Origin of the sequence: Rahnella ecdela (assembly GCF_019049625.1) — a bacterium.
Classification (GTDB): domain Bacteria; phylum Pseudomonadota; class Gammaproteobacteria; order Enterobacterales; family Enterobacteriaceae; genus Rahnella; species Rahnella ecdela.
Map to the genome: position 1 here is coordinate 115,343 of NZ_JAFMOY010000129.1, position 115,343 is coordinate 230,685.

The following is a 115,343-nucleotide window of genomic DNA, read 5'->3' on the forward strand; positions in this document are numbered from 1 at the left end:
AAAACAACCTGCGCAGATATTGTTCACTGCATTGCATCCATTGCGCCATTTCTGCCACCGTCCAGCGCTTGCGGATATCGGTATGGATGAGCGACAGCAGTTTTTCCATCTGCCGCAACTGAGTGCCTTTCACACCGGTCTGCACAATCCGGCAAACCCACTGATAAATTAATTTGGTAATAAAGGCCACGGCGAGGGTTTTATTTAACTCAATGCCACTGGTAATTAACGCTGTCACTTCACTCAGCTCCTGATTAAATAACTCGCCGTTATAAATTATAGCCTGTTGCGATAAAGGAATATCCATAGCACCGGTAGGAATGAATTCCATCCAGTATTGTTCCCACAACAATCCGGCACAGTGATAGGATTTTATTTCTGTCGGTTTTAAAAAAATGACGCAATTGCCGTTGAGGGTGATGCAGGTATTATCCTGAAGAATAATCTTACCGCATCCCTGTAGGGTATAGACGACAACCCAGGAATTTTCAATCAGCGGTTTCCTTTTGTCCTGTGGCCAGTTTACCTTATAACTTTCATCGGCCAGCGTGTGCCAAAGAGATATAAGCGATATACCGCTGGAGATCACATTTTCGCTCAGAACCAGCGGGATATTGTAGGTTGTTTCGTTTTTTACATGCCAGCCGTCATTTTTTCCATTCATTTAATTTCGCCGCCAGAGAATGATGTGGTTACCTTACGGTCAATATTTACCACAGTTTTATCGCGAGCCGTGAGCAATGCCTGTTGATTAAAAAATATCTCATAATAAAACCTGCCGTGATCTGAACAACGCGTAATAACTTTTTTGCCCTACTGCGTATCAGGTCATCCGTATAAATAAGGGCAATTAAATGAATCTTTCGCAAATTTTAAGCTTCGTCGCGTTCACCCTGCTGGTGGCATTAATGACCTGGTGGAAATTACGAAAAGCTGACACCCGATCCCAGCAGGGCTATTTTCTGGCAGGCCGTTCACTGAAAGCACCGGTGATCGCTGCCTCGCTGATGCTGACCAATCTGTCGACCGAACAACTGGTGGGACTTGGCGGTCAGGCGTGGCGCAGCGGGATGTCGGTGATGGCCTGGGAAGTAATTTCGGCCATCCCCCTGATTTTCCTCGCGCTGATTTTTTTACCGAAATACCTGCAGCGCGGCATCGCCACCATCCCTGATTTCATTGAAGAACGTTACGATAAATCCACCCGTATTTTCGTCGATTGCTGCTTTCTGATTGCCACCGGGGTTTGTTTTCTACCGATAGTGCTCTATTCAGGCGCGCTGGCGCTAAACAGTTTGTTTCACGTCAGCGAGGCTTTTGGTGTTTCTGCAGGAGCAGGCATCTGGTTTATGGTCACGCTGCTCGGGTTAGCCGGGATTTGCTACGCCGTGATTGGCGGCCTGCGGGCGATTGCGATTGCGGATGTGATTTACGGCATCGGACTGGTAATTGGCGGCCTGATGATCCCGGTACTCGGGCTGATCATGATGGGAGACGGTAATTTCCTGCACGGCGTTCAGCAACTGACAAGCGTGCACAGCGAACGCCTGAACTCCATTGGCGGCAGTCATGATCCGGTGCCGATTGGCGCGGCGCTGACAGGGCTGATTCTGGTGAATACGTTTTACTGGTGTACCAATCAGGGCATTGTGCAGCGCACGCTGGCCTCGAAAAGTCTGGCCGAAGGACAAAAAGGCGCACTGCTGACCGCCGTGCTGAAAATGCTTGATCCGCTGATTCTGGTGCTGCCGGGGGTGATTGCCTATCACCTTTTTCCACAACTGCCAAAAGCCGATATGGCGTACCCGGCACTCGTCAATAAAGTGCTGCCGCTGCCATTGGTTGGCTTTTTTGGGGCGGTGGTTTTCGGCGCGATCATGAGTGCTTTCAATGGGTTCCTCAACAGCGCCTGTACCTTATTCAGCTACGGCATTTATCACCGCGTGATCAACCAGAATGCCGGACCGCAAAAGCTGGTTTCCGTAGGGCGTCGCTTCGGACTGATTCTGGCAGTGATTTCCGTGCTGGTGGCTCCGTGGATTGCCAACGCGCCGGAGGGTTTATACAGCTGGATGAAACAGCTTAACGGCATTTATAACGTGCCGCTGGTGACCATCGTGATCATGGGGTTTTTCTTCCCGCGCATTCCCCCGGTTGCCGCCAAAGCCGCGCTGCTGTTCGGGATTTGCAGTTATATCGTGATCCATTATCTGGTGTCTTTCGATATGCATTTCCTCTACGTCCTGTTTTTCACCTTCTGCATTAATGTGCTGCTGATGCTGGGTATTGGCTGGGTCAAACCACGTGCCACACCCTTCAGCTTCCGCGATGCTTTTGCAGTCGATATGCAGCCGTGGGAGCCCGCGAAGATTGCCTCTGTCGGCGTACTGGCCGCCATGATTGGCGTGTATTCCGGTCTGGCACAGTTTGGCGGGTATCCGACGCGCTGGCTGGCTGTCGTGAGCTATCTGATTGCTGCCGCTGTAGTGATTTATCTGTTCATTTACAGCCGCCGTCAGCGCCAGTCCGGCCGTATTCTCACCACTTTTGAATCAGGGGATAAATAGTGGAACGCCCTAACTTCTTGTTTATTATGACCGATACTCAGGCCACCAATATGGTGGGCTGTTACAGCGGTAAACCGCTTAATACACAGAATATCGATGCGCTGGCGCAAGCAGGCATCCGATTTAATTCCGCCTACACCTGCGCGCCGGTATGCACACCCGCCCGCGCCGGGCTGTTCACCGGCATCTATTCTAATCAGTCAGGCCCCTGGACTAACAACGTCGCGCCAGGGAAAAACATCTCCACCATGGGACGTTATTTTAAGGATGCCGGATATAAGACCTGTTTTATCGGTAAGTGGCATCTCGACGGACATGACTATTTCGGCACCGGTGTTTGTCCGCCGGAATGGGACGAAGAATACTGGTTCGATGGCGCCAACTATCTTTCTGAACTGACCGAAAAAGAGATTGGCCTGTGGCGCAACGGGCTGAACAGTGTCGAGGATTTACGGGATAATGGCATCGACAAGTCATTCACCTGGGCGCACCGCATCAGTCACCGGGCGATTGATTTTCTGGCACAACCGCAGCGTGAGGACGAACCGTTCCTGATGGTGATTTCTTATGATGAGCCACACCACCCCTTTACCTGTCCGATTGAATATCTTGAAAAATATGAAGATTTTCATTACGACTTAGGTGAAAGAGCGCACGATACCCTTGAAGATAAACCGCTGCATCACCGTTTGTGGTCTGAGGCAATGCCTTCCCCGGTGGGTGCTGACGGGCAATATCATCACCCGCTCTATTTCGCCTGCAACGATTTTGTCGATGACGAGATTGGTCGCGTCGTTTCAGCTCTGACACCTGCGCAGCGTGAAAATACCTGGGTGATTTATACCTCTGATCACGGCGAAATGATGGGGGCGCATAAGCTCATCAGCAAGGGCGCAGCGATGTATGACGATATTACCCGCATTCCCTTGATTTTCGTGCCTCCTGCGGGACAACAGTCGCCACGTCAGGTTGATACGCCGGTCAGCCACAGCGATGTATTGCCCACACTGATGGCGCTGGCTGGCATTGAGAAACCGGCTATTTTGCCCGGCGAATCATTATTCGACGTGCAGGCTGATCGCGGCGTGATGGTCGAATTCAACCGCTATGAGATTGAGCATGACAGTTTCGGCGGCTTTATCCCGGTACGAGGCTGGGTCACCGACCGTTATAAATTTGTGCTCAATCTGTTTACCACTGACGAACTGTATGACCGCCATAACGACATCAATGAGATGCATAACTTGATCGACCATCCTGATTTTACGGGCATCCGCGACGGGCTGCATGATCAGCTGATGGATTATATGGACAAGATCCGTGACCCGTTCCGTAGCTATCAGTGGTCTTGCCGCCCGTGGCGCAAGGACGCGAAACCTCGCTGGATGGGGGCATTCAGACCGCGACCGGAAGACGGTTATTCACCCATTGTGCGTGATTACGACACCGGTATGCCGACGCAGGGTGTCAAAGTGGAAGAGAAGAAACAGAAGTTTTAACGCTTCAGGAAAAAGCGCTTACTGATGTCCAGAAGACAGGCGAGGTGCTCCCCGCCTGAGCTTACCGAAAATCAAAAACGATTAAATGCCGACGGGAAAACGACCTCTCCGCTGGCATCGTTTAGTGCTTCATCGGATAAGGTGAAAAGCTGGAATGCGGCCTCACAGTTCGGCCAGCGGCAATGCAAGTCATGAGCGGCTGCGGGTTTGAAGCCAAAACGACTGTAGTAGGCCGGGTCGCCTAATACCACAACAGCGGCATAGCTGAATTCATTCAGGGAATCTAACCCTTCATAAACCAGTTTTTGACCTATTCCCTGACAGCGCAGCGATTCTTCCACTGCCAGCGGTGCCAGCCCGACCCAGTTGCGGTCTTCGCCCTGAATGTCCACAGGGCAGAACGCGACGTAACCCACCACACCACCTTCATCGTCGGTCGCCACAACGCCCAGCGTCAGCAGGCCGTCTTCGCGCAGTTCCTGCACCAGATCGGCTTCTGCACCTGTCGGGAATGAGGCGCGTAACAAACGGTCAATGCCCGCGGCATCTACCGGAATTTCAGTACGAATTAACATGGTTCAGCTACCGGAGCTTGTGGCTCACGGTCCTCTTGCAGACCCGCTTCGACAAAATCGGCCAGGCGCAGCAGGCCATTTTTCAGCAGCAGCGGCATAGTATCGAGATCGATAGAATCCATCAGATTCTTCACATACAAGCCCAGTTCGGTATCACCTTCAATGCGCAGACGGCGCTGGAAGAATAACGTGTCGGGATCTTCTTTGCGGGCTGCGATCAGGATCAGATCATTCGCATTACCGCTGAAGCTGACATCAGCTTCGCCGCCCCCGGCGATCACCAGTTTGCCCTCTTCCACCGACATCAGCCAGGTCAGGTTAAGATCGCTGACGTCAATTTTCAACCAGCGGCCTTCGAGGAAATCAAGCTCTCCGTCGGCCAGCGCCTGACGAAACTGCCAGCTCAGTACCTGTTGCAAAATCTGCCGTTGCAACGCAAAAGGCGTGAATTTCAAAGGCACACTTAACAGGGATGGTCCCTGACGGACCATACGTGCACGTAGTTTTTGCAACACTGGCACTACTCCTTTCGGTAACTTTTCGGCAAGTTTTAAGGCAGTTATAACGCCTATTTTGACACATTGCCGGGAACGTTCAGCGGTCTACATCAATAAATACTGCAACAGAAAAACATCCCATACAACCTCCCCGAGGGTTGTATGGCTTCCAACGCCTAAGAAACTGCCTCAAATCAAAATATTGCATCCATAGCTTCTCTAAAATAGTTCGCCAATCAAAGCCCTGACTGATGAATGAATGACGTCGGCAACTGGCTTTTCATCACCCACCAACCTCAGCTCTGGCTGGCCGGTTGTAGTAAGGAACGAGAATGGAGCTACTTTGCCCGGCAGGGAATTTACCTGCGTTGAAAGCGGCGATCGATAATGGCGCAGACGCGGTGTATATCGGCCTGAAAGATGACACCAATGCGCGCCATTTCGCCGGTCTGAATTTCACGGATAAAAAATTGCAGGAGGCGGCGGATTACGTTCACCGTCACCGCCGTAAACTGCATATCGCCATCAATACGTTTGCGCATCCTGACGGCTATCAGCGCTGGGAACGCGCGGTAGATATGGCCGCACAGCTCGGCGCGGATGCGCTGATCCTGGCCGATATCGCCATGCTCGATTACGCTGCGAATAAATATCCTCACGTAGAGCGCCATGTGTCGGTGCAGGCGTCGGCCACCAACGACGAAGCGATTCGTTTCTATAAACGTAACTTTGATGTTGCCCGGGTTGTTTTGCCGCGTGTGCTTTCGATGCATCAGGTGCGCCAGCTTTCCCGCACGACGGTCGTCCCGCTGGAAGTGTTTGCTTTCGGCAGTCTGTGCATCATGGCCGAAGGTCGCTGTTATCTTTCTTCCTATCTGACCGGCGAATCGCCAAATACCGTCGGTGCCTGTTCACCGGCACGGTTCGTGCGCTGGCAGCAGACTGCTCAGGGCATGGAATCGCGCCTGAATGATGTGCTTATTGACCGTTATGATGAAGGTGAAAACGCCGGTTATCCGACGCTGTGCAAAGGTCGTTATCTGGTGGATGGCGCGAAATATCATGCGCTTGAAGAACCGACCAGTCTGAATACGCTGGAGTTATTGCCGGAATTATTCGCTGCCAATATTGCCTCGGTAAAAATCGAAGGACGTCAGCGCAGCCCGGCATATGTCAGCCAGGTGGCTCGCGTATGGCGTGCGGCAATCGACCGCTGCATGGCGGATCCGCAAAACTTCAAAACCGACGACGCCTGGATGAAAACGCTGGGCTCTATGTCTGAAGGTACACAAACCACGCTCGGTGCCTATCACCGCAAGTGGCAGTAATCGAAGAGATGATGATGAAATATTCTTTAGGGGCCATTCTTTATTACTGGCCGAAAGCGCAGGTAGAAGATTTTTATCAGGCCGCTGCGTCCGGCAGTGCGGATATCATTTATCTCGGTGAAAACGTCTGTACCAAACGCCGTGAGATGAAAGTGAATGACTGGATGGAGGTCGCGCGCCAGCTGGCCGCATCCGGCAAGCAGGTGGTGATTTCCACTCTGGCATTGTTGCAGGCGCCGTCTGAACTCAATGAACTCAAACGTTATGTCGAGAACGGCGAGTTTCTGCTGGAAGCCAACGATTTTGGCGCGGTGAACATGGCGGCTGAACGTAATCTGCCTTTTGTCGTCGGTCACGCGCTGAACTGCTATAACGCCGTCACGCTGAAACTACTGCAAAAACAAGGCATGGTGCGCTGGTGTATGCCGGTTGAGCTTTCCCGCGACTGGCTGGTGAATCTGCTGAACCAGTGTCAGGATCTGGGTATCCGCGATAAATTCGAAGTGGAAGTACTGTCTTACGGACACTTACCGCTGGCCTATTCGGCGCGCTGTTTTACGGCACGTTCTGAAAACCGCGCGAAAGACGAATGTGAAACCTGCTGCATCAGTTATCCGCAGGGGCGCAAAATGTTGTCGCAGGAAAATCAGCAGGTGTTCGTGCTCAACGGCATTCAGACACAGAGCGGCTACTGCTATAACCTCGGCAATGAGCTGGTGTCGATGCAGGGACTCGTCGATATCGTGCGTCTTTCGCCGGAAACGAAAGATACTCTCGCCACGCTGGAAGCGTTTCGCAACAATGAACGCGGTTTGCAGCCACTGACGCTTACCGATAAAGCCGACTGTAACGGCTACTGGCAGCGCGTCGCCGGGCTGGAACTGCGAACCTGACTGAGCGTGTCGCAGTAAAAAGGGAGAGGACTTTGCGGTCATCTCCCTTTTTTAATCACGAATTTCGCGGCTTCGGCCTGAACATCGCTCTGAGCCTGACGCCATCACGTAGCATCCCCACTGCAATGCCGATAAAGGTGTAAAACATGCACAAAATCAGCAGCATCAGAATATCGCCACCCACGTCTTTGAAAGGCAATCCCATCTGATTAACGCCGGCAATGGCTTTAGTCGCCCAGGTGGAAGGCAGCATAGATGAAACGCCCCTGACCCAGGCGGGCATCGCCTGTAACGGCCAGATGGTGCCGGAAATATAAAAAACCGGCGTGGTGATAAAGGCCAGCGTCAGGTAAATCAGCTCGACGCTGCGCAGGCATTCCGTCACCAGTTTTCCGAGCCCCAGTACCGCCAGCAGAAACGGGAAGGTCAGTAACAGGATTTCAGGAATGCTGGCCGTTTGCCGGTAACCCAGTATCCACGGCCACAGCACAAACAGGACGATAGACAGAAACAGCCAGACCGGGATCAGCGCCGAAATGCCGCCCAGAAACGCCGGGATCGCCGGTTTACCAGAAGGCCCGCTGTTGAGCACGATGCTGACGCGCACACTGGCAATAAGTAATGAATGCTGCAATAACATCACCAGCAGGCCGGGGAAAATTATCGCCGCAAAGCTGATGCCAGGGTTAAAGACATCGAGCGACTGACCGGTGATTGGCGTGAGCACCACACTGGCCTGTCGCTCACTGAATCCGCTGCTCAGCAGCAAATCCGTATTGTATTGCGTGAGGATCGCCTGATAGGCCGAGAGCACATCCTGCTGGATCTGCCCGTTCGCCAGCCGGTTGGTCGCATCGCCGTACACCGGGATCACGATGTTTTGCCCGGCGAGGATCTTCTTCTCAAGATCCACCGGCATGATGATCACCGCGAATAACTTACGCAGCGCCAGATCGTGTTCCGCCTGCGCAAGACTGTCGTAAGCCACCGTCGCAACTTTGGAGGTAGCGTCCAGCTGGCGGGTCAGCATCCGGCTGGCAGAGCTGTGATCCTGATCGACCACCGCCACCGGCAAATCCCAAACCGTGCGGTTCGCATAGACCATGCTCATCACGCACAGCGAAAGCAGCAACATCATCCACATCGGCTTGTCGAGCAAACCGGTCAGCACTTTGCGGAATGTCCCCCACCAGGTTTTAAACCATTCACGACCTGTCATTGGCCTGACTCCTGTCGTTTCATCCGCATATACAGGCGTTTGCGCACCAGCAAACCGGTCAGCAGCGGATAAATAAGCAGGATGCAGCACACCATCAGAATGCCGCGCACTGAGACTTCACGCAGGAAGACGTCAAACATCGCGGCCAGCGCGTAACTGAGCGGTTCAATACCGGAAATAATGCGCGCAGGCAGTGGCATCGACAGCACCGGTACCGCCATTCCGGAGAAAGTCAGCGCGATACTGACGAAAATCCCCATCATGGTGTAAGCGGTAATGGTGGTTTTGGTGAAGGTGAAAAGTAGCAGCCCGAGGCTTTGCGCGGCGATCACATAGAAGAAACCAATCACCATCATATACAAAGGATTACCGCTGACGCGGGCGTCGAAGAACCCGACCAGCATCGCGATTTCCACCATCAGCAATGTGGTGAAATACAACGTGTACGGGGCGAGTTTGCCGAGCAGCGCCAGGGTAAATGACGGCGCACTGAGCAACGCCTGACTGCGCGCCATTACGTAGATCATGCAGGTCACGGTGAACAGTTGCAGCAGATGAATGGTTGCCGCAAATTGCTGGTAATAAATGTAACTGCCACTGGCGTTAAACAGGCTGCCATAGGACAGATCGACGCTGGCCAGTGAAGGCAGCGTTTTGCCAATTTCGGTAGCAATTATCGAGCGATAGCTGGTATTGAGTTCGGTGATAAGCCCGCTGAAATCCTGCGTCGAATACAGACCGGCACCGTAGAATAACGCGTTGTAATACAGCACGACACTGGGCTGCTTTCCGGCGAGAACATCGGCTTCAAAATCATTGGGGATATATAACAGCGCATAATCCTGCGCGGTGCGCAGGCGATATTCCGCTTCGGGTAAACCGCCATCGAATGCCTGAACATGCGCGTGCGAACCGGCATCCAGTTTACGGGTCAACGTTTTGGATAATGAGCTGTGATCGTTATCGACCACTGAAACCGGTAAATCCAGCAGAGTGCCTTCCGAAAAATTGCTGCTGATCAGACCAAATAACAGCAAAGGGAAAATCCAGCACAGCCAGTGGATCACTGGTTTGCGAAAGGCGTGATTTACTTCGCGGGTGAAAGCACGACTGAAACAGCGCCATGCGGCTTTTGCCCTTTCACTGTGTGGCGCTTTGACCGGCTTCACTTCGCTTTCCATTGCCACAATGCGCTCATGCCCTGACGCAGGCCGGGCACCGGTTTCGCAGGGTAAAGACGCACTTCAAACGTTTTTAAATCGAAATCACCGGTCGCTCGCGTGGCGCGTTTGGTCGCATAGTCGCCAAGTGGTGCGATATAGCGAACTTCGGCTTCGATCATTTGGTTATTCAACGCCGGAACGCGCATCTGCACTTTGTCGCCTTTGCGCACGCCCGCCAGAATATCTTCACGCAGATTAAAAACGAAATAGGCATCGGGCAGGCGCACGAGCGTCAGCAACGGACTGTTCGCACTTTCCAGCTCGCCGACTTCCACCGGTATCGGCCCCACTTCGCCATCGACCGGCGCTTTGACCTGCAAGTCATCGGTTTGCGCTTTGATTTCCAGTAAGTCTTCTTCCGCCTGGCGCAGCTGCGCGGCATAGCTTTCGCGCTGTTCCACGCGGTCGCCATTTACCCCTTCATCCAGATTGGCTTTGGCGACGAGAACTTGTGCATATGCGCTGTCGCGTGCACGGCGGGAATCTTCTAAATCAGACGCTGAAATAAACCCTTTCGCCGCCACTTTGGCGTTGCGGTTGTAGAGGTCGCGGGCGTTGACATATTCCGCCTGAGACTGCGCCAGAGTGGCTTTCAGGTTGCGGATACTTTCTTCGCGGGTTCCGTTAACGGAGAGATCAAGCTGAGCTTTTGCCTGATCGCGGGCAGCTTCAGCGGCACGCAACTGCGCCATCATTTCGGGGCTGTCGAGGGTTATCAGCAATTGCCCGGCTTTCACATCGTCACCGCGTTCAACATGACGTTCAATCACGCGGCCTTTGGATTTCGAGGCCACAATCACTTCCGGCGCATCGACTTCGCCCTGTAACAGCAAATCCTGATTGTGCGCACGAAACAGCACCGCCAGAGAAACCGCCGCCGCAACCAGCAGCAAGGTCAATAAAATTCGTTTACTCATCGGTGCTTCATCCTTTTTGTTTGCCTGTGTTTATCATCGGCTTTGGTTCTCCTTTCCATGACTGTCCCTTCCCGCCAGCGCCCGTTCTTAACGGCGCAGAGCTTCACTGAAATCATAGCGGGATGAACAAAGACTGTTTAACACAAAACAACATATTCATTGAAACTATAATTTAAGTTATTCGAATCGATTTTAAGAATGTTTTAACGGCAATTAAGGGCACAAATGCCGTATTCAATCGGTAGTTATTGGGTAATACTCGTTCTAATTATGAGCGGAGTGAATGCATTCTCCCCTCTTTCCTTTGATGAGTGAGCCGTGATTATGTCTGAGAAAAACACCGTTCCCCTTTCCGTGCTCGATCTGGCACCAGTGCCGCAGGGTGCCGATCCGGCCCGGGCATTCCAGTGCTCCCTTGAACTGGCACAGCACGCCGAGAAATGGGGTTATCAGCGTTACTGGATGGCAGAGCATCACAACATGACCGGTATCGCCAGTGCGGCGACGTCTGTGTTGCTGGGTTATATTGCGGGCGGAACGAAAACGATCCGCGTGGGCTCCGGCGGTGTAATGCTGCCAAACCACTCGCCGCTGGTGATTGCTGAACAGTTCGGCACGCTGGCTACGCTGTACCCAAACCGCGTCGATCTGGGGCTGGGCCGCGCGCCGGGTACGGATCAGCGCACCATGATCGCGCTGCGCCGTCATCTTTCCGGTGAAATCGATAATTTCCCGCAGGATGTGCAGGAATTACAGATGTATTTCAGCGACGTTCAGCCGCAGCAGGCCGTTCAGGCCGTACCGGGGCAAGGTTTGCATGTGCCGATCTGGTTACTGGGATCGAGCCTTTACAGCGCTCAGCTGGCGGCGGCGCTCGGTCTGCCCTTTGCCTTTGCCTCACATTTCGCGCCGGACATGTTGTATCAGGCACTGGCGATTTATCGCAGCAAATTCCAGCCTTCTGCACAGCTCGAAAAGCCACACGCAATGGTGTGCATTAACGCAATTGCTGCTGATACCAATGAAGAAGCACGCCGGATGTTTACCTCCAACCAGCAGCAGTTTATTAATCTGCGCCGCGGAATGCCGGGTAAACTCCCTTCGCCGGTCGATAACATCGAAAGCCTGTGGTCAGCTCAGGAACGCTTTGGCGTCGATAACGCGCTGCGCATGTCGGTAGTCGGTAATAAAGAAACTGTGCGTCAGGGTTTGCAGAATATTCTGCGTGAAACCGAAGCCGATGAACTGATGATCAACGGCCAGATTTTTGATCACCAGGCTCGTTTGCATTCGTTCGAAATTGTCTCTCAGCTTCATGGCGATCTGATTAAAGAACAGCGCATCAGCTGACCGGCGACCTGAATCGCAGGCATAAAAAAACCAGCCCGGAGGCTGGTTTTTTATTATCTGGTGTTCAGTAAACTGAATTCAGATTATGCGTCAGTAGTACGACGTGGTGCGCGGCTTGGCGGACGACGGTCGCCAGCTGCTGAAGAACCTTCACGACGATCACCGCTGAAAGAACGTGGAGCACCGTTACCACGACGTTCGCCACCTGCACCAGCTGGACGATCACCGTTGAATGGACGCGGAGCACCGTTACCACGACGCTCACCGCCAGCACCTGCCGGACGATCACGACGCGGAGCCTGTGGCACTGCATCACCAATCAGCTGCATGTTCATCGGTTTGTTCAGGATACGCGTACGGGTGAAGTGAGACAGGATCTCGCCCGGCATACCTTTTGGCAGTTCGATAGTAGAGTGCGTACCGAACAGCTTGATGTTACCGATGTAACGGCTGCTGATGTCGCCTTCGTTAGCGATAGCACCAACGATGTGACGAACTTCAACACCATCATCACGACCCACTTCGATGCGATACAGTTCCATTTCGCCAGCGTCACGACGCTCACGACGTGGGCTGTCGCCATCACGTGCAGGACGGTCATTGCTGCGAGCCGGACGGTCACGACGATCGCCACGATCACCGCGGTCGCCACGGTCTTCGAATTCACGACGTGGTGGACGGCTTTTGAAGACCGGATCCGCTGCAACGATCAGAGGACGTTCGCCCTGTGCCATTTTCAGCAGTGCCGCAGCCAGTGTTTCGATGTCCAGCTCTTCTGCAGGTTGCAGTTTTGCCAGCAGGCCACGGTATTGATCCAGATCGCTGCTTTCCAGTTGCTGTTGAACTTTCGCTGCGAATTTAGCCAGACGACGTTCGCCCAGAACTTCTGCAGTTGGGATTTCAACTTCTGGAATGGTCAGCTTCATGGTGCGTTCAATGTTGCGCAGCAGACGACGCTCACGGTTCTCAACGAACAGTAATGCGCGACCCGCACGGCCAGCACGACCGGTACGACCGATACGGTGAACGTAAGATTCTGAGTCCATCGGAATGTCGTAGTTAACAACCAGGCTGATACGTTCTACATCGAGACCACGTGCTGCCACGTCGGTTGCGATCAGAATGTCCAGACGACCATCTTTCAGACGTTCCAGAGTCTGCTCACGCAGCGCCTGGTTCATGTCACCATTCAGTGCAGCGCTGCTGTAGCCGCTACGCTCAAGAGCTTCAGCCACTTCCAGCGTCGCGTTTTTGGTACGAACGAAGATGATCGCCGCATCAAAATCTTCTGCTTCCAGGAAACGTACCAGCGCTTCGTTTTTACGCAGACCGTACACAGACCAGTAGCTCTGGCTGATGTCAGGACGTGTAGTCACGCTTGACTGGATACGTACTTCCTGTGGGTCTTTCATGAAGCGACGGGTAATACGACGGATTGCTTCTGGCATGGTTGCAGAGAACAGCGCGGTCTGATGCTCAGCCGGGATCTGCGCCATGATAGTTTCGACGTCTTCGATGAAGCCCATACGCAGCATTTCATCAGCTTCGTCCAGCACCAGGCCACTCAGGTTAGAGAGGTTCAGGGTGCCGCGTTTCAGGTGGTCCAGCAGACGACCCGGGGTACCTACAACAACTTGTGGTCCCTGACGCAGTGCGCGCAGCTGAACGTCATAGCGCTGGCCGCCGTAAAGGGCAACCACATTCACGCCATGCATATGTTTAGAGAAATCAGTCATTGCTTCAGCAACCTGAACCGCCAGTTCGCGGGTAGGTGCCAGAACAAGAATTTGTGGTGCTTTCAGTGAAGCATCAATGTTATGCAGCAGCGGTAAAGAGAACGCAGCTGTTTTACCGGAACCCGTCTGAGCCATACCCAGAACGTCGCGGCCATTTAACAGGTGAGGAATACACTCAGCCTGAATTGGTGAAGGTTTTTCATAGCCCAAATCAGTCAGGGCAGAAATGATCGGAGCAGACAGCCCCAGGTCAGCAAAAGAGGTTTCAAGCTCAGTAGTCATGTACACGTGCCTCATTAATAATGGCAGCCAGTCTACATAACTCGTCGAGAAAATTTTCAGTCATTTTCATTGAAAAGTGTGAACCGGCTCAAATTAGATTATAAAACGAACAAAACAACCCTCGCCCGTTAAGGCGCTTAAAAATGGCAAATACCATGATTAAAAAGGCTGATTGGTGTCGTCAGCTATTGCTGGTCCGATTCTGATAGGTCGTCTTGCTCATGGCCCAAAAGCGCCAATTCCAACAATGCATAGCGGTGCTCAACAAAGTTATGAACGTTGTTAGCTACCGTCAGTTTGAACAGTGCCGCGGCGCTGTTCTTGTCCCCCAGACTTAGGTAATGCTTACCTAAATAGAAGTCAGTTTCACTGAGATGCTCAGCGAGCGAAGTGTTATCCGTTGCTTCTGCCTTGAGGCGTTCCATCAGCGTAGATTCGCTGATTTTGCCCAGGTAGAATTCGACGATATTCCATCCCCATTGCCCTCTGTCCGCTTTGTCATAACGCTCCTGGAGCGCTACCTCGGCATTCTTCGGATTGATTTCTCGCTCCGCAAGATAAAGCCATAACGAACGGAAGGGATCATTTGGATCGTCTCGATAAAACGCCTGCAGATCATCCTGCGCTAACGAGAATCGGCCACCGTAATACAGTGCGATACCTCGGTTCAAACGCGCGTAGTTGTAAGTTGGATCAAGCTCTAGTACAGAATCAAACGCTTCATAGGCAGCATCGAAATTGCCTGCCTGCGTTAGGTAAATCCCCAGGTAGTTAAAAACTTCTGGCATATCAGGACGAATAGACAGCGCTTGTGAAAAATCATTTCGCGCCAGTGCTCTTAGCCCGAGACTATCATACAGCACACCGCGCTCATATAATAGCTGTGCTCTCTCATCATCGCTTAATGACCGACTGGCAAGTATTTGTTCCATGCGTGCCAGGATGACTTCCTGCTGCAACGTCGGCTGCAACGGAATCGCCAGAACTTCATTTTTACGCCAATCATGGTTGCTGCATCCTGCCAACATAAGTGCTGTCGCAACATAACACCAGCGCAAGAAAGGCTTCATTTCTACTCCCGGAGACAAACATTGGATGAACATCCTGTCATCCGCTTGCTTAACACGAACGCATCCTGTGTTCATGAGACGAACAGCTCCTTTCCTGCTGGAAAGGAGCTGTAAAACTTCTGTTACAGATTATTCAGCTGCAGGTTGCTCAGATGTTTCGTCCTGAGTAGGTGCGGTAGCTTCTTTGATGCTCAGACGCACACGACCCTGACGGTCAACTTCGAGAACCTTAACCGGTACTTCCTGACCCATCTGCAGGTAATCAGTCACTTTCTCTACACGCTTGTCAGCGATTTGAGAAATGTGAACCAGACCTTCTTTACCGCCGCCGATGGCAACAAACGCACCAAAGTCTACGATACGGGTCACTTTACCCTGATAGATACGGCCAACTTCGATTTCAGCAGTGATCTCTTCGATACGACGGATAGCGTATTTCGCTTTCTCGCCGTCGGTAGCTGCGATTTTCACAGTACCGTCATCTTCGATTTCGATAGTGGTGCCGGTTTCTTCAGTCAGCGCACGGATTACAGAACCACCTTTACCGATCACGTCCTTGATTTTGTCCGGGCTGATCTTGATGGTGTGAATACGTGGAGCAAACTGAGAGATATCGCCACGTGGTGTGCTGATAGCCTGTTCCATCACGCCCAGAATGTGCAGACGCGCACCCTTAGCCTGATTCAGAGCCACCTGCATGATTTCGCGGGTGATACCTTCGATTTTAATGTCCATCTGCAGCGCGGTGATACCGTCGCGGCTACCGGCCACTTTAAAGTCCATGTCGCCCAGGTGATCTTCGTCACCCAGAATGTCGGACAGAACGATAAAGCTTTCGCCTTCTTTAACCAGGCCCATTGCGATACCCGCAACAGCGGCTTTAATTGGCACGCCTGCATCCATCAGGGCCAGAGATGCGCCACAAACAGAAGCCATTGAAGATGAACCGTTAGATTCAGTGATTTCAGAAACCACACGTACGGTGTACGGGAAGTCTTCTGGTTTTGGCATCATCGCCAGCACGCCACGTTTAGCAAGACGGCCATGGCCAATCTCACGACGTTTTGGCGAACCTACCATACCGGTTTCACCAACAGAGTACGGAGGGAAATTGTAGTGGAACAGGAAGCTGTCAGTCTTCTCGCCCATCAGCTCATCCAGGTTCTGTGCATCACGGGCAGTACCCAGAGTGGCAGTAACCAGTGCCTGAGTTTCACCACGGGTGAACAGCGCTGAACCGTGAGTACGTGGCAGAACACCAGTACGCACATCCAGACCACGGATCATGTCTTTTTCACGGCCATCGATACGTGGCTCGCCACGCAGAACACGGCTACGAACCACGTTCTTCTCGATGCTGCCCAGAATGTCCGAGATTTCGCCAGCGTCCAGAGTTTCGTCTTCAGCTTGCAGAGCCTGAACAACGTCAGACTTGATAACGTTAATCTGGTTGTAACGCTCTTGTTTCTCGGTAATCAGGTACGCATCACCCAGACGGGATTCAGACAGGGCAGCCACGCGAGCGTGCAGCTCAGCGTTAACCACTTCTGGCTGCCAGTCCCATTTTGGTTTGCCAGCTTCAGCAACCAATGAGTTGATGTTGTCGATAACGATTTGTTGTTGTTCGTGGCCGAATACGACCGCGCCCAGCATCTGATCTTCGCTCAACACTTCAGCTTCAGATTCAACCATCAGAACAGCGCCCTGAGTACCCGCAACTACCAGGTCCAGACGGCTTGTTTTCAGCTCATCTGCGGTTGGGTTCAGAACGTACTGGTCGTTGATGTAACCAACGCGTGCAGCACCGATAGGGCCGTTGAATGGAATACCAGACAGGCTCAGGGCAGCAGACGCACCGATCATCGCAACGATGTCAGGGTTAACTTGTGGGTTCAGGGAAACCACAGTCGCGATAACCTGAACTTCGTTCAGGAAGGAGTCCGGGAACAGAGGACGGATCGGACGGTCAATCAGACGTGAAGTCAGCGTTTCGCCTTCACTTGGACGGCCTTCGCGACGGAAGAAGCTACCCGGGATACGACCAGCAGCGTAAGTACGCTCCTGATAGTTAACAGTCAGCGGGAAGAAGCTCTGACCTGGTTTAGCTTTTTTCTGACCAACAACGGTAACGAATACCGCGGTGTCGTCCATGCTAACCATAACAGCTGCAGTTGCCTGACGAGCCATCATGCCGGTTTCCAGCGTAACGGTGTGCTGGCCGTATTGGAATTTACGAATAGTCGGATTAAGCAATGTAATGTCCTTTTGTATGACGCGCAGCTGTTATGACAGCAGTTCACGCCGATCAATATCCGAGCTTCTCACTACATTCTCGCGACTAATGACAATCCTTATATACCTGGCAATGTGGTAATAAAGTCTCTCATTAGCCGCGCGAAAACATCTGTAACGGAAGTTCATGTACTTAGAATAACAATAGAAACAGCAGCCATACAGTACCCTGATTTGGCGTTGCTTCCTAGAATAAAGGGGCCTATTGGCCCCTTTACACTGAAACTCGCTTGATTAGCGACGCAGACCCAGACGTTCGATCAGGCTGGTGTAACGTGCTACATCTTTACGTTTCAGGTAGTCCAGCAGTTTACGACGCTGAGAAACCATACGCAGCAGACCACGACGGCTGTGGTGATCTTTTTTGTGCTCTGCAAAGTGACCTTGCAGATGGTTAATTTGAGCAGTCAGCAGAGCAACCTGAACTTCGGTAGAACCACTGTCGTTAGTGCCACGACCGAAGTCGGAAACGATTTGAGCTTTAGCTTCAACGCTTAGAGACATAATCTTACTCCAAAATATTATAGATAATTAAACGGGTGCCGATCTCTAATTCAGCAACCCAATGCATAAGCTGCGCTATTCTACCCTTTGCTATATATGATCGCAAGGTGAGCAGAAAGCGCTTAATCCGTGTATTCAACGACCAGACGACGCGGCGCAATGCGGCCATCATCATCAATTTCGCCCACACCGATAAACTTACGTTCTTCGCCTTCAGTGATGCGAACCATGCCACTGGCCGGTGCACCAGATGCCTGAACAGGTTGGCCCTGTTTAACATATCCGGCGACGACAGGCAGCAGGTTCACTTCCGGGAAGTCTTCACACGCGCTGTCCATAGGCAGCAACAAAGGATCCAGCAGTAAGCGTGGCTCGATGCCCTGCTCTTCTGCCTGAGCGATCAATTCATGAAGTTTTTCCATGGTAACCATGCGCTCAGAAGGATAAGTTGCGACCTGCAAACGGCGCAAATACGTGACGTGTGCACCACAGCCCAATTTTTCGCCCAGATCATCCACAATCGTGCGGATATAAGTGCCTTTTGAACAGTGGATTTCTAATTCAACCTCGAAGCCTTCCCAGCGAATGAACCGGAGTTCATACACAGTAATGCTGCGGGATTCTCGCGGAACTTCGATGCCCTGACGTGCATATTCGTACAGTTTTTTCCCTTCATATTTCAGCGCGGAATACATGGAAGGAATTTGTTGGGTTTCCCCACGAAAACTGTCGAGAGCATCGTCAAGTTGCTGCTGAGTGAAGGTCATTTCACGTTCGGAAATGATGGCACCTTCAGCATCTGACGTATCAGTGCGCTGTCCCATACGGGCAATCACGCGATAACGCTTATCAGAATCAAGCAGGAACCGGGAAAACTTGGTCGCTTCGCCTAAACAAAGCGGCAACATGCCCGTAGCTAAAGGATCGAGAGCGCCGGTATGTCCCGCCCGGTTAGCGTTGTAAAGGCGCTTAACCTTTTGCAGGGCATCGTTAGAAGACAAGCCTAAAGATTTGTCCAGTAGCAGAACGCCGTGTATATCACGGCCGCGGCGACGTGGGCGACTCATTATGCTTCCTCGTCATCGCCTGCAGCTGAACGACGTTCAGCATCGTTTTTCACGACGTTGGTCACCAGATTGGACATACGCATACCTTCAACCAAAGAGTTGTCGTAAGCGAAAGTCAGTTCTGGTACTACACGCAAACGCATCGCTTTACCGATCAGCGTACGGATGAAACCTGACGCGTCCTGCAAAGCTTTGATGCCATTCTTAACACGATCGGGATCGTGATTTTCAGTGGTCAGCACGTCCAGGAAGGTCACGAACACTTTGGCATAAGCCAGGTCACGTGAAACTTCAACGCCTGAAACTGTCGCCATGCCTACGCGTGGGTCTTTGACTTCACGCTGTAAGATGATGGCGATTTCTTTTTGCATCTCCTGAGAGACGCGCTGAGTACGGCTAAATTCTTTTGCCATGATGCTTTACTCCTCACTTGCTCCAGACAAATAAGGGGGCGCAAGGCCCCCATCTGGATATCAGCTACTTCGCAAACGTTAAGCGATAGTACGTTTGATTTCGATGATTTCGAAGACTTCGATCACATCACCAGTACGCACATCGTTGTAGTTCTTAACGCCGATACCACATTCCATGCCGTTACGAACTTCAGCAACGTCATCTTTGAAGCGACGCAGGGATTCCAGTTCGCCTTCGTAGATCACCACGTTTTCACGCAGTACACGGATTGGGTTGTTACGCTTGATCATACCCTCAGTCACCATACAACCTGCAATAGCGCCGAATTTCGGTGACTTGAACACGTCACGAACTTCAGCCAGGCCAATGATTTGCTGTTTGTATTCTGGCGCCAACATACCGCTCATCGCCTGTTTGACTTCATCAATCAGGTTATAGATAACGGAATAATAACGCAGATCCAGGCTTTCGTTTTCTACGACACGGCGGGCAGAAGCATCTGCACGGACGTTGAAGCCCAGGATGATCGCGTTGGAAGCAGCGGCCAGTGTTGCGTCAGTCTCGGTGATACCACCGACACCCATACCGACGATTTTAACTTTAACTTCGTCAGTAGACAGATTCTGCAACGCATCGGAAATCGCTTCGCAAGAACCCTGAACGTCTGATTTCAGAACGATGTTCAGTTCAGAAACTTCGCCTTCAGTCATGTTCGCGAACATGTTTTCCAGTTTAGATTTCTGCTGACGAGCCAGTTTCACTTCGCGGAATTTACCCTGACGATACAGAGCCACTTCACGAGCTTTCTTCTCGTCACGAACTACAGTCACTTCATCACCCGCTGCCGGAACGCTGGACAGACCCAGAACTTCGACAGGGATAGAAGGACCCGCAGACGTAATGTCACGACCCATTTCGTCACGCATCGCACGAACACGGCCGTATTCGAAGCCACACAGAATGATGTCGCCTTTGTTCAGAGTACCTTCCTGAACCAGAACGGTTGCAACAGGGCCACGACCTTTGTCCAGGAAGGACTCGATCACAACGCCGCTTGCCATACCGGTGCGAACTGCTTTGAGTTCCAGAACTTCAGCTTGCAGCAAGATAGCTTGCAGCAAATCGTCAATACCGGTACCGACTTTTGCAGACACATGGATGAACTGAGATTCGCCGCCCCACTCTTCTGGCATAACGCCGTACTGAGAAAGTTCGGTACGAACGCGGTCTGGATCAGAGTCTGGCTTATCAATTTTGTTCACTGCAACCACGATTGGCACGCCAGCGGCTTTCGCATGCTGTACGGCTTCGATGGTTTGTGGCATCACGCCATCATCTGCAGAAACAACCAGAACCACGATGTCTGTTGCCTGAGCACCACGAGCACGCATTGAAGTAAATGCGGCGTGTCCCGGAGTATCCAGGAAGGTGATCATGCCATTTTCGGTTTCTACATGGTAAGCACCGATATGCTGAGTAATACCACCGGCCTCGCCTGCTGCAACTTTCGTAGAACGAATGTAGTCGAGCAATGAGGTTTTACCGTGGTCAACGTGACCCATGATGGTCACAACCGGAGCACGAGGCTCAGCGGCAGCAGACGCACCCGTATCACGATCGCTCATCAGCGCTTCTTCCAGCTCGTTCTCACGACGCAGGATAACTTTGTGGCCCATTTCTTCCGCAACCAGCTGAGCAGTTTCCTGATCAATAACCTGGTTGATGGTGGCCATAGCGCCCAGTTTCATCATAGTTTTGATGACCTGAGAACCTTTAACTGCCATTTTGTTTGCCAGCTCAGCAACGGTAATGGTTTCACCCACAACAACATCGCGGTTTACCGCAACAACAGGCTTGTTAAAGCTCTGCTGTAAGGTGCTTGGCTTACGCTTGCCTTTACCGTTACGACCAACAGCACGGGCTTCTTCGCGATCCGCTTTAGATTCGGACAGCTTGTTGCCTTTTTTCTGTTTGGTTGCTTTCCCACCGCGGGTACGGCTACGACGTTCGCCTTCAACTTTGGCGTCATTCTCGTCTTCAGCGGCACGAGCGTGAGTAGAAGTGGTGACATGATAGTCAGCAGATTCTGATTCGCTTGGTGCAGTAGCTTCAGTCCAGACACCAGAGTCAGCCATTTTACGGGCTTCTTCTGCGATGCGTTTGGCGTTTTCTTCGATCTTACGCTGGGCTTCTTCTTCCGTTTTGCGTTTCAGCTCTGCGGCTTCAGCTTCACGGCGGGCTTTCTCAGCCTGAGCTGGTTTAGTTACTTCGTCAGTATGTTGATTCGTCACTTTATCTTTTTCCGCTGCATCACGCTTAGCTTTATCAGCGGCCTCACGTTTAGCTTGCTCTTCGGCGGCGCGTTTGGCTTTTTCCTGAGCTTCGCGCTGGGCTTGCTCTGCTGCTGCACGCTGTGCCTGTTCTTCCGCGTCACGCTTCGCCTGCTCTTCCGCTTCGGCCTGGGCAACTTCTGCCTCGGTCATATCACGTTTAACATAAGTGCGTTTCTTGCGGACTTCGATTTGCACCGATTTACTCTTCCCGCCGGTGCTCGGAATATTCAGTGTACTACGCGTTTTGCGTTGTAACGTCAGTTTGTTTGTCGCACCGGCATTTCCGCCATTCAGGTGCGCCAATAAAGTTTCTTTTTCTTGCTGGGTCACAGAGTCAGCTTCGGACTTCGAGATCCCTGCATCAGCAAATTGCTGTACCAGGCGATCTACCGGAGTCTGAATCTCTGCCGCCAGCGATTTTACAGTTACATCTGTCATGCTGTTCCTTCCTGCTACAGTTTATTACGCGTTGTCGCCAAACCAGCAGATATTGCGCGCGGCCATGATAAGTTCACCAGCCTGCTCGTCACTAAGACCTTCAATATCAGCCAGATCGTCGACACCCTGCTCGGCAAGATCTTCCAGCGTACAAACCCCTTGTGCAGCCAGTTTAAACGCCATGCTACGTTCCAGACCCGCCAGGTTAAGCAGATCGTCAGCAGGCTTTTTGTCACCGAGACTTTCTTCCTGAGCTAAAGCCAGTGTGGTCAGCGCTTCTTTCGCACGTTCGCGCAGCGCATCCACGGTGTCTTCATCCAGGCCGTCGATTTCAAGCAGTTCGTTGACTGGCACGTAAGCCAGTTCTTCAAGCGTTGAGAAACCTTCTTCTACCAGAACCGTGGCGAAATCTTCATCGATGGCCAAGTATTTGGTAAAGGTAGCGATCGCAGCGTGTGCCTCAGCCTGATGTTTGGCTTGCAGGTCGTCTGCTGTCATCACGTTCAGTTCCCACTTGTCATCACCACGATGCTGTTTCAACAATTGGGAGGCCAAACGCACGTTCTGGCCATTACGGCCAATCGCCTGTGCCAGGTTGCTGGCTTCAACGGCGATATCCATGGTGCATTTATCTTCATCAACAACGATGGAAGCGACATCTGCCGGTGCCATTGCGTTGATAACGAATTGCGCAGGATTGTCATCCCAAAGGATGATATCGATACGTTCACCGCCCAGTTCACTAGAAACAGCCTGAACGCGTGCACCACGCATGCCGACACAAGCACCGACCGGGTCGATACGTTTGTCGTTAGTTTTTACTGCAATTTTCGCACGGGAGCCAGGATCACGGGCTGCCGCTTTAATTTCGATCAGCTCTTCGCCAATTTCCGGCACTTCGATGCGGAACAGCTCGATCAGCATCTCGTTACGTGAACGGCTGACAAACAGCTGGGCACCGCGTGCTTCAGGGCGAACATCGTACAGCACGCCACGAATACGGTCGCCGGAGCGGAAGTTTTCACGCGGAAGCATGTCTTCACGCAGAATAACGGCTTCAGCGTTGCTGCCTAAATCCAGAGCGATGCTGTCACGGTTAACTTTCTTAACCACGCCGGTGACGATCTCACCTTGCTGCTCACGGAATTGATCAACTACCATCGCGCGCTCTGCTTCACGTACTTTCTGTACGATAACTTGCTTAGCAGTTTGCGTGGTGATGCGGTCAAAAGTGACCGACTCAATTTGATCTTCAATATATCCGCCGAGGTCGATTGACGGATCTTCGTATTGTGCAGCTTCGAGGGTGATTTCGCGGGTCGGCTGAGTCACTTCGTTAACTGCCACCCAGCGACGGAAGGTATCGAAGTCACCAGTTTTGCGGTCAATGCTGACGCGGACTTCGATTTCCTGCTCGTATTTTTTCTTGGTCGCCGTTGATAATGCAATTTCCAGCGCTTCAAAAATCTTCTCGCGCGGGAGGGATTTTTCATTAGAAACTGCTTCTACAACAGCCAGAATCTCTTTGTTCATCCTAGTTGCCTCTTCCAAACTCTTTAAAAGTGGGGTACCAGGTTCGCTTTCTGGATGTTGCTCAGTGCGAACACTTCATCTTTCCCTTCCACTGTCACCGTGATCATTTCGCCTTCGACAGCCTTAATAATGCCCTGCCATTTGCGACGATTCTGCACTGCCATACGCAGAACAATGCTGACTTCGTCACCCAGGAAACGTTGATAATGTTCAGCGGTGAACATAGGACGATCAAGGCCTGGAGAGGAAACTTCCAGGTTGTAGGCGACGGTGACTGGATCTTCAACGTCCAGCACAGCGCTCACCTGGTGGCTGACATCAGCACAATCATCAACATTGATCCCGGCGTCACTATCAATATAGATGCGCAACGTCGATTGGCGAGCCCGAACGAACTCGATGCCCACCAGCTCAAAGCCAAGTGCCTCGACTGGTGCTGTAATCAGCTCTGTTAATTTTTGTTCTAATGTGGACAAGCCCACCCCCAAGACATAAAAAAAGGGCTAAATAGCCCAGTGATTCTGTTGCCAAATAACAAAAAACCCCGATAAATCGGGGCTTTATGCAACTGGACCCTATTCGCCGCATAGCGGCTTCGGTACAACTTTCGCGAAGTGTTATTTCAAATAGAAGCTTTCAAATTGGAACTGCAGAACATCACAGGTAGACACTGAAAGTCTATTTGAAATAAACACTTAGGGAAAGTGGTTGCGGGGGCCGGATTTGAACCGACGACCTTCGGGTTATGAGCCCGACGAGCTACCAGGCTGCTCCACCCCGCGTCCGAAAACGTGGCAAATACTACGCCGATAATCGCTAAAAAGCAAATTATCATAAAGATTGGTACCGAGGACGGGACTTGAACCCGTAAGCCCATTCGGGCACTACCACCTCAAGGTAGCGTGTCTACCAATTCCACCACCTCGGCACTCTTTTTTCTCACAATCGCTTGTACTGTCCAAGTACGAGCCACTGTTTAAAACTTTTCACTTCTTGCGATAAGAAGGTTACTGCTTAGTGAGGAACGTCACTGTTAGGCGCTGCTGGAGCTGCCGGTGCAGTGGTCTGCTCAGTTTTAGCTGGCTGACTCAAGTTTTCCCACTCACTACCTTTTTGGCTTTTATTGGTGCTCATGTTCCCGAGAATCAAACTAATGATAAAGAACAGTGCTGCCAAAATGCCGGTCATACGGGTCATGAAGTTACCGGAACCACTCGAACCGAACAATGTGCCAGAAGCACCTGCTCCGAAAGAGGCTCCCATATCAGCGCCTTTACCTTGTTGCAGCATAACCAGAGCAACAAGCCCGATTGCTACGATAAGGAAAATCACCAGAAGAGCGTCGTACATAGTAGTACCTGTATCCTCGCGGGTTCACCGCATGCCAATTGCTTCTCACCATTTAGCAGGTCGTTCAAGGACCCACTGAAGCGGGTGTGAATACTAACCAAAGCGGTATTGCCGTGCAAGGGCAATTTTCATCAAACTGTTTGTTTGCGGAAAAAAACGGCAAATCAGGATAAAACAAGCTGTCAGGATGTTCAGCAGCAAGTTCGACACCGAAAATTTACCGTTTTTTATCAGCTTACGCTTTGACTGCTTTTACAGCATCTGCGATACGGTTAGCCAGTTTTTCCACCAGCTCCGCATCTTCACCTTCAACCATCACACGCAGTAAAGGCTCGGTTCCTGATTTACGCAACAACACACGGCCGCGGCCTGCTAACTGTTTTTCAACTTCGGCCGTCACCAGCTTAACTTCGTCGGATTCCAGCGGATCATGTTCGCCAGCAAAACGAACGTTAATCAGGATCTGCGGAAGCAATTTCATGCCGCTGCACAAGTCATGCAGGCTCATGTGATTACGGACCATGGCGGTAAGCACTTGCAAACCGGCCACGATGCCATCACCGGTGGTGGTTTTGTCCAGCAGTATGATATGGCCCGAGTTTTCAGCACCAATTCGCCAGCCTTTTTCCTGCATTTTTTCCAGCACGTAGCGGTCGCCTACTTTCGCGCGGGTGAAAGGAATACCAAGTTGTTTTAATGCCAGTTCCAGACCCATATTGCTCATCAGGGTACCGACAGCACCGCCTTTCAGCTGCCCCTGACGCAGGCCTTCACGTGCGATAATGTAGAGGATCTGGTCGCCATCCACTTTATTGCCTTCATGGTCGACCATGATCAGACGATCGCCGTCGCCGTCAAATGCCAGTCCAACATGGGCTTTTTCTGCCAGAATGCGTTGCTGTAACTGACGGACGTCGGTCGCACCACACTCTTCGTTGATATTCATCCCATCCGGATCGCAGCCGATGGTAATCACTTTTGCACCCAGTTCACGCAGAACGCTTGGCGCAATGTGGTAGGTCGCACCGTTGGCACAATCCACAACGATTTTCAGCCCGTTCAGGCTCAGTTCGCTCGGGAATGTCCCTTTACAGAACTCGATATAGCGCCCGGCAGCATCCACGATACGGCTGGCTTTCCCCAGTGCGGCGGATTCCACGCAGGTGAGCGGTTTTTCCAGCTCAGCTTCAATCGCCTCTTCCACTTCGTCTGGCAATTTAGTGCCGTCGATTGTGAAGAATTTAATGCCGTTATCGTAGAACGGGTTATGCGACGCAGAAATTACAATACCGGCTTCAGCACGGAAAGTACGGGTCAGATACGCCACCGCAGGTGTTGGCATCGGGCCGGTGAAAGAAGCAGAGAGTCCTGCGGCCGCCAGACCGGCTTCCAGTGCAGATTCCAGCATATAGCCGGAAATACGGGTATCTTTGCCGATAATCACTTTACCTGAACCATGACGCGCTAATACTTTGCCTGCAGCCCAGCCCAGCTTAAGAACGAAATCAGGAGTAATCGGGCTGTCGCCTACTTTTCCACGTATGCCATCAGTACCAAAGTATTTACGGTTGCTCATAATTATTTTTTATCCCTTGCAGAAAGTGTCGCTTCCACGATACGCATCGCTTCGACGGTTTCTTTAACATCATGTACGCGGACTATCTGAGCTCCCTGCATGGCAGCAATCACAGCGCAGGCAACACTGCCCGTCACACGTTTCTCCGGTGACACATGCAGCAATTGCCCTACCATAGATTTCCTCGACATCCCCACCAGAAGTGGCAACCCGAAGTGATGGAACTCAGCCAGTCTGGCGAGTAACTGGTAGTTATGTTCTAAATTTTTACCGAAACCGAAGCCCGGGTCGAGCAGCAATTTGTTTTTCGGAATGCCGGCATTCACACAACGTGCAATTTGATCGACAAAATACTGGTCTACCTGCGAAACGACGTTGTCATAATGCGGGGCATGCTGCATGGTTTTCGGGTCGCCCTGCATGTGCATCAGACAAACGGGTAATCCCGTTTCTGCCGCGGCCTGCAATGCTCCCGGTTCCTGAAGCGAGCGAATATCGTTAATCAGATGCATACCGGCGTTTGCAGCTTCGCGGATAACCGACGCTTTCGAGGTGTCCACTGAGATCCAGACATCAAAACGTCGGGCAATCGCTTCTACGACCGGTACAACACGGGCAAGTTCTTCCTCTTCGCTGACTTCAGCCGCACCGGGGCGCGTTGATTCACCGCCGATATCCAGGATTGTCGCCCCGGCATCAACCATCGCCTGAGCGTGCCGAAGCGCAAGGTCCAGCGTGTTGTGCCGCCCGCCATCAGAAAAAGAATCAGGGGTAACATTCAGGATCCCCATCACCTGGGGAAAAGTGAGATCCAGTGTCGACTCTCTGGCTGTGAGGTGCATAAATCATGTCCCTTCTGGTCATTCGTAGAGGCAGTTTCAAATTCGAGACAAAGAATGCACGCATAAAAAACCCCGGGCAAGCCCGGGGTTATGTGTTATCTGCGTTATTTTCCAAACAGCTGCTTATTTGCCGCTGAATTGCTCAAACATCGTGTTGCCAGGATTTGGCGTACGAGGTTCGTCAACCGGCGTTGGCGCTTTTGGTGCACCGCCGTCGTTAGAATTGCTGCTGCCGTTTTTACCGTTAGCATCATCCCAGCCAGCTGGTGGGCGAACTTCTGTACGGTTCATCAGGTCATCAATTTGTGGCGCATCAATGGTTTCGTACTTCATCAGGGCATCTTTCATTGAATGAAGGATATCCATGTTTTCCATCAACAGCGTACGCGCACGAATGTAGTTACGTTCAACCAGGGATTTCACTTCCTGATCGATGATGCGGGCAGTTTCATCAGACATGTGTTTGGCTTTCGCGACTGAACGACCGAGGAAGACTTCGCCTTCTTCTTCCGCATACAGCAACGGACCTAATTTCTCTGAGAAGCCCCACTGCGTAACCATGTTACGGGCAATAGAGGTGGCAACCTTGATGTCGTTAGACGCGCCGGTAGACACTTTTTCCACACCGTAGATGATCTCTTCGGCAAGACGGCCACCGTACAAGGTAGAAATCTGGCTTTCAAGTTTCTGACGGCTGGCACTGATAGCATCGCCTTCAGGCAGGAAGAAGGTCACACCTAATGCACGGCCACGAGGAATAATGGTCACTTTATGCACAGGGTCATGCTCTGGAACCAGACGGCCGATAATGGCGTGGCCTGCTTCATGATAAGCAGTGGACTCTTTCTGCGATTCAGTCATCACCATGGAACGGCGCTCAGCACCCATCATGATTTTGTCTTTGGCTTTTTCGAACTCAACCATCGATACCACACGTTTGTTACCACGTGCAGAGAACAATGCTGCTTCGTTAACCAGGTTAGCCAGGTCAGCACCAGAGAAACCAGGTGTACCACGGGCAATCACAGACGCATCAACGTCAGTTGCCAGCGGAACGCGACGCATGTGAACTTTCAGGATCTGTTCACGACCACGTACGTCTGGCAAGCCTACAACAACCTGACGGTCGAAACGGCCGGGACGCAGCAATGCCGGGTCAAGAACGTCAGGACGGTTAGTTGCTGCAATCACGATGATACCTTCGTTACCTTCGAAGCCATCCATCTCAACCAACATCTGGTTCAGTGTCTGTTCACGTTCGTCGTGACCACCACCTAAACCTGCACCACGCTGACGGCCAACGGCGTCGATTTCATCGATAAAGATGATACATGGAGCGGCTTTCTTCGCCTGTTCGAACATGTCACGCACACGGGATGCACCGACACCCACGAACATTTCTACGAAGTCAGAACCGGAAATCGTAAAGAATGGCACTTTGGCTTCACCGGCAATCGCTTTCGCCAGCAAGGTTTTACCGGTACCCGGAGGACCGACCATCAGAACGCCTTTAGGAATTTTACCGCCCAATTTCTGGAAACGGCTTGGTTCGCGCAGGTAATCTACCAGCTCGCTCACCTCTTCCTTCGCTTCGTCACAACCTGCAACGTCAGCAAACGTGGTTTTGATTTGGTCTTCCGTCAGCATGCGGGCTTTGCTTTTGCCAAAGGACATTGCGCCTTTGCCACCGCCACCCTGCATCTGTCGCATAAAGAATATCCAGACGCCAATCAGAAGCAGCATCGGGAACCATGAAATGAAGATAGTCGCCAGGAAACTCTGCTGTTCAGGCGGTTCACCAACAACTTTCACGTTTTTGCTCAGCAGCGTATCCAGCAATTTAGGATCATTAACCGGGATGTAGGTTGTGTATTTGCTGCTGTCTTTTTTGATAACGTCAATCGCACGTCCATTGATACGTACTTCACGGACCTGGTCTTGGGCCACTTCGGTTGTAAAGGTAGTGTAATCTACCTTACTGCCATTAGATTCGCTGGGACCAAAACTCTGAAATACAGACATCAATACAACTGCGATGACTAACCAGAGGATCAGGTTCTTCGCCATGTCACTCAAGGGATTAACCTCATATTACAACTGTGTTAACAAACAGCGTTAGGGAACTACAGTTTCCGCCCTGTCGCTACGATGTACACTTCTCGCGAACGTGCTCGGGAAGCGTCTGGCTTACGAATCTTCACCTTCGTAAACAGGGAGCGAATTTCCCGCAGGTATTCATCAAAGCCATCTCCCTGAAACACCTTCACCAGGAAACTTCCGCCTGGTGCTAATACATCCCGACACATATCCAATGCTAACTCAACCAGATACATCGATTTTGGAATATCGACTGCCGGAGTACCGCTCATATTAGGCGCCATGTCGGACATGACCACCTGAACTTTGTTTTCTCCCACGCGTTCAAGCAACGCTTTGAGAACTAATTCATCACGAAAATCCCCCTGAAGGAAATCGACTCCAACAATAGGATCCATAGGTAAAAGGTCAAGCGCTATGATGCGCCCTTTGTTACCGATTTGCGTAGCCACGAACTGTGACCAACCGCCCGGAGCTGCGCCTAAATCGACCACTGTCATACCTTGTTTAAACAGCTTATCGCTTTGCTGTATTTCATCAAGTTTAAACCAGGCACGGGAGCGCAGCCCTTTTTTCTGTGCTTGTAGCACATATTTATCGCTAAAGTGTTCCTGCAACCAGCGACTGGAACTTGCAGAACGCTTCTTATTAGACATTATTTAGTAACCATATAGTTTTCCAACCACCCTGAGTTAGAGCCTTTGGAACAAGCTGTTAGCATCATGACGTCTATGGCTAAGTCAGTATAATTGCCTTCCCGAAGCAGTCCGGGTTGGTCATATACATGAGATGGCGGTAGAATGACCCGTTTTCAATCCCAACTTAAGCAAAAAAGACGATGAATCTTAACAATAAACAAAAACAGTACCTGAAAGGTCTGGCACATCCACTGAAACCGGTTGTTATGCTGGGCAACAACGGCCTGACAGAAGGTGTGTTGGCCGAAATCGAACAGGCGCTGCAACATCACGAACTGATCAAGGTAAAAGTCGCGGCAGAAGAACGTGAGACGAAGACCTTGATCGTAGACGCGATTGTGCGTGAAACCAAGGCGTGTAATGTGCAAGTCATCGGCAATATGCTGGTACTTTATCGCCCTTCCACCGAAGACCGCAAAATTATCTTACCGCGTTAATGCATTAAGGTTTAACGAAAAGCGCTGTAGATTTTTGGAAAGGTGCCACGAAATCACGTTCAGGGGAAGGTCTCAGCAGGCCTTTTTACTTTAGTTTTCAATTTACTGTGAAGCAATTCACTGCATGAATGTGAGAATTACAGGGCGAAACATTACGTTTCGCCCTTTTTAATGCAGATTTTAGAGGTATTCGACCTTCAATACTTCAAACTCAACATCACCGCCAGGCGTTTTGATGACCACAACGTCATCCTGTTCTTTACCGATTAAACCCCGTGCAATCGGCGAGTTAACAGAAATGAGGTTCTGCTTAAAATCAGCTTCGTCATCGCCCACAATGCGGTATTTCTGTTCTTCTTCAGTATCCAGGTTCATTACCGTTACGGTGGCACCAAAAATCACGCGGCCAGTGGCTGGCATTTTGGTCACATCGATAACCTGAGCATTCGAAAGCTTGGCTTCGATTTCCTGGATACGGCCTTCACAAAAACCCTGCTGCTCGCGCGCAGCATGGTATTCAGCATTCTCTTTCAAATCGCCGTGCTCACGTGCGGTCGCGATATCAGCAATGATTTTCGGACGACGGACACCTTTAAGATGGTCCAGTTCTTCGCGTAATCTTTCTGCGCCACGCAATGTCATCGGAATCGGTTTCATATATTTATTACCTCTAACTTGGTCCTTTCGGTAAACACCGTCCTGATTGAATCAGGTAAGAAATTAAGCCAGCTCTTCTGACCGACTCTCTGGCGAAAAACAAAAAAAACCTTACCCGGAGTTGCCACCAGGCCAGGATTCATTTTGCATTTTGATTCGTATTTTAACGTAGAGTTCCTTGAGGATCATCGTTTACTTTCAGCCACGTTGCGCCTTGGTTCGTAGCATCGTAGTATGGCACCACATTATCCCGCCGTTACCCAGAGCCTTTACTCAAAATAATGCGTTTTTTACGAATTGTCAGTGGATTAGCATGCGCGTTTGTACTGAATACAAATGCGGCTCAGATCGAAAATTACACAGAATATCTGCCTGATGGCACGAATCTGGCTGTGCTGGTACAGAAAATTGGCGCACCTGCGCCTGCTATAGACTATCACGGTACACAAATGGCGCTGCCCGCCAGTACCATGAAGATTCTGACCGCGCTGGCGGCTTTGCTGCAATTGGGCCCAGATTTTCGTTTCACCACCACACTTGAGACACCGGGTTCTGTTTCCGATGGCGTATTAAAGGGTGATTTGGTCGCTCGTTTTTCCGGCGATCCTACTTTAAAGCGTCAGAATATTCGGAATATGGTCGCCGTTTTGAAAAAACAGGGCATCAAAGAAATCACCGGCGATGTGGTCATCAATACTTCTGTTTTTGCCAGCCATGATAAAGCGCCGGGATGGCCGTGGAACGACATCACCCAATGCTTCAGCGCTCCGCCGGCAGCGGCCATTGTCGACAGAAACTGTTTCTCAGTCTCGCTTTACAGCGCCCCGAAGCCTGACGAAAACGCCTTTATCCGCGTCGCGTCATACTATCCGGTGCATATGTTCAGCGAAGTTCGCACTCTGGCGAAGGGGTCTCCGGATGCTCAATATTGCGAACTGGACGTCGTACCCGGCGAATACAACCGTTATACCCTCACCGGTTGCCTGACCCAACGCAGCGAGCCTTTGCCGCTTGCGTTCGCAATTCAGGATGGCGCAAGTTATGCCGGTGCGATTTTGAAAGATGAGCTGTTGCAGGCTGATATCCAGATTGATGGCACATTAAAGCGTCAGACTCAGCCGACACCGGCGGGTACCGTTCTGGCACAAACCCAGTCGGCACCTTTGCATGACCTGTTGCATCAGATGCTGAAAAAATCAGACAACATGATCGCCGATACGGTATTTCGTACTATTGGTCATCAGCGTTTTGGCGTGCCGGGAACGTGGCGTGCCGGTTCAGATGCGGTTCGTCAGATTTTACGCCAAAAAGCAGGCGTGGATTTAGGAAACTCGATTCAGGTCGATGGCTCCGGTCTTTCCCGCCATGATTTGCTGTCACCGGCCACTATGATGCAGGTGCTGCAATATATAGCGCAGCACGATAAAGAGTTAGACTTTATCTCGATGCTGCCATTAGCCGGTCATGACGGAACCTTGCAATATCGCGGCGGTCTTCATGAAGCAGGCGTTGACGGAAAAGTGTCTGCGAAAACAGGCTCCTTGTCTGGCGTATATAATCTTGCAGGCTTTATTACGACAGCCAGCGGGCAGCGAATGGCCTTTGTACAGTTTCTCTCCGGCTATGCGGTTCCGCCTGAAGATCAACGCACGCGACGTGCTCCTCTGGTGCGCTTCGAAAGCCGTCTCTACAAGGATATCTACCAAAATAATTAACCACGGAGAAGTGCCGGACAATGAAGCTGCTGATAGTTGAGGATGATGAACTTTTACGGCAGGGATTGATGCTGGCACTAACCAGTGAAAATTATGCCTGCGACTGCGCTTCTACTGCGGCTGAAGCGCAGAGCCTGATCCAAACGAGTCAGTACAGTCTGGTGATCCTGGATTTAGGATTGCCAGACAAAGATGGAGCGACGTTGCTGCGCCAGTGGCGACGTCAGAATATTGCTATCCCCGTCCTTATCCTCACCGCCCGTGACTCACTGGAAGATCGCGTTGATGGCCTGGATGCTGGTGCCGATGATTATCTGATTAAACCTTTTGCACTGGTAGAATTGCAGGCCCGTGTCAGGGCGCTTATCCGCCGTTATCAGGGACAAAGCGATAACCAGATTTCAGTAGGTAACCTGAAAATTAACCTGTCTTCGCAGCAGGCTTATATGGATAACAATCCGGTAGAAGTCACCCCGAAAGAGTTCGCGATTTTATCACGCCTGATGATGCGTGCAGGGCAAACCGTTAACCGGGAGTTGCTTCAGCAGGATCTTTACACCTGGCAGGATGATCTTGGTTCTAATACGCTCGAGGTTCATGTGCACAATCTGCGACGTAAGCTCGGTAAAGAAGTCATCCGCACCGTGCGTGGCATTGGCTACCGGCTGGAAATTCTACAATGACCAGTATGCGTCGCCGCCTGCTGGTTATGCTGGCACTGATATTATTCGTCACTCAGCTCACCAGCGTTTTCTGGCTCTGGCATGAAAGTCAGGAACAGATCAATTTACTGGTTAATGACACGCTTTCTGCAAAAGTGCGAAACGCGCATGTTGAGAGAGAGATTGCAGAAGCGATCGCGTCGCTCATTGCCCCTTCGTTGCTGATGATGAGCATTACGCTGATTCTGTCCTTCTGGGCGATAAGCTGGATTATTCGTCCGCTGAATCAGCTGCAAAAGCGTCTGGAAACACGTTCTGCCGATAACCTCTCGCCCCTGCCACTCAACAGTGAAATTAGGGAAGTCGTTGCGGTCACCAATGCGCTGAACCAGCTGTTTTCCCGTCTATCCAGTACCATCCAGCAGGAACGCTTGTTCACTGCCGATGCGGCGCATGAGTTGCGCACTCCTCTGGCTGGCGTACGATTGCACCTGGAAATCATGCAGAAAAAGGGGGTGGAAGGCAGCGATACACTGATAAGCCGTATCGACCTTCTGATGCACACTATAGAACAATTGCTGATGCTTGCCCGTGCCGGACAGAATTTTGCGAAAGGTGAATATCAGCAGGTGGATCTGGCCAGTAACGTCATTAAGCCACTCGAGGAAGAGTTACGCGAAATGCTTGATGAACGTGGGCAAAAACTGATTATCCGGTTACCCGCTCACGCAGAGATTCAGGGCGACGCGGTACTGCTGCGATTAATGGTGCGAAATCTGGTCGAGAATGCCTATCGCTATGCTCCAAAAGACAGTGATATCGCAATCGCTGTGACGGCACAAGATAACGGCTTCCTGATTAAGATTGAAGATGAAGGGCCTGGCATTGATGAAACGAAAGCCAGCGAACTGACGCAGGCTTTTAAACGCAGCGATCAACGTTATGGCGGTAGCGGCCTGGGGTTGAATATTGTGGTCAGGATTGCGCATCTCCACAGTGGCACACTGGCACTGCGTAACCGTAGCGGTATCACCGGGCTCAGCGCGCAATGCTGGTTACCCAATGTGGCATTACAAAGTTCTCTGACCCTTGCACCTGACGCCCGTTAAGACACGAACTCATCAGCACGCGATTAAAAAGAAAGGCTGCCAGAGGCAGCCTTTTTACAGAGATGAGACGCTAATACACGGAATTAACGTTCGTAAATGATTTCGACGCCCTCGTCGTCATCTTCATCCCAGTCATCATCCCAGTCGTCATCAGCTTCAGCTTCCACTTCGGCCAGTTGTTCACGGTGATAATCATCCCACATGAACTCAACTTTCTCTGGCGCAGCAGCTTCAATTGCCATGTGCTTAGGATTTTCATTGATGAATTTCATCACATCCCAGCAAAGTGCATTCACGCCTTCGCGGTTCGCAGCGGAGATCAGATAGTAATTACCTTCCCAGCCCAATGCATCAGCGATCGCTTTAGCACGCGATTCTGCTTCTTCTTTCTCGATCAGATCAACTTTGTTGAATACTAACCAGCGCGGCTTTTCAGCCAGCTTGGCGTTGTATTGCTGCAACTCGTTGATGATGACTTTCGCATTTTCGATCGGATCGGATTCATCAATCGGCGCAATGTCAATCAGGTGCAACAGAACACGGCAACGCTCGAGGTGCTTCAGGAAGCGAATACCCAGACCCGCGCCTTCCGAGGCCCCTTCAATCAGACCAGGGATATCAGCAACGACGAAGCTTTGCTCGTGATCCATACGGACAACGCCCAGGCTTGGTACCAGCGTGGTAAACGGATAATCAGCAACTTTCGGTTTCGCCGCAGACACGGAGCGAATGAAAGTAGATTTACCCGCGTTTGGCAGACCCAGCATACCCACGTCGGCCAGCAGCATCAGTTCGAGTGCGATATCACGCTCTTCACCTTTGGTGCCCATAGTTTTCTGGCGTGGTGAACGGTTCACGGATGATTTAAATCGGGTGTTACCCAGCCCGTGGAAACCGCCTTTCGCGACCATATTAACCTGACCATTATGGGTCATGTCTGCCAGAACTTCACCGGTGCTTTGGTCGAGAACGCGTGTTCCGACTGGCACTTTAATGGTGATATCTTTACCGCGCTTACCGGTACAGTCACTGCTCTGACCATTAGTACCGCGCTCAGCACGATAAGATTTCACAAAGCGGAAATCGATTAGCGTATTGAGGTTCTCATCAGCAACCAGGTAAACATCGCCGCCATCACCACCGTCGCCGCCGTCAGGGCCGCCACGAGGAATGTATTTTTCGCGGCGGAAGCTGACGCACCCGTTACCGCCATCACCGGCCACAACCAGAATCGTGGCTTCATCAACAAACTTCATTTGTACCGTCTCCGTAAATCATTCGCCGGGCAGCTAGAGTTTAGCTACCAGGTTTTGCTCTGTCCGACGTGGCCACCATCGATGGCCAATTGCGGAAAACATTGCACCCGCCACCACCACAAATGCCCCAAGATAACCAATGAAATTAAGCACTGGTGCAGCAAAAAAGTCAGGCCAGGCAAGTGCCAATAAATCTGAAAATAGCAGGGTAAACAGCGGGGTCAGTGTCACAAGAGCACTAACCTGAGCCGCCTGCCATCTCGCCATCGCTTCCGCTAAGGCGCCATATCCTACTAAGGTATTCGCGCCGCAAAACAACAGACAGGCAAACTGCCAGCCGCTGAGCTGTGAAAGCACCGCCGGGCTGGCCAGCGGGAGCAATGCGATAGAACATAAAGTGTACAGCAAAAACAGGATTTGCGGTGAAGCCAGTTGACGCAGCAATACCTTTTGCGCCACGCCGTATATCACCCAAACCGTTGCTGCCCCGACGCCAAAAATCACACCCAGGGTGTAATCTGTCAAACGGGTAAAAATCTCAATCAGGCTGGTATTAAAAAATAATATCAGCCCGAAGATTAACATACTGGCGCCAATGACCTGCGTAACACGCATCCGCTCTTTCAGGATGATCACGCTGGCCACCATCATACCGACGGGAGAAAGCTGACCGATAACCTGCGAGGCCGTCGGGCTGAGGAATTGCAGGGACGAACTAAAAAGAACAAAGTTCCCCAGCAATCCGCAGGTAGCGATCAGGACTAAGACCAGCCAGCGCGGCCGGCTAAAAATCGCTTTTGGCGGTAATCTGCGTCTGGCTGCAAGAATACAACCCAACACAATGGCCGCCATCGAAAACCGATACCAGACCACGGTAAAGGGATCCATCACCACTAAAACCTGCTTCATGGCGATGGGTAAAGATCCCCAACTCATGGCAGTGACCAGCGCCAACATAATCCCAACAGGGGCCTGCGATTTCGTGTCCATATCCCGCCAGAATGGGCTAACCAGAATGTAAAAAGCCCCGCAACGAATTGCGGGGCTTACATCTATTTACTAAGACGAGAAAAACTTATTCAGCTTCGATGCTGATGTACTTACGGTTTTTCGGGCCTTTAACTTCGAACTTGACTTTACCGTCAGCCAAAGCAAACAGAGTGTGGTCCTTGCCGCAACCCACGTTGATACCAGCGTGGAATTTGGTGCCGCGCTGACGAACGATGATGCTGCCTGCCAGTACTGCTTCGCCGCCAAAGCGTTTTACGCCCAGACGTTTAGCTTCTGAATCGCGACCGTTACGTGTGGAGCCGCCAGCCTTTTTGTGTGCCATTGTTCCGCTCTCCTAATCTTAAGCGCTGATGCCGGTGATTTTAACGTCAGTGAACCACTGACGGTGGCCCTGCTGCTTACGATAGTGTTTACGACGACGAAACTTAACGATTTTGACCTTTTCGCCACGACCGTGAGCAACGACTTCAGCTTTAATTACACCGCCAGCAACTAAAGGCAGGCCGATGTTGATTTCTTCACCGTTTGCAATCATCAGAACCTGATCGAATTCGATAGCTTCGCCAGTTGCAACGTCCAGCTTCTCCAGACGAATAGTCTGACCTTCGCTGACACGGTGTTGTTTACCACCACTTTGGAAAACCGCGTACATATAAAACTCCGCTTTCCGCGCACTCAACTTTGTATAGTCCAGAGGGCGCTATAAATATTCACAATAGGGCGCGAATTCTACGCAAAAAATCAGCATAAGACAAGAGCACAATGCCTACAAAAGAAGAAAAAAAGCGCAGTTCTTTCGATAGCATTTATCTACACTGTTTTTCAAGTACAATCCCCTTTACAGTTAGCGCCATGTGCCAATGTGAGCCAGATCTCATTGCGGTGAAGAGAACAACAGCCGAAAAAACACAATGAACCTAGAACAGATTATTGATCTTACCCAGGACGACATGGCTGCAGTCAACGCATCCATCCTTGAACAGTTGAATTCAGAGGTTTCTCTCATCAATCAACTGGGATATTACATCATCAGTGGCGGCGGCAAACGTATCCGCCCGATGATAGCAGTACTGGCAGCCAAAGCACTATCTTACGAGGGCGATAAACACGTAAAAGTCGCCGCTCTGATTGAGTTTATTCACACAGCCACACTCTTACATGACGATGTCGTTGATGAATCTGACATGCGTCGTGGTAAAGCTACGGCGAATGCTGCATTTGGTAACGCAGCCAGCGTGCTCGTCGGTGATTTTATTTACACCCGGGCATTTCAGATGATGACAGATCTGGAATCGCTTCCGGTTCTGGCCCTGATGGCAAAAGCGGTGAACGTGATTGCAGAAGGTGAAGTTCAGCAACTGATTAACTGCAATGACCCGGATATCACCGAAGAAAGCTACATGCAGGTTATCTACAGCAAAACTGCACGTCTGTTTGAAGCGGCATCACAATCTTCTGCCATGCTGGCTGGCGGGAATAATGAGCAAATTAAAGCGCTGCAAGATTACGGCCGTTATCTCGGTACCGCGTTCCAGCTGATTGATGATTTGCTCGACTATGATGCTGATGGCGAAACACTGGGCAAAAATACCGGTGATGATCTCGATGAAGGGAAACCGACATTGCCGCTTCTTCATGCAATGAAACACGGTAATGCTGAACAATCAGCCATGATCCGAAAAGCTATCGAAGAAGGCAACGGACGTCATTTACTGGAACCTGTTCTTGCCGCAATGCATCAGTGGGGCTCACTGACCTATACCCGTCAGCGTGCTGAAGAAGAAGCCGATAAGGCTATACAGGCGCTTCAGGTTCTTCCTGAATCAGAGTATCGTGCCGCGCTCGAAGGTCTGGCACATATGTCTGTAAAACGCGATTTCTGATTATATCCCGCCACCTCTGCCTGCTGGCAGGGCTGGCGGGTATTTTACGATTAAACCTCTTCAGGTTTACGTAACCTGTTAAGCATTTCCGCCACACCTTCCCGCACGATAAAAGAAATCATCGTTTCTCGTTCCGGTTCTCTCAGTTGTTTATAACTTTCAATCCAAATCGCCAGAGGATCCTGATGAGATGTATAAACATACTCCGCAGAGTGTTCGTTCATGGCGAGACTCGCCACTGCGCTGCCCGGTAAACTGTCTATGTGATATTCCACCGCCCTGCCCTGTACACCCCGCCTGCGACGCTTGACCCAGCATAATCTGCGCGCCATTCCATGTACGCCCTGAGTTGATGTTGGAAGGCCTTCTTTTCCGGTCAATTCCTTTGCAGCAAACCACTCTTTTTTCATAACATTCCTTGTATTTCTTATATAAAAAATAAGAAAGGTTGTTGTTATACATTCATGACATGAGATTTGTCATGATGTCCTTCCTGGCTAGTGAGCGTTTATTTTAAAGATGGTATTAACACGAGTCATTTAGGAATACAGGTATTTAAAGAAAAGAAGATATTCAATTTTTCAGAATGCGTCTACAGATGCTTTTAAAAGTTTCCATGAATTATATTCATCAAGAGCAGTACAACCCCATAAAAAAGACTTTTTCGGAAAGTTATGAAAGCAAACTTTTTATAGATTGGCATAATTCAAATAAAAATCAATCACAACATAAACTTACAATAAAATCCCTTAAAAAATTACTATTAACCACTTACCAATCAATTACTTTTCGGACATAAAAACCTTTAAACATTATAAATATCGATTTAATCGCTAGAAATAACAACATTTCAATAACGCATTCTCATTAAACGTTTTCAACAAATTCACTAAAAAACGAGGTTAATCACAAAAAGCAAACTTAAATTACTTGTTTGTTTTAATCATAATAAGAATGTATTTTCGAAATAAGAGAATAACTTATTATTCGGAAACATTGATGAGACTAACTAAAATTAGAATAAGCCCTCGAAGAATATATATTTTATGCGATAGATTTTTATAGCTTCTTATAATTTGTTTAACCCATAAGGAATGATCATGACAACAAATAATGAAGACTGGCATCAGGCAGATATCATTGCCGCGCTTCGTAAGAAGGGAACAACACTGGCAGCAGTGTCGCGTTCTGCCGGGCTAAGCTCTTCCACGCTATCAAACGCGCTATCAAGGCCATGGCCAAAGGGAGAATTGCTGATTGCCAGTGCGCTGGGCATTCATCCGTCGCTCATCTGGCCCAGCCGTTACTTTGATGCGAAGACATTAAAGATAATTGAGCGTCGTTGCCGACCGGCTGCTGACCCGCGCACTTAAATTCAGAGCTTCAGAAAGCAAAAAACCGCCAGAGAGCTCTGGCGGCTTTTACTCACCGGCTTAGTTATTGATGAACTGCTCACCTAACTCGATATCTTTGCGCAGGATATCCAACATTGAGTCCAGAGATTGCTGCTCAAAAGTACTGAGCTTGCCGATGCTGATAAGCTCGGATATACCTTCTTTACCCAGAAGAACAGGCTGTGCAAAGAAACGGGCATGTTCGCCGTTACCTTCTACGTAAGCACACTCAACTACATTGCTTTCACCTTGTAAGGCACGTACGAGAGAAAGTCCGAAGCGTGCTGCTGCCTGTCCCATAGACAACGTGGCAGAACCGCCACCCGCTTTTGCCTCTACAACTTCCGTACCGGCGTTCTGAATGCGCTTCGTCAGTGCTTCAGTTTCACTGTCGCTGAAAGTGATCCCTGAAAGCTGGGATAATAAAGGAAGGATAGTGACACCTGAGTGCCCACCGATAACCGGCACTTCAATGTCTTCAGGCTGTTTGCCCTTGAGCTCAGCAACAAAAGTATTGGAGCGGATGGTGTCCAGCGTTGTGACACCAAACAGTTTGTTTTTGTCGTATACACCTGCGTTTTTCAGCACTTCCGCCGCAATCGCAACTGTCGTATTGACAGGATTCGTGATGATACCGATGCAGGCTTTCGGGCAGGTGCTGGCGACTTGCTGAATAAGATTACGAACGATTCCCGCATTCACGTTGAACAGATCAGACCGATCCATGCCTGGCTTACGGGCTACCCCGGCAGAAATCAGAACGATATCCGCGCCCACTAAAGCTGGTTTCGCATCTTCACCGCAAAAACCTTTAATCTTGACTGCTGTCGGGATATGACTGAGATCGACAGCGACACCCGGAGTCACCGGAGCGATGTCATATAATGAGAGTTCGGAACCGGAAGGTAGCTGGGTCTTTAGCAGAAGCGCGAGGGCTTGACCGATACCACCCGCAGCACCGAGAACTGCAACTTTCATCCTATACTCCTTTTTTATCATTAACTTATAAGTGTCGTGGAATTATTTTAGTGTGACCTTAATCACTTACGCTGTTAAAAACAATTGCTCACCTGCAGAGAAACTGAGGTTGGTCGTTTAGAAAGTAAAAAAATACGTTCACGACGACATTTTCCGGTCTTTTATGACTTTTTATCGGAAAGCTACCTCATTAAAAGTAGCACCACAAAACACACCAGGTTAATAAATGGTTAAATTCGCTCCAATGTTGAGAGCTGAATCGAGATCATCAGATAAAGGGGAATTGAAGGGCTACACTCACCCGTAATGCACAATTTCGGCATATTCATTAGCTCCCCATTTCCCCCATAACGTCAGCACTCCTTGCCGGATGCATAATTTGGGATCTGCGTCTTTTCATGCTGTTGCATAAAAATGCAAATATCTGCATAATCAACACAACTATGATACAGAGACCAGGGTGCAAAATGCGTAATCCTGCTAAACAGGAAGATTTGATAAAAGCCTTCAAGGCATTGTTGAAGGAAGAGAAATTCAGTTCTCAGGGCGAAATCGTTGTCGCACTTCAGGAGGACGGTTTTGAAAATATCAATCAGTCAAAAGTCTCACGGATGCTGACCAAGTTTGGTGCTGTCAGAACCCGCAACGCGAAGATGGAAATGGTGTATTGCCTGCCCGCTGAGATTGGCGTTCCTACCACTACCAGCCCGCTGAAGAATCTGGTACTGGATATTGATTATAACGACGCTGTCGTCGTTATACGCACCAGTCCGGGTGCTGCACAGCTGATTGCCCGCTTGCTCGACTCCCTGGGTAAATCCGAAGGGATCCTCGGCACGATTGCGGGTGATGACACAATCTTTACAACACCAGCCCGCGGCTTTAGCGTCAAGCAACTCCATGACGCGATACTCAGTCTGTTTGAGCAGGAACTGTAAATCCGGCTCATTATGAACCGACCTCAGCCCCTTTTCTGTGCCTGAGGTCAGAAGAACACTCTTTCTGACCTCATCCTTATTTATCTTTCCAAACCATCCCGGCATTTTCGTAAAAACTCGCCCTTTTCCGGCTCACAACTCCCTCGGTTATCGCAGCATTCGCTGTTAATTTTCTTAACAAGCACCACAAACACGTCACAGAAACATTTCAACGGTGTGATTCACTGCAAAAATAAGCACAAATAGTCAAATTCACTCAATCTATTGATTTTACGAAAAATTAACATAAAAAGCTTACTTTTCATTCGATTTTTATTCTTTTTAGTTATTAAAAATACACATAGGACGCACATAGAAAACGAAATAACTATTAGCAAACTATTAATGTTTACAGTTATTAGATGTATACTCATTTCCGTGGTGTGAAGCACCGGAAAATGAAAACATAAAAAATCGACGAGGTTAAAATCATGAAAGTTAAAACTACAATCGCAACATTAAGCATTCTGTCTGCTCTGTCATTTGGCGTTTTTGCAGCACAACCTGTAACACAGGAACAAGCTTCAAATCTGCAACCAACCGGTATGATCAGCGTGAGCGGCGTTGCCGGCGCACCTTCTGATATCCGCCAGGCACTGTCTGACAAAGCCGATGCCAAAGGCGCTAAAGCATTCCGTGTTATCGAAGTTCGTCAGGAAGGTAACTACCACGCGACCGCTGAAATTTACCAGTAATTTCAGGTAATTGAAGCGAAGGGGCCTGAATGACTCGGGCCCGCGCCATGCGCATTAAGACGGATTTGTCACTGCATCATCAGCGTTCCCGTAGGCTTTACGCACTCCCGAACCCGATACACAGTTCTGATGAATCCAGACCTCAATCGACGTTGCTCTCGAAACCATCTAACAACGTCAGTGAATTCAGGAAGTTATCATGAAAATCATTACTACTATTGCCGCCCTTAGCCTGTTATCAGCTGTTTCTTTCGGTGCATCAGCCGCTCAGCTGGTGACTAATCAGCAGGCAGAAAATTTACAGCCTATGGGAACAATCAGCGTTAGCGGCGTCGATGGTGTTCCGACCGATATCCACCAGCAACTGTCTGATAAAGCCGACAGCAAAGGTGCTAAATCTTTCCGCGTGATAGAAGCCCATAACGACGGCGCTTATCACGCCACTGCAGAAATCTACCAGTAAGATTTCTGAGTAAGTCCGAGTAACAAAGCCACTGTTTAAGTATTTTTTAAATTAGCGTTACCGGGTTTCAACAGCCACTGTTCTGAGAAAGACAGCGAAAATATATGCGCTGTTGAGGCTGGAAGGAGAGCTGACACTGCCACTGCCTTGCTCTCCGGCTAACGATACCCTCGTCGTCCTGTCCGACGACACCCTTTGGCCCTCTATTTTGGAGGGCTTTTTTTTGCCTCAGACAGTCTTCCCTGCAGGAAAAAGGCAAAAAAAAGCACAGCCGGAGCTGTGCCTGTATCCATCAATTTACGGTCTTACAGCGGTTGCCCCGCTTGCGCTTTGGCTGCCAGTGCCGCCAGCAGTTTGCCGTGAATGCCACCAAAACCACCGTTGCTCATCACCAGAATATGGTCGCCCGGCCCAGAAGCCTTAATGACCATATCCACCAGCGAATCCACATCGGCGCTCCAGTGTGCAGGCTGAATACAATGTTCAGCCACTTCTGCCACCTGCCACGGAATATGCTGTGGCTGTAACAGGAAGACTTCATCAGCACGACCCAGTGACGGCGCCAGCTCATTCTTACTCATCCCCATTTTCATGGTATTTGAGCGAGGTTCGAGTACCGCAAGAATGCGCGCAGTCCCGCCAACTTTACTGCGTAAAGCAGAAAGCGTGGCCAGAATGGCTGTCGGATGGTGAGCAAAATCGTCGTATACGCTGACACCGTTTTCAACACCACGAAGCTCCAGACGACGACGCGCATTGATAAATTCACCCAGCGCTTTGCAGGCATCTTCCGGTTTAACGCCAACATGACGGGCCGCGGCAATCGCCATCAGACCATTATGCATGTTGTGTTCACCCACCAGATTCCAGTTGACCTGGCCGACAACTTCGCCGTGCAGATACACCTCGAAAGCGCTGGCATCTGGCGTCAGTTTTTTCGCATCCCATGCACAATTTTCAGTTTCACCGGCGTACTCCTGCTCACTCCAGCAGCCCATCGCCATCACCTGTTTCAGTGGTGTGTCGTGTTCTGGCAGGATGATTTTGCCTTTGCCCGGCACCAGACGCACCAGATGGTGGAACTGTTTCTGAATCGCCCTGAGGTCGTCGAAGATATCAGCGTGATCGAACTCGAGATTATTGAGTACCAGAGTACGCGGGCTGTAATGAACGAATTTGGATCGTTTATCAAAGAAGGCACAGTCGTATTCATCGGCTTCCAGCACCATAAATGGACTATTACCCAGACGTGCAGACACCTCGAAATTGCCCGGTACGCCACCAATCACATAGCCAGGTTCATAACCACAGGCTTCGAGGATCCACGTGACCATTCCCGCCGTCGTGGTTTTGCCGTGCGTTCCCGCCACAGCAATAACCCAGCGTCCCGGAAGAACGTGATCGTGCAGCCATTGTGGCCCTGAAACGTAAGGGATCCCCTGTTCCAGCACGGCCTCTACGCACGGGTTACCACGCGTCATCGCGTTACCGATAATCACCAGATCAGGCTGTGGATCGAGCTGTGCAGGATCGTAGCCCTGGATCAGGTCGATCCCCTGATTTTCCAGAAGCGTACTCATCGGTGGATAAACGTTGTCGTCCGAACCGGTGACCTGATGCCCCTGAGCACGTGCCAGCATCGCCAGCCCGCCCATAAACGTGCCGCAAATCCCAAGAATATGAATGCGCATATATTTTCCATTGATGCCTTTAAGTCAGCCGCTATTCTACCGCTCAGATTCCTCCAGAAGAAATGGATTTGCCTATGATTCGTCCATATATTTGGGCTAAACTGCCTTCGCTCTTGTGAAAGTTTTATTAACGTACCGTTATCTATCCTCGATTCAGGGAAAGTGTCATGAAAACGTTAGGCGAATTTATTGTTGAAAAGCAGCAGGATTTTCCACATGCAACTGGTGAACTGACAGCGTTGCTTTCAGCAATAAAACTCGGCGCCAAAATCATTCACCGCGACATCAATAAAGCGGGTCTGGTTGATATTCTGGGCACCAGTGGTGCAGAGAACGTGCAGGGTGAAGTGCAGATGAAACTCGATCTGTACGCAAATGAAAAACTAAAAGCAGCCATGAAGGCGCGCGGTGAAATTGCCGGTATTGCTTCAGAAGAAGAAGACGAGATTGTTATTTTCGAGGGCGAACGCGCTGAAAATGCAAAATACGTGATTTTGATGGATCCGCTTGATGGCTCCTCCAACATCGACGTTAACGTCTCCGTCGGCACCATCTTCTCAATTTACCGTCGTACCACCCCGCTGGGTCAGTCTGTTACTGAAGCTGATTTCCTGCAACCGGGGAATCGTCAGGTTGCCGCAGGTTACGTCGTGTATGGTTCTTCTACCATGCTGGTGTACACCACAGGTGCTGGCGTTCATGCCTTTACTTACGATCCTTCTCTCGGTGTATTCTGCCTCTCTCACGAAAAAGTCTGTTTCCCTAAAAAGGGCAACATGTACTCGATCAACGAAGGTAACTACATCAAGTTCCCTCTTGGCGTTAAAAAATACATCAAGTATTGCCAGGAACAAGATGAAGCCACGCAACGCCCTTACACTTCACGTTATATCGGGTCGCTGGTCGCAGACTTCCACCGTAACCTGCTGAAAGGCGGCATTTATATTTACCCAAGCACCGCCAGCCATCCGAACGGAAAACTGCGTTTGCTGTATGAATGCAACCCGATAGCTTTCCTTGCGGAGCAAGCGGGCGGTAAAGCCAGTGACGGGAAAAATCGTATTCTGGATATCATTCCGCAGAAACTGCATGAACGTGCGCCATTCTTTGTGGGTAACAGCTCAATGGTGGAAGATGCAGAACGCTTTATCGCTGAGTTCCCGGATGACTAATCAAACTTGCCTCAAAAAAATCATCAAAGAATGAACGTGATACCTCTGTAACTTAGCATTATTCCTTATACAAACGATCGAACGTAAAAAGGTGGCTTCTCAGCCACCTTTTCTTTATTTAGCTCTGCATTCAGTAATCAGAACTGGCCAGCACGATTGAGTTTAAATACCGCCATGCTTTCCGCCAGCAACTGAGCCTGTTCTTCCAGAGAACGCGTGGCCGCCGTCGCTTGCTCCACCAGTGCCGCATTCTGCTGCGCCACCTGATCCATCTGCGTAATCGCCACGTTCACCTGTTCGATGCCGTGAGTCTGCTCGGTAGTAGCGATAGAAATTTCGCGCATCAGGCTGGTCACTCGCGTCACTTCACTGGAAATTTCCAGCATCGTATCAGCGGCTGATTTCACCATATCCGAGCCTTCAGAAACGCGGCTTTCAGAATCGACGATCAGTTCTTTGATTTCTTTGGCAGATTGCGCACTGCGTTGCGCCAGACTGCGCACTTCGCCGGCTACCACCGCAAAACCGCGCCCCTGCTCCCCGGCTCGCGCTGCTTCGACGGCGGCATTCAGCGCCAGAATATTGGTCTGGAATGCGATACCGTCGATAACAGTAATGATGTCGCCAATGCGTTTCGAGCTGTCGGTGATACCCTGCATTTTATCCATGACCTGATGGACAACTTCGCTGCCCTTACCGGCAATAACCGATACGCTTTGCGCCAGCTGATTTGCCTGTTCGGAGTTCGCGGCATTCATACGCACGGTCGATGTCAGCTGTTCCATACTCGCAGCGGTTTCCTCCAGCGACGCGGCCGATTCTTCCGTCCGCTGTGCCAGATGCACGTTACCGGCAGCCAGCTCGCGGGAACCGACATCAATCTGATTTCCGGCATCACGCACGCGCCCTACCGACTCGACCAGCGAGTCCTGCATTTGTTTCATCGCTTTCAGCAAACGGCCCATCTCATTATTACGGGAATCATCAATTTCATGAGTCAGGTCGCCTTTGGCGATATATTCCAGCTGTGCAATCGAGAAACTCAGCGGATGCATGATGATTTTCTGCAAGGCAAACCATGCCAGCACAGCAATTATCAGCGCGATAATGAACGCCGCCACAATCACTGTCAGCTGGATGCGTGCGTTGGTGCGCGCCTGTTCGATGCGCTTGCTGGTGTTATCGACCGCGTAAGCACGAAAATCCGCCAGCGCTTTGTCATAAGCATTGCTGTAAGGCGTGATTTTGTTTTCCAGCACATCGTAATACCCGTCTGCACTTTGCGCCTGAAGCGCGGCCAGAAGCGGGACTAAGCCGTTCGCTTTATAGGCGTCATAGGTTTTCTTCACGACGTCGGATAAATCTCTGCCCTGCCGGGTTTCATCCTGAATACTGACGAATTTCGCCAGATCGTTATCAGCCTGTTTGATATAACCGGCAATGCGGTCGGTCGTTGTTTTGGCATCATCCATCATGCCGATTTCCAGCTGACGCACAGCCACACCGCTGGCGACACGCGTGCGGAGCGAGAAGCTGTAACTGTCGGCCAGCGAACCGAGTTCATCGCCCTGAAGCTGATTAATCTTTTGCAGGGAAGTGGCACTTTGCCTGATAGCGTTGGCACCCAGCACGCTAACCAGCAGTAAAATCAACGTCATAACCACCAGCAAACCGATCAGACCGGCTTTTACGCTCAACTTATTCAACATACGATGTTATCCAGCCATTCAGGTGAAAAGAGATACTTCCGGTGAGGTAGGGATCAGGTGATTCCTGATTTTTTGTTTGAATATTGTTATCGGCAACGGACTGAATATCTTGATAAGAAAAGCAAAAACAGGCAGTTACACGGTAAAGTATCGGATGAGTAAATTTTACTGCCAGCGCAGGGGATTTTGTCGCACTCTGGCAGCAGGTCGTGCCGAAAAATGCGCTAAGAGGTTCTGACGAAAAGGGCGGGAATTCGCGGGAGAGTTGGCTATAATGTGCGGCACTCTATTCCTGGTTCAACGAAGGAAACCAACCATGAGCTTACTGAATGTCCCGGCGGGCAAAGAACTGCCAGAAGATATCTATGTCGTTATCGAAATCCCTGCAAACGCAGATCCAATCAAGTACGAAGTGGATAAAGATACCGGCGCGCTGTTTGTAGACCGTTTCATGTCTACAGCGATGTTCTATCCGTGCAACTACGGTTACATCAACCACACTCTGTCTCTTGATGGCGACCCGGTTGACGTTCTGGTGCCAACTCCATACCCGTTGCAGCCAGGTTCTGTGATCCGCTGCCGCCCTGTCGGTATGCTGAAAATGACCGACGAAGCTGGTGAAGATGCGAAACTGGTTGCTGTTCCGCACACCAAACTGAGCAAAGAATACGATCACATCAAAGATGTGAACGACCTGCCAGAACTGCTGCGCGGCCAGATCACCCACTTCTTTGAGCAATACAAAGCGCTGGAAAAAGGCAAATGGGTAAAAGTTGACGGTTGGGCTGACGCTGCTGCAGCAAAAGCTGAAATCGTGACGTCTTTCGAACGCGCTAAAAACAAATAAGTTTTCAGCCTTTTGAATGACTGCCGTTTGAATGAAAAAAAACACCGCCAGATGGCGGTGTTTTTTTATGTATTAAGCGTTGTCAGACAACGATTATTTTTAGACGACCTTGCTCAGATTACTCACTGACCGCTTCGTTACGCCTCACCCAGTCTCCACCTTCTATTCTCGGCACACCGTCCAGTGAGCGAATGTAGAGGTAAATCCAGGCGCTGCCATAAGGTGTCGAAATCAGCTCACGACGGTAATCCTTGGTGTTACTTTTCAGCTCATCCAACTCAGCCAGAATTGACGAGGTAATGCGGTAAACTTCGCAATAGACTTTGCCTTCCCCTGGAATAACAGCAGGATAGTGGCCCAGATTATACAGGGCATAGCCTTCCAGCTCATGGTCACCCAACCATTGAGCATTCGTCATCCAGTGACTGTTGCCTTGCTTGCGTCGCAGACTACCGTAAACAATTATTCGCATGTTTATATTCGTATAGTAAAAGTCACATGAATTAAAACTCAAACTGATAGAGCAAATCCAATGCCTGATCGATGCCCGATACGGCTTGCAGGTAAAGCTTTGGCATCAACCTGTAGCGCAGGGTCAGAGTCGCCAGCGAGTCGAATATCCCGACACCATATTTCACCTGTAATCCCGGTAAAACATAACCACTGACAACAACCTGAGAACTGTCTCCCACGCCCTGAGTATCCAGCGCCAGATTGCTGACACCGAATGCCTCGCCGATTTTACCCACAAGTTTACCACTTTGCGCAACCCCTAACCCGATAAGAGCTGAGGTCATTGCGCCACTGTCGCCACCAGAATTGTCTAATCCTTGCCCGCGAAGCAGGTAGGACAAGGCTTCCTGCTGCGACATTGCCGGATCTGAGAATATTTCAAGTTTCGGGGCATCGGCCTCACCGGTCACTCTCAAACCCGCCACCACGTCATTTTCTGTCGCTTCCGGGTTACGGATCGCCTCCAGATTCAGTAACGGCTGATCGGCCGGTCCTGAGAACAACAGCTGTCCTTTACGGACAATCAAATCCTGACCGTAAGCGTGGAAACGCCCGGACGGAATATTAATTTGTCCGTTCAGCCCAAGACCACGGCTGTCCTGCGCCACTTTCAGTGCACCTTCAAGACGCGCTTTCAGACCGAATGCATCGAGGCGTACATCTTTCCCAATGTTCACCATCAGATTGCTGTTGATCGGAATAGACGCTGACTTTGGCGCAATCGGCTGACGCTGATCGTTGAGCATCACTTCATCGGAAGAAACCCCGACCGCGCTTTCCGGTAACTCCTGTACCGTAATGCGCGCCCACGGAATATCAACGGTTCCGTTGAGCGAGAACAACTGCGGTGTGGCATCAAACACTAAATCCGGTGAAACGTCCAGACGCACCATCGGTGGCACCGATACCCGCACTTTGTTGCCGCGGGCTGCAATGCGCGCGCGCCACGCATTAAGTTCACTCCAGTCGGCATTACCGTTCAGTTCCAGCTGCCCCTGCGCGGTTTTAATCACCCCTTCCATGATGGATGACATGCCGTTGAAATTAATACCGATATTGGCGTCCGTAATATCAAATGGCATAAACTGCGCGTCGAAATCGACACCGGTCAGCGCCAGCTTGCCGAACACCAGCGGCTTCTGCGCGTTACCACCGAGGCGAAGATTGGCATTCAGAATACCCGACGCTTTTTCGCCGTCCATCAGCGCCGGTTGCAACAACGCCATTGAGATACGGGTGATATTCACGTTACCGCTGAGATTACGTTTGCCCTGCGGATCGGCAATCTGAATGCTGCCATCCAGCTGACCGTTGTTGGTTATCCTGATTAACCAGTCGAGGTTTGCACGGCCATTGTTCAGCCCGGCACTCAGATTCAACGTATCGAAGGCGACAGGCAACGGACTGCCCTGCACCAGTTGCTGAACTTTCACGCCTTTGCCCACCAGCGAAATGCTCGCCTGCGGCAGACCGCCTTCGGCTTTCCAGCTCACATCGGCTTTCCCGCTGAAAACACCGCTCAGCTGAGTATCATCGGTCAGGAAAGGTTTGATCATCGCCAGATCAAAGCGGTTGAGCACGATGCTCGCCTGCCCGCTGGCACCGGCATTAATGGGCTTCGGCACACACAAATCCGCGTTCGGGTTTTGCCAGCAGTGCGGGCCGACGGTGATGCGTTGTTCTTTATTGAAATAATCCAGCGCAATGGAACGGTTCAGACGCCATTGCCCGACCGGCGTATCAAACAAGGTATTGGTGACACTGCCTTTCCACTCTTCGGTCGCACGGTCAAAACTGCCGCTCAGCGCCAGACGACCAGACACCGGTTTGCCGTCCACTTTCAGCGTCAGCTGATGCTGTTTCTCATTGCCTTTAGCATCAAGATTGATATCGGTGATATCCAGCGCATCCTGTTTAAGCTGCTGGACACGCACGGCAAGATTGCCCTGGATTTGATCAGTCGAACTGACATCGCCTTTAATATCCACACGACGCACGGTCAGTGCCTGCCATTTCAGGCCGGTTGCGGTCAGATCCGCCAGCAGTTTCGGTGCCTTGAGGTCGCCGCGCAGTTGCAACATCCCTTTCACCACGCCGCCCAGCCCCGGCAATGCGCCGTCCAGATGTGGTGCATCCACTTTGGCGTCAAGGTTCCAGGCGTCGCCAAGCGATCCCTTCACATCCAGATTATTACGGCCAAGTTCAAGGTGCAGTTGCGGAATATCCCACTGACCGTAGCTGTTTCCGCGCACATTGCCCTGGGCCCTGACGGCGTTTTGCTTCACGTTACCGGTCAGATCCAGCACCGGCACCTGCATCTGCCATGTGCCGCCGTAGAGACTTCCGCGCGTGGTGATCTTGCCCTGCAATTTTGCCGGCCAGTCCGGATACTGCTTTGCAGTATTAATACCGGTCAGCTTCAGTTCGCTGTTCCAGCTGATGGCTTTACTCCAATCCACCACGCCGGTCAGATCGGTATTACCTTCCAGCGCAGCCAGACGAAGCAACGTCAGTTTAAACTGTTCCGCGTTGCCTTTACCGTCGAGCGTCAGTGTGGCGGGTGGGATCTGATCGCCTTTAAAATCTGAACGCAGTGAAAGCGCATAATCGGTCGCTTTACCGCTTAAATTAAGTTTGAACCCTTTAACCTGATATTGCGGCGTACCGGTCAGCGGCCATTGCAATGCGTCACTGGACAGTTTCAGATCCAGCGGCAATCCGGCTTCTGCCAGCTGAGTTTCCAGCGCCAGTTGCGCACGAACCGGACCGGAAAGATTCAGGCCGACATCCAGTTTGTCGCGTAATCCGCCACCCACTTTCAGTTTGATCTTCTCGCCCTTCACCGGATCGATATTCACCGTGGTGTTAATCGTCAGATTCACTGGCCAGTTTTGATTGAGCGTCGCCAGCCCCGTGCCGTCCACGGATCCCTGAGCAGAACGTACCATCAGTTTATCCAGCTTAACCTGCTGATTTTGCGTGCTGGCTTTCAGCTCAAAACGGGTGATCAGCACATCGGTGTCACCGGTCAGACGCAGGTTTTCACCAAGAATTTGCTGAATATCCAGATCAACCGGCAACCGGAAATCGGGTAATTCAGGCAGCAGCGGTTTGGCAAACATCTCCTGCAATGTTTCGCCCAGCGGTTTTTCCGGCACCACAACTGGCGGTTCAGCCGGTTTGCCCGTCGCTTTCTCTACAGCTTTATCCTGCGCAGCCTGCACCACTTCCGGCAGCGGATTAACCGGCGTTTTCGGTAACGCAATTAGCAATCCGCCGATATGCGTTGGCATCAGCTGAATAGCGCGGCCTTCCCAGTGTGCGCCCGTACGGAATGACGCCAGCGAAATCGCGCGATCATCGAGGGTAATATTGATGTTATCCAGCGTCAGCAAACGCAGTGTGATCGGATACGGCGTGCTGAGATTAGTCAGCGGCTCGCTGGTTTCCGGTTCCGGTTGTACCGCAGCGGGGGTCATCTCTTTGGTGTTCACCACCACGTTGACATCTTTTACCCGCAGCGCGTTAACGCACAGCGCGCTGTTTTTCAGGCACGAGAAATCGAGGGAAAGATGGAATTCTCCGGCTTTCACATCCACACCCGGCATTTCGTAATGCACGCCTTTAAGCGTCAGGTCACGCCATCCACCTTCTGTACTGGCGATATTCAGCCCTGGCACGAAGCGGTTTGCGCCGTTGATCATCAGATGCAAACCGGTTTGCGTCCCGACCAGGAAAGCCACCAGGCTGATTAACAGCAACAGGAAGATCAGGAAACCCAGACAGATTTTCTTAAATAAACTCATAATTCCGGACCCAAGCCGATGTAAAACTGCATTCCATGCTCATCTTTGTCGCCGACCGGTGCGGCAACATCTAATTTCACCGGGCCGATAGGTGAAGCCCAGCGCACACCCACACCTGCGCCGGTTTTAAAGTCACTCTTTGTAATGTCATTAACCGCTTCGCCGGAGTCGACAAACACTGCGCCCCACCATTTTCCGGTCACGTTGTACTGATATTCCACCGAGCCGGTACCAAGATAGGACGCACCTGTCAGCTTGCCTTCGTCATCACGCGGAGAAATAGATTTGTATTTGTAGCCGCGAATACTGCGGTCACCACCGGCGAAGAAACGCAGGGAGGGCGGTACGCGTTCAAAATCGTTGGTTTCAATCCAGCCTAGATTGCCGCGGAACACAAAACGGTGTTTATCCGCCAGCGTGCGGATCCAAACGTTTTGCGCCTGAACTACGGCGAAATCGACATCAGAACCCCAGGTGGTATTGGACACGTCAAGAGAATAGCGCTGAGAATCGCCCCAGGTCGGCATCAGGCCGCCGCGCTGACGCGTACGGTTGAGGCTCACACCCGGATAAATCAGCATGGTGGTGTTGGTCACGCTACCCTGCGTAAAGTGGTCGAGGCTCCAGCGCAGATTCACAGCATGTTGCCAGCCGCTCGAAAGATCCCAGTACCGCGAAGCCGTCAGCAGCGTCGAGTCAGATTTGGTGTCGTTAAGATCTTCACGTTTGAAGCCCCCCTGCAGCAGATAATATTGCTCAAGAGGTGATTTCAGCAGCGGGATTTTATAGGTGAAGTCCAGCGACTGCTCTGGCGCGGAAAGCGTGGTAGAAGTTTCAAAACTTTGCCCACGGTCATTTATCCACGGCTTTTTCCAATTGGCAGTGACACGCGGCCCAACGTCGGTCGAATACCCCACCCCGGTTTCAATCGTGTTTTCAGTACGCGGCGACACCACGGCATTCAGAGGCAGCGTTTTTGTGGCTTTGGCATCAGTAAAATCTGGAGACACGACAACAGAGTTAAACCAGCCGGTCGCAGACAGGCGGCGGTTAAGCTCGGCCAGTTGCGCCGTGGTGTAATAATCACCCTTATGGAATGGCACCAGATTTTGCAGATACTCGTCGCGGATCTGTGATCCCTGATAATGGACATCGCCGAAGCGGTAACGCTCGCCGCTGTCGAACTGAATATCCCAGAACGCTTTATGTTCATCTTCAATGACGCCCAGCTGGCTCTTGCGCATGTTGGCATCAAAATAGCCTTTACGCAGCGCAATCCCGGTCAGCGAGCTTTTGAAATTGTCGTAAGTCCCATGGTTTAAAATCGTCCCGACCGCAGGCACATCACGCTTTTTGAGCTGTTCGAATTCATTATCTTTGTCGGCCTGCCCTTCAATCACCACGCTGGTCCCGGCGATTTTCACCGGTATTCCCGGTGTGACTTTGGCAATAAGAACCGGACGTCCCGGCGGGGGAGTCTCGCGATAATCGAAATCGATAGTCGGGGAATAATACCCCAGCGGCCTTAAACCCTGCTGGATCGCCGCACTGACACGCGCACGAAACCGGCCATTAGCACCGACTTCGTCGCTTTGAATAGAAGATAATCGAACGCGGACGTTCTTTTCCAAATCGCCATCCAGGCCTTCCAGCTGCAAACGCACCTTCGCTGCCATGGAAAGTGAGGGGGCCAGAATTACCAATAACAAACCCAGTTCACGATATCGTGGCACACGCACTCCTGCTAATTTTACTGTCCTGTTAAAATATCAGATGCCCGCCGGAGAATATCTGCTCGTCTTGGCAGATTCATCCTTATACATTTAGAAGAAAGCAGTTTAGTGCTAATCCTATGAAAATGTTCAACGACTAAGCAACGTTCCCCGTATTGTGTGCAAAGACGCAATCAGATACAACTAACACTAACCTGTGGTCATGGTTATTCTTAAGACCCCTTTGTTACAAACCTTGTTTATTTAAGCAACAACTGGAGTTTTCCGTGGTGCAACTTACCGATAAAACGCAGTCTGTAAATCAGGCAGATGCGTTACCTGGTCGTACAACCCCTATGCCGGTAGCGACCATTCATGCAGTGAATGAGCATTCAATGACGAATGTTCCTGACAACATGGAAGTCGCGATTTTTGCGATGGGCTGCTTCTGGGGCGTAGAGCGTTTGTTCTGGCAACAGGAAGGGGTTTACAGCACAGCAGCCGGCTACAGCGGCGGTTTTACGCCTAACCCGACTTACCGGGAAGTCTGTACCGGACAGACCGGTCATGCAGAAGTGGTGCGCGTGGTATTTGATCCGGCGGTAATAAGCTATGCGAATCTGTTGCAGATTTTTTGGGAAAACCACGATCCGGCTCAAGGTATGCGTCAGGGCGGGGATATCGGCACGCAATATCGCTCAGGGTTATACGTGCTGAGTGCAGAACAGCAAGATCAGGCGCTGGCCAGTCTGGCGAGTTTCCAGCAAGCGATGGACGTAGCGAACGATAAGCGCACCATCACCACTGAAATCACTGAAGCCCTGCCGTTCTATTATGCAGAAGACGAACATCAGCAATACCTGTTTAAAAACCCGGAAGGCTACTGCGGATTAGGTGGAATTGGCGTTTGTCTGCCACCTCAATAATGCGGGATTTTTAAGCGCTGGCGGCAGTCTCAGTGCTGCTGCTATACTATGCGGGTCACAAATGTGGCCCTTTAAAACTATTTCTGGCAATTATCTTTGTTTTTCATCCTTACGCTTTTTTCTTCTGAACAGATTTTTAGTCGTTCTAATAAAATGATGTTCATTTAAGCAACAAAAATAATGAGTGCCTTTCCCTGCCGGTTCAGCCCGGTGTTAAACGGATAGATTATGTTAAACAGTATCTTACTGATTCTTTTACTTATCGCGATCAGTGCCTTTTTCTCGCTGTCTGAGATATCGCTGGCCGCTTCCCGCAAAATAAAGCTTAAACAGTTGGCAGACGAAGGAAACGTCAATGCCTCCCGCGTAATGAAATTACAGGAAACGCCTGGCCTGTTCTTTACCGTGGTGCAGATTGGCCTGAATGCCGTCGCCATCCTCGGGGGTATCGTCGGTGATGCCGCATTCTCGCATGCGTTCCAGACCTTCTTTATTCGCTTCATGTCCCCTGAACTGGCGGATCAAGTCAGCTTTATCTGTTCCTTCGTTCTGGTCACAAGCCTGTTCATCCTGTTTGCTGACCTCACACCGAAGCGCATCGGTATGATTTCACCTGAGACGGTTGCCGTCCGTATAGTCAACCCGATGCGTTTCTGCCTGATGATTTGCCGCCCGATGGTGTGGTTCTTCAACGGAATGGCAAACATGATTTTCCGTCTGTTCAAACTGCCGATGGTACGTAATGACGATATTACGTCCGACGATATTTACGCCGTGTTTGAAGCCGGCGCACTGGCAGGTGTACTGCGTAAGCAGGAACATGAACTCATCGAGAACGTATTCGAACTCGAATCGCGTACCGTTCCCTCTTCCATGACTTCCCGTGAAAGCGTGATTTACTTTGATCTGCGCGAAAGCGAAGAAAGCATCAAAGAGAAAATCGCCACCCACCCGCATTCGAAATTCCTGGTCTGCGACGGTCATATTGATCAGGTCGTCGGATATGTCGATTCCAAAGACTTACTGAACCGCGTGCTGGGCAATCAAAGCTTGATGCTGAGCAGCGGCGTGCAAATCCGTAATGCACTGATTGTGCCTGATACGCTGACGCTCTCCGAAGCGCTGGAAAGCTTCAAAGCCGCGGGTGAAGACTTTGCGGTTATCCTCAACGAATATGCGCTGGTGGTCGGTATTATCACGCTCAATGACGTGATGACGACGCTGATGGGCGACCTGGTCGGTCAGGGCATGGAAGAACAGATCGTGGCCCGTGATGAGCATTCATGGCTGATTGAAGGCGGTACGCCAATCGAAGACGTGATGCGCGTGTTACATATCGAAGAATTTCCGCAGTCCGGCAACTATGAAACCATCGGCGGCTTCATGATGTTTATGCTACGTAAAATTCCGAAACGTACGGACTTCGTGAAATTCTCAGGATACAAGTTTGAAGTGGTGGATATCGACAGCTACAAGATTGATCAGCTGCTGGTCACGCGTATTATCGATCAGCCTGCTACCCCGCTGCTGCCTAAGACGCCGCAGGAAATTAAAGATGAGCAGAAGGCTCAGGCTCAGTAAACGGCTCCCTGGCAAACAGCTCTTCATTAAAAAATCCCAGATTCTGAAAACACTAACGGCCCCATCGGGGGCCGTTTTTTTTGCGCATGCTGCAAAAGGGGCAGCGACGACGCGCGGGGCTTTAACCCATTTCTGTCTGCAAATGCGTTACCTGACGGTTAACTTCAGACATCACGCTAAAGTGGCGCTTATCACGTACCTTTGGCAACAGGATCTTGCCTTGGTCGAATTCGAATGCGCCGACGTCCTTGATATACAAACGTCCACGAAACAGTGTCTTAACGTACTTTGCGACTTTCATCGGATTGTAACGCTGGAAGATTCTCATTTTTCTATTGTTCTCCGTTAAATCACTGCATGTAACGGCCACGTCGCAAGGCGACAGATACCGGTACAGAAAAGTGTATTGCAGTGAAGAGACCTATAACATAGCAGGGCAGTCAGGTATTGCCAGTGGATTTAACTGCTTTTACATTGCTTTTCAGTATTGTCTTAAGTCCTGACGTTCTGATGCAGTATAACCCTGCTTTATGTGGCAATTATGTAACCAGCAACACAAATTTAACATTACAACAGGACAGACCACTTAAGCGATCCTATGATTGGCTGAACCGTTCTTTTGTGCCCCGGAGAATCTATGCTTTTAAGAAGTCTGTTTGTGATCAGTTTTATGACATTTTCGCTTTTTGCTTCCGCCCATAATTTTACCGTCGGTCAGCGGCTGGCTCCGGTCGGTGTAAACGACAAAGGCGAGCTGAATGACGTTAATGACAGCTTCAGTTACAGCAAATGGAACAGCGCTAAACTTCCGGGAAAAGTCCGCATCGTCCAGCATATGGCGGGCAGAAGCAGTGCCAAAGCCCTGAACGAACCGCTGATCACCGCTATCCGGGCCGCCAATCTGCCGCATGACCGCTATCAAACCACCACTATCGTCAATACCGACGATGCCATAATCGGCACCGGCATGTTTGTGCGCAGAAGCATTGAAAGTGGCAAACGTGAATTCCCGTGGTCGCAGGTGATTGTCGACAGCAACGGCGCGGTGAAAAAGGCATGGGAGCTGCAACCGGAAAGTTCAGCGGTGGTGGTTCTGGATAAAAATGGGGTGATTAAATTCGCCAAAGACGGCCAGTTGTCCCAGGAGGAAATTCAGCAGGTGATTACGCTGGTAGATAGGCTGGTCAAAGAGTAAACCGTGAAAACCCCGGTCGAAAAACCGGGGTATGACATCAGAACAGAGAAACCCGGAAGCCCGGATTCAGGAAGGATTCGCGCGGCGTGTACGTCAGTGTCTGACCTTGCCAGTCATGCACTTGCGCACCGGCAGCCAGCGCAACCGCATGGCCTGCACCGGTATCCCAAATATTGGTGGGTCCGAAGCGCGGATACAACTGTGCAGCGCCTTCCGCGACCAGACAGAATTTCAACGACGAACCGATTGCCACCGTCTGATGCTCGCCCAGCTGTGCCAGATAATCCTGCAATTCAGGGTCATTACTGAAATGCGAACGGCTTACCACCACCAGCGGTGGATGTGCTTCTTTCACTTCAATCTGCTGACGCGCGCCCTGCTCTTCCTTCCAGGCTTTACCTTCTGCTGCGCTGTACATGACTTTGGTCACCGGCACGTACACCACACCCAGCACCGGAATACCGTCTTCAATCAGTGCGATATTCACCGTGAATTCGCCGTTACGCTTGAGGAATTCTTTGGTGCCATCCAGGGGATCGACCAGCCAGTAGCGCGTCCAGTTCTGACGTTCGCTCCAGCTTTGCGGATCTTCTTCTGACAGCATCGGCGTTTGCGGATCCAGCTTTTGAAGCCCCTCTTTAATCACGTTATGTGCCGCGATATCGGCGGCAGTCACCGGCGAATCATCCTGTTTATGACGCGCATCCAGTGGCTGTTCGCCGTCGTATACGGCCATGATTGCATCGCCCGCTTCACGCGCTAACTGACAAATTTGCTCTAACATCTTTTACCCCAATGCTTTGATTCTCATTTCTCAAGCCTAGTTTTTTTTGCTCCGAATAGCCATCCCGTAATGTGACGACGTCATAAAGTTGTTACATCTCACATTTATTTATGACAACTGATTACATTCTCAGCAAATTTTGAGATACATATCCGGTTTTTCTTTTCCGGGTATCATCCCTTTCTCTGGAGGCAAGGCAATGAAAAAGCGTCATCTGACGTTATCCCTGCTGGCGACACTGACGGCGGCATCCGTTCAGGCGTCACAGGTGGATCTGCGCATCATGGAAACCACGGATCTTCACAGCAACATGAGGGACTTCGATTACTACAAAGATAAACCGACCGATAAGTTTGGACTGGTGCGTACCGCCAGCCTGATCCACGCGGCGCGTAACGAAGTCACCAACTCCGTATTAGTCGATAACGGCGACATTATTCAGGGCAGCCCGCTGGGCGATTACATGGCGGCAAAAGGCCTGAAACAGGGCGACGTCCATCCGGTGTATCTGGCGATGAACACGCTGAATTACGCGGTCGGTAACCTGGGCAATCACGAATTTAATTACGGTCTGGATTATCTGAAGAAAGCGCTGGCCGGGGCAAAATTCCCTTATGTGAATGCCAACGTCATTGACGACAAAACGGGAAAACCGTTGTTCACTCCGTTCCTGATAACCGATAACGCTGTCAAAGACCGTGACGGAAAAACCCATAATCTGCGTATCGGTTATATCGGTTTCGTACCTCCGCAAATCATGGTCTGGGACAAAGCCAATTTGCACGGCAAAGTGACAGTCGCGGATATTACCGAAACCGCGAAAAAGTGGATCCCGGAAATGCGCAAACAGGGTGCCGATATTATTGTCGCCATTCCACACTCCGGCCTGTCGGGTGATCCGTATAAAACCATGGCAGAAAACTCGGTCTATTATCTGAGCCAGGTAAAAGGCATCGACGCGATTATGTTCGGCCATGCGCACGCCGTTTTCCCGAGTGAAGAATTCGCCAGCATCAAAGGTGCGGATATCAAACAAGGCACGCTAAATGGCGTTCCTGCTGTGATGCCGGGCATGTGGGGCGACCATCTGGGCGTCGTCGATATGGTGCTCAGTAATGATGGCGGCAGCTGGAAAGTAGAAACAGCTAAAGCCGAGGCGCGCCCGATTTACGACAAAGAACAGAAAAAATCGCTGGCGGCGGAAGATCAGGATTTAGTTAAAGTTCTGGCTCCGTCACATGACGCCACGCGCGAGTTCGTCAGTAAGCCGATCGGCAAATCTAACGACAACATGTACAGCTATCTGGCGTTGGTTCAGGACGACCCGACGGTGCAAATCGTCAATAACGCGCAAAAGGCCTATACCGAGCATTTCATTCAGGGTGATCCGGATTTAGCCGATTTGCCGGTACTTTCTGCGGCAGCGCCGTTCAAAGTCGGCGGGCGTAAAAACGATCCGGCCAGCTTTGTGGAAGTGGAAAAGGGTGAACTGACCTTCCGTAATGCGGCAGATTTATATCTGTATCCGAACACGCTGGTGGTCATGAAAGTCACCGGGCAGGAAGTGAAAGACTGGCTTGAATGCTCCGCCGGGCAGTTTAATCAGATTGATGTGAACAGTACCAAACCGCAGTCGCTGATTAACTGGGACGGTTTCCGCACCTATAACTTCGACGTCATCGACGGCGTGAATTATCAGATTGATGTCAGCCAGCCAGCGAAATTCGACGGTGAATGTACGCTGATTAATAAGAATGCTGAACGCATTAAAAACCTGACCTACAACGGTAAGCCGATTGATCTGAAAGCGACATTCCTGGTCGCTACGAATAACTACCGGGCTTACGGCGGGAAATTCGCGGGCACTGGCGATAAGCATATTGCTTTCGCGTCACCGGATGAAAACCGGTCCGTAGTGGCGGCGTATATCAGCGCTGAAACCAAAAAAGCAGGTGCGGTTACCCCGACCGCGGATAACAACTGGAAGCTGGCCCCGATCAAAGCTTCGCAGCCTCTGGATATTCGTTTTGAAACGTCGCCTGGCGATAAAGTCGCAAACTTTATCAAAACCCACGCTCAGTATCCGATGAAGGCCAAAGGCCCGGACGCTGTCGGTTTCGAAATTTATCAGGTCGATTTGCAAAAATAACCAGAGATCCAGACGTAAAAAAGGGCGCATATGCGCCCTTTCTTGTTTCTGCTATCCGTCAGGAATTACAGAATTTCCAGCAGCTCAACTTCGAAGATAAGCGCGCTGTATGGAGGGATGGAAGCACCCGCACCACGTTCGCCATAAGCCAGGTTATGAGGGATATAAAGCTCCCACTTAGAACCGACCGGCATCAGAGTCAGTGCTTCGATCCAACCTGCGATCACACCGTTAACAGGGAATTCAGCTGGCTCGCCACGCTGTACGGAGCTGTCGAACACGGTGCCGTCGATCAGTTTACCGGTGTAATGAACGCGTACACGATCCTGACGACCCGGAATGGTACCTTCGCCCTGAGTGATAACAGAGAATTGCAGACCAGACTCGGTGCTGCTCACGCCTTCGCGCTGTGCATTTGCAGCCAGGAATTCCTGACCCTGAACAGCCAGTGCTTCCTGACGTTCACGACGAACAGCATCAGCACGTTCGTGGACTTCGCGCAGTGCACGGTGAACCACATCAACAGGAACGGCTGGCGTATTCCCTTCCAGCGCGTCGCGTAAGCCTGCCAGCAGCGCGTCAGGCTCTAAGCCCTGCAAACCTGATTCCTGCAACTGTTGACCGACCTGCAGGCCGATACCGTAACTTGCCTGCGCTTCTACGCTGTCAAATGAAGGGGTAGTCATGAAATTTCCTTAGCTCTTAAAAATGTCGAAAGCGCAGCATAGCAGCGCAACGCTTTTGGGTAAAATCCTCTGTGAGGCAACATGACGGCAGGCGCAGTTCCTTTCCCTTTTCAGGAAATTTTTCGTATTTGACGCCATTTAACCTGTCGTTTGGGTGATATTTGTGCTTTGTCCCTTTCCGCATCAAGCAGTTAAACAGCTATACTAGGCAGCAACAGCCAGTAGAAATTGCGTCAGTTAACAAGAGAGGTCGTCATGGGCAGAATCCCGCCCAGGAGAAGGAAAGCCATCCGTATTTACCAACCCATGTTGAGATCCTGGATTGCCATTATGAAAAGGCCATTGCGAGACACGACAGCACAGAGCGAAAGTGAAAGTGAAATTCAGGACAGCGACACCGCTGAAACTGAAAAGCCAGCGGCTAGCCGGGGCAAAACGCTGCTCACTAAAATCTGGCATCTGAGCGACGATTTCCACTGGATGTCGCCACTGCCTTATGCGCACCGTCGCGGCATTATTCTTGCGGTACTGGTGATCCTTCTGGCGCTGCTTTGGCCTTATACGCCTGAAAATACTTATGCCCCTTCGCAACCGCAACAGCCTGCCAGCATTCCGATGCAGGCGGATTTGCGTAACGATCAGGGACGTACCACGCAGATGGCGCAGCCGGATCCTGTTCAGCCGCAGAGTAATGACAACAGCGGCGCATGGCGCAGCTATCAGGTGCAATCCGGTCAGACACTGGCGCAGTTGTTCCGCGATAACAATATGGCGGTCAATGATGTGTTTTCGATGGCAAGGGTTGAGGGCGCGGATAAACCACTGAGTACGCTAAAAACCGGTCAGGAAGTGAAGATCCAACGTGACGCACAGGGTGTGGTCACTGCTTTGCAGGTGACGACTGAGCAAAACGTCACCGTGACATTTACCCGTCAGCCGGACGGCAGTTTCCAGCGCAGTAACTGATCACTCTTTCTGCTTTTTCCCCAAACGCAGAAAAGCAAAACGCCGGCACATGGCCGGCGTTTCACAGGTTAACTTCAGCGCTATTACGCTTCAGCAACCACAACTACGTTCAGTTTAGCGAATACGTCGCTGTGTACCTGGAACTCAACTTCGTGTTCACCAGTGGTACGCAGAACGCCATTCGGCAAACGAACTTCGCTTTTAGCAACTTCAACGCCAGCAGCAGTTACTGCATCAGCGATATCGCGAGTACCGATAGAGCCGAACAGTTTGCCTTCGTCGCCTGATTTAGACGCGATGGTGACTGAACCCAGTTCGTTGATTTTAGTTGCGCGAGCTTCAGCAGCGTTCAGAACGTCAGCCAGTTTGGCTTCCAGTTCTGCACGACGTGCTTCGAAGAACTCAACGTTTTTCTTGGTAGCAGGAACAGCTTTGCCCTGTGGTACCAGGAAGTTACGAGCGTAGCCCGCTTTAACGTTAACTTGATCACCCAGGCTGCCCAGGTTTGCTACTTTATCAAGCAGAATAACTTGCATTACTTTATCCTCTCAAAGTCGTTAATAGACAGTGGCCGATTACTGATGACGATCAGTGTATGGCAACAATGAAAGGTAGCGAGCGCGCTTGATGCAACGAGCGAGCTGACGCTGGTATTTTGCACGAGTACCGGTAATACGGCTCGGGACAATTTTACCGCTTTCGGTAATGTAGTTTTTCAGTGTAGCGATGTCTTTGTAATCAATCTCTACAACGCCTTCCGCGGTGAAACGGCAGAACTTGCGACGACGGAAATAACGTGCCATTAGGCTAGTCTCCAGTATCTATCAAATCAATCTGCTCGGCATGTAACACCACTTTATTCAGTCCATTGCGCCCTTGATGGCAGCTAATGAATCCGGTAACAGTGAGTTGCGTGCCGACCGTTAAACTGTGAGTTAATGCTTGTGACGCTTGTCCACTGACAACCACGGGCATTCTGCACCATGCTTGTCGGTTAAATCCGGCTTCCTGCTGCGATGATTTGTGCTCTAGCACAAACTGGCAGTGTGGAATGCCCGAAGGACTGACTTTACGAATGGGGGTCTTGCACACTGTGCCGGACAACACCAGACGATTCGCCGTCACGGCAATTACTCTTCAGAATCCCCAGCTTCAGCATCATCGTTAGCTTCAGCAAAGTCTTCGCGGCGATCACGACGCTCGTCTTTTGCTTTAACCATTGGAGATGCTTCAGTTACCGCGTGTTTAGTACGCATAACCATGCTACGGATAACGGCGTCGTTGAAGCGGAAGTTAGTTTCCAGCTCATCGATCGCTTCCTGCGGAGCTTCAACGTTCAGCAGAACGTAGTGAGCTTTGTGCAGTTTGTTGATCGGGTAAGCCAGTTGACGGCGGCCCCAGTCTTCCAGACGGTGAATCTGACCAGCAGCGTTAGTGATTACTGCACTGTAACGCTCGATCATGCCCGGAACCTGTTCGCTTTGGTCAGGGTGAACCATAAAAACGATTTCGTAATGACGCATCGAATTGCTCCTTACGGATTATTCAGCCTCCTGTCAGGGTCAACCGCGGCCCATGGAAGCAAGGAACGTGTTTGTGTGCGGTCGAAAAAATGACGCGCAATTATATGTACAGCCTGTGGGAAACTCAAGGAGAAAGGCAGATTAATTTCTCTACAGCTTTGTCGCGAAGAATGCGGTGGTTTCTGCCAAGGCATGAACCGAGACTTTATGCTTCGCACCCGCTTCAGAAATAAAGGTCAGATTGGCATCCGCGCCACTGTCTGCCAGTTCCTCACGCAGCCGCTGACTTTCAGCAAATGGCACAACATCATCATCTTCGCCATGCCAGACAAACAAAGGAATATCGGCGATTAGCGCTGCTTTTCCGCCGATATCGAGACTCAGCAAAGGCCCAGCCTCGCGTTCAAACACGTCCCGCTGCACGATGTTGCCTGCGTTAAAAGCGGGGAAAAGATGGTGCGATAAGCGTGCGAAATAACCGGATCCCATCAGGTTCGCCGCCGCTTTCACCCACGGGAATTTCACCAGCGCCGCCATAGTGGTCATCCCGCCCATCGACACACCGCCGACGCCTAAACGCTGCGGGTCCGCCAGACCGCACCCCACAAATACGTCTTTCAGGATTGCCAGCTCGTCAATGTTGTTTTGTAAGATGCCCCAGAAATTCGCCACTGTTCTGGCATCGTCTTTTTCTGCTCGGGCACCGTGCATTAATGCGTCTGGCAGGATCACGCGAAAACCCGCTTTGGCCAGCGTATAGCCGAAATAGGAATAAATTTCTTTGGATGACAGAAAACCATGATAGAAAAAAATCGTCGGCAGCTGTCGCTGATACTGTCCGGCGGGCACTGCGTGGATCACCTGGATGCCTTCAACGGTTTCTTCATACATCTCAACCATCGTGTATTCCCCCTGCGCGTTTAGAAAAATCATGGGCTCGCTGTGTGCGAACATTCTACGGGACTGGGAACGGGCGACCACTCCCTTTTTCGTATAATTTATAACCTGTTATGCTCAGTTCTCTTTTTTCAGACGACCGATCTTAATTAAAATTCACACATTCATGTTTATTTCATTGATTCAGATCAATTTTTACTGAAATAACTGGTTACATTTGATCATTAATCCTTTCCCGTTTTCCGCCGTTAGTGCGCTATCAGAAGCTAACGGAAAAAATCCATGGAAACGTCACCAAAACGCTCATTTCGCAGCTGGAGCATTGGCGCAAAACTGGCCAGCATTGCCTCTTTGCTGGTCGGTTCGTTATTTATTATTTTCACTTTGTCACTGACTCACTCCGCCGGTAAACAGGTGAATGCGCTGGCGGTCAATGCCATTTCTGAACAGGTCACCGGCGTGGTGGACATGATTGAAATGTACAACGCCAGCCTGAATGCGGAAGTGGACAGCTATACGCGCCTGTTCAGCCATTTCCTGCCAGAGAATTTCGAACTCGATACGACCAGTCCGGTGATGGTCGGCGAACAATCTGCACCAGTGATTAAAGCTGGCGGTACGCCGCTGAATCTCGACAGCAAAATTCCCGATGATTTTCTGGCCCGCACCGGCGCAATCTCTACGGTATTCGCCCGCCGTGGTGATGATTTTATCCGCGTGACGACTTCCCTGAAAAAACAGGATGGGAACCGCGCCATCGGTACTCTGCTCGACAATACCAGCCCGGCTTATGCACAAATCATGGCCGGACAATCCTTCAGCGGGCTGGCGACCTTGTTCGGCAAAAAATACATCACCAAATATCAGCCAGTGCGCGACGCACAGGGCAACGTGATTGGGATTTTGTTCGTGGGTGTGGATATCACGCAAGAATATGGCGATATGCGCCAGAAGATCCTGTCAAAACGCATTGGCGAGAAAGGCTATTTCTTTGTGCTTAACAGCGCGCCGGGGAAAGATCTGGGCAAATATCTGGTGCATTCCGCCGATGAAGGCAAAGCGCCGGCCTGGCCTGACGGCGAACTACAACAGGTGATGGCGCAGCCTAAAGGCCAGCGTGAATACACCGATATTGCCAGTCATCATCAGCAATTTATGGTGTATGCAAATGTTCCCGCCTGGCACTGGGTGGTTGTGGGCAGCACCGATAAAGACAGCCTGATGGAGCAGGTCAACAGTACGCGTAATCACTTCCTGCTGATTAGCCTGCTGGCGCTGGCCTGTTTCGCCGCGCTGTTTATCGGGCTGACGCGCAAACTGGTCAGCCGCCCGCTCAGCGACGTAGTAAGCATTGCACAGCAATATGCCAGCGGCGACTTACGTGCCCGGGCACAAACCCGACGAATCGATGAAATTGGTGCGCTGATGCACGCCATCGACGGCATCGGTCACGGACTGGAGAAAATTGTCGGCGAGGTACGGCAGGTTTCGTCGGAAATCATGCTTAACACACAAGGACTTGCGCACGACAGCGAGCAGATCAATCAGCAGATCGGTACGCAGGCCAGTAGCCTGGAAGAAACGTCCGCCAGCATGGAGCAGATCACCGCTACCGTGCAGAACACCGCAGACAACGCCACGCAGGCGACTCAACTGGTGCAGCAGACCGACAAAGCCGCTACCGTCGGTGCCGATGCGGTAAAACACTCGGTTGAAAGTATGGAGGCCATCAAGCACGCCTCAACGCGCATTGCGGATATCACCACCGTTATCGAAGGCATCGCCTTCCAGACCAATATTCTTGCGCTTAACGCCGCTGTAGAGGCCGCCAGAGCCGGTGAACATGGCCGTGGCTTTGCGGTTGTCGCCTCGGAAGTCCGGGCACTGGCGCAGCGTAGCTCTAATGCGGTGAAAGAGATCGAAACGCTGGTCGCCGATTCCCTGAGTAAAGTGGAAGACGGCCACCAGAGCGCTGCAAAAACGCAGGCGAATATGAGCGACATTTTGCAGGGGATCCGCCAGGTGAAAGTGCTGATGAGCGATATCGACGTGGCATCACACGAACAATCTTCCGGCATTTCACAGGTGAATATTGCCATTATGCAAATTGGGAAAGCGACGCAGGAAAACGCCACACTGGTGGAAAATTCACAGCAAACCGCGGCGGCGCTCAGCGAACAAGGGCGTCACCTCTCACAGCTGGTCAGCGTCTTTAAAATTTCCGAACGATAAAACGTGGATCGCGCGGCAATAAACACCGCGCGGACTCGCCAGCAGACCGGTGAAAGGGCTACACTCAGGTATCGCCCTTTTACTGGATATCACGATGAAATCCTTTCGAATCTCCGCTGCGCTGCTGTTACTGGTTGCGCTCAGCGGATGCAGTAATCTCATGCAAACCACACCGGTTCCGCCGCCTGCGGTAACGGCCAAAGCGCAGGAAATTACCCGTTCGCAGACATCTACACTGACTAAAATAGGCAGCATTACCGCGGATGTCATGGGCAGCCCGATGGATGTTGAAGCAGAAATTCAGCGCAAAGCCGATGCCGCTGGTGCGCATTACTACGTGATCATGTTTAACAGCGAAACCATTATTCCCGGCCGCTGGTATTCGCAGGCCACTCTGTATCGCTGATTATTCAGCACCGATCGCGCGGTTGAGCAACAGCTGGGATAAGCGTTCCGGCAACAGCGTTTCGCCGCGCGGGTCGAGTACCATTCTGCACCAGGCGTCCGCTACCGGCGGCGAGGAAAATTCCAGCATCGGTGTTGCCGTCATCAGGTTAAACAACTGTCCGGTCAGCCAGCGTCCGTGCGCTTCTTCACCACGACGCAGGCGTTGTAAAAACTGGCGGGACGCCCGGTCAAATATGCGGTTTTGGCCGCGTGCCTGATACAATACCTGTTGCAACATTTCTCCGCTGGCGGGCAGCTTTTTGAGCGTGCGCAGCACATCCAGACACATCACATTGCCCGACCCTTCCCAGATACTGTTGACCGGCATTTCGCGGTACAACCGCGGCAACTCACTGTCTTCGCAATAACCTATCCCGCCCAGCGCTTCCATAGCCTCTGCCACAAAAGGCATCCCCTGACGGCACACTTCAAACTTGGCGGCAGGGGTCAGCAAGCGGCAGAGCAGTTGTTCTGCGGGATTGTCCTGAGAGCCGGTCGCCGCCGCCAGACGCATCAGCAACATCGTCTGCCCTTCCAGCAGCAGCGCCATACGGCTCAGCGTCTGGCGCATCAGCGGCTGTTCGATGAGAGGCTTACCAAAAACCTGCCGCTGGAAGGCGTGGTACAGCGCAACCGACAGTGCCCGCCGCATCATGGCGTGACTGCCCAGCGCGCAGTCAAAACGCGTATGACCGCCCACTTTCAGGATATGACGGATGCCCTCGCCTTCTTCGCCCAGCAGCCAGCCGGTCGCATTCTGAAACTCGACCTCGCTGCTGGCATTCGAGCGGTTGCCCAATTTGTCTTTCAGACGTTCGATGCGAATTGCATTACGCGTGCCATCGGGCAGAACCCTTGGCATAAAGAAGCATGAAAGTCCGCCGTCGGCCTGTGCCAGCACCAGATGGGCATCACTTTGCGGTACGGAGAAAAACCATTTATGGCCGATTAGATGATAAGGCTTTCCGCTGCCTCGCCCTTCCTGCGCCGTGGCCCGCGTGGTGTTACTGAGCACATCAGAGCCCCCCTGTTTCTCGGTCATTCCCATGCCAATCAGGACGCCTTTCTTCTGGTCACCGGATTGCAAATGCGGATCATAACGATCGGATAACAGCGGTCTCAGCCAGCCGCTGAATTCCGGCGGCAGAGTTTTTTGCAGCAATGGGATCGCGCCAAACGTCATGGTCACCGGGCATAACGTTCCCGCCTCAACCTGACCGTGAAGAATAAAACGCGCTGCACGGGCGACCGCCGAACCGATACGCGCATCTTCCTGCCACGGTAAATTATGCACACGGTTAGCGATAAGCCCCTGCATCAGCAGATGCCAGGCGGGATGAAAACGCACATCGTCGAGGCGTTCGCCGCAAGGGTCATAACGCAAAAGTTCGGGCGGATTGGTATTTGCCAGCCTTCCCAGCTCCAGCGATTCTGCAGAACCTAATTGTTGCCCGAGTGACGCCAGCACATCGGCATCCCAGCCAGCCTGCTGACGGGCGACAGCTTCACGCAGCGGGGTGTCTGAAAGAAATAAGTTGCTGTTACTCAGTGCCTTGGGCTGATTGAAAACCCGGTGTGTTTCCCAGTTCATCGCCTGCTCCCTTTCAAAAGGACATGGCCTAAGTATGGTAAAAATCGGAGAATTAACAGACGGGCGGATCACAAACGCAGAAATGCAAACGGGAGCCAAAAGGCTCCCGTTTAATCAGAGACTGAATAAGCAGAAATCAGCTTTTCTTCAGGCCGCGCTGACGTACCGCTTCGAACAGGCAAACGCCGGTCGCGACGGAAACGTTCAGGGAAGACACGCTCCCTGCCATCGGAATGCTGATCAGTTCGTCACAATGTTCGCGGGTCAGACGGCGCATACCTTCGCCTTCTGCGCCCATCACCAGCGCCATCGGGCCGGTCATTTTGCTCTGGAACAGGTCGTGATCGGCTTCACCGGCGGTACCGACGATCCAGACATTGTGTTCCTGCAGTACGCGCAGGGTACGCGCCAGATTGGTCACGTTAATCAGTGGTACATTTTCAGCCGCGCCGCTGGCGACTTTCTTAGCCGTAGCATTCAGTTTGGCAGAACGGTCACGCGGGACGATCACTGCGTGAACACCGGCTGCATCCGCGGTACGCAGACAAGCGCCCAGGTTGTGCGGATCGGTTACGCCGTCCAGCACCAGCAGGAACGGGCAATCGAGGCTTTCCAGCAAAGCAGGCAGGTCGTTTTCCTGATACTGGCGGCCTTCGCGCACACGCGCGATAATGCCCTGATGCACAGCACCTTCAGATTTCTCATCCAACCACTGGCGGCTCGCCACCTGGATCACGATACCGCTGGCTTCCAGCTCGTCGATCAGCGGTTTCAGGCGTTTATCGTCACGACCTTTCAGGATGAAAACTTCCAGAAAACGTTGCGGATCGTTATCGAGTAAGGCTTTAACGGAATGGATACCGTAGATAATTTCGCTCATGATGCTCTTTAAAATAGACTTGCGGACAGCAAGCTGTCCGCAATTTAACAGTAATTGCGGGCGATTCTATCACACCCTTCATCATTCATGCTGCAGATGCGTTGGCTGCAACCTGAATGCTTTTAGGTAAAATATTACGCCCGTCTGGCTTAGCTTTCTGCTGACTTTTTCTTCGCGCGTTTGGCTTTGGTTGCCGCAGCAATTTTTGCTGTTTTATCAGAAGGCTTCTTTGCTTTCTTCGGCTTACCATCTTTACCGACCGCGCCTACCGCTTTCTCTTTCTTCGGCTTAGCGGGTTTGGCGTCATCTTTGCGGAAGGCGCTGTCCGGCTCAAAGTTTACGTTTTTCTTACCGGTACGGCGACGACCAGCATTAGCCGGTGCCGCGGAACGCATGGAACGCTCGCCGCCTTTCTTGGCGCGATCACGTGCAGTTTTGCCTTCACCACGCGCTTTGCGGGTGCTGGAAACCAGCGCGAAATCGATTTTACGTTCGTCCATATGTACGGCTTCAACGCGAATTTCAACGGTATCGCCGAGGCGGTAAACCGAACCAGAGGACTCACCGACCAGACGCTGGCCGATATTGTCGTAACGGTAATAATCGTTGTCGAGCGAGGACACATGCACCAGACCGTCGATAAACAGGTCGTTAAGGCGTACGAAGAAGCCGAAGCCGGTGACGCTGGCGATAGTGCCGGTAAACACTTCACCGACGTGATCCTGCATAAAGTCACATTTCAGCCAGTCCGCCACATTACGGGTCGCTTCATCCGCACGGCGTTCTGCCATCGAACAATGCTCGCCGAGTTGCAACATGTCTTCGTAATCACTGTGCCAGCCGCCGGTTGGCGTCCAGCGATCTTTCAGCGTACCGTGCTCTTTCGCCAGCAGGTACTTGATCGCACGGTGCAGTGCCAGATCCGGATAACGACGGATTGGTGATGTGAAGTGACCATAAGATCCGAGCGCGAGACCAAAGTGGCCACGGTTTTCCGGATCGTAAATCGCCTGTTTCATAGAACGCAGCAGCATCGTTTGCAGCATTTCGCGGTCAGGGCGATCGGCCAGTTCATCCATGATCTGAGCGTAATCTTTCGGCTCAGGCTTCATGCCGCCGCCCATCACCAGACCCAGCTCACCCAGCACGCTTTTCAGCGCGGAGATATGGTCATCGCTTGGACGGTCATGCACACGGAACAGCGCCGGTTCGTTATGTTTTTCAACAAAACGCGCGGCAGCAATGTTTGCCAGGATCATGCACTCTTCAATCAGTTTATGAGCATCGTTACGCACGGTCGGTTCAACACGTTCGATACGGCGCTCCGCGTTGAAGATGAATTTCGCTTCTTCAGTTTCGAACGCGATACCACCACGTTCTGCACGCGCCTGATCCAACATTTTGTACATGGTGTGCAGTTCAAGAAGATGCTTCACCAGCGGCGAATACTGCTCACGCAGTTCAGGATCACCTTCGATGATGCGCCAGACTTTGTTGTACGTCAGACGCGCGTGGGAGCTCATCACCGCTTCGTAGAATTTAGAACTGGTCAGCTTGCCCTGCGCGGAGATAGTCATCTCACAGACCATACACAGACGGTCTACCTGCGGGTTCAGGGAACACAGGCCATTGGAGAGCACTTCCGGCAGCATCGGGACAACCTGCGACGGGAAGTAAACGGAAGTCGCACGGCTGCGCGCTTCATCGTCGAGCGCAGTGCCGTGACGGACGTAATAACTCACGTCGGCAATTGCCACCCACAGGCGCCAGCCACCACCGCGTTTTTGCTCGCAATACACTGCGTCATCGAAGTCGCGCGCATCTTCACCATCAATGGTGACCAGCGGCAGGCTGCGTAAATCGACGCGGCCTTTTTTAGCTTCTTCCGGCACCTGTTCGCTGAGGTCTTCGACCTGTTTCAAAACCTGTGGCGGCCAGACGTGCGGAATTTCATGGGTGCGCAGCGCGATATCTACCGCCATGCTGGTTCCCATTTTGTCGCCGAGGACTTCAACGATTTTACCGACCGCTTTGGTACGGCGCGTCGGACGCTGTGTCAGCTCGACCACCACCATATAGCCCATGCGCGCGCCGTTAATGGCATCGGCAGGGATCAGGATGTCAAAACTCAGACGGCTGTCGTCAGGCACCACAAAACCGGCACCGGCATCAGTAAAGTAACGACCAACAATCTGGCTGGTTTTGGGCACCAGAACACGCACGATGCGCGCTTCACGGCGACCTTTACGGTCGGTTCCGACCGGTTGTGCCAGAACCACGTCGCCGTGGATGCACATTTTCATTTGCTCAGCAGAAAGATACACATCATCTTTCTTCACGCCTTCGAGGCGCAGGAAACCGTAACCATCGCGATGGCCGATAACCGTGCCTTTCAGCAGATCCAGACGCTCCGGCAGCGCGTAGCACTGGCGGCGGGTAAAGACTAACTGGCCATCACGTTCCATCGCACGCAGACGACGGCGCAGGGCTTCCAGTGATTCTTCTCCGGACAGATTCAGTTCGTTACCGATCTCTTCCCGGCTGGCTGGGGTTTCACGTTTTGCGAGATGTTCCAGAATAAATTCACGGCTGGGAATAGGTGATTCGTATTTTTCTGCTTCTCGTTCCAGGAATGGATCTTGTGACATAGCGGTTCCTCCGTTGTCATCAGCAGTTTGTTGAAAGTCTTTCATTCAACAAGCAATAATTTGTAGAGCGTTGAATTATCTTTGACCATATCGGCCAGAGTGTACTGATTCAGCTCATCAAGAAAATGTTCTACAGCAGTGTGCAGGACTTGTTTTAGCCGGCATGCGGGCGTGATATGACAAAAGTCGCTGGCGCAATTGACCAGCGTAAGAGGTTCCAGTTCGCGCACCACGTCGCCAATGCGAATGGTCTCTGCGGGCTTGCCCAGTTTAATCCCCCCGTTCTTTCCGCGAACGGCAGTCACCAGGCCAGCACGGCTCAACTGATTAATGATTTTCACCATGTGGTTGCGCGATACACCGTAAACCTCGGTGACCTGCGAAATGTTGGTCATCTGATCGTCTGGCAATGAAGCCATATAAATCAACGCTCTCAAACCATAATCAGTAAAACTCGTTAACTGCACACATACCTCTGGGTAGCTATTTACCCGGTCTTTCCACGTCAGCAATGACAACAGGGTGAAGATGATTGTTTATTATGACACTTTGATGATAAACCAGCCGCGAACTTTGCAGCTAATCATTTAGATAGTGGATGGTTTATGGAAAGTACACAAGGGAAGGGATTCAGAAAAAAATAAACCGGGCAATTATGCCCGGTTATGACGTTTTTTCGCAATCAGCTCAGACTGTTATGCGTCAAACGGGTCGCGCAGGATCATGGTTTCGCTACGATCCGGGCCAGTAGAGATAATATCAACCGGCACTTCTGTCAGCTCTTCGATACGCTTGATGTAGTTCAGCGCTGCCTGTGGCAGGTTTTCTACTTCTTTAACGCCGAAGGTGGTTTCGGTCCAGCCTGGCATGATTTCGTAGATTGGCTCGATACCTTCCCAGCCTTCAGCAGCCAGCGGAGTGGTAGTCATTTCGCGGCCATCAGGCATACGGTAACCGACACACAGCTTCACTTCTTTCAGACCGTCCAGCACGTCCAGTTTGGTCAGACAGAAACCAGACAGGGAGTTGATCTGCACAGAACGACGTACAGCCACGATGTCCAGCCAGCCACAACGACGGCTACGGCCAGTGGTCGCGCCAAACTCGTTACCTTGCTTGCGCAGGAACTCGCCGGTTTCGTCGAACAGTTCAGTCGGGAATGGACCTGCACCCACGCGGGTGGAGTAGGCTTTAACGATACCCAGAACATAATCAACGTAACGTGGACCAATACCTGAACCGGTAGCAACGCCACCAGCGGTGGTGTTGGAAGAGGTTACGTACGGATAAGTCCCGTGGTCGATGTCCAGAAGCGTACCTTGTGCGCCTTCAAACATGATCAGGTCGCCACGCTTACGCGCGCCATCCAGCAGCTCAGAGACGTCAACAACCATTGCCGTCAGGATGTCGGCGATAGCCATTACATCATCTAACGTTTTCTGGAAATCAACGGCTTCTACTTTGTAGTAGTTCACCAGCTGGAAGTTATGGTAATCGATGATTTCTTTCAGCTTGATAGCGAAAGTTTCTTTGTTGAAGAGGTCACCTACGCGCAGACCGCGACGGGCAACTTTATCTTCATAAGCCGGGCCGATACCACGACCGGTAGTGCCGATCGCTTTATCGCCACGCGCTTTTTCGCGCGCCATGTCGAGAGCGACATGGTAAGGCAGGATCAGCGGGCAAGCTTCAGACAGTAACAGACGTTCGCGTACAGGGATGCCACGAGCTTCAAGTTCGCCCATTTCTTTCATCAACGCGTCAGGAGCCAGAACAACACCGTTGCCGATGATGCTGGTCACGTTTTCACGCAGAATGCCAGAAGGAATTAAATGAAGAACGGTTTTTTCACCGTTGATAACCAGAGTGTGACCGGCGTTGTGACCGCCCTGATAGCGCACAACATATTTAGCCCGTTCAGTAAGCAGGTCTACGACCTTGCCTTTCCCTTCATCACCCCATTGAGTGCCGAGTACGACGACGTTCTTACCCATCTCAAGAATCACCAGGTTGCTTAAAAAAGGATTCTAACATCTCATTCTGTGCTTTCCAGCACTTTTAGCACACGTTTGCGGGAAAATTTTTAATTGCGTGCTACGCGTCGCAACAAGACGTGACACCAGGGTTGTAACAAAAGCTCAGCCACCCAGACGACTACGCAACATGTAGTAAATAACGAAGCCCGCGACCACAAGTCCCCCGCCAAAACGCCGTAAAACGGAGTCCGGAAGATTCGCCAGCGAGAGGATCATTTTTCTCCACGTTTTTGGATAAAGCATCGGTCCCAGGCCTTCAAGAACCAAAACTAACGCCAGCGCCAGCCAAATTGTCGAATTCATGATGAATTAGTCTCGTTACATCCTTTCCCAAAAAGAGAAGGATTTCTGAAAAGACAAAAGGCCCATTAAGGGCCTTTTGGAAATTGCACAAGCAATTACTTATTTTTTTCAGGTGACTTCATGAAGCGGAAGAAATCGCTGTCAGGGCTCAACACCATGACGTCGTTACCACTCTTGAAGCTGGCCTCGTAAGCACGCAGGCTACGGATGAATGCGTAGAAGTCAGGATCCTGGCTGAATGCATCAGCAAACAGTTTGGCCGCTTCAGCATCGCCTTCACCGCGGGTGATACGGGCAGTACGTTCTGCTTCAGCCACAGTACGGGTTCTTTCGTAATCCGCCGCTGCCTGAATCTTAGTCGCCTCTTCTTTACCCTGAGAGATGTGACGCAATGCCACCGCATTACGCTCAGCACGCATACGATCGTAAATCGCGCTGGACACTTCTTCCGGCAAGTTGATTTGTTTCAGACGTACATCTACCACTTCAATACCCAGCGCCGCCATGCTGTTCGGGTTGACCGCAGGCTGTTTGCCTTTAGTTTCCTGTTCAACACGTTTGGCCGCAGAGGCAATCGCATCATCAGCTTCTGTTGTTGCTTCAGGCTCATCGCCTACGCTACCGGTATTCAGCGCATCACGAACGTCCTGCGTCAGACGACCACGGGAGTCGGTCACGATGTCTTTCACATCCAGACGACCAATTTCAGAACGCAGACGGTCACTGAATTTACGTTTCAGCAGGATCTCTGCCTGAGAAACATCACCACCGCCCGTTGCCAGGTAGTAGCGGCTGAAATCACTGATACGCCATTTCAGGTAAGAATCGACGATCAAGTCTTTCTTCTCGCTGGTCACGAAGCGGTCAGCCTGGTTATCCATAGTCTGAATACGCGCGTCGAGCATTTTAATGGATTCCACAAATGGAACTTTAAAATGCAGACCTGGCGCATACACCAGCGGTTTGTTATCGCTGTCACGCAGGACTTTACCGAAACGCAGCACGATCCCGCGCTGACCTTCCTGAACTACAAACAGTGAGGCATAAAGCGCCACCAGCACCACAACGACGATAAGTAAAAATGACTTACGCATTGTTATTCTCTCCCTACGCGAAGTGTATCGTCACGCTGTGCGTTTGCACGGCGCTGGTCCATGACACTGCCAGACGAACGGGAACTGCTGGTACCGGCACTGCTTTTGCCATTACTGCTGGTTAAACCCGGAACGGAAGGCAACAAACCTGATTCATCATTTTTGCTGGCGTCATTGGCTGCTGCATTGCTGCCACGCAGCATCTGATCCAGCGGTAATACCATCAGGTTATTCCCTTTGTCACTCACCAGAACTTTACGGGTGTGACTGAGGACTTTTTCCATGGTTTCAATATACAGACGCTCACGGGTGATTTCCGGCGCGGCTTTATATTCAGGCAACAGTTTGGAGAAACGGGCAACTTCACCCTGCGCTTCCAAAACAGTACGATCTTTATAGGCTTTTGCGTCTTCCAGTAAGCGTTGTGCTTCACCGTTTGCCAGAGGCTGAATCTGGTTCGCATACGCTTCTGCTTCACGAATAGACTGTTGCTCTCTTTCGCGGGCTGCAATCGCGTTATCGAAGGAAGCTTTCACTTCTTCCGGCGGACGCGCAGTCTGGAAGTTGACGTCCTGAATGGTAATACCCATTTTGTACGGACGAATGGTTTCTTCCAGTACACGTTGGGTATCGCTACGCACGGTGGTACGGCCTTCAGTCAGGATTTTATCCATCGTGTATTTGCCGATGACGCCACGTAATGCGCTGTCCGTTGCCTGGCTCAGGCTGTCGTCAGGATTGGCGACGCTGAACAGATAGGCTTCAGGATCCGTCACGCGGTACTGAACGTTCATTTCAACGCGTACCACGTTTTCGTCGGAAGTCAGCATCACGCCAGATGCAGCAAGTTCACGTACCGATTCTACGTTTACTGCGCGGACCTGGTCGATGAAGGTCGGTTTCCAGTTAAGGCCCGGCTCAACCAGATGGCTGAACTTACCAAAACGGGTCACAACGCCACGTTCGGCTTCTTTAATGGTATAGAAACCTGTTGCAGCCCAGATAACCACCACCGCTGCGACTGCGATGCCGGCAATCCGGGTGCCACTCATTCCATGACCGGAACCGGTTGGCGTACCGTTGTTGTTGCTGCCATTGTTATTATTGTTGCCTGAACCTTTTCCACCGAAACCACCCAGCTTTTTGCTGAGTTTACGGAAGATATCATCCAGATCAGGTGGCCCCTGATTGCGGCCGCCCTTGTTGTCATTATTTCCACCAGAATTTCCACCAGAGTTGCCGCTATTATTATTGCTGCTGCCCCAGGGGTCGCGGTCCTGTCCGTTATTACCGGGCTGATTCCACGCCATGTTATAGCTCCATTATTCTATGATTGGTGTTCTTCAGGCCAAATCAGACAGGCTCTGGTTGCGGACATAGCTTTCCAGTTCCTGCTCTTGTTTGCAGAGGCGGCGCCAGTCAACGATGGGCATTCGCACCATCAGACCAATACTGCCATCCTCTTCAATCCATTCTTTTTCAATTGCCTGAAGCTGGTAAAAACGGCTACGAAGGCGGCCTGCTTCCGGCGGCAAGCACAATTCATGCTGCGCGATTTCGCCAGAGAGTCGCTCCGTTAATGCCTGAAAAAGCAACGGAATGCCTTCACCTGTCACGGCTGAAAGCCAAACTCTGACAGGCAAATTATCCTCGTTGCGGTCGATACGCGGGACAAAATCATCCAGCATATCTATTTTATTCATCACTAACAGCGCAGGAATTTCATCTGCTTCGATCTCTGCCAGCACCGTATTCACCGCGTCAATATTCTCCTGAACACGGATGTCCGCTGCATCAATAACATGTAATAACAGAGATGCCTGTCGGGTTTCCTGCAACGTTGCTTTAAAGGCCGCAACCAAATCATGGGGCAGGTGACGAATAAACCCTACGGTGTCCGCCAAAACTGTTTCCCCGACATCTGCCACCATAATGCGGCGCAGCGTAGGATCGAGCGTAGCAAACAACTGATTGGCCACATAAACATCGGCCTGAGTAATACGATTAAAGAGTGTGGACTTCCCGGCGTTGGTATATCCAACCAAAGACACCGTCGGAATATCCGCACGAACGCGTGAACGGCGCCCCTGTTCACGCTGCTTAGCCACTTTTTCAAGACGGCTGAGGATTAAAGTAATTCTGTCGCGTAGTAAACGGCGGTCAGTTTCGAGCTGGGTTTCACCCGGACCACGTGCGCCAATACCGCCGCCCTGTCGTTCAAGGTGCGTCCAGCCACGAACCAGTCGGGTAGCAATGTGGCGTAATTGCGCCAGTTCTACTTGTAACTTACCTTCGTGTGTTCGGGCCCGCTGGGCAAAAATATCTAATATCAATCCGGTGCGGTCGACAACGCGACATTCGCAAAAGGCTTCCAGGTTTCTTTCCTGGCCGGGGGACAAGGCGTGATCAAACAGGATGACAGAAGCGCCCGTTGCTTTGACGGCATCTGCGATTTCTTGGGCCTTTCCTTCACCGACAAAGTATTTTGGGTGCGGTGCCTTACGGCTCCCGGTGACGACTTGCAACGCCTCTACACCTGCAGAAGAAACCAGCGATTCAAATTCGCTCAGATCCTCTGTGTCTTTGTCTCGCGAGAAATAGATATGAACCAGTACGGCCTGCTCACCGGCTTCATAACGGTCAAACAAGCTTGCGACCTCTCATTTGGGAAAAATTCGCCAGCCGGGGGGTCATAAGCATAATCGGAATACTTATGAACCCCTTCGTGGTTGACCAACGTTGCGCTTTATTCAGCGTCATCGTTTTCCTGCTGCGGCTGTTGCGCAGACGGAGTACTACCTTGGTGATAATTGTTGGTGCTGCCCGAACCTGGATTATTGCTATGGTGTGACACCGGGCGGGAAGGCACTACGGTGGAGATAGCGTGTTTATACACCATCTGGCTTACCGTATTTTTTAACAGAATGACAAACTGGTCAAAAGACTCAATCTGGCCTTGCAGCTTAATACCATTCACCAAGTAAATAGAAACCGGAACACGTTCACGACGCAATGCGTTCAGGAACGGATCTTGCAAAGATTGCCCCTTAGCCATTCTATCTTTTCCTTATTAGTTTGTTGTTTGTAACTTTGAGCCTATCGGCTCGAAAATAAATCACATAAAAAATTTGCGCGCTGAGTACTCATCAATTGTACACAATCACCCAACCTATGCACTAACAACCTGAATTACACGGTTTAGGGCCTCTTCTGGCTTCTCAGAATCGAGCCATTCGACACCCTCCCAACCTCGCAACCAGGTCATCTGACGTTTGGCCAGCTGTCGTGTCGCGCAAACACCACGATAAACCATTTCATCGTAATCGAATTCACCAGATAAATATGACCACATCTGGCGATAGCCTACACAGCGAATAGAAGGCAAATCGGTATGCAAATCGCCCCGAGCTATCAGCGTCTTGACTTCGTCTTCAAAACCATTGGACAACATCTGACTAAAACGTTCCTCGATCCGCGCATGTAATAATTCACGCCGGGTCGGTGCAATCGCAAACTGCTGAACGCGATAGGGCAATGTTTCACCCGAAATTTTAGTCAGTTCCGTTAAAGTTTTACCCGAAATAAAAAAAACTTCCAGTGCTCTGGACAGTCTCTGCGGATCATTCGGATGAATTCGCATTGCCGCCACGGGATCTATCTCGCGCAATTGGTCATGAAGCGCTTCCCAACTCTGCTCTGCTGCCTGCTTTTCGATACGTTCACGAACCTCAGGGTCAGCCGGTGGTAACGGGGAAAGTCCTTCAAGCAATGCCTTGAAATAAAGCATAGTCCCACCTACCAATAACGGGATCTTATTGCGTGAGGTTATTTCAGCCATTTCGCGTAATGCGTCGCGACGAAAGTCAGCGGCGGAATAAGCCTCAGCCGGATCCAGAATGTCGATCAGGCGGTGCGGCGCCTGCGCCAGTTCTTCCGCCGTCGGCTTGGCAGTACCGATATCCATCCCACGATAGATTAAAGCAGAGTCCACGCTGACTAACTCAACGGGAAGATGATTCATCAGCGACATCGCGAGTGCCGTTTTACCGGATGCGGTCGGCCCCATTATAAAAATAGCAGGGGGAAGCGCGTTGTTTTCAGAGTCAGTCATGCTTAAAAGCCGCCAGCGCGGGCTGTAAATCAAGAGGTTGCAGAAGTCCGGACGGAGGCGATTTCACCAACTGCGGGCAAAGACGCTCAACATCCGTGAGTAATTGTATGGCTTGTGAAATCGTCCATACCTCGTGCTCGCAGCCACAGTGGCGGGCAAACCACATGGCTACCGCATCAGAAGTCACCTCCTGCTGAACAGCAAGGTAACCTAACAGATCAGGTATCAACTTTTGTAAATTTTGTTGGCGTAATGGTAAAGGTACCGCGCGAACCGTCACACGATGCGACTCATTGAGCATTTCTAAACCAAAATGCTGTAATAACGTCTGATGGCGCGCCATGACAGCGGCCTCTTCTTTACTCACATTCAGTTTCAGCGGGATTAAAAGCGGCTGTGGACGTAACCCTTCTTCCGGTGGTGTCAGCTGCGCCCGTTTCAGCCAGCGATCGGCCACCGGCAACGACAGCAGCACCAGCTGTTTGCCGCGCTCAAGCAATGCATATTCCGCCGAACAGACCGTCAGCACACGCCCGAAACTCTGACTGTGCGATTCCAGCGCCGGTTCAGCCAGTGTACGGGCCGCTGTTGCGGCAGGCTTAGCGGGCTGTGCCACGACCGGAGCCGGTTCCTGCAAGGAAAATGACTCGGGCGCGGGCTGCAATAAACGTCCGTACGCTTTACTTTCAGAAGGATTATAAGCCGGTTCATTGCTGCGAAAAGCTGGTTCCCTCGGCTGGCTGGCACGTGCCGTTTCAGGAAATACATTTTCACGTGAAGGGCTGTTGTTTTCACGATGAGTACTGTTTTCACGCGCTGATGATGATTTGCGTTCAGCCGGTTGAGAGAAATGATTTCCACCCGCGGCCTGACGGTTTTCTTGCTGCCAGCGCGGCATATCTTCCTGAAGCTGTGGCTCATCGAGCTCCGGCGCGCCCGCCTGCTGTAATACGGACATTACCGCCTGATAAATAAAATCATGTACCAGCCGCGACTGATGGAAACGCACTTCGTGTTTGGCCGGATGCACATTCACATCCACCTGATGCGGATCGACATCCAGATAAAGCACATACGCGGGCTGCTGATCGTCTTTCAACTGATCCTGATATGCCTGACGGATCGCGTGGTTTATCAGGCGATCCTTCATCATGCGGTTATTCACATAGCAATACTGCATGTCTGTCAGGTTGCGCGAACCGGCCGGATCCGCCACCCAACCGTGTATCGCCAAATCACCGTGACTCCATTCCACTTCCAGCGCGTGCTCGACAAACGTCGGGCTGCAAATGCTCGCCAGACGGCGGGACGACTGTGAAGGGTCTTTGACAGCGCGATATTGGCGGATAAGTTTGCCGTTGTGGCTCAGATTGACGGAAACGTCAAAACGCGCCAGCGCAATCCGGCGAACGACTTCATCAATATGGGTAAATTCAGTTTTCTCGGTGCGCATGAATTTACGGCGGGCGGGCGTGTTGTAGAACAAATCCAGCACTTCCACGGTCGAGCCCTGCGGATGCGCAGCCGGTTTGACGGTGACCGCCATATCTCGCCCTTCGGCGTAGGCCTGCCAGGCTTCATTTTGTTCAGCCGTGCGCGATGTCAGGATAAGACGCGAAACCGAGCTGATACTCGCCAGTGCTTCGCCGCGAAAGCCGAGACTGAGAATAGCCTCGAGATCGTCAAGACAGGTGATTTTACTGGTGGCATGACGTGCCAGTGCCAGGGCCAGATCGTCTTTGCCGATCCCGCAGCCGTTATCCCGAATACGGATAAGCTTGGCACCGCCGCGATCGATATCAATATCGATTCGCGTAGCGCCCGCATCAAGGCTGTTTTCCACCAGCTCTTTCACCACGGAAGCCGGCCTTTCGACAACTTCGCCCGCTGCTATCTGGTTAGCAAGTTGCGGCGGCAGTACCTTGATCGGCATAGCGGCTCCTGTGGCAGGCGGTTATAAACCGTCCTTAAGACTGTGGAATAGTTAAGGTTTGGCCGAGCTGTACCTCGCCAGACTTCATGTGATTTGCGGTTTTGATGTCATTCATACTGACACCATATTTACTCGCGATTGCCGACAACGTATCACCGCGTTTAACCGTATGTTTCGCCGGTTTCTTCGAGGATTTTGCCGTTGTTCCTGAAGATGTGCGGGTGCCCGCTGGCACTTTCAATCGCTGGCCGACCCAGACGCCGTCTTTTTTCAGTTTATTGAGGTCACGCAGCGCTGCGTTGGTCGTGCCGTAACTGTTGGCGATACCGGTCAGGGTTTCACCGCGGGTCACTTTATGGATCTGCGTGGCACCGGCTGCACCAGCGGTCACTTCAATCGGACCCGGCTGACTTGTGGTGCTGGCAGCCGCGCTATTGTCTGCCGCCGCTGCTGATGAGGCCAGCAGCGGGCGGTTTTCGACCTTTGGGCCGTTTTGTATCGGGTGCGACTGGAAATAATTACGCAGACCGATGTGAATGGCCCTCGCAATTTTATCCTGGTACGCGCTGCTGCCCAGCAGCCGCTCCTCAGTTGAGTTACTGATAAAGCCGGTTTCCACCAGCAATGAAGGAATATCCGGCGAACGCAATACGCCCAGACTCGCGTGCTCTGGTTTCGCTTTATGCAACGAGCCGACGGAGCGCAGTTCGCGCAGAACGCGGGTCGCAACGTCATACCCGACGCGTTGGGAGTGACCAAACTGCAAATCAAGCACTGCCTGACTCAGATACGGGTCAGACGCGGTATTCGCCAGCACATCACCCGCGCCGCCGAGCAGTTCGGATTGCTTCTCGTGCTGCTCCAGCCAGTTACCCATTTCGCTGTTCGCGCGGCGGTTCGACAGCACCCAGACCGAGGCACCACGTGCGCTGCGGCTTGGCGCGGCATCGGCGTGAATGGAAACCAGCACGTTGGCGTTTTTCTTTCGCGCCACGTCGGAACGTCCCATCACGGAAATAAAGTAATCACCGTCACGTGTTAATACCGGCTGGAACATCGGATCAGCATTCAGAATCGCCTGCAATTTGCGGGCAATAGCGATAGTGACATTTTTTTCTTTCAGACCGCCTGCGCCGATAGCTCCGGGATCCTGTCCGCCGTGACCGGCATCAATCGCGACAATGATTTTGCTGTCGCTGGTGCTGACTGTTGAGGAACGCGAGTTATCCGGTGCAACGGTAGTGGAAACCACTTTGGTCTGATCGTTGGTAAACGGATTAGATTTAGATGAGGGTATGACCGTTTTGCCTGCATTTGGCGAAGGCGTATTGGTGGCCGTTACCACCGGCGCAGACCGGCGCGGTGCGGGCGCAGCGGCATTCATGGTCAACACAACGGTATACTGGCTGCCGTCTTTCTGCTTCGTCGCGTTGGTTCTGACTTTCTGATTCAGTTCAAATACCAGACGCTGACTTTGTGCATTAGGCGGTGTACTGGCACGCACACGCGTCACCAGATTCTGACCGTTGAAATTGAGCGGCAGACCTTTCATCACGCCATCCTGGCGGATATCCATCACCACACGTTCAGGATTATGCAGCGGAAAAAAGGAGTAATCCGGCGAACCGTCAAACGTAATCGTAACTGTCGACTGCGTTTGTCCGTTGGAAACATTGATGTTTTTCATGCCTGCGGCGAAAACCGGCGATGCCAGTACTGCAAACAACATCAGCGCCGATAAACAAATCGACGCCGACGTAAATAAAGAGATAAAACGTGAATTCATCGCGTGATCATCCTTGCTGTTGAACACGATGCAGCAAATTTATGCCAGATTCAGAAACCGCCACAAGCTTTGCGGTACGCCCGGTCTGGCAGTAATCCAGCGTCAGTTCAATATCCGGTTCGGGTAACACGCCCGCGCCCTGCTGCGGCCATTCGACCAGACAGATGGCATCCTGCGCGAAATAATCGCGGATCCCCATAAATTCCAGTTCTTCCGGATCCGCAAGACGGTATAAATCAAAATGATAGACGGCAATCTTTTCCAGCTGATAAGGCTCAACCAGCGTATAGGTCGGGCTTTTCACATTGCCCTGATGCCCCAGTGCCTGAAGAAATCCCCGGCTAAAGGTTGTTTTACCGGCTCCCAGATCGCCATAAAGATGGATAACCGTTGAGCCTTCGCAGGCTTTCGCCAGGGAAGCACCTAGTTGCAGCGTTGCCGCTTCGTCGGGTAAAGAGATATTAAGTTGATTCATTCAGTGATATCTATTTCTTCAGGTCTGGATTAACTAACGGGGAAATCACCGCTAAAAGATCAGTTGCCAGCATACCGCGCGTTCCCTGCCGGTGGGCAATTTCGTCTGCGGCAGCGCCATGTACTACTGAACCCGCGCAGGCCGCATCAAATATATTGAGTTTCTGAGCCAGCAATCCGCCAATGATACCAGAAAGCACGTCGCCCATACCGCCGGATGCCATACCGGCATTGCCGACATCCGCCACAGCCATTTCGCCATGTTCACTGGCAATCAGGCTGCCTGCGCCTTTAAGCACCACCACACCACCATATTGGGCCGTGAGCTTCTGTGCCGAAAGTAAGCGGTCACTCTCAATTTCCTTCACGCTGCAACCGAGTAAACGGGCCGCTTCGCCGGGATGAGGCGTCAGTACGCGATTTTGCCGTTTCCGTGGATTGATTGCCAGCAGGTTAAGTGCATCAGCGTCCCATAAGGCTGGTTTATCCCATTCCGCCACGCGATCGACCGCCTGTTTGCCCCATTCTTTCTGGCCTAAACCGGGGCCGATGACTAATACATCTGCCCATTCAAGCCCATCATCCAGCGATTCTGCGGTGAGTTCCTTCACCATCAGTTCAGGTCTGGCTGTTAGTAAAGGACCTGCGTGCTCTTTGTGAGTGAGTACTCGCACTAGTCCGGCACCGGTACGCAGCGCGGCTTCCGACGCCATTCGTATAGCACCGGCAAAACCGGTATCGCCGCCAACGACCAGTAAACGCCCGTGTTCACCTTTATGAGAACATGGACGGCGCGGATGCAGCCATGTACCCAGCTGCGTCGCATCTAAACGTTGTAACGGCGCAAGATGTCCGCCCAGCCAGCTTTCCAGCCCGAGCGCATTACAATGCAATTTGCCGGTGTAATCGCGCGCCTGCCCGGTCAGTAAACCGGGTTTCAGGGCGATGAAACTGACAGTGTGTGTGGCGTGTACCGCCTTCCCCGCGGCCTGACCGGTTTGTGCGTCAAGACCGGAAGGAATATCCAATGAGACGACAGGCAAAGATGCTGAGTTGATAGCATCTATCAGCGCGTCATAAGGTGCGCGTGGAGCAGAAGACAAACCAGTGCCGAGCAAACCATCGATAATCAGATCAGCGTCATCCGGCCATGCCGATTCGGCAGTACGGACATCTCCGCCACTTTTCAGCCAGCCCTGTCGCGCCGTTTCCGCTTCTTCAGGCAACGGTTTACTGCCTTCTACAGCCAGCAGTGTCACGCGAATTCCGGCAGTTTTCGCCAGACGCGCCACTTCAAAGCCATCGCCGCCGTTATTGCCGTGGCCACTTAAAATCAGCCAGTGGCGTGTATGCGGAAACTCATGCTGCGCCAGCAAAAAAGCGGCTTTAGCCGCACGCTGCATCAGGGTAAACAGAGAAATCCCCGTTTCCTGCGCGGCCTGACGCTCAGCTTTTCGCAGCCAGTCAGCAGAAAACACGGAATGTGGTAAACTCGCCTCGTTTCGTTTTTCACGTTGGTTCGTCATGACACTCCCTCTCGATCTCGTTCAACTGGCTCAACATATCAAGCAATGGGGCCAATCGCTAGGCTTCCAGCAGGTTGGCATCTGCGATACAGACTTATCTGTTGAAGAGCCAAAACTGCAAGACTGGCTTGATAAACAATATCATGGCGAGATGGACTGGATGGCGCGCCACGGCATGCTGCGTGCCCGCCCGCATGAATTACTGCCCGGCACGCTGCGGGTGATCAGCGTGCGTATGAATTATCTGCCTGCCAAAGCCGCCTTTGCCAAAACCCTGAATAATCCGCAACTGGGTTACGTCAGCCGTTATGCCCTGGGGCGCGACTATCACAAGGTGTTGCGCCAGCGCCTGAAAAAACTGGGCGACATGATCCAGGCACATTGCACTGAACAGACGGATCAGACTGTCACTTTCCGTCCTTTTGTGGATTCCGCACCGGTCATGGAACGCCCGCTGGCGGCGAAAGCCGGTCTTGGCTGGGTTGGTAAACACTCACTTATTCTTAACCGTGATTCCGGCTCGTGGTTCTTTCTCGGGGAACTGCTGATTGATTTGCCTTTACCCGTCGATCAGCCCCAGGAAGAAAAATGCGGGAAATGCGTGGCGTGCATCACCACTTGTCCGACCGGCGCCATTGTCGCGCCTTATACCGTTGACGCCCGTCGCTGTATTTCCTACCTGACTATCGAACTCGAAGGCGCGATACCGGAAGAATTCCGCCCGCTGATGGGTAACCGCATCTATGGCTGCGATGACTGCCAGCTGATTTGCCCGTGGAACCGTTATTCACAACTGACTGATGAAGAAGATTTTAGTCCGCGTGCCGCGCTGCATGCGCCGGAACTGATGACTTTGTTTGGCTGGACGGAAGAAAAATTTTTACGCATCACGGAAGGATCGCCGATACGGCGTATCGGACATCTGCGCTGGCTGCGCAATATTGCGGTGGCATTGGGCAATGCGCCCTACTCGCCGGAAGTGATGAATTCTCTGCATTCACGTGAAGGGGAAAATGCGCTACTGGATGAACATATCAGCTGGGCTATCGCTCAACAGGTAGAAAGAAGAAATGAACATCGTGTCGAAGTGCAAACATTACAGCAGAAACGGCTGATTCGCGCGGTGGAAAAAGGTTTGCCAAGGGATGCATAACATTTCCCAAAAAACGCTGATCTGCATTGCATAATTTTCTGTGCATAAAAATAAAAATGCTTTGCCAATCAAGTGCAAAAAAAAGAGCAAGAGATCGTCATAACGTTTCGTTATAAATTCATTACTATTTAAATCAATAAGTTAGATTTTGGCAATATGGCAAGCGCAGAAAACAGACAGTGTAAAAAAACAACTAAACCTGTGGATAAGTCTGTTTAAAAAAATAATACAAACCGTGTAATGATTGTTTCATTCGCGCACGAAATATGCACCAGAAAGGCATAAAGAAATGATTTTGTATCGAAGAAGAAAATTGGAGCGGGAAACGAGACTCGAACTCGCGACCCCGACCTTGGCAAGGTCGTGCTCTACCAACTGAGCTATTCCCGCATTGAAGTGTCTGGCATCTGCTGTACTGTCATTTACAAAAAAGTACAGTCTTTGAAATTTTGGAGCGGGAAACGAGACTCGAACTCGCGACCCCGACCTTGGCAAGGTCGTGCTCTACCAACTGAGCTATTCCCGCGTCGCATGGCACTGCATTTTCTACATCTAGAATCTTTAAATCTGTACAACTTAAAAATTTGGAGCGGGAAACGAGACTCGAACTCGCGACCCCGACCTTGGCAAGGTCGTGCTCTACCAACTGAGCTATTCCCGCTCTGCGCACTCAACGAAATTCTTCATCGGTACGGGGTGCGCATTATACGAGAAATCCTTTCTGCCGCAAGCCCCTGAAAGCAAAAAAATGAATTTTTCGTTCAAGTGCTGATTAAACCACCAACCCGGTGATTTAATCAGCGAAACACGGTGATTTCGTGTTCCGCGGCGTAATAAAAAAGATTTCAGGTATATCCAAGAAAGCTTAAAGCTGGATGAAGTGCTCACGGTAATACGCCAACTCGGCCACGGATTCACGGATATCATCCAGTGCCTGATGGGTATTCTGCTTCTTAAAGCCGCCCAGCACTTCCGGCTTCCAGCGACGCGCAAGTTCTTTGAGCGTGCTGACGTCCAGATAGCGATAATGGAAATACGCTTCCAGCTCCGGCATGTACTTAAACAGGAAACGTCTGTCTTGCCCGACGCTGTTGCCACAAATCGGCGATTTACCTGCCGGAACCCACTCGCGCAGGAACTCGATGGTTTTTTGCTGCGCCGCATTGTCATCAAACGGGCTGGCTTTTACACGTTCAACCAGACCGCTGCCGGTGTGCGTGCGCACATTCCAGTCATCCATCAGCGCCAGCTGAGCGTCAGACTGATGTACTGCCATCACCGGCCCTTCAGCCAGAATGTTCAGATGCGCGTCGGTCACCAGCGTCGCAATCTCGATAATACGGTCACGTTCAGGATCCAGACCGGTCATTTCCAGGTCGATCCAAATTAAGTTCGAGTCATTTGCAGCCATGATGTGTCCTGTTACAAAGTAGAGAGTTGACGGAGATCTCCGTCATTCGGGCATTTAATATAAAATAGCTGGTATCATAGTCGTTTTGGTCGCACCGAGCGATTAAAGCCAGTCAAGTGAGGCGCAGTGACTAAGTCAAAACTGTCTAAAGGGCAACAACGTCGCGTTCAGACTAACCATCAGCGTCGTCTGACACAGACCGACAAACGGAAAGAGCTGGACGATTCTCTGCATGGCGAACCGCAGGACGGCGTTGTCATCAGCCGTTTCGGGATGCATGCGGACGTTGAAGCGGCCGACGGCAGCCAGCACCGTTGCAATATCCGCCGTACCATCCGTTCTCTGGTCACCGGTGACCGCGTTGTTTGGCGCGCCGGGGAAAACACCAGTGTGAAAGGTATCGTCGAGGCGGTACACGAACGCACATCCGTTCTGACACGCCCTGATTTCTATGATGGCGTAAAACCCATCGCCGCGAACATTGACCAGATTGTCATTGTCTCCGCCATTCTTCCGGAACTGTCGCTGAATATTATCGACCGTTATCTGGTTGCGTGCGAAACCGTTGAAGTTGAGCCGCTGATTGTGCTCAACAAAATTGATCTGCTCGACGACGAAGGTCGTAAATTCGTTCAGGGCATGATGGATATCTATCGCAATATTAATTACCGCGTACTCGAAGTGTCGAGTCAGACCGGCGAAGGCATGCCGGCGTTTGAAAAAGCGCTGACCGACCGCATCAGTATTTTCGCGGGTCAGTCCGGTGTGGGGAAATCGAGCCTGCTGAACGCTCTTCTGCCACCGGATGAAAAACAAATTGTGGTGAATGAAGTCTCTGATAACTCAGGTCTGGGTCAGCACACCACCACCGCCGCGCGTCTGTATCACTTCCAGCATGGCGGTGATGTGATCGATTCTCCGGGCGTGCGTGAATTTGGTCTGTGGCACCTTGCGCCAGAGCAAATCACCCAGGGCTTTGTCGAATTCCGTCCTTTCCTCGGCTACTGTAAATTCCGTGACTGCAAACACGGCAGTGATCCGGGATGTGCGATCCGCGACGCCGTAGACCGTGGCGAAATTGCCGAAGAACGTTTCGACAACTACCACCGTATTTTGGAAAGCATGGAAGACGTAAAAACGCGTAAAAACTTTGACGCGCTTTAATGCTAATTAATTGAATTAACATGTTAATGGCAAACGGGTGAAGTTAACGGAAGTTGAACCGTTGATTTCACCCCGTTACAATCCTCCGCCATACAACACTGCGTGACCCTGAACAAGATTCAGGGTTTCCTGCAAAATGGCCGGTAACACCGGTCATTCATTCCATCCAAGAGGTTCTCCCCGTGCTGGACAGTATCAAAATCAAACTGCAACACTTACTTCCTAAACAAGGACTGACCCGTCTTGCAGGCTGGGGCGCAGATAAACGCGCAGCCACGCTGACCCACTGGGTAATCAAAGCGTTTGCGCGTTTTTATAACGTGGACATGAAAGAAGCACAAAATCCGGATCTGAAATCTTACGCGACATTCAACGAATTCTTCGTTCGTCCGCTGCGTGATGGCGCACGTCCGGTAGTCAGCGGCTTAGACATGCTTTGCCTGCCAGCCGACGGTGCAGTCAGCCAGTTAGGCGCAATTACCGATGGCAAACTCTTCCAGGCGAAAGGCCATTTCTACAGTTTAGAAGCGCTGCTGGCGGGTAACTATCTGCTGGCTGAGCAGTTCAAAGACGGCCAGTTCGCCACCATTTATCTGGCACCGCGCGATTATCACCGCGTGCATATGCCGTGCGACGGCGTGCTGTGCGAAATGATTTATGTGCCGGGCGATTTGTTCTCTGTAAATCCGCTGACCGCTGCCAACGTGCCAAATCTGTTCGCCCGTAACGAGCGGGTCATCTGCGTCTTTGATACTGAATTTGGGCCGATGGTGCAGATTCTGGTCGGGGCAACGATTGTCGGCAGTATCGAAACCGTCTGGGCAGGCTGTGTCACGCCACCGCGTGAAGGCATCATCAAGCGCTGGACCTATCCGGCTGCAGGCTTAGAAGGTGCCATCGCACTGGAAAAAGGTCAGGAAATGGGCCGCTTCAAGCTGGGTTCTACAGTGATCAACCTGTTTGCCGCCAACCAGACCCGTTTCATGCCAAATCTGAAAAACGGCACCGTCACCCGCATGGGCGAACCATTCGCCGAAGCTCTGCGCACCCCCGCAACTGCAACGGTAGAACCGGTAGTTGTTGAGCCGGTGGTCATAGAACCAGTAGTTGCAGAACCAGCAGTCGGGGAACCTGTGGCCGCAGAAGCGCCTGTCACAAAAGAAACACCGGCTGGTGTGGCGACAGCTGAACCACAAGCGCCTAAAGACTACTAAGTTCAGACTGAACTGACATAAAGAACTGAAAAAAAGGATGTGACCGAGTGCGCCTGATCCCCGCCTTGCTGATGAGTGTATTGCTGTCCCTGCCATTGATGGCGGGTGCAGCGCCAACTGAAGATCAGCTCAAACAGGAACTGAAACAGGCGGAAGCCAACAAAGAAATGGCCAATCAGACGCAGGTAGTTGAGGCGCTGCAAAGCGCACTCAACTGGCTGAATGAAGCCAGTGTTTCAGCCGGTCGCACCGAACAGTACCAAAGAGTCATTGATGACTTTCCAAAACTGACGCAGGCCCTGCGTCTGGAATTACAAAATCAGCCGGATAAACCGCCAGCGGTTGATGACAGCATTCCCACCGCTCAGCTCGAGCAGCAAATTCTGCAGGTCAGCAGCCAGCAGCTGGAAGAAACCCGTCAGTTACGCCAGGAGCAGGACCGTTCCCGCGATATCAGCGATTCTCTCAGCCTGATCCCGCAGCAACAGTCTGAAGCCCGTAATGCGCTCGGTGACATTGAGCAGCGGATGCAGGCGGCTGCGACGGCTGCGACGTCATCCCCTCTCGCACAGGCGCAACTCAGTGCGCTGCAGGCTGAATCTGCCGCGCGAAAAGCCAAAGTCGATGAGCTCGAGCTGGCTCAGCTTTCTGCCAATAACCGGCAGGAACTGTCGCGGATGCGCACCGATCTCTACAAAAAGCGCGCCGATTATCTGGATCAACAATTACAGGCTTTACGCAATACGCTCAATAATCAGCGCCAGCGTGAAGCCGAACAGGCGCTTGAAAAAACCGAGCTGCTGGCCGAGCAAAGTGGCGAACTGCCGCATTCTATCAGCCAGCAGTTACAGTCCAACCGCGAGTTGTCACTGGCACTGAATCAACAGGCGCAGCGGATGGATCTGATTTCCTCCCAGCAGCGTCAGGCTGCCGCTCAGACTCAGCAAGTACGTCAGGCGATTAATACCATTCGCGAACAGGCGCAGTGGCTGGGCGCGTCTAATCTTCTGGGAGAAACGCTGCGGGCGCAGGTAGCACGTCTGCCGGATATGCCGAAACCGCAACAGCTTGACCGCGATATGGGCCAGCTGCGCGTTCAGCGTCTGCATTATGAAGATCTCCTCGATAAGCAGCCGATTTACCGTCAGGCAAGGCAGGACGACGGTAAACCGCTGACCGCGGCACAGCAGAAAATTCTCGATGCCCAGTTGCGGACTCAGCGTGATTTGCTCAATTCCCTGCTCTCGGGCTGCGATACACAAATTCTTGAACTGACCAAGCTGAAAGTGGCCAACAGCCAGCTGGTCGAAGCGTTGAATGACGTACATGAAGCCGCGCACCGCTATCTGTTCTGGGTGGCGGACGTCAGCGCTATCGGGATTTCTTATCCGGTGCAGGTGGCACATGATCTGAAACGTCTGGTCTCGCTCGATTCACTGACCCAGCTTGGTGGCGCTTCCATGATGATGGTCACCAGTAAAGAAACGCTGCTGCCGCTGTTCGGTGCGCTGATTCTGGTGATTATCAGCATCAGTTCCCGCAAGCACTATTACGCATTCCTGGCGCGCGCCAGCAGCAAGGTCGGCAAAGTCACGCAGGATCATTTCTCGCTGACGATGCGCACCGTATTCTGGTCGATTCTGGTGGCAATGCCGCTGCCGGTGTTGTGGGCCGCGCTTGGCTTCGGCCTGCAAAGTGCCTGGCCGTATCCGATTGCGGTAGCGATTGGTGATGGCGTGACTGCCACGTTGCCCATTCTGTGGGCGTTTATGGTCAGCGCCGCGCTGGCACATCCTCAGGGATTATTTGTGGCACACTTCGGCTGGCCCCAGCGAGCCGTTTCACGCGCACTGCGCTATTACGCGTTGTCCATCTGGGTAATGGTGCCGCTGATTATGGCGCTGATTACCTTCGATAATCTGAATGACCGCGAATTCTCCAACACGCTCGGGCGGTTATGCTTCGTCATTCTGTGTCTGGTGGTGGCGCTGGTGACTCACAGCCTGAAACGTGCCGGTATTCCGCTGTATCACGATAAAAAGGGCAACAGCGAAAACGTCATCAACAATACGCTGTGGTGGATGCTGCTGGGCGCGCCGATTGTCGCTGCACTGGCCTCGCTGCTGGGCTATCTGGCGACGTCACAGGCGCTGCTGGCGCGTCTGGAAACCTCAGTCGCCATTTGGTTCGTCCTGCTGGTGATTTATCACATTATCCGCCGCTGGATGCTGATTCAGCGCCGCCGTATCGCATTTGAGCGCGCCAAACAGCGCCGTGCAGAAATGCTGAATCAGCGCGCCCGTGGCGAGGAAGATGCGAATCATATCAGCACCAGTAATGAAGGCACGGTTGAAGTAGAAGAACCGGTGGTCGATCTGGATGCGATCTCCGCGCAATCGCTGCGCCTCGTTCGTTCACTGCTGACGCTGATCGCGCTGATCTCGGTGATCTTCCTGTGGTCTGAGATCCACTCAGCCTTCTCGTTCCTGGAAAATATTCATCTGTGGCAGGTTTCCTCCACCGTGCAGGGCGTGGAAAGCATGCAGCCGATCACGCTGGGATCTGTGCTGATCGCCATTCTGGTGCTGATTATCACCACGCAGCTGGTACGTAATCTGCCCGCGTTGCTGGAACTGGCCTTGCTGCAACATCTGGATCTGACGCCGGGCACCGGTTATGCCGTGCTGACCGTAACCAAATACGTGTTGCTGCTGATTGGTGGACTGACCGGCTTCTCGCTGATCGGCATCGAATGGGCAAAACTGCAATGGCTGGTCGCCGCGCTCGGTGTCGGTCTCGGCTTTGGTTTGCAGGAGATCTTCGCCAACTTTATTTCCGGCCTGATCATCTTGTTTGAAAAACCGATCCGTATCGGCGATACCGTGACGATCCGCAATCTGACCGGCAGCATCACTAAGATCAACACCCGTGCCACCACGATTGCCGACTGGGACCGCAAAGAGATTATCGTGCCGAACAAGGCCTTTATCACCGAACAGTTCATCAACTGGTCTCTGTCTGATTCGGTAACCCGTGTGGTACTGACCGTTCCTGCTCCGTCGGAAGCCAACACGGAAGAAGTGACGGAAATTCTGCTCAATGCGGCGCACCGCTGCTCGCTGGTGCTGGATATGCCTGCGCCGGAAGCTTATCTGGTCGATCTGCAGCAGGGGATCCAGATTTTCGAACTGCGCATGCATGCCGCTGAAATGGCACACCGTATGCCGCTTCGCCACGAAATCCATCAGCTGATCCTGGCCGGATTCCGTGAGCACGGCATTACCCTGCCGTTCCCGCCATTCCAGGTGCGGATGGAAACGCTGCATCGTGCGCAAAATGGTAATAACGCGACCTTTACCAGCAGTAGCGGCAGTGGCCGCAGCGGGAACAGTTCGCGCTCACCGGGCGATTTATAGCAGTCGATTTATAGCGCTTAAGTAAGCAGTTAAAGAACAGCAAAAAGGGCAGATTTCTCTGCCCTTTTTTACGCCACAATTTTACGTGCCGGAATTAAATATCTGCGATCAGCGCCGCTGCCGCTTTACGGTGATGTGATATCAGCGATTTGATATCCATGCCGACGATTTGGCCGTCGATCACCCGCCATATACCGCCAACCATTACCCGGTCGGCTTTTTCCGCACCACACAATAACAGTGCGGCAATCGGATCATGACTGCCGCTGAAACGTAATTCATCGAGTTTAAACAGCGCCAGATCGGCCTGTTTACCTACTGCAATCTGACCAATATCATCGCGTCCGATAAGTGTTGCCGAGCCGCGCGTCGCCCAGCCCAGCACTCTTTCCGGCGTGACGTATTCTGCCCCGTATTTCAGACGTTGCAGATACAAGGCCTGTCGCGCTTCATACATCAGATTCGAGGCATCGTTCGACGCCGAACCGTCCACGCCCAGACCGATTGGCACGCCTGCGGCTTCCAGATCCCGTGTGGGACACATGCCGGAAGCCAGCCGCATATTCGACACCGGACAATGGCAGATACCGGTTCCCGCTGCGCCCAGACGCCGGATTTCGTCGTCGTTAAAATGAATGCCGTGCGCCAACCACGTCCGGTCACTCAGCCAGCCGACGCTTTCCAGATAATCGACGGTGCGCAGGCCAAACATTTTCAGGCAAAACTGTTCTTCATCCAGCGTTTCCGCCAGATGCGTATGCAGCCGGACGTCTTCCCGCTGCGCCAGCATCGCACTCTCACGCATAATCTCTGTTGTGACAGAAAACGGTGAACACGGCGCCAGCGCAATCTGCATCCATGCGCCCTCACCGCGCTGGTGATAGCGGTCAATCAGACGCTGGCTGTCCTGTAAAATCACCTCGCCCGATTGCACCGTTTGTTCCGGTGGCAGACCGCCCTGTTCCTCGCCGAGACTCATCGAGCCGCGGGTCAGCAAAGCGCGCATGCCCAGTTCACGCACGACATCAACCTGCACGTCGATGGCTTCTTCCATGCCCTGTGGGAAAAGATAGTGGTGATCGGTGGTAGTCGTGCAACCGGAAAGCAGCAACTCAGCCATTGCGACGCGGCTGGCCAGTCTCAGCGCATCTGGCCCTAAACGCGCCCAAACGGGATAGAGCTTTTTCAGCCACGGAAATAACGGCACGTTGACCACGGGCGCCCAGGCGCGGGTCAGTGTCTGATAAAAATGGTGATGGGTGTTAATCAGCCCCGGCAGCAGAACAGATTCTGAGGCATCAAAGATATGATCCACCGGTTGTGAAGGCTGCTGACCGGCGGCCAGCAACTCAGTAATTTTCTGCCCTTCGATGACGATGCCGCCGCGGGCATCGAGTTCATTAGCGGTAAAAACGGCCAGCGGATTCTTGATCCACGTGCGTTGCTCTGACATGTCTGACTTCCTTTTTAAGGTCAGTAAATTCAAAAAGTGAGTCAGCTCAGTTATGCCCTGTCTGCTGATCCAGGGGCGCAACGCGCGGGAGATCAGTGAACTTTTACCTCTTCAGGGGCGATAGTCAGTCGTTCCGCCGGCATCAGGAGATTCAGCAGAATAGCGATAACGCCGCCGCTGGTCACCGCATGCCCGAAGATATTGCCGACGATTGGCGGGAACTGGCTGAGCACATCCGGCACGGCTTCAATGCCAAGACCGATGCCAAAGGCAATGGCGATAATCAGCATTTCGCGACGCCCGACCGGTGACTGCGTCATGATACGGATGCCCGCCGCGACTACGCTGCCAAACATCACCAGCGTTGCGCCGCCCAGAACGGGTGCCGGAATTTGCTGCAGGATTTCGCCGATAAACGGGAACAAGCCCAGTACTAATAATACCGCGCCGATATACATACCGACATAGCGACTGGCGACGCCGGTCATCTGGATAACACCGTTGTTTTGCGCAAAGGTCGTATTCGGGAACGAGGAAAATGCCGCGGCGATCAGACAGCTGATGCCGTCGGCCAGAATGCCGCCCTTAAGGCGTTTACGGAAGCTTTCCCCCTCAATTGGCTGCTGCGACAACATGCAGTTGGCGGTCAGATCGCCCACGGCTTCCAGAATGCTGATAAACGAGACCAGGGCGATCGGCACGAAAATAATCCAGTCGAATTTAAAGCCAAAACGGAAAAGTTGCGGCAACGCAAACCAGTCGCCTTGCAACGGTTTCGCACTAAGATGGCCGGTCAGTGCCGCGGCGAGGCAACCGACAACAATCCCCAGAACGATGGAGGAAAGACGCAGCCAGCGCACGTTAATACGGTTGCAGGCGACAATCACCAGCAACGTCAGTGCGCCCAGCCCGAGATTGGCCGGTGCGCCGAAATTCGTTGCGCCATGACCGCCCGCCCAGTCGGTAATACTGACTTTAATCAGGCTGATGCCGATCAGCGCAATGACGGTGCCGCTCACCAGTGGCGTAAACACGCGGCGCATCTGGCCGATAAACCGGCTGACTAGCAGCGGGATAAAGGCCGCAACAAAGTTCACCCCGAAAATCATCGCCATGATGTCTTCCGGCGAACCGCCGCGCCCTTTGACCATCATGCCGCCGGAGAGGATCACCCCCAAAAACGCAAAGCTGGTGCCCTGCAGACAAATCATGCCTGCGCCGACCGACATAAACCGGCGCGCCTGAATAAATGTCCCGATGCCGGACGCCAGTAAAGACATACTGATGAGATACGGCAGATACGCATTAAGCCCGAGAACCGAGCCGATAATCAGCGGCGGCGTGATAATCCCGACCACGCTCGCCAGCACATGCTGGATGGCGGTGAAAAATGCCGGTGCCGGTGCAATGCGTTCTTCCAGTCCATAAAGAAGTTCTTTGTCGTTGGATTCTGACATATCGGGTTTTCCGGATGATGAGTGATGATCCGGTAATGCATAAATCAGGCCAGCAGCAGAAAAATTTCAGTTAAGGCACCCGCAATGCCCTGTTGAAGCGGTTTGCCGACCGAAGCCTGACACTGAAACTTTAAAATCAGCGTTGCGCAATTTGAGTACTTTTGTTTCATGAAATGCGCGATTTTGGGTTTATTGCACAATAATGGGGCGTGAAAGGGATATTGAGGAGGGAGCCCTGACCTTGAGATCAGGGCTTAAACGTTTATCAGGCGCGTGTGACCGGGAAGGCCAGCACATCGCTCAGGCTGGCAGCGCCCAGCGCAATCATAATCAGACGGTCAACGCCCAGCGCCACACCCGAACACTCCGGCATACCATGTTCTAATGCATCCAGCAGATTGTTATCGATAGGATGCTGCGGCAGGCCACGCGCCGCACGCTTACGGTTGTCCTGCTCAAAACGCTGACGCTGCTCACGGCTATCGGTCAGCTCACGGAAACCGTTCGCCAGCTCGATGCCTTTGTAATAGACCTCGAAACGTTCCGCGACACGGTGATCTTCAGTGCTGATTTCTGCCAGAGACGCCTGGGTCGCCGGGAAGTGATAAACGAACGTCGGTTTATCGCGACCGATATGCGGCTCAACGCCCATGGTAAACAGCAACTGCAACAGCGTATCGCGATCTTCTTCGGTATCCGCGATATTGGACAAATCCAGTTTCGCCGCAGCTTCGCGCAGCTCGGTTTTATCGGCAGATAACGGGTCTACATTCAGATGGCGGGTAAATGCCTGCTGATAAGACAACGTTTCAGCTGTATCGCAGTCGAGGACCTGCTGGAGTAAATCATCCACTTCATTCATCAGGCGGTACATGTCATAACGCGGACGATACCATTCGAGCATGGTGAATTCAGGATTGTGATGACGGCCCGCTTCCTCATTACGGAAACTGCGTCCCATCTGATAAATCGGTCCGCTGCCTGCTGCCAGCAGACGTTTCATGTGATATTCCGGGCTGGTCATCAGATATAACGTCATGCCATCAGCCGCCCCCGGCCCGACAAAACGCGTCTCGAACGGCACCAGATGAATGTCGGTCACCGTGGCCTGGCTCATTGCCGGAGTTTCAACTTCCAGTACGCCGCGATCGGCAAAGAAACGTCGAATCTCAGCGAGGATAGCCGCACGCTTCAACAAATTGGCGACAGGAGCACTGGGTTGCCAGCTTGCTGTTTCGCTCATGGTGATTTACTCCGAATTCAGAAAAGTCATGCAGTCTACCCGCATCCCCGCAGGCAAACAAATATCTCATTTTGCGAAGCGTGAAGCAGATAAAGCCCAAATGCGCGATCACATCAAATTACCACCCCTACCCCTTTGGTATGATAATTCCCTTACAAATAATAAGAATATTACCCGCCGGGACAGCGCCTGTATGTCATCGGGGTTCACTAACTCTTCGATTATGAAGAGCTTTTCGCGGGTGTTTCAAACCCGATCTCATTGATGATAGTGGAGGAATGCAGTGCAAACCTTTAACGCCGACATTGCAATTATAGGTGCAGGTGGGGCGGGTTTACGCGCAGCAATAGCCGCAGCGGAAGCCAATCCCAACCTGAATATCGCGTTGATTTCGAAAGTGTACCCTATGCGCAGTCACACCGTGGCAGCCGAAGGCGGTTCTGCCGCTGTAACGCAAGATCACGACAGCTTTGATTTTCACTTCCAGGATACCGTTTCCGGAGGCGACTGGCTGTGTGAGCAGGACGTGGTAGATCATTTCGTTCATCAATGCCCGACTGAAATGGCCCAGCTTGAGCTGTGGGGTTGCCCCTGGAGCCGTAAGGATGATGGTTCAGTCAATGTCCGCCGCTTTGGTGGAATGAAGATCGAACGCACGTGGTTTGCGGCGGATAAAACCGGCTTCCACATGCTGCACACGCTGTTCCAGACCTCACTGAAATACCCGCAAATCAAACGCTTCGACGAGCATTTCGTTCTCGACATTCTGGTTGATGAAGGCCAGGTGCGCGGCGTGGTCGCCATCAATATGATGGAAGGCACACACGTGCAAATCCGTGCCAACGCGGTAGTCATGGCCACTGGCGGCGCAGGCCGCGTTTACCGCTACAACACCAACGGCGGTATAGTTACTGGTGACGGTATGGGTATGGCGTTCCGTCACGGCATTCCGCTGCGTGATATGGAGTTCGTGCAATATCATCCTACCGGCCTGCCGGGTTCCGGCATTCTGATGACAGAAGGCTGCCGTGGTGAAGGCGGTATTCTGGTTAATAAAGACGGTTACCGTTATTTGCAGGATTACGGCATGGGACCGGAAACGCCGCTGGGTGAGCCGAAAAATAAATACATGGAGCTGGGTCCGCGCGACAAAGTTTCTCAGGCCTTCTGGCACGAATGGCGTGCTGGCCGAACCATCTCAACGCCGCGTGGCGACGTTGTGTATCTGGATCTACGTCATCTCGGCGAGAAGAAACTGCGCGAACGTCTGCCGTTCATTTGTGAGCTGGCAAAAGCTTACGTCGGCGTCGATCCGATTACCGATCCGATCCCTGTGCGCCCGACCGCGCACTACACCATGGGTGGTATCGAAACGGATGCGCAGTGTGAAACCCGCATCAAAGGACTGTTTGCGGTCGGTGAATGTTCGTCCGTCGGTCTGCACGGCGCCAACCGACTGGGCTCCAACTCGCTGGCAGAACTGGTCGTGTTCGGGCGTATGGCCGGTGAAAAAGCCGCAGAACGCGCCGCCGAAACTAAAGACACCGGAAACAGCGCCGCACTCGACGCGCAGGTGCGTGATATCGAAAACCGTCTGGCCGCACTCATGGCGCAGGAAGGCAACGAAAGCTGGGCCGCCATCCGCGACGAAATGGGTCTGGCGATGGAAGAAGGCTGCGGGATTTACCGCACCACTGAGCTGATGCAAAAAACCATCGATAAGCTGGCCGAACTGAAAGAACGCTTCAAACGGGTGAAAATTCAGGATACCTCCAGCGTTTTCAATACGGATCTTCTGTACACCATCGAACTGGGACATGGTCTGGAAGTGGCCGAATGTATGGCACATTCCGCGATCAATCGTCGTGAATCACGCGGCGCGCACCAGCGTCTCGATGAAGGCTGTACAGAACGCGATGACGTGAATTTCCTCAAGCATACTCTGGCCTTTTATCAGCCAGATTCCGCCCCGCGTCTGGAATACGGAGACGTGAAAATTACCACGCTGCCACCGGCAAAACGCGTTTACGGCGGGGAATCTGAGACTCACGATAAAAAAGATAAGGAGCAATCACGTGGCTAAAATGCGCAGCCTGAAGGTTGAAATCATGCGCTATAACCCGGAAACGGACAGCGCGCCGCATCCGGTGGTGTATGACGTGCCTTTCGATGAAACAACGTCTCTGCTCGATGCTCTGGGCTATATCAAAGACCATCTGGCCGCTGACCTTTCTTATCGCTGGTCATGCCGTATGGCAATTTGTGGCTCGTGCGGAATGATGGTCAATCGGGTGCCGAAGCTGGCCTGCAAAACCTTCCTGCGGGAATATCCTGAAGGTATGCAGATTGAGGCATTAGGTAACTTCCCGGTTGAGCGTGACCTGGTGGTCGATATGACCCACTTTATCGAAAGTCTGGAAGCTATCAAACCTTACATCATCGGCAATACCCGCACGGTCGGAGAAGGGCCGGGTAAACAAACGCCTGCACAAATGGAGAAATACCATCAGTTCTCAGGCTGCATCAACTGCGGTTTGTGTTACGCCGCCTGCCCGCAGTTTGGCCTGAATCCGGAATTCATCGGCCCGGCCGCTATCACGCTGGCGCACCGCTACAACCTCGATAACCGTGACCACGGCAAGGCACAACGTATGCCGCAGTTAAACGGTCAGAACGGGGTCTGGAGCTGTACGTTTGTCGGTTATTGCTCCGAAGTCTGTCCGAAGCACGTTGACCCCGCCGCAGCCATTCAGCAAGGTAAAGTCGAAAGCTCCAAAGACTTCATGATAGCGAGGCTGAGACCGCAATGAGGGAGGAAAATATGACGACTCAAAGTACGGGCAGCAAACGTAAACCCTATGTGCGTGAGATGAAAGCCAGCTGGTGGAAGAGCTTACCGTTCTACCGTTTCTATATGCTGCGCGAAGGCACAGCGGTGCCGGCTGTCTGGTTCAGCATTTTGCTGCTGGCCGGAGTTTTCTCGTTACGTAACGGGCCGGAAAGCTGGGCGGGTTTTGTACATTTTCTGCAAAACCCGATAGTCATACTGATTAACCTGATAGCCTTGCTTGCGGCCCTGCTGCATACCAAAACCTGGTTCGAACTGGCGCCAAAAGCGTCCATCGTGGTGGTAAAAGGTAAAAAAATGGGACCGGAACCGGTGATAGCCGGTTTCTGGGGTGTGACCATCGTCGTGACGCTGGTTGTTCTCGCCATCGCGCTGTTTCTTTAAGGAGGCGACATGAAAAATACTCTTCCTAAACGTTCAGACGAGCCGGTATTCTGGGGATTGTTTGGTGCGGGCGGTATGTGGAGCGCGATTTTCGCGCCGGTGATGATTCTGCTGGTGTGCTTCCTGCTGCCGCTGGGTTTCTTCCCCGGCGACGCACTGAGCTATCCGCGCGTGCTGGCGTTTGCACAGAGCTGGATCGGACGCCTGTTCCTGCTGCTGATGATCGTGCTGCCCATCTGGTGCGGACTGCACAGGATCCATCACTCTATGCATGACCTGAAGATCCACGTTCCTGCCGGAAAATGGGTATTCTATGGACTGGCGACGATCTTAAGCATCGTCACTCTAATTGTGCTGATCCGCCTCTGATCCTCAAAGATCGGACTTTGCAGCGGCCATTTCTCTGGCCGCTGTTTTCATTCCTGCTCCCCCCATTTCCCCTTTTCCTTTTTGTTACCTACACTTAGATAAAATCCTAAGGAAGGAAACTTTATGCGCATCTGGTCAAAACTTAGCGTTATCTTTACGGCACTCATGTCCGTTGCCTGTAGCGTCACGCCACCCGCCGACGTCAAAGTCGTCAATAACTTCGAACTTACCCGCTATCTGGGTACATGGTATGAAGTCGCCAGACTGGATCATAGTTTTGAAAGTGGACTTGAGCGCGTGACGGCCAATTACAGCCTGCGTGACGATGGCGGTGTGAAAGTGATTAACCGCGGGTTTAATCCGCAGAAGAACAAATGGCAGGAAAGCGAGGGCAAAGGTTACTTCACTGGATCACCCGCAAGAGCGGCACTCAAGGTATCATTCTTCGGCCCGTTCTATGGTGGCTATAACGTGATTGAACTGGATAAGGATTACCGCTACGCGCTGGTCTGCGGACCGGATAAAAGCTATTTGTGGATCCTGTCGCGTACACCGACGCTGGATGACGGCGTGAAGCAGAAGCTTCTGCAAACTGCGCAGCAATACGGGTTTGATACCAGTAAACTGGTGTGGGTGAAACAGCCTTAACTTCTTTTTTTCCGGCCCCCAGAAACAACACTGCCTGCATCAAAGTGCAGGCAGACTTCAGCTTACTTCACGTCATTCGCCGTTATTGCGCGCTTTTCTGGATTGCTTGCCCGCCGGCAGATACGTCTTCACCCACGCCACGCGTGGTGTTGCAGGCAGTTAACGCAGAAGACAGGATAAGAACAGACAAGACAGCGAGGATACTTTTCTTCAGCATATAAATTTCCTTCCTATAAGAGAATGTAAAGTACGACACCTTAAGTGTAGCTAACTTTCTGGATACAGAAGGAAACAGGCGGGATTTTAGGACTGTTGGTAAAACAAGGCTGAAGGGATCAGCCTGCTTTGGAAATCGCGCCACCCAGATGCTGGATGTCTTCACCGAAACCATGAACCGTGTTGCAGCCGGATAACGAAGCCAGCAACATCACTGAAACTACGATAAACATCATCTTCTTCAACATGGTAAACACAATCCAATTCAACTAGTTGGGGCTGAAAAGCTGCGACAGGCTTTCACCTGCGGCAGCTTTCATCCGACGTAATAAGTATTGAAACTTATTTAACGCGGGAAACGTATTCGCCAGAGCGGGTGTCACAACGGACGATCTCGCCGATCTGCACGAACAATGGCACTTTAACGACTGCGCCGGTGCTCAGGGTCGCTGGCTTGCCGCCAGTACCTGCGGTATCACCTTTCAGGCCCGGGTCAGTATCCACAACTTCTGCTTCGATGAAGTTCGGTGGCTGAACAGCGATAGGACGACCATCCCAAAGAGTCACGATACATTCGGCATTGTCTTGCAGCCATTTTGACGCTTCAGAAACGGTTTTAGCTTCAACACCGTGCTGCTCGAAAGTCTCAGGGTGCATGAAGTGGTAGAACTCACCGTCGTTGTACAGGTAAGTCATGTTGGTATCTACAACGTCAGCGCCTTCGCATGAGTCGGTAGATTTGAAGGTTTTTTCTACACGGGAACCGGTCAGCAAACGACGCATTTTAACGCGCGCAAAAGCCTGACCTTTGCCTGGTTTTACAAATACACTGTCTTCGATAGCGAAAGGCTCGCCCTCGAACATGATTTTAAGACCCGGACGGAAATCGTTGCTAGAATAAGTCGCCATGATGGCCCTCTAATTTTAAACTGGTATTAGCCAAAAAATGGCAAACATTGTAACCCTAAACACGCCATTTAGAGAAGATTGGTTGTATCAACTCGGCGATGTTATCACTGACCCGGATGAACTGCTTACTCTTCTGGCACTTAACGACAATGCAGAACTGGAAAGTGGGCGTGAAGCCCGTCGTTTGTTCCCGCTTCGCGTGCCCCGCGCCTTTGTGGCACGTATGCAGCCGGGCGATCCACAGGATCCTTTATTGCTTCAGGTATTGACCGCGCGCGAGGAATTTATCGCCGCACCGGGCTTTACCACCGACCCGCTTGATGAACAACGCAGCGTTGTTCCGGGTCTGTTGCACAAGTATAGCAATCGCGCCCTGTTACTGGTGAAAGGCGGATGTGCGGTGAATTGCCGCTACTGTTTCCGCCGTCATTTTCCGTATCAGGACAACCAGGGAAATAAGGCCAACTGGGTTCAGGCGCTGGATTATATCCGCACACGCCCCGAACTCGATGAAATTATTTTCTCCGGCGGCGATCCGCTAATGGCCAAAGATCACGAACTCGACTGGCTGATCGGTGAACTTGAAGGCATCGCGCACATTAAACGTCTGCGAATTCATACCCGTTTGCCGGTGGTTATTCCTGCACGTATCACAGATACCTTCTGCCAGCGCCTTGAAAAATCACGTCTTCAGGTACTGATGGTGACGCATATCAATCACGCCAATGAGATTGATGATGCCCTACGCGCCAGCATGGCGAAACTGAAACGCCACGGCGTGACGCTGCTCAATCAGAGCGTACTGCTGCGCGGCGTCAATGATTCCGCCGATGTACTGGCGATACTGAGCAATGCGCTGTTTGATACCGGTATTCTGCCTTACTACATCCACGTGCTGGATAAAGTCCAGGGCGCGGCGCATTTCATGGTGAACGACGACGAAGCGCGCGTCATCATGAAAGGGCTGATGAGTAAAGTTTCCGGATATATGGTGCCGAAACTCACCCGCGAGATTGGCGGCGAGCCGAGTAAAACCATTTTGGATCTGCGGCTGAAGCAGTCTTAACACATACTTCTTCCCCCAGCATACATGCAAAAAGGGATGCCATTGGCATCCCTTTATTCTATCTGGCATTCACGCAATTAAACGGCGTGCAGCCCGATTATGGGCACTTATAAACCTGGCCGACCATTTTGCTGTCAACGGGTGCAAAACTGGACAGGAAGTTCTGTGTCGGGCTGTTTGCACCATAAATGGTGTTGCCGCCCATCGCTGCCGCTTTGTTACGCAGGTCATTGGCTGCACCACGCATGGAGCTGCCGTCACCGCCGGTACCGGAGAACCAGTTGCTTTGGGCACCAGTGACTTCACCAAGCAGCTGACAATTTGCGCCTGGTTTGTCATCCGTGAATTTCACCTGCTGGCCCGCTGCATCCAGTTGATGAGTGGTACTGCACCCGGCAAGCAGCGCGATAGCTGACAGGCCCAGTAACATTTTAATCCGCATCACTTTCCCCATTTGTTTTTGTAATCACACAAAGCCTATCAGAAAACACCTGGCTCTCTTAGGCATCCGTTGCCACGTACGCCCAAGGTTTGCGCTATCGGTAAAAATCCGAAAACCACGCAGAAATGAGTCTACACGTTAAAGGCCGGCGACAATGAGAGTTATCTTACTGAACCTGATAAAAAATGGTCAAATAAAAAAACCCGGTCTTTTCAGACCGGGTTTCTTCAGTACGCTTAGTCAGACAGCAAAACTGCCTGCCGACCGGGCGTACCTGCGGATAAGCGCAGGGGGATGATGATTACATCATGCCGCCCATGCCGCCCATTCCACCCATACCGCCAGCGCCGCCCATATCGACTTTATCGTCTTTAGGCAGGTCGGTGATCATGCACTCAGTGGTGATCATCAGGCCAGCTACAGAAGACGCGTACTGCAGAGCAGAACGGGTCACTTTAGTTGGATCCAGGATACCCATTGCGATCATGTCGCCGTATTCTTCGGTATAAGCGTTGTAGCCGAAGCTGCCTTCGCCCGCTTTCACTTTGTTGGCGATAACAGAAGCTTCTTCGCCTGCGTTCACAACGATCTGACGCAGTGGAGATTCCATCGCGCGCAGTGCAACGCGGATACCCACGTTCTGGTCGTCGTTGTCGCCGGTCAGGTTAGCCAGGGTGTGAGCAACGCGGATCAGCGCAACACCACCACCAGCAACCACGCCTTCTTCTACCGCAGCACGGGTTGCGTGCAGGGCATCTTCAACGCGAGCTTTCTTCTCTTTCATTTCAACTTCAGTCGCTGCGCCAACTTTCAGAACAGCTACGCCGCCTGCCAGTTTAGCCACACGCTCTTGCAGTTTTTCGCGATCGTAATCAGAAGTCGCTTCTTCGATCTGCTGACGGATCTGAGAAACACGGCCCTGAATAGTTGCTTCTTCGCCAACGCCATCGATGATGATGGTGGTGTCTTTGTTGATAACAACGCGTTTAGCCTGACCCATGTCTTCCAGAGTCGCTTTTTCCAGTTCCAGACCGATCTCTTCAGAGATAACGGTACCACCGGTCAGAGTTGCAATGTCCTGCAACATAGCTTTACGACGATCGCCGAAGCCAGGTGCTTTAACCGCAGCCACTTTCACGATGCCACGCATGGTGTTCACAACCAGAGTCGCCAGGGCTTCGCCTTCAACGTCTTCAGCAATGATCAGCAGTGGTTTACCGGCTTTAGCAACGGCTTCCAGTACTGGCAGCATTTCGCGGATGTTAGAAATCTTTTTGTCAGCCAGCAGAATGAACGGGCTTTCCAGTTCGATTGAACCGGTTTCTGGTTTGTTGATGAAGTAAGGAGACAGGTAACCGCGGTCAAACTGCATACCTTCAACAACGTCCAGCTCGTCTTGCAGACCAGTGCCTTCTTCAACAGTGATGACGCCTTCTTTGCCTACTTTTTCCATCGCTTCTGCGATCAGTTTACCGACAGTTTCATCGGAGTTAGCAGAGATGGTACCAACCTGTGCAATGGCTTTAGAGTCAGAGCAAGGGACTGATAATTTTTTCAGTTCTTCAACCGCGTGGATGACAGCTTTGTCGATACCACGTTTCAGATCCATCGGGTTCATACCGGCGGCAACAGCTTTCAGGCCTTCGGTGATGATGGCTTGTGCCAGAACGGTTGCGGTAGTGGTACCGTCACCCGCTGCATCGTTCGCTTTGGACGCAACTTCTTTCACCATCTGTGCGCCCATGTTTTCGAACTTGTCTTCCAGTTCGATTTCACGCGCAACGGACACGCCATCTTTAGTAATGGTTGGTGCGCCGAAAGATTTGTCCAAAACCACGTTACGGCCTTTAGGGCCCAGGGTCACTTTTACTGCATCAGCAAGGATGTTTACGCCACGCAGCATTTTCACACGGGCGTCGTTACCGAATTTTACTTCTTTAGCTGCCATTGTTAATTTCCCTTAAATTCGTTCTGTTCAGAAAAAAGTGGATCGGGGACGATCAGGCTTCTACGATTGCCAGAATGTCGCTCTCAGACATGATCAACACTTCTTCATTGTCGATCTTCTCCGCTTTAACGCCGTAACCGTCGTTAAAGATGACGATGTCGCCAACTTTCACGTCCAGCGCTTTAACTTCACCGTTTTCCAGAATGCGACCATGGCCGACAGCCAGGATTTCGCCACGGGTAGATTTACCTGCAGCTGAGCCAGTCAGAACGATGCCGCCAGCGGATTTAGATTCTACTTCTTTACGCTTGACGATAACGCGGTCATGCAATGGACGAATTTTCATTGATAACTCTCCTGTGAGCGGGTCCATACTCTATTTTTTAGGGTTGAATGCCAGGCAAATGCCTGCCTGGCCTCGTGGTTTGTTTAATGGGGGCGATACCTTGCCCTTCAAGGGGAAGAACAGAAAAATTTTCGCTTTTTCTTTCGGTACTCTGGCCGCTAAAAATCAGCCTGCGTAGCGCTTCCCAACAATCTTTTAACAATCAAGGCCACAGAGATTAGCGATCGCGGTGCTCTGTGTCGTCATCTTTTTTTGGTGAAACCAGCCGCTCCTGCCTTTCATCCGTACGCTGAAACTCGCCGTCAAAGGTATTTCCTGTCGGCGCGCTGCTTCCCCAGTTCCCGCCGGAGCGGACAATGTTCAGGTGCGGCATCAGTTTTAACGTCAGGCGTTTCTGGATGGGCGGCAACAGCAGCAGCAATCCGAGGAAATCAGTAAAGAACCCCGGCACCAGCAGCAAGAATCCGGCAATCACCAGTGAAACACTTTTCACCATTTCAGCCGCAGGACTTTCACCGACAGCCAGTTTTTGTTGCAACTGCATGAAGGTTTTCATGCCCTGATTTTTCACCAGAGAAACACCTACGCAGGAAGTGAACACCACCAGCAATAACGTTGTGGCAACACCGACAACCGCAGCCACCTTGATAAATAAGGTGATTTCAATGTAGGCCAGCAGAAATAACAGTAATAACGGTAACCAGCGCACCGCATTCTCCTTGTAATTAGGCTCCGAAACTCTGTCGCCAAACGCTGTCACAGAGGCAATCGAAACCAGGAATAAGTGCCTGCTCAGGTTCTTTACTTTCAAAGAAATGCAGGCTGACTACACTGAGATGGTGCTACGTCACGGTGATTTCAAGCGTCAGGCCTGATTTAATTGAGCCACTGAATGAATTGTGAGAATTCTCACAGATACTAAAAACATGCACAGTCATAGGGCAGGATAGTGATCTTAGTACGTGCAATTCGCCTGAAGCAGCATATGATCGCCTTCGTTGCCGAAACAACGGTCGATCGTTTTAAATTTACCACGGCAAGTAACATAATTTTAAACATCGCATAACTCGTTTAGTACCGAAGAGAAGGTTCTCATGTCAAACACCATTCGTATCGAGGAAGACCTGCTGGGCACGCGCGAAGTACCGGCAGAAGCTTATTACGGCATTCATACCCTGCGGGCGATTGAAAACTTCTATATCAGCAACACCAAGATCAGCGATGTCCCTGAGTTTGTTCGTGGCATGGTAATGGTGAAAAAAGCAGCGGCCCTGGCCAACAAAGAACTGCGCACCATCCCGCGCCATATTGCGGATATCATTATTCAGGCGTGCGACGAAGTGCTTGATAAAGGTAAGTGCATGGACCAGTTCCCTATCGACGTCTATCAGGGCGGCGCGGGAACCTCGGTAAATATGAACACGAATGAAGTGCTGGCGAACATCGGTCTGGAACTGATGGGGCACCAGAAAGGCGATTACCAGTTCCTGAATCCAAACGATCACCTGAACAAATGTCAGTCCACCAATGACGCCTATCCGACCGGTTTCCGTATCGCCGTGTACACCTCTTTGCTGAAACTGGTAGATGCGATTTCCCAGCTGGGTGACGGTTTCGAGCGTAAAGCGGTAGAGTTCGAAAACATCATCAAAATGGGACGCACGCAGTTGCAGGATGCGGTTCCGATGACACTCGGTCAGGAATTCCACGCATTTAACGTGCTGCTCAAAGAAGAAACCCGCAACCTGATGCGCACCGGCGAGTTACTGCTGGAAGTGAACCTCGGCGCGACGGCGATCGGTACTCGTCTGAACACACCGGAAGGTTATCAGCAGTTGGCGGTAGAGAAACTGGCGGAAGTCAGCAATCTGGCCTGCGTACCGGCAGAAGATCTGATCGAAGCGACGTCCGACTGTGGCGCATACGTGATGGTTCACAGCTCGCTGAAACGTCTGGCGGTGAAGCTTTCTAAAATCTGTAATGACCTGCGCCTGCTCTCTTCCGGCCCGCGCGCTGGTCTGAACGAAATCAATCTGCCGGAATTGCAGGCGGGTTCTTCAATCATGCCAGCCAAAGTTAACCCGGTTATCCCGGAAGTGGTGAACCAGGTGTGCTTCAAAGTCATCGGTAACGACGTGTGCGTGACCATGGCGGCTGAAGCCGGTCAGTTACAGCTGAACGTGATGGAACCGGTGATTGGTCAGGCAATGTTTGAGTCAGTGCATATCCTGACTAACGCCTGCTACAACTTGCTGGAAAAATGCATCAACGGCATTACGGCCAACAAAGAAGTGTGCGAGTTCTACGTCTTTAACTCTATTGGTATCGTCACTTATCTCAACCCGTTCATCGGCCACCACAATGGCGATATCGTCGGGAAAATTTGTGCGGAAACCGGTAAGAGCGTCAGAGAAGTGGTGCTTGAGCGCGGACTTCTGACAGAAGCCGAACTGGACGACATTTTCTCTATCGAGAACCTGAAGCATCCGGCCTACAAAGCGAAACGCTATACTGATGAAAATGAACAGTAACAGATTAAATCACTGACCTTTTAAAGGCTCGTTGTTCTGCGGAATAACGGGCCTTTTTACTTTTTGCGACACAACAAATACATAACAATTAATTATCAATTCCTTATTAATTATCAATCCCTTAAGGAGCATCAGGATTATGGACGGACAACCATGCTAATCATCGAACTTGTTATTGTACTGGCAGCGATTTTCCTCGGCGCGCGTCTGGGCGGTATCGGCATCGGCTTTGCCGGCGGGCTGGGCGTACTGGTGCTGGCGCTGGTCGGCGTCAAACCGGGCACTATTCCTTTTGATGTTATCTCCATCATCATGGCGGTGATCGCCGCTATCTCGACCATGCAGGTCGCGGGCGGGATGGATTATCTGGTGCAGCAAACCGAAAAGCTGCTGCGCCGCAATCCCAAGCACATTACTATCCTCGCGCCGATTGTGACTTATTTCCTGACGATCATGGCCGGTACCGGCAACATCTCGCTTTCCGCTCTGCCGGTGATTTCAGAGGTGGCAAAAGAACAGGGAATCAAACCCTGCCGCCCGCTTTCAACCGCCGTGGTCGCGGCACAAATTGCGATTACCGCGTCTCCTATTTCTGCGGCCGTCGTTTATATGGCGTCAACGATGGAAGATCACGGAGTAAGTTATCTGCATCTGCTGATGGTCATGATCCCCTCGACGCTGGCGGCGGTCATCGTGATGTCGCTGATTGTCAGCTGGTGTTTTGACTCCAAACTTTCCAACGATCCGGTTTATCTGAAACGTTATGAAGAAGGGCTGATTGAGCTGCGTGGCGATAAAGTCATGGAAATCAAACCTGGCGCAAAATTCTCGGTATTGCTATTCCTGCTCGGTGTTATGGGCGTGGTCGGATACGCGGTGATAAACAGTCCGAGCCTAGGCTGGGTCGCACAACCGGTGATGACCACCAACAGCGCCATTCTGATTATCATGCTCAGCGTCGCCACGCTTATTACGTTGTTATGCAGCATTGATACTGACGCTATTCTCACCTCCAGCACGTTTAAATCAGGTATGAGTGCCTGTATTTGTATCCTCGGCGTGGCCTGGCTGGGTGACACTTTTGTACAAGCCAATCTCGGCTGGATCAAAGAAACGGCGGGCTCACTTATTCAGGCGCATCCGTGGCTGCTGGCGCTGATTTTCTTCTTCAGCTCTGCGCTGTTGTATTCGCAGGCGGCGACCACCAAAGCGCTGTTACCGATGGCACTGGCGCTGAGCGTTTCGCCACTGACCGCAGTGGGCTCTTTTGCCGCTGTTTCTGGTTTATTCATTCTGCCGACGTATCCGACATTGGTCGCCGCCGTACAGATGGATGACACCGGCACCACGCGCATCGGACGGTTCGTGTTCAATCATCCGTTCTTTATTCCGGGCACCATCGGCGTGTTCCTGTCGGTGCTTTTCGGATTTGGTCTGGGTAGTATTATTCTCTGACAGTTTTTCCGGGGGCTCCGGCCCCCGTTATTTCTGCATTTTCCTTTCGCCAGACCACGTTCAGCACCGGCGGGGCTTTCTGCTCACCGATTGTGCGGGGTATACTCACATTTCATTAACGCGCTGCGGCATGAAGCCGTCCGCATCTTCTGTCGAATCACTCAGTGGCTGAACTCCCGCCGCGACAAAGAGAATTTTACTCCGCATGGATCACCGCATTCTTCGAATTTTCTTCCTGCTTTGCAGCCTGTGTTTACTGCCGCTGCACGCTGATGCTTCGCTATTTGGAAAACCTGCGGCATCGCAGTTTGTGCCCGTCGATCAGGCTTTCAGTTTTGATTTCCAGCAGAAAGGTCATGACCTCAAACTCAGCTGGCAAATCCGCGACGGCTATTATCTTTACCGCAGCAAAATTGAGCTGGAACCGAAGAATGCACAGCTCGCGGCATTCCTTTTGCCGAAGGGACGCGATCATCACGACGAGTTTTTCGGTAACAGCGAAGTTTATGAAAATGCGCTAAATATTGTGATTCCGATACGTCAGGCCAGCGCCGATGCGACCGTCCGGGTTACTTATCAGGGATGTGCCGCCGCAGGATTCTGCTATCCGCCTGAAACCCGCGAAGTACCGCTGAGTGCCGTGACTGAACCGGCGAGTATCAGCACGCCAGCAACACAGACCGCACCGGTTATCGCGACGCCTGAAACACATTCCCCCCCGTTGCCGTTCTCTCCGCTGTGGGCGTTGCTGATTGGCATCGGAATTGCCTTTACGCCCTGCGTATTGCCGATGTATCCGCTGATTTCCGGCATCATTCTCGGGCGCCAGCGCCCTCACAGCATGAAGCGTATTTTTCTGCTGGCTCTGGTTTACGTACAGGGTATGGCGCTGACTTACACGCTGCTCGGTATGATTGTCGCCGCAGCAGGCCTGCAGTTTCAGGCGGCGCTGCAAAGTCCGTGGGTGCTGATCGTTCTTTCGGTGATGTTCATTGCACTTGCGCTATCGATGTTTGGCACGTTTAGCCTTCAACTACCTTCTTCGATGCAGACCCGTCTGGCCTTGTGGAGCAATGAACAAAAAGGCGGTTCACTGCCGGGCGTCTTTATTATGGGCGCGCTGGCCGGACTGATTTGTTCGCCCTGCACCACCGCGCCGCTCAGCGCGATCCTGTTGTATATCGCCCAGAGTGACAATCTGCTGGCGGGTGCCGGAACACTGTATCTTTACGCTTTAGGAATGGGCATTCCGCTGATTATCGTCACAATGTTTGGCAACAAACTGCTGCCACGCAGCGGGCCGTGGATGCAGTACGTCAAAGAGGGTTTTGGCTTTGTGATACTGGCGCTGCCGGTTTTTCTGCTCGAACGTGTGACTGGCGATATCTGGGGACTGCGCTTGTGGAGTCTGCTCGGCGTTGCTTTCTTCGGCTGGGCGCTGGCACTGAGCCTGAAAAGCCAGCGAGGGTTGGTGCGGGTGTTGCAGTTAGTCTTCCTTGCTGCAGCACTGATTGTCAGCCGTCCGTTGCAGGACTGGGCATTTACGCCAGCTGGGAACGCGAGTGCGCCGCAGCACGTGCTGAATTTCCAGAAAATTCATAATGTCGATGAGCTGAACGCCGCCCTGCAAGGCGCACAAGGCAAACGCATAATGCTGGATCTGTACGCCGACTGGTGCGTGGCGTGTAAAGAGTTCGAAAAATATACCTTCTCTGCGCCAGAAGTGCAGAATGAACTGGCCAATACGTTGCTGCTACAGGCTGATGTCACCCAAAACTCGCCGGAGCAGAAAGCATTATTAGAACGGCTGAAGGTGCTGGGCCTGCCGACAATTTTGTTCTTCGGGCCAGATGGGCATGAGTTGCCGCAGTCGCGGGTAACCGGGTTTATGGATGCGCAGGAATTCAGCGCACATTTGCAGAAAACCCGCCCTTAAACGACACTACCTTTTGAAGTACGCGAATTGTGAGGAGGCAAACGTGCTACGTGAACAAGTTCTCGATAAAACCCTTAATCTCTTGGAACAACGTGGCCTTGCAACACTGTCACTGGAAACTGTCGCCGAACTGGTGGATATTCCGCTTAACGAATTACGGCGTTTCTGGCCGGATGCCGAAGCTCTGCTTTATGACAGCCTGCGTTATCATGGCGAGCAGATTGATATCTGGCGCCGTCAGCTGATGCTCGATGAATCTCTTTCTGCGCCGCAAAAATTGCTGGCGCGGTACAAAGTGCTGGATGAGCAGGTGCGCCAGCAACGCTATCCGGGCTGCCTGTTTATCGCTGCCTGTACGTTTTTCCCTGACAGCGATATGCCGATTCATCAGCTGGCACAGCAGCAGAAAATGGCATCCTACGACTACACGCTGTCGCTTTTGCAGGAAATGGGGTCGGATGACGCGGAAATGGTCGCCCAGCAGATGGAACTGATCCTGGAAGGCTGCCTGAGTAAATTGCTGGTTAAGCGCCAGCTGAACGATGTTGAAGTCGCCCGCCGTCTGGCAGAGGATGTTTTGAACGTAGCCCGTTGCCGGGAACATGGCGCACTTTCCTGACCTCTCCGGTCTTCAGACCAGTGGATTTCTCGTTTTTGAATGAAAAGGCAGCAAACAAACGCGTTTTATGTGTTTTAGATGACAAAGCCGTTGACGGCACATGCCCAATACGGTTTAATGCGCCCCGTTGCCCGGATAGCTCAGTCGGTAGAGCAAGGGATTGAAAATCCCTGTGTCCTTGGTTCGATTCCGAGTCCGGGCACCATATTTAGAAGAACCCGCCTATGGCGGGTTTTTTGCTTTTTGCTATTCGGACTCTCCATCGAACTTCGTTCGATGACTCGCCTTAGCAGGCTCGCCCTTCGGGCCAACGGCAAAGCCGTTGTTCAAACGCCTGCGGCGTTAGTCCGAGTCCGGGCA

104 protein-coding genes and 6 tRNA genes (1 of these 110 cut by a window edge) are annotated in these 115,343 nt (G+C 51.8%); 38 read left to right on the plus strand and 72 right to left on the minus strand.

What is annotated here, in order from left to right:
- Positions 1–664, minus strand: partial view of a helix-turn-helix transcriptional regulator gene (locus J1784_RS16350; protein ID WP_217150121.1) — the 5' portion only. Its footprint begins 194 nt before the window's first position; only the first 664 of its 858 coding nucleotides appear in the window; it begins with the start codon at positions 662–664; its stop codon lies off the left edge, out of view.
- A gap of 190 nt (positions 665–854) precedes the next feature.
- Between J1784_RS16350 and J1784_RS16355 the strand changes: the two genes are divergently transcribed.
- Together J1784_RS16355 and J1784_RS16360 are read left to right on the plus strand one after the other, a co-directional pair.
- Positions 855–2,567 (plus strand): solute:sodium symporter family transporter, encoded by a 1,713-nt coding sequence (locus tag J1784_RS16355; RefSeq protein WP_217150122.1) that lies wholly within the window; start codon positions 855–857, stop codon positions 2,565–2,567.
- Positions 2,567–4,066 (plus strand): sulfatase-like hydrolase/transferase, encoded by a 1,500-nt coding sequence (locus J1784_RS16360; RefSeq protein ID WP_217150123.1) that lies wholly within the window; start codon positions 2,567–2,569, stop codon positions 4,064–4,066. Before J1784_RS16355 ends, J1784_RS16360 begins: the two co-directional genes overlap by 1 nt.
- Before the next feature lie 71 nt (positions 4,067–4,137).
- On the opposite strand, the gene J1784_RS16365 is transcribed toward J1784_RS16360, so the two are convergent.
- Both J1784_RS16365 and ubiT read right to left on the minus strand, forming a co-directional pair.
- Positions 4,138–4,641, minus strand: a complete 504-nt coding sequence (locus J1784_RS16365; RefSeq protein WP_120508514.1) for a GNAT family N-acetyltransferase — start codon at positions 4,639–4,641, stop codon at positions 4,138–4,140.
- Positions 4,635–5,156, minus strand: coding sequence for a ubiquinone anaerobic biosynthesis accessory factor UbiT (ubiT, locus tag J1784_RS16370; RefSeq protein WP_217150124.1), 522 nt, complete (start codon positions 5,154–5,156; stop codon positions 4,635–4,637). Before ubiT ends, J1784_RS16365 begins: the two co-directional genes overlap by 7 nt.
- A gap of 314 nt (positions 5,157–5,470) precedes the next feature.
- Between ubiT and ubiU the strand changes: the two genes are divergently transcribed.
- Positions 5,471–6,466: a ubiquinone anaerobic biosynthesis protein UbiU gene (gene ubiU, locus J1784_RS16375; RefSeq protein WP_112286781.1), complete on the plus strand. Its 996-nt coding sequence runs from the start codon at positions 5,471–5,473 to the stop codon at positions 6,464–6,466.
- 14 nt (positions 6,467–6,480) lie between these two features.
- A complete protein-coding gene (locus tag J1784_RS16380) occupies positions 6,481–7,359 on the plus strand; it encodes a U32 family peptidase (protein WP_217150125.1) in 879 nt (292 codons plus the stop codon).
- Positions 7,360–7,414: 55 nt separating this feature from the next.
- Here J1784_RS16380 and J1784_RS16385 read toward each other — a convergent pair whose 3' ends face one another.
- Genes J1784_RS16385 through J1784_RS16395 form a run of 3 tightly spaced genes read right to left on the minus strand, consistent with a single transcriptional unit; the run spans position 7,415 to position 10,718 of the window.
- Positions 7,415–8,578: an ABC transporter permease gene (locus J1784_RS16385; protein WP_217150126.1), complete on the minus strand. Its 1,164-nt coding sequence runs from the start codon at positions 8,576–8,578 to the stop codon at positions 7,415–7,417.
- Positions 8,575–9,759 carry an ABC transporter permease gene (locus J1784_RS16390; RefSeq protein ID WP_217150207.1) on the minus strand — a complete coding sequence of 395 codons (1,185 nt, stop codon included), beginning with the start codon at positions 9,757–9,759 and terminating at the stop codon, positions 8,575–8,577. The genes J1784_RS16385 and J1784_RS16390 overlap by 4 nt, the downstream gene beginning before the upstream one ends.
- A complete protein-coding gene (locus J1784_RS16395; protein ID WP_217150127.1) occupies positions 9,744–10,718 on the minus strand; it encodes an HlyD family secretion protein in 975 nt (324 codons plus the stop codon). Before J1784_RS16395 ends, J1784_RS16390 begins: the two co-directional genes overlap by 16 nt.
- A gap of 324 nt (positions 10,719–11,042) precedes the next feature.
- Between J1784_RS16395 and J1784_RS16400 the strand changes: the two genes are divergently transcribed.
- Positions 11,043–12,068, plus strand: a complete 1,026-nt coding sequence (locus J1784_RS16400; protein WP_217150128.1) for a luciferase-like monooxygenase — start codon at positions 11,043–11,045, stop codon at positions 12,066–12,068.
- Positions 12,069–12,151: 83 nt separating this feature from the next.
- Here J1784_RS16400 and J1784_RS16405 read toward each other — a convergent pair whose 3' ends face one another.
- From J1784_RS16405 to rlmE, 17 genes are all read right to left on the minus strand, one after another.
- Positions 12,152–14,086, minus strand: a complete 1,935-nt coding sequence (locus tag J1784_RS16405) for a DEAD/DEAH family ATP-dependent RNA helicase (RefSeq protein WP_217150129.1) — start codon at positions 14,084–14,086, stop codon at positions 12,152–12,154.
- Positions 14,076–14,156, minus strand: a complete 81-nt coding sequence (yrbN, locus tag J1784_RS26910; protein WP_096335046.1) for a protein YrbN — start codon at positions 14,154–14,156, stop codon at positions 14,076–14,078. Before yrbN ends, J1784_RS16405 begins: the two co-directional genes overlap by 11 nt.
- A gap of 115 nt (positions 14,157–14,271) precedes the next feature.
- The gene (gene nlpI / locus J1784_RS16415) at positions 14,272–15,156 is read right to left on the minus strand and encodes a lipoprotein NlpI (RefSeq protein ID WP_217150130.1); all 885 of its coding nucleotides are present in this window, start codon (positions 15,154–15,156) and stop codon (positions 14,272–14,274) included.
- A 129-nt stretch (positions 15,157–15,285) separates the two neighbouring features.
- The gene (gene pnp, locus J1784_RS16420) at positions 15,286–17,409 is read right to left on the minus strand and encodes a polyribonucleotide nucleotidyltransferase (protein WP_217150131.1); all 2,124 of its coding nucleotides are present in this window, start codon (positions 17,407–17,409) and stop codon (positions 15,286–15,288) included.
- 273 nt (positions 17,410–17,682) lie between these two features.
- Positions 17,683–17,952, minus strand: coding sequence for a 30S ribosomal protein S15 (gene rpsO / locus J1784_RS16425; RefSeq protein WP_014333706.1), 270 nt, complete (start codon positions 17,950–17,952; stop codon positions 17,683–17,685).
- A gap of 122 nt (positions 17,953–18,074) precedes the next feature.
- Positions 18,075–19,019 (minus strand): tRNA pseudouridine(55) synthase TruB, encoded by a 945-nt coding sequence (truB, locus tag J1784_RS16430; protein WP_217150132.1) that lies wholly within the window; start codon positions 19,017–19,019, stop codon positions 18,075–18,077.
- Positions 19,019–19,432, minus strand: a complete 414-nt coding sequence (gene rbfA / locus J1784_RS16435) for a 30S ribosome-binding factor RbfA (RefSeq protein ID WP_120133270.1) — start codon at positions 19,430–19,432, stop codon at positions 19,019–19,021. The genes truB and rbfA overlap by 1 nt, the downstream gene beginning before the upstream one ends.
- Before the next feature lie 78 nt (positions 19,433–19,510).
- A complete protein-coding gene (infB, locus tag J1784_RS16440; RefSeq protein ID WP_217150133.1) occupies positions 19,511–22,204 on the minus strand; it encodes a translation initiation factor IF-2 in 2,694 nt (897 codons plus the stop codon).
- A gap of 24 nt (positions 22,205–22,228) precedes the next feature.
- Positions 22,229–23,737, minus strand: coding sequence for a transcription termination factor NusA (gene nusA / locus J1784_RS16445; protein WP_217150134.1), 1,509 nt, complete (start codon positions 23,735–23,737; stop codon positions 22,229–22,231).
- Positions 23,738–23,760: 23 nt separating this feature from the next.
- Positions 23,761–24,213 (minus strand): ribosome maturation factor RimP, encoded by a 453-nt coding sequence (gene rimP / locus J1784_RS16450; RefSeq protein WP_147243271.1) that lies wholly within the window; start codon positions 24,211–24,213, stop codon positions 23,761–23,763.
- 229 nt (positions 24,214–24,442) lie between these two features.
- Positions 24,443–24,519, minus strand: a tRNA-Met gene (locus J1784_RS16455).
- Between the two features lie 59 nt (positions 24,520–24,578).
- Positions 24,579–24,665 (minus strand) — tRNA-Leu (locus J1784_RS16460).
- 86 nt (positions 24,666–24,751) lie between these two features.
- The gene (gene secG, locus J1784_RS16465) at positions 24,752–25,087 is read right to left on the minus strand and encodes a preprotein translocase subunit SecG (RefSeq protein WP_113877110.1); all 336 of its coding nucleotides are present in this window, start codon (positions 25,085–25,087) and stop codon (positions 24,752–24,754) included.
- A 235-nt stretch (positions 25,088–25,322) separates the two neighbouring features.
- A complete protein-coding gene (gene glmM / locus J1784_RS16470; protein WP_217150135.1) occupies positions 25,323–26,663 on the minus strand; it encodes a phosphoglucosamine mutase in 1,341 nt (446 codons plus the stop codon).
- A 2-nt stretch (positions 26,664–26,665) separates the two neighbouring features.
- The gene (gene folP, locus J1784_RS16475; RefSeq protein WP_217150136.1) at positions 26,666–27,505 is read right to left on the minus strand and encodes a dihydropteroate synthase; all 840 of its coding nucleotides are present in this window, start codon (positions 27,503–27,505) and stop codon (positions 26,666–26,668) included.
- Between the two features lie 123 nt (positions 27,506–27,628).
- Positions 27,629–29,572, minus strand: coding sequence for an ATP-dependent zinc metalloprotease FtsH (gene ftsH, locus J1784_RS16480; protein ID WP_120508527.1), 1,944 nt, complete (start codon positions 29,570–29,572; stop codon positions 27,629–27,631).
- A gap of 56 nt (positions 29,573–29,628) precedes the next feature.
- Positions 29,629–30,258, minus strand: coding sequence for a 23S rRNA (uridine(2552)-2'-O)-methyltransferase RlmE (gene rlmE, locus J1784_RS16485; RefSeq protein WP_217150137.1), 630 nt, complete (start codon positions 30,256–30,258; stop codon positions 29,629–29,631).
- A 182-nt stretch (positions 30,259–30,440) separates the two neighbouring features.
- Between rlmE and yhbY the strand changes: the two genes are divergently transcribed.
- On the plus strand, positions 30,441–30,737 hold the full coding sequence (gene yhbY, locus J1784_RS16490; protein WP_095923662.1) for a ribosome assembly RNA-binding protein YhbY: 297 nt from the start codon (positions 30,441–30,443) through the stop codon (positions 30,735–30,737).
- A gap of 180 nt (positions 30,738–30,917) precedes the next feature.
- Here yhbY and greA read toward each other — a convergent pair whose 3' ends face one another.
- Positions 30,918–31,394: a transcription elongation factor GreA gene (greA, locus tag J1784_RS16495; RefSeq protein WP_120133277.1), complete on the minus strand. Its 477-nt coding sequence runs from the start codon at positions 31,392–31,394 to the stop codon at positions 30,918–30,920.
- A 281-nt stretch (positions 31,395–31,675) separates the two neighbouring features.
- Here greA and dacB point away from each other — a divergent pair, with 281 nt between their 5' ends.
- Genes dacB through pmrB form a run of 3 tightly spaced genes read left to right on the plus strand, consistent with a single transcriptional unit; the run spans position 31,676 to position 34,880 of the window.
- Positions 31,676–33,109 carry a serine-type D-Ala-D-Ala carboxypeptidase gene (gene dacB, locus J1784_RS16500; protein WP_217150138.1) on the plus strand — a complete coding sequence of 478 codons (1,434 nt, stop codon included), beginning with the start codon at positions 31,676–31,678 and terminating at the stop codon, positions 33,107–33,109.
- A gap of 20 nt (positions 33,110–33,129) precedes the next feature.
- Positions 33,130–33,792: a two-component system response regulator PmrA gene (pmrA, locus tag J1784_RS16505; RefSeq protein WP_217150139.1), complete on the plus strand. Its 663-nt coding sequence runs from the start codon at positions 33,130–33,132 to the stop codon at positions 33,790–33,792.
- Complete coding sequence (gene pmrB, locus J1784_RS16510) at positions 33,789–34,880, plus strand: two-component system sensor histidine kinase PmrB (RefSeq protein WP_217150140.1); 1,092 nt, start codon at positions 33,789–33,791, stop codon at positions 34,878–34,880. The genes pmrA and pmrB overlap by 4 nt, the downstream gene beginning before the upstream one ends.
- 83 nt (positions 34,881–34,963) lie before the next feature.
- On the opposite strand, the gene cgtA is transcribed toward pmrB, so the two are convergent.
- The 4 genes from cgtA to rplU form a co-directional block, all read right to left on the minus strand.
- The gene (gene cgtA, locus J1784_RS16515; protein WP_217150141.1) at positions 34,964–36,136 is read right to left on the minus strand and encodes an Obg family GTPase CgtA; all 1,173 of its coding nucleotides are present in this window, start codon (positions 36,134–36,136) and stop codon (positions 34,964–34,966) included.
- 33 nt (positions 36,137–36,169) lie between these two features.
- Entirely contained in the window at positions 36,170–37,126 is a 957-nt protein-coding gene (locus J1784_RS16520; RefSeq protein WP_217150142.1) for a DMT family transporter, read from the minus strand.
- An 85-nt stretch (positions 37,127–37,211) separates the two neighbouring features.
- Positions 37,212–37,469 (minus strand): 50S ribosomal protein L27, encoded by a 258-nt coding sequence (gene rpmA / locus J1784_RS16525; protein WP_013573805.1) that lies wholly within the window; start codon positions 37,467–37,469, stop codon positions 37,212–37,214.
- Positions 37,470–37,487: 18 nt separating this feature from the next.
- Positions 37,488–37,799, minus strand: coding sequence for a 50S ribosomal protein L21 (rplU, locus tag J1784_RS16530; RefSeq protein WP_013573804.1), 312 nt, complete (start codon positions 37,797–37,799; stop codon positions 37,488–37,490).
- A 259-nt stretch (positions 37,800–38,058) separates the two neighbouring features.
- Here rplU and ispB point away from each other — a divergent pair, with 259 nt between their 5' ends.
- Complete coding sequence (gene ispB / locus J1784_RS16535) at positions 38,059–39,030, plus strand: octaprenyl diphosphate synthase (protein ID WP_217150143.1); 972 nt, start codon at positions 38,059–38,061, stop codon at positions 39,028–39,030.
- Positions 39,031–39,080: 50 nt separating this feature from the next.
- Here the strand turns inward: ispB and J1784_RS16540 are convergent, their stop codons facing one another.
- Positions 39,081–39,440, minus strand: coding sequence for a DNA-binding protein (locus J1784_RS16540; RefSeq protein ID WP_120133284.1), 360 nt, complete (start codon positions 39,438–39,440; stop codon positions 39,081–39,083).
- Positions 39,441–40,130: 690 nt separating this feature from the next.
- On the opposite strand from J1784_RS16540, the gene J1784_RS16545 reads away from it, so the two are divergent.
- Positions 40,131–40,403 carry a helix-turn-helix domain-containing protein gene (locus tag J1784_RS16545; RefSeq protein ID WP_217150144.1) on the plus strand — a complete coding sequence of 91 codons (273 nt, stop codon included), beginning with the start codon at positions 40,131–40,133 and terminating at the stop codon, positions 40,401–40,403.
- Positions 40,404–40,463: 60 nt separating this feature from the next.
- Here the strand turns inward: J1784_RS16545 and mdh are convergent, their stop codons facing one another.
- A complete protein-coding gene (gene mdh, locus J1784_RS16550) occupies positions 40,464–41,402 on the minus strand; it encodes a malate dehydrogenase (RefSeq protein WP_217150145.1) in 939 nt (312 codons plus the stop codon).
- Between the two features lie 467 nt (positions 41,403–41,869).
- Between mdh and argR the strand changes: the two genes are divergently transcribed.
- The 3 genes from argR (at position 41,870) to yhcN (J1784_RS16565) (ending at position 43,537) form a co-directional block, all read left to right on the plus strand.
- On the plus strand, positions 41,870–42,340 hold the full coding sequence (argR, locus tag J1784_RS16555; protein ID WP_120508537.1) for a transcriptional regulator ArgR: 471 nt from the start codon (positions 41,870–41,872) through the stop codon (positions 42,338–42,340).
- Between the two features lie 470 nt (positions 42,341–42,810).
- Entirely contained in the window at positions 42,811–43,074 is a 264-nt protein-coding gene (gene yhcN / locus J1784_RS16560; RefSeq protein WP_217150146.1) for a peroxide/acid stress response protein YhcN, read from the plus strand.
- A gap of 199 nt (positions 43,075–43,273) precedes the next feature.
- Entirely contained in the window at positions 43,274–43,537 is a 264-nt protein-coding gene (gene yhcN / locus J1784_RS16565; protein ID WP_217150147.1) for a peroxide/acid stress response protein YhcN, read from the plus strand.
- A gap of 305 nt (positions 43,538–43,842) precedes the next feature.
- Here yhcN (J1784_RS16565) and mpl read toward each other — a convergent pair whose 3' ends face one another.
- Positions 43,843–45,228, minus strand: coding sequence for a UDP-N-acetylmuramate:L-alanyl-gamma-D-glutamyl-meso-diaminopimelate ligase (gene mpl, locus J1784_RS16570; RefSeq protein WP_217150148.1), 1,386 nt, complete (start codon positions 45,226–45,228; stop codon positions 43,843–43,845).
- A gap of 167 nt (positions 45,229–45,395) precedes the next feature.
- Between mpl and fbp the strand changes: the two genes are divergently transcribed.
- The gene (fbp, locus tag J1784_RS16575) at positions 45,396–46,400 is read left to right on the plus strand and encodes a class 1 fructose-bisphosphatase (protein WP_217150149.1); all 1,005 of its coding nucleotides are present in this window, start codon (positions 45,396–45,398) and stop codon (positions 46,398–46,400) included.
- A gap of 137 nt (positions 46,401–46,537) precedes the next feature.
- On the opposite strand, the gene J1784_RS16580 is transcribed toward fbp, so the two are convergent.
- Positions 46,538–48,109, minus strand: coding sequence for a methyl-accepting chemotaxis protein (locus J1784_RS16580; protein ID WP_217150150.1), 1,572 nt, complete (start codon positions 48,107–48,109; stop codon positions 46,538–46,540).
- A gap of 316 nt (positions 48,110–48,425) precedes the next feature.
- Between J1784_RS16580 and ppa the strand changes: the two genes are divergently transcribed.
- On the plus strand, positions 48,426–48,956 hold the full coding sequence (gene ppa / locus J1784_RS16585) for an inorganic diphosphatase (protein ID WP_013573791.1): 531 nt from the start codon (positions 48,426–48,428) through the stop codon (positions 48,954–48,956).
- A gap of 118 nt (positions 48,957–49,074) precedes the next feature.
- Here the strand turns inward: ppa and J1784_RS16590 are convergent, their stop codons facing one another.
- From J1784_RS16590 to tamA, 3 genes are read right to left on the minus strand one after another with little or no spacing between them, the layout of a single operon-like run.
- The gene (locus J1784_RS16590; protein WP_217150151.1) at positions 49,075–49,428 is read right to left on the minus strand and encodes a gamma-glutamylcyclotransferase family protein; all 354 of its coding nucleotides are present in this window, start codon (positions 49,426–49,428) and stop codon (positions 49,075–49,077) included.
- 31 nt (positions 49,429–49,459) lie between these two features.
- Positions 49,460–53,275 (minus strand): autotransporter assembly complex protein TamB, encoded by a 3,816-nt coding sequence (gene tamB / locus J1784_RS16595; RefSeq protein WP_217150152.1) that lies wholly within the window; start codon positions 53,273–53,275, stop codon positions 49,460–49,462.
- Positions 53,272–54,951 (minus strand): autotransporter assembly complex protein TamA, encoded by a 1,680-nt coding sequence (gene tamA, locus J1784_RS16600; RefSeq protein WP_238485569.1) that lies wholly within the window; start codon positions 54,949–54,951, stop codon positions 53,272–53,274. Before tamA ends, tamB begins: the two co-directional genes overlap by 4 nt.
- A 326-nt stretch (positions 54,952–55,277) precedes the next feature.
- Here tamA and msrA point away from each other — a divergent pair, with 326 nt between their 5' ends.
- Together msrA and paeA are read left to right on the plus strand one after the other, a co-directional pair.
- Positions 55,278–55,913 carry a peptide-methionine (S)-S-oxide reductase MsrA gene (msrA, locus tag J1784_RS16605; protein WP_217150208.1) on the plus strand — a complete coding sequence of 212 codons (636 nt, stop codon included), beginning with the start codon at positions 55,278–55,280 and terminating at the stop codon, positions 55,911–55,913.
- Positions 55,914–56,141: 228 nt separating this feature from the next.
- The gene (gene paeA, locus J1784_RS16610; RefSeq protein WP_217150154.1) at positions 56,142–57,494 is read left to right on the plus strand and encodes a polyamine export protein PaeA; all 1,353 of its coding nucleotides are present in this window, start codon (positions 56,142–56,144) and stop codon (positions 57,492–57,494) included.
- A 121-nt stretch (positions 57,495–57,615) separates the two neighbouring features.
- Here paeA and J1784_RS16615 read toward each other — a convergent pair whose 3' ends face one another.
- Positions 57,616–57,822, minus strand: coding sequence for a DUF1107 domain-containing protein (locus J1784_RS16615; RefSeq protein ID WP_056782464.1), 207 nt, complete (start codon positions 57,820–57,822; stop codon positions 57,616–57,618).
- A gap of 309 nt (positions 57,823–58,131) precedes the next feature.
- On the opposite strand from J1784_RS16615, the gene J1784_RS16620 reads away from it, so the two are divergent.
- Positions 58,132–58,689: a YtfJ family protein gene (locus J1784_RS16620; RefSeq protein ID WP_217150155.1), complete on the plus strand. Its 558-nt coding sequence runs from the start codon at positions 58,132–58,134 to the stop codon at positions 58,687–58,689.
- Between the two features lie 37 nt (positions 58,690–58,726).
- Here the strand turns inward: J1784_RS16620 and cysQ are convergent, their stop codons facing one another.
- Positions 58,727–59,473 carry a 3'(2'),5'-bisphosphate nucleotidase CysQ gene (cysQ, locus tag J1784_RS16625; RefSeq protein ID WP_217150156.1) on the minus strand — a complete coding sequence of 249 codons (747 nt, stop codon included), beginning with the start codon at positions 59,471–59,473 and terminating at the stop codon, positions 58,727–58,729.
- Positions 59,474–59,672: 199 nt separating this feature from the next.
- Here cysQ and J1784_RS16630 point away from each other — a divergent pair, with 199 nt between their 5' ends.
- Positions 59,673–61,622 (plus strand): bifunctional 2',3'-cyclic-nucleotide 2'-phosphodiesterase/3'-nucleotidase, encoded by a 1,950-nt coding sequence (locus J1784_RS16630; RefSeq protein ID WP_217150157.1) that lies wholly within the window; start codon positions 59,673–59,675, stop codon positions 61,620–61,622.
- A gap of 65 nt (positions 61,623–61,687) precedes the next feature.
- Here J1784_RS16630 and fklB read toward each other — a convergent pair whose 3' ends face one another.
- A complete protein-coding gene (fklB, locus tag J1784_RS16635; protein WP_037034256.1) occupies positions 61,688–62,308 on the minus strand; it encodes a BamJ family beta-barrel-assembly machinery protein in 621 nt (206 codons plus the stop codon).
- A gap of 255 nt (positions 62,309–62,563) precedes the next feature.
- Here fklB and J1784_RS16640 point away from each other — a divergent pair, with 255 nt between their 5' ends.
- On the plus strand, positions 62,564–63,274 hold the full coding sequence (locus tag J1784_RS16640; RefSeq protein WP_217150158.1) for a LysM-like peptidoglycan-binding domain-containing protein: 711 nt from the start codon (positions 62,564–62,566) through the stop codon (positions 63,272–63,274).
- Between the two features lie 83 nt (positions 63,275–63,357).
- Here the strand turns inward: J1784_RS16640 and rplI are convergent, their stop codons facing one another.
- The 5 genes from rplI to yjfP form a co-directional block, all read right to left on the minus strand.
- Positions 63,358–63,810 (minus strand): 50S ribosomal protein L9, encoded by a 453-nt coding sequence (gene rplI, locus J1784_RS16645; protein ID WP_013573778.1) that lies wholly within the window; start codon positions 63,808–63,810, stop codon positions 63,358–63,360.
- Positions 63,811–63,849: 39 nt separating this feature from the next.
- Positions 63,850–64,077, minus strand: a complete 228-nt coding sequence (gene rpsR / locus J1784_RS16650; protein WP_002210155.1) for a 30S ribosomal protein S18 — start codon at positions 64,075–64,077, stop codon at positions 63,850–63,852.
- A 4-nt stretch (positions 64,078–64,081) separates the two neighbouring features.
- Entirely contained in the window at positions 64,082–64,399 is a 318-nt protein-coding gene (priB, locus tag J1784_RS16655) for a primosomal replication protein N (RefSeq protein ID WP_095923688.1), read from the minus strand.
- 5 nt (positions 64,400–64,404) lie between these two features.
- Positions 64,405–64,797, minus strand: a complete 393-nt coding sequence (rpsF, locus tag J1784_RS16660) for a 30S ribosomal protein S6 (RefSeq protein WP_013573776.1) — start codon at positions 64,795–64,797, stop codon at positions 64,405–64,407.
- A 150-nt stretch (positions 64,798–64,947) separates the two neighbouring features.
- On the minus strand, positions 64,948–65,697 hold the full coding sequence (gene yjfP, locus J1784_RS16665; protein WP_217150159.1) for an esterase: 750 nt from the start codon (positions 65,695–65,697) through the stop codon (positions 64,948–64,950).
- A gap of 279 nt (positions 65,698–65,976) precedes the next feature.
- Here yjfP and J1784_RS16670 point away from each other — a divergent pair, with 279 nt between their 5' ends.
- On the plus strand, positions 65,977–67,926 hold the full coding sequence (locus J1784_RS16670) for a methyl-accepting chemotaxis protein (RefSeq protein ID WP_217150160.1): 1,950 nt from the start codon (positions 65,977–65,979) through the stop codon (positions 67,924–67,926).
- Positions 67,927–68,020: 94 nt separating this feature from the next.
- Positions 68,021–68,332 carry a biofilm peroxide resistance protein BsmA gene (gene bsmA / locus J1784_RS16675; protein WP_217150161.1) on the plus strand — a complete coding sequence of 104 codons (312 nt, stop codon included), beginning with the start codon at positions 68,021–68,023 and terminating at the stop codon, positions 68,330–68,332.
- Here the strand turns inward: bsmA and J1784_RS16680 are convergent, their stop codons facing one another.
- The 15 genes from J1784_RS16680 to nnr all read right to left on the minus strand — a co-directional run bounded on the left by J1784_RS16680 (position 68,333) and on the right by nnr (position 86,755).
- On the minus strand, positions 68,333–69,964 hold the full coding sequence (locus J1784_RS16680; RefSeq protein ID WP_217150162.1) for an isovaleryl-CoA dehydrogenase: 1,632 nt from the start codon (positions 69,962–69,964) through the stop codon (positions 68,333–68,335).
- Positions 69,965–70,100: 136 nt separating this feature from the next.
- Positions 70,101–70,844, minus strand: a complete 744-nt coding sequence (gene rlmB / locus J1784_RS16685; RefSeq protein WP_014411562.1) for a 23S rRNA (guanosine(2251)-2'-O)-methyltransferase RlmB — start codon at positions 70,842–70,844, stop codon at positions 70,101–70,103.
- 149 nt (positions 70,845–70,993) lie between these two features.
- On the minus strand, positions 70,994–73,492 hold the full coding sequence (gene rnr, locus J1784_RS16690; protein ID WP_217150163.1) for a ribonuclease R: 2,499 nt from the start codon (positions 73,490–73,492) through the stop codon (positions 70,994–70,996).
- A gap of 41 nt (positions 73,493–73,533) precedes the next feature.
- On the minus strand, positions 73,534–73,959 hold the full coding sequence (nsrR, locus tag J1784_RS16695) for a nitric oxide-sensing transcriptional repressor NsrR (protein WP_120134181.1): 426 nt from the start codon (positions 73,957–73,959) through the stop codon (positions 73,534–73,536).
- Positions 73,960–74,187: 228 nt separating this feature from the next.
- Positions 74,188–75,486, minus strand: a complete 1,299-nt coding sequence (locus tag J1784_RS16700) for an adenylosuccinate synthase (protein ID WP_112286826.1) — start codon at positions 75,484–75,486, stop codon at positions 74,188–74,190.
- Positions 75,487–75,630: 144 nt separating this feature from the next.
- Positions 75,631–75,831, minus strand: coding sequence for a DUF2065 domain-containing protein (locus J1784_RS16705; RefSeq protein WP_120508556.1), 201 nt, complete (start codon positions 75,829–75,831; stop codon positions 75,631–75,633).
- A gap of 95 nt (positions 75,832–75,926) precedes the next feature.
- Positions 75,927–76,925 (minus strand): protease modulator HflC, encoded by a 999-nt coding sequence (gene hflC / locus J1784_RS16710; RefSeq protein WP_217150164.1) that lies wholly within the window; start codon positions 76,923–76,925, stop codon positions 75,927–75,929.
- Between the two features lie 2 nt (positions 76,926–76,927).
- Positions 76,928–78,235 (minus strand): FtsH protease activity modulator HflK, encoded by a 1,308-nt coding sequence (gene hflK, locus J1784_RS16715; RefSeq protein WP_217150165.1) that lies wholly within the window; start codon positions 78,233–78,235, stop codon positions 76,928–76,930.
- A gap of 33 nt (positions 78,236–78,268) precedes the next feature.
- Positions 78,269–79,573, minus strand: a complete 1,305-nt coding sequence (gene hflX, locus J1784_RS16720; protein WP_217150166.1) for a ribosome rescue GTPase HflX — start codon at positions 79,571–79,573, stop codon at positions 78,269–78,271.
- 98 nt (positions 79,574–79,671) lie between these two features.
- Positions 79,672–79,980, minus strand: a complete 309-nt coding sequence (hfq, locus tag J1784_RS16725) for an RNA chaperone Hfq (protein ID WP_013573763.1) — start codon at positions 79,978–79,980, stop codon at positions 79,672–79,674.
- Positions 79,981–80,094: 114 nt separating this feature from the next.
- The gene (miaA, locus tag J1784_RS16730; protein WP_217150167.1) at positions 80,095–81,036 is read right to left on the minus strand and encodes a tRNA (adenosine(37)-N6)-dimethylallyltransferase MiaA; all 942 of its coding nucleotides are present in this window, start codon (positions 81,034–81,036) and stop codon (positions 80,095–80,097) included.
- Positions 81,029–82,969 (minus strand): DNA mismatch repair endonuclease MutL, encoded by a 1,941-nt coding sequence (mutL, locus tag J1784_RS16735; protein ID WP_217150168.1) that lies wholly within the window; start codon positions 82,967–82,969, stop codon positions 81,029–81,031. The genes miaA and mutL overlap by 8 nt, the downstream gene beginning before the upstream one ends.
- 34 nt (positions 82,970–83,003) lie before the next feature.
- Positions 83,004–84,755 carry an N-acetylmuramoyl-L-alanine amidase AmiB gene (amiB, locus tag J1784_RS16740; RefSeq protein ID WP_217150169.1) on the minus strand — a complete coding sequence of 584 codons (1,752 nt, stop codon included), beginning with the start codon at positions 84,753–84,755 and terminating at the stop codon, positions 83,004–83,006.
- A gap of 7 nt (positions 84,756–84,762) precedes the next feature.
- Positions 84,763–85,230 (minus strand): tRNA (adenosine(37)-N6)-threonylcarbamoyltransferase complex ATPase subunit type 1 TsaE, encoded by a 468-nt coding sequence (gene tsaE, locus J1784_RS16745; protein WP_217150170.1) that lies wholly within the window; start codon positions 85,228–85,230, stop codon positions 84,763–84,765.
- 10 nt (positions 85,231–85,240) lie between these two features.
- The gene (gene nnr / locus J1784_RS16750; protein ID WP_217150171.1) at positions 85,241–86,755 is read right to left on the minus strand and encodes a bifunctional ADP-dependent NAD(P)H-hydrate dehydratase/NAD(P)H-hydrate epimerase; all 1,515 of its coding nucleotides are present in this window, start codon (positions 86,753–86,755) and stop codon (positions 85,241–85,243) included.
- Between nnr and queG the strand changes: the two genes are divergently transcribed.
- On the plus strand, positions 86,754–87,908 hold the full coding sequence (queG, locus tag J1784_RS16755; RefSeq protein WP_217150172.1) for a tRNA epoxyqueuosine(34) reductase QueG: 1,155 nt from the start codon (positions 86,754–86,756) through the stop codon (positions 87,906–87,908). The genes nnr and queG overlap by 2 nt on opposite strands.
- Positions 87,909–88,222: 314 nt before the next feature.
- Here queG and J1784_RS16760 read toward each other — a convergent pair.
- The 4 genes from J1784_RS16760 to orn all read right to left on the minus strand — a co-directional run bounded on the left by J1784_RS16760 (position 88,223) and on the right by orn (position 89,319).
- Positions 88,223–88,298, minus strand: a tRNA-Gly gene (locus tag J1784_RS16760).
- Positions 88,299–88,358: 60 nt separating this feature from the next.
- Positions 88,359–88,434 (minus strand) — tRNA-Gly (locus J1784_RS16765).
- A 59-nt stretch (positions 88,435–88,493) separates the two neighbouring features.
- A tRNA-Gly gene (locus tag J1784_RS16770) sits at positions 88,494–88,569 on the minus strand.
- A 204-nt stretch (positions 88,570–88,773) separates the two neighbouring features.
- Positions 88,774–89,319 (minus strand): oligoribonuclease, encoded by a 546-nt coding sequence (gene orn, locus J1784_RS16775; protein ID WP_217150173.1) that lies wholly within the window; start codon positions 89,317–89,319, stop codon positions 88,774–88,776.
- 126 nt (positions 89,320–89,445) lie between these two features.
- Between orn and rsgA the strand changes: the two genes are divergently transcribed.
- The 3 genes from rsgA (at position 89,446) to mscM (ending at position 95,113) form a co-directional block, all read left to right on the plus strand.
- Complete coding sequence (gene rsgA / locus J1784_RS16780; protein WP_120134194.1) at positions 89,446–90,483, plus strand: small ribosomal subunit biogenesis GTPase RsgA; 1,038 nt, start codon at positions 89,446–89,448, stop codon at positions 90,481–90,483.
- 182 nt (positions 90,484–90,665) lie between these two features.
- A complete protein-coding gene (asd, locus tag J1784_RS16785) occupies positions 90,666–91,697 on the plus strand; it encodes an archaetidylserine decarboxylase (RefSeq protein WP_217150174.1) in 1,032 nt (343 codons plus the stop codon).
- 47 nt (positions 91,698–91,744) lie between these two features.
- Positions 91,745–95,113: a miniconductance mechanosensitive channel MscM gene (gene mscM / locus J1784_RS16790; protein WP_217150175.1), complete on the plus strand. Its 3,369-nt coding sequence runs from the start codon at positions 91,745–91,747 to the stop codon at positions 95,111–95,113.
- Positions 95,114–95,207: 94 nt separating this feature from the next.
- Here mscM and J1784_RS16795 read toward each other — a convergent pair whose 3' ends face one another.
- The 3 genes from J1784_RS16795 to epmA form a co-directional block, all read right to left on the minus strand.
- Positions 95,208–96,566, minus strand: coding sequence for an 8-oxoguanine deaminase (locus J1784_RS16795; RefSeq protein WP_217150176.1), 1,359 nt, complete (start codon positions 96,564–96,566; stop codon positions 95,208–95,210).
- Between the two features lie 92 nt (positions 96,567–96,658).
- The gene (locus J1784_RS16800) at positions 96,659–98,023 is read right to left on the minus strand and encodes a nucleobase:cation symporter-2 family protein (protein WP_217150177.1); all 1,365 of its coding nucleotides are present in this window, start codon (positions 98,021–98,023) and stop codon (positions 96,659–96,661) included.
- Between the two features lie 265 nt (positions 98,024–98,288).
- Positions 98,289–99,266 (minus strand): elongation factor P--(R)-beta-lysine ligase, encoded by a 978-nt coding sequence (gene epmA, locus J1784_RS16805; RefSeq protein ID WP_217150178.1) that lies wholly within the window; start codon positions 99,264–99,266, stop codon positions 98,289–98,291.
- A gap of 283 nt (positions 99,267–99,549) precedes the next feature.
- Here epmA and frdA point away from each other — a divergent pair, with 283 nt between their 5' ends.
- From frdA to blc, 5 genes are all read left to right on the plus strand, one after another.
- Positions 99,550–101,349 (plus strand): fumarate reductase (quinol) flavoprotein subunit, encoded by a 1,800-nt coding sequence (gene frdA, locus J1784_RS16810; RefSeq protein WP_217150179.1) that lies wholly within the window; start codon positions 99,550–99,552, stop codon positions 101,347–101,349.
- A gap of 1 nt (position 101,350) precedes the next feature.
- The gene (locus J1784_RS16815; protein WP_238485574.1) at positions 101,351–102,076 is read left to right on the plus strand and encodes a succinate dehydrogenase/fumarate reductase iron-sulfur subunit; all 726 of its coding nucleotides are present in this window, start codon (positions 101,351–101,353) and stop codon (positions 102,074–102,076) included.
- A gap of 11 nt (positions 102,077–102,087) precedes the next feature.
- Entirely contained in the window at positions 102,088–102,498 is a 411-nt protein-coding gene (gene frdC, locus J1784_RS16820) for a fumarate reductase subunit FrdC (RefSeq protein ID WP_217150181.1), read from the plus strand.
- Positions 102,499–102,507: 9 nt separating this feature from the next.
- Positions 102,508–102,867, plus strand: coding sequence for a fumarate reductase subunit FrdD (gene frdD / locus J1784_RS16825; protein ID WP_217150182.1), 360 nt, complete (start codon positions 102,508–102,510; stop codon positions 102,865–102,867).
- Positions 102,868–102,990: 123 nt separating this feature from the next.
- Positions 102,991–103,515 carry an outer membrane lipoprotein Blc gene (gene blc, locus J1784_RS16830; RefSeq protein ID WP_217150183.1) on the plus strand — a complete coding sequence of 175 codons (525 nt, stop codon included), beginning with the start codon at positions 102,991–102,993 and terminating at the stop codon, positions 103,513–103,515.
- Positions 103,516–103,597: 82 nt separating this feature from the next.
- Here the strand turns inward: blc and J1784_RS16835 are convergent, their stop codons facing one another.
- The 3 genes from J1784_RS16835 to efp all read right to left on the minus strand — a co-directional run bounded on the left by J1784_RS16835 (position 103,598) and on the right by efp (position 104,640).
- Complete coding sequence (locus J1784_RS16835) at positions 103,598–103,732, minus strand: entericidin A/B family lipoprotein (protein WP_120134205.1); 135 nt, start codon at positions 103,730–103,732, stop codon at positions 103,598–103,600.
- A gap of 118 nt (positions 103,733–103,850) precedes the next feature.
- Entirely contained in the window at positions 103,851–103,979 is a 129-nt protein-coding gene (locus tag J1784_RS16840; RefSeq protein WP_013573743.1) for an entericidin A/B family lipoprotein, read from the minus strand.
- 94 nt (positions 103,980–104,073) lie between these two features.
- The gene (gene efp / locus J1784_RS16845; RefSeq protein WP_101078258.1) at positions 104,074–104,640 is read right to left on the minus strand and encodes an elongation factor P; all 567 of its coding nucleotides are present in this window, start codon (positions 104,638–104,640) and stop codon (positions 104,074–104,076) included.
- Between the two features lie 37 nt (positions 104,641–104,677).
- On the opposite strand from efp, the gene epmB reads away from it, so the two are divergent.
- Positions 104,678–105,706, plus strand: a complete 1,029-nt coding sequence (gene epmB / locus J1784_RS16850; protein WP_217150184.1) for an EF-P beta-lysylation protein EpmB — start codon at positions 104,678–104,680, stop codon at positions 105,704–105,706.
- Between the two features lie 97 nt (positions 105,707–105,803).
- Here the strand turns inward: epmB and J1784_RS16855 are convergent, their stop codons facing one another.
- From J1784_RS16855 to J1784_RS16870, 4 genes are all read right to left on the minus strand, one after another.
- Positions 105,804–106,148 carry a DUF4156 domain-containing protein gene (locus J1784_RS16855; RefSeq protein WP_120134227.1) on the minus strand — a complete coding sequence of 115 codons (345 nt, stop codon included), beginning with the start codon at positions 106,146–106,148 and terminating at the stop codon, positions 105,804–105,806.
- 301 nt (positions 106,149–106,449) lie between these two features.
- Positions 106,450–108,096 (minus strand): chaperonin GroEL, encoded by a 1,647-nt coding sequence (gene groL, locus J1784_RS16860; RefSeq protein ID WP_120134208.1) that lies wholly within the window; start codon positions 108,094–108,096, stop codon positions 106,450–106,452.
- Between the two features lie 52 nt (positions 108,097–108,148).
- Positions 108,149–108,442 carry a co-chaperone GroES gene (locus J1784_RS16865; RefSeq protein WP_009636718.1) on the minus strand — a complete coding sequence of 98 codons (294 nt, stop codon included), beginning with the start codon at positions 108,440–108,442 and terminating at the stop codon, positions 108,149–108,151.
- A gap of 217 nt (positions 108,443–108,659) precedes the next feature.
- Complete coding sequence (locus J1784_RS16870) at positions 108,660–109,151, minus strand: FxsA family protein (RefSeq protein WP_217150185.1); 492 nt, start codon at positions 109,149–109,151, stop codon at positions 108,660–108,662.
- Between the two features lie 385 nt (positions 109,152–109,536).
- Here J1784_RS16870 and aspA point away from each other — a divergent pair, with 385 nt between their 5' ends.
- The 5 genes from aspA (at position 109,537) to J1784_RS16895 (ending at position 115,188) form a co-directional block, all read left to right on the plus strand.
- Positions 109,537–110,973, plus strand: a complete 1,437-nt coding sequence (gene aspA / locus J1784_RS16875; protein WP_112289751.1) for an aspartate ammonia-lyase — start codon at positions 109,537–109,539, stop codon at positions 110,971–110,973.
- Positions 110,974–111,126: 153 nt separating this feature from the next.
- Positions 111,127–112,428: an anaerobic C4-dicarboxylate transporter gene (locus J1784_RS16880; protein ID WP_217150186.1), complete on the plus strand. Its 1,302-nt coding sequence runs from the start codon at positions 111,127–111,129 to the stop codon at positions 112,426–112,428.
- Positions 112,429–112,633: 205 nt separating this feature from the next.
- Positions 112,634–114,364 carry a protein-disulfide reductase DsbD gene (locus J1784_RS16885; protein WP_217150187.1) on the plus strand — a complete coding sequence of 577 codons (1,731 nt, stop codon included), beginning with the start codon at positions 112,634–112,636 and terminating at the stop codon, positions 114,362–114,364.
- A 43-nt stretch (positions 114,365–114,407) separates the two neighbouring features.
- Positions 114,408–114,983 (plus strand): division control transcriptional repressor DicD, encoded by a 576-nt coding sequence (gene dicD / locus J1784_RS16890; RefSeq protein WP_217150188.1) that lies wholly within the window; start codon positions 114,408–114,410, stop codon positions 114,981–114,983.
- 129 nt (positions 114,984–115,112) lie between these two features.
- Positions 115,113–115,188 (plus strand) — tRNA-Phe (locus J1784_RS16895).
- The last annotated feature ends 155 nt before the right edge of the window (positions 115,189–115,343 follow it).

Excerpts from the sequence above, each read along its gene's own strand:
- tsaE (WP_217150170.1), bottom strand. The coding sequence starts at position 85,230 with ATGAATCAACTTAATATCTCTTTACCCGACGAAGCGGCAACGCTGCAA.
- J1784_RS16580 (WP_217150150.1), bottom strand. The coding sequence starts at position 48,109 with ATGTTGAATAAGTTGAGCGTAAAAGCCGGTCTGATCGGTTTGCTGGTG.
- miaA (WP_217150167.1), bottom strand. The coding sequence starts at position 81,036 with ATGACTGACTCTGAAAACAACGCGCTTCCCCCTGCTATTTTTATAATG.
- epmB (WP_217150184.1), top strand. The coding sequence starts at position 104,678 with ATGGCAAACATTGTAACCCTAAACACGCCATTTAGAGAAGATTGGTTG.
- bsmA (WP_217150161.1), top strand. The coding sequence starts at position 68,021 with ATGAAATCCTTTCGAATCTCCGCTGCGCTGCTGTTACTGGTTGCGCTC.
- J1784_RS16405 (WP_217150129.1), bottom strand. The coding sequence starts at position 14,086 with ATGACTACTGAGCTTGAAACCTCTTTTGCTGACCTGGGGCTGTCTGCT.
- ppa (WP_013573791.1), top strand. The coding sequence starts at position 48,426 with ATGAGCTTACTGAATGTCCCGGCGGGCAAAGAACTGCCAGAAGATATC.
- queG (WP_217150172.1), top strand. The coding sequence starts at position 86,754 with ATGACACTCCCTCTCGATCTCGTTCAACTGGCTCAACATATCAAGCAA.
- mdh (WP_217150145.1), bottom strand. The coding sequence starts at position 41,402 with ATGAAAGTTGCAGTTCTCGGTGCTGCGGGTGGTATCGGTCAAGCCCTC.
- epmA (WP_217150178.1), bottom strand. The coding sequence starts at position 99,266 with ATGAGCGAAACAGCAAGCTGGCAACCCAGTGCTCCTGTCGCCAATTTG.
- yjfP (WP_217150159.1), bottom strand. The coding sequence starts at position 65,697 with ATGGTTGAGATGTATGAAGAAACCGTTGAAGGCATCCAGGTGATCCAC.
- J1784_RS16620 (WP_217150155.1), top strand. The coding sequence starts at position 58,132 with ATGCTTTTAAGAAGTCTGTTTGTGATCAGTTTTATGACATTTTCGCTT.
- pmrB (WP_217150140.1), top strand. The coding sequence starts at position 33,789 with ATGACCAGTATGCGTCGCCGCCTGCTGGTTATGCTGGCACTGATATTA.
- ubiU (WP_112286781.1), top strand. The coding sequence starts at position 5,471 with ATGGAGCTACTTTGCCCGGCAGGGAATTTACCTGCGTTGAAAGCGGCG.
- aspA (WP_112289751.1), top strand. The coding sequence starts at position 109,537 with ATGTCAAACACCATTCGTATCGAGGAAGACCTGCTGGGCACGCGCGAA.
- J1784_RS16700 (WP_112286826.1), bottom strand. The coding sequence starts at position 75,486 with ATGGGTAAGAACGTCGTCGTACTCGGCACTCAATGGGGTGATGAAGGG.
- J1784_RS16705 (WP_120508556.1), bottom strand. The coding sequence starts at position 75,831 with ATGAATTCGACAATTTGGCTGGCGCTGGCGTTAGTTTTGGTTCTTGAA.
- orn (WP_217150173.1), bottom strand. The coding sequence starts at position 89,319 with ATGGCTGCAAATGACTCGAACTTAATTTGGATCGACCTGGAAATGACC.
- glmM (WP_217150135.1), bottom strand. The coding sequence starts at position 26,663 with ATGAGCAACCGTAAATACTTTGGTACTGATGGCATACGTGGAAAAGTA.
- J1784_RS16380 (WP_217150125.1), top strand. The coding sequence starts at position 6,481 with ATGAAATATTCTTTAGGGGCCATTCTTTATTACTGGCCGAAAGCGCAG.
- rpsO (WP_014333706.1), bottom strand. The coding sequence starts at position 17,952 with ATGTCTCTAAGCGTTGAAGCTAAAGCTCAAATCGTTTCCGACTTCGGT.
- dacB (WP_217150138.1), top strand. The coding sequence starts at position 31,676 with ATGCGTTTTTTACGAATTGTCAGTGGATTAGCATGCGCGTTTGTACTG.
- fklB (WP_037034256.1), bottom strand. The coding sequence starts at position 62,308 with ATGACTACCCCTTCATTTGACAGCGTAGAAGCGCAGGCAAGTTACGGT.
- cgtA (WP_217150141.1), bottom strand. The coding sequence starts at position 36,136 with ATGAAGTTTGTTGATGAAGCCACGATTCTGGTTGTGGCCGGTGATGGC.
- J1784_RS16540 (WP_120133284.1), bottom strand. The coding sequence starts at position 39,440 with ATGAAAAAAGAGTGGTTTGCTGCAAAGGAATTGACCGGAAAAGAAGGC.
- ftsH (WP_120508527.1), bottom strand. The coding sequence starts at position 29,572 with ATGGCGAAGAACCTGATCCTCTGGTTAGTCATCGCAGTTGTATTGATG.
- blc (WP_217150183.1), top strand. The coding sequence starts at position 102,991 with ATGCGCATCTGGTCAAAACTTAGCGTTATCTTTACGGCACTCATGTCC.
- J1784_RS16885 (WP_217150187.1), top strand. The coding sequence starts at position 112,634 with ATGGATCACCGCATTCTTCGAATTTTCTTCCTGCTTTGCAGCCTGTGT.
- nusA (WP_217150134.1), bottom strand. The coding sequence starts at position 23,737 with ATGAACAAAGAGATTCTGGCTGTTGTAGAAGCAGTTTCTAATGAAAAA.
- rplI (WP_013573778.1), bottom strand. The coding sequence starts at position 63,810 with ATGCAAGTTATTCTGCTTGATAAAGTAGCAAACCTGGGCAGCCTGGGT.
- J1784_RS16855 (WP_120134227.1), bottom strand. The coding sequence starts at position 106,148 with ATGCGGATTAAAATGTTACTGGGCCTGTCAGCTATCGCGCTGCTTGCC.
- frdD (WP_217150182.1), top strand. The coding sequence starts at position 102,508 with ATGAAAAATACTCTTCCTAAACGTTCAGACGAGCCGGTATTCTGGGGA.
- mutL (WP_217150168.1), bottom strand. The coding sequence starts at position 82,969 with ATGCCGATCAAGGTACTGCCGCCGCAACTTGCTAACCAGATAGCAGCG.
- nnr (WP_217150171.1), bottom strand. The coding sequence starts at position 86,755 with ATGACGAACCAACGTGAAAAACGAAACGAGGCGAGTTTACCACATTCC.
- ispB (WP_217150143.1), top strand. The coding sequence starts at position 38,059 with ATGAACCTAGAACAGATTATTGATCTTACCCAGGACGACATGGCTGCA.
- nlpI (WP_217150130.1), bottom strand. The coding sequence starts at position 15,156 with ATGAAGCCTTTCTTGCGCTGGTGTTATGTTGCGACAGCACTTATGTTG.
- rplU (WP_013573804.1), bottom strand. The coding sequence starts at position 37,799 with ATGTACGCGGTTTTCCAAAGTGGTGGTAAACAACACCGTGTCAGCGAA.
- infB (WP_217150133.1), bottom strand. The coding sequence starts at position 22,204 with ATGACAGATGTAACTGTAAAATCGCTGGCGGCAGAGATTCAGACTCCG.
- J1784_RS16545 (WP_217150144.1), top strand. The coding sequence starts at position 40,131 with ATGACAACAAATAATGAAGACTGGCATCAGGCAGATATCATTGCCGCG.
- J1784_RS16590 (WP_217150151.1), bottom strand. The coding sequence starts at position 49,428 with ATGCGAATAATTGTTTACGGTAGTCTGCGACGCAAGCAAGGCAACAGT.
- J1784_RS16640 (WP_217150158.1), top strand. The coding sequence starts at position 62,564 with ATGGGCAGAATCCCGCCCAGGAGAAGGAAAGCCATCCGTATTTACCAA.
- efp (WP_101078258.1), bottom strand. The coding sequence starts at position 104,640 with ATGGCGACTTATTCTAGCAACGATTTCCGTCCGGGTCTTAAAATCATG.
- mpl (WP_217150148.1), bottom strand. The coding sequence starts at position 45,228 with ATGCGCATTCATATTCTTGGGATTTGCGGCACGTTTATGGGCGGGCTG.
- yrbN (WP_096335046.1), bottom strand. The coding sequence starts at position 14,156 with ATGAAAATGACTGAAAATTTTCTCGACGAGTTATGTAGACTGGCTGCC.
- tamB (WP_217150152.1), bottom strand. The coding sequence starts at position 53,275 with ATGAGTTTATTTAAGAAAATCTGTCTGGGTTTCCTGATCTTCCTGTTG.
- rpmA (WP_013573805.1), bottom strand. The coding sequence starts at position 37,469 with ATGGCACACAAAAAGGCTGGCGGCTCCACACGTAACGGTCGCGATTCA.
- J1784_RS16385 (WP_217150126.1), bottom strand. The coding sequence starts at position 8,578 with ATGACAGGTCGTGAATGGTTTAAAACCTGGTGGGGGACATTCCGCAAA.
- rlmB (WP_014411562.1), bottom strand. The coding sequence starts at position 70,844 with ATGAGCGAAATTATCTACGGTATCCATTCCGTTAAAGCCTTACTCGAT.
- J1784_RS16795 (WP_217150176.1), bottom strand. The coding sequence starts at position 96,566 with ATGTCAGAGCAACGCACGTGGATCAAGAATCCGCTGGCCGTTTTTACC.
- hflK (WP_217150165.1), bottom strand. The coding sequence starts at position 78,235 with ATGGCGTGGAATCAGCCCGGTAATAACGGACAGGACCGCGACCCCTGG.
- rbfA (WP_120133270.1), bottom strand. The coding sequence starts at position 19,432 with ATGGCAAAAGAATTTAGCCGTACTCAGCGCGTCTCTCAGGAGATGCAA.
- J1784_RS16365 (WP_120508514.1), bottom strand. The coding sequence starts at position 4,641 with ATGTTAATTCGTACTGAAATTCCGGTAGATGCCGCGGGCATTGACCGT.
- J1784_RS16615 (WP_056782464.1), bottom strand. The coding sequence starts at position 57,822 with ATGAGAATCTTCCAGCGTTACAATCCGATGAAAGTCGCAAAGTACGTT.
- pmrA (WP_217150139.1), top strand. The coding sequence starts at position 33,130 with ATGAAGCTGCTGATAGTTGAGGATGATGAACTTTTACGGCAGGGATTG.
- J1784_RS16800 (WP_217150177.1), bottom strand. The coding sequence starts at position 98,023 with ATGTCAGAATCCAACGACAAAGAACTTCTTTATGGACTGGAAGAACGC.
- rlmE (WP_217150137.1), bottom strand. The coding sequence starts at position 30,258 with ATGTCTAATAAGAAGCGTTCTGCAAGTTCCAGTCGCTGGTTGCAGGAA.
- truB (WP_217150132.1), bottom strand. The coding sequence starts at position 19,019 with ATGAGTCGCCCACGTCGCCGCGGCCGTGATATACACGGCGTTCTGCTA.
- J1784_RS16400 (WP_217150128.1), top strand. The coding sequence starts at position 11,043 with ATGTCTGAGAAAAACACCGTTCCCCTTTCCGTGCTCGATCTGGCACCA.
- J1784_RS16670 (WP_217150160.1), top strand. The coding sequence starts at position 65,977 with ATGGAAACGTCACCAAAACGCTCATTTCGCAGCTGGAGCATTGGCGCA.
- hfq (WP_013573763.1), bottom strand. The coding sequence starts at position 79,980 with ATGGCTAAGGGGCAATCTTTGCAAGATCCGTTCCTGAACGCATTGCGT.
- rpsR (WP_002210155.1), bottom strand. The coding sequence starts at position 64,077 with ATGGCACGTTATTTCCGTCGTCGCAAGTTCTGCCGTTTCACCGCGGAA.
- secG (WP_113877110.1), bottom strand. The coding sequence starts at position 25,087 with ATGTACGACGCTCTTCTGGTGATTTTCCTTATCGTAGCAATCGGGCTT.
- J1784_RS16680 (WP_217150162.1), bottom strand. The coding sequence starts at position 69,964 with ATGAACTGGGAAACACACCGGGTTTTCAATCAGCCCAAGGCACTGAGT.
- amiB (WP_217150169.1), bottom strand. The coding sequence starts at position 84,755 with ATGAATTCACGTTTTATCTCTTTATTTACGTCGGCGTCGATTTGTTTA.
- yhcN (WP_217150147.1), top strand. The coding sequence starts at position 43,274 with ATGAAAATCATTACTACTATTGCCGCCCTTAGCCTGTTATCAGCTGTT.
- J1784_RS16630 (WP_217150157.1), top strand. The coding sequence starts at position 59,673 with ATGAAAAAGCGTCATCTGACGTTATCCCTGCTGGCGACACTGACGGCG.
- tamA (WP_238485569.1), bottom strand. The coding sequence starts at position 54,951 with ATGGCAGCGAAGGTGCGTTTGCAGCTGGAAGGCCTGGATGGCGATTTG.
- yhcN (WP_217150146.1), top strand. The coding sequence starts at position 42,811 with ATGAAAGTTAAAACTACAATCGCAACATTAAGCATTCTGTCTGCTCTG.
- cysQ (WP_217150156.1), bottom strand. The coding sequence starts at position 59,473 with ATGTTAGAGCAAATTTGTCAGTTAGCGCGTGAAGCGGGCGATGCAATC.
- rnr (WP_217150163.1), bottom strand. The coding sequence starts at position 73,492 with ATGTCACAAGATCCATTCCTGGAACGAGAAGCAGAAAAATACGAATCA.
- J1784_RS16865 (WP_009636718.1), bottom strand. The coding sequence starts at position 108,442 with ATGAAAATTCGTCCATTGCATGACCGCGTTATCGTCAAGCGTAAAGAA.
- groL (WP_120134208.1), bottom strand. The coding sequence starts at position 108,096 with ATGGCAGCTAAAGAAGTAAAATTCGGTAACGACGCCCGTGTGAAAATG.
- argR (WP_120508537.1), top strand. The coding sequence starts at position 41,870 with ATGCGTAATCCTGCTAAACAGGAAGATTTGATAAAAGCCTTCAAGGCA.
- J1784_RS16835 (WP_120134205.1), bottom strand. The coding sequence starts at position 103,732 with ATGCTGAAGAAAAGTATCCTCGCTGTCTTGTCTGTTCTTATCCTGTCT.
- hflC (WP_217150164.1), bottom strand. The coding sequence starts at position 76,925 with ATGCGTAAGTCATTTTTACTTATCGTCGTTGTGGTGCTGGTGGCGCTT.
- J1784_RS16880 (WP_217150186.1), top strand. The coding sequence starts at position 111,127 with ATGCTAATCATCGAACTTGTTATTGTACTGGCAGCGATTTTCCTCGGC.
- J1784_RS16815 (WP_238485574.1), top strand. The coding sequence starts at position 101,351 with ATGCGCAGCCTGAAGGTTGAAATCATGCGCTATAACCCGGAAACGGAC.
- greA (WP_120133277.1), bottom strand. The coding sequence starts at position 31,394 with ATGAAACCGATTCCGATGACATTGCGTGGCGCAGAAAGATTACGCGAA.
- J1784_RS16355 (WP_217150122.1), top strand. The coding sequence starts at position 855 with ATGAATCTTTCGCAAATTTTAAGCTTCGTCGCGTTCACCCTGCTGGTG.
- J1784_RS16395 (WP_217150127.1), bottom strand. The coding sequence starts at position 10,718 with ATGAGTAAACGAATTTTATTGACCTTGCTGCTGGTTGCGGCGGCGGTT.
- J1784_RS16520 (WP_217150142.1), bottom strand. The coding sequence starts at position 37,126 with ATGGACACGAAATCGCAGGCCCCTGTTGGGATTATGTTGGCGCTGGTC.
- J1784_RS16390 (WP_217150207.1), bottom strand. The coding sequence starts at position 9,759 with ATGGAAAGCGAAGTGAAGCCGGTCAAAGCGCCACACAGTGAAAGGGCA.
- folP (WP_217150136.1), bottom strand. The coding sequence starts at position 27,505 with ATGCACCTCACAGCCAGAGAGTCGACACTGGATCTCACTTTTCCCCAG.
- yhbY (WP_095923662.1), top strand. The coding sequence starts at position 30,441 with ATGAATCTTAACAATAAACAAAAACAGTACCTGAAAGGTCTGGCACAT.
- fbp (WP_217150149.1), top strand. The coding sequence starts at position 45,396 with ATGAAAACGTTAGGCGAATTTATTGTTGAAAAGCAGCAGGATTTTCCA.
- frdC (WP_217150181.1), top strand. The coding sequence starts at position 102,088 with ATGACGACTCAAAGTACGGGCAGCAAACGTAAACCCTATGTGCGTGAG.
- J1784_RS16840 (WP_013573743.1), bottom strand. The coding sequence starts at position 103,979 with ATGTTGAAGAAGATGATGTTTATCGTAGTTTCAGTGATGTTGCTGGCT.
- rpsF (WP_013573776.1), bottom strand. The coding sequence starts at position 64,797 with ATGCGTCATTACGAAATCGTTTTTATGGTTCACCCTGACCAAAGCGAA.
- paeA (WP_217150154.1), top strand. The coding sequence starts at position 56,142 with ATGTTAAACAGTATCTTACTGATTCTTTTACTTATCGCGATCAGTGCC.